The organism is Neorhizobium puerariae, from assembly GCF_042429745.1.
In the GTDB taxonomy this organism is placed as follows: Bacteria; Pseudomonadota; Alphaproteobacteria; order Rhizobiales; family Rhizobiaceae; genus Neorhizobium; species Neorhizobium puerariae.
The window spans coordinates 114,466-229,808 of the sequence record NZ_JBHMAA010000014.1 but is presented as its reverse complement, the minus strand read 5'-3'; the positions used below and the strand labels follow the sequence as shown (position 1 = coordinate 229,808).

96 protein-coding genes, 1 tRNA gene, 1 pseudogene and 2 riboswitches (2 of these 100 only partly in view) are annotated in these 115,343 nt (G+C 63.0%); of the genes and pseudogenes, 35 read left to right on the top strand and 63 right to left on the bottom strand.

What is annotated here, in order from left to right; translation table 11 throughout:
• From ACFFP0_RS12925 to nadC, 7 genes are all read left to right on the top strand, one after another.
• Positions 1-575: the end of a xanthine dehydrogenase family protein molybdopterin-binding subunit gene (locus ACFFP0_RS12925; RefSeq protein WP_377261151.1), read on the top strand. The gene continues 1,579 nt to the left of window position 1, outside the view; only the last 575 of its 2,154 coding nucleotides appear in the window; its start codon lies beyond the left edge, outside the window; its stop codon occupies positions 573-575.
• A 13-nt stretch (positions 576-588) separates the two neighbouring features.
• On the top strand, positions 589-1,242 hold the full coding sequence (locus ACFFP0_RS12920; protein WP_377261149.1) for an Isoquinoline 1-oxidoreductase subunit: 654 nt from the start codon (positions 589-591) through the stop codon (positions 1,240-1,242).
• Between the two features lie 194 nt (positions 1,243-1,436).
• Positions 1,437-1,511 (top strand) — tRNA-Gly (locus ACFFP0_RS12915).
• 326 nt (positions 1,512-1,837) lie between these two features.
• Positions 1,838-2,740, top strand: a complete 903-nt coding sequence (locus tag ACFFP0_RS12910; RefSeq protein ID WP_377261146.1) for an NUDIX hydrolase — start codon at positions 1,838-1,840, stop codon at positions 2,738-2,740.
• Between the two features lie 67 nt (positions 2,741-2,807).
• A complete protein-coding gene (gene nadA / locus ACFFP0_RS12905; protein ID WP_377261144.1) occupies positions 2,808-3,779 on the top strand; it encodes a quinolinate synthase NadA in 972 nt (323 codons plus the stop codon).
• Positions 3,776-5,326: an L-aspartate oxidase gene (locus ACFFP0_RS12900; protein ID WP_377261142.1), complete on the top strand. Its 1,551-nt coding sequence runs from the start codon at positions 3,776-3,778 to the stop codon at positions 5,324-5,326. The genes nadA and ACFFP0_RS12900 overlap by 4 nt, the downstream gene beginning before the upstream one ends.
• 1 nt (position 5,327) lies before the next feature.
• Positions 5,328-6,182 carry a carboxylating nicotinate-nucleotide diphosphorylase gene (gene nadC / locus ACFFP0_RS12895; RefSeq protein WP_377261140.1) on the top strand — a complete coding sequence of 285 codons (855 nt, stop codon included), beginning with the start codon at positions 5,328-5,330 and terminating at the stop codon, positions 6,180-6,182.
• 20 nt (positions 6,183-6,202) lie between these two features.
• Here the strand turns inward: nadC and ACFFP0_RS12890 are convergent, their stop codons facing one another.
• The 4 genes from ACFFP0_RS12890 to ACFFP0_RS12875 form a co-directional block, all read right to left on the bottom strand.
• Positions 6,203-7,225, bottom strand: coding sequence for an aldose epimerase family protein (locus tag ACFFP0_RS12890; RefSeq protein WP_377261138.1), 1,023 nt, complete (start codon positions 7,223-7,225; stop codon positions 6,203-6,205).
• A gap of 97 nt (positions 7,226-7,322) precedes the next feature.
• A complete protein-coding gene (locus ACFFP0_RS12885) occupies positions 7,323-8,504 on the bottom strand; it encodes a vWA domain-containing protein (protein WP_377261136.1) in 1,182 nt (393 codons plus the stop codon).
• 11 nt (positions 8,505-8,515) lie between these two features.
• The gene (gene metA, locus ACFFP0_RS12880; RefSeq protein WP_377261134.1) at positions 8,516-9,436 is read right to left on the bottom strand and encodes a homoserine O-acetyltransferase MetA; all 921 of its coding nucleotides are present in this window, start codon (positions 9,434-9,436) and stop codon (positions 8,516-8,518) included.
• Positions 9,437-9,493: 57 nt separating this feature from the next.
• Positions 9,494-9,571: riboswitch (SAM riboswitch) on the bottom strand.
• Positions 9,572-9,621: 50 nt separating this feature from the next.
• Positions 9,622-10,461 (bottom strand): AAA family ATPase, encoded by an 840-nt coding sequence (locus ACFFP0_RS12875; protein WP_377261132.1) that lies wholly within the window; start codon positions 10,459-10,461, stop codon positions 9,622-9,624.
• 106 nt (positions 10,462-10,567) lie between these two features.
• Here ACFFP0_RS12875 and ACFFP0_RS12870 point away from each other — a divergent pair, with 106 nt between their 5' ends.
• From ACFFP0_RS12870 to ACFFP0_RS12835, 8 genes are all read left to right on the top strand, one after another.
• Positions 10,568-11,218, top strand: coding sequence for a thiamine diphosphokinase (locus tag ACFFP0_RS12870; protein WP_377261130.1), 651 nt, complete (start codon positions 10,568-10,570; stop codon positions 11,216-11,218).
• 6 nt (positions 11,219-11,224) lie between these two features.
• Positions 11,225-13,042: an ABC-F family ATP-binding cassette domain-containing protein gene (locus ACFFP0_RS12865; RefSeq protein ID WP_377261128.1), complete on the top strand. Its 1,818-nt coding sequence runs from the start codon at positions 11,225-11,227 to the stop codon at positions 13,040-13,042.
• A gap of 159 nt (positions 13,043-13,201) precedes the next feature.
• Positions 13,202-13,654: a response regulator gene (locus ACFFP0_RS12860; protein ID WP_377261125.1), complete on the top strand. Its 453-nt coding sequence runs from the start codon at positions 13,202-13,204 to the stop codon at positions 13,652-13,654.
• Positions 13,655-13,753: 99 nt separating this feature from the next.
• Complete coding sequence (locus ACFFP0_RS12855; RefSeq protein WP_377261123.1) at positions 13,754-14,149, top strand: VOC family protein; 396 nt, start codon at positions 13,754-13,756, stop codon at positions 14,147-14,149.
• A gap of 107 nt (positions 14,150-14,256) precedes the next feature.
• Positions 14,257-14,363, top strand: a riboswitch (TPP riboswitch).
• A 59-nt stretch (positions 14,364-14,422) separates the two neighbouring features.
• Positions 14,423-15,412 (top strand): thiamine ABC transporter substrate binding subunit, encoded by a 990-nt coding sequence (gene thiB / locus ACFFP0_RS12850; RefSeq protein ID WP_377261302.1) that lies wholly within the window; start codon positions 14,423-14,425, stop codon positions 15,410-15,412.
• 4 nt (positions 15,413-15,416) lie between these two features.
• A complete protein-coding gene (gene thiP, locus ACFFP0_RS12845; protein WP_377261121.1) occupies positions 15,417-17,036 on the top strand; it encodes a thiamine/thiamine pyrophosphate ABC transporter permease ThiP in 1,620 nt (539 codons plus the stop codon).
• Positions 17,029-17,736 carry a thiamine ABC transporter ATP-binding protein gene (locus ACFFP0_RS12840; protein WP_377261118.1) on the top strand — a complete coding sequence of 236 codons (708 nt, stop codon included), beginning with the start codon at positions 17,029-17,031 and terminating at the stop codon, positions 17,734-17,736. The genes thiP and ACFFP0_RS12840 overlap by 8 nt, the downstream gene beginning before the upstream one ends.
• A gap of 333 nt (positions 17,737-18,069) precedes the next feature.
• Entirely contained in the window at positions 18,070-19,536 is a 1,467-nt protein-coding gene (locus ACFFP0_RS12835; protein ID WP_377261299.1) for a M48 family metalloprotease, read from the top strand.
• A 12-nt stretch (positions 19,537-19,548) separates the two neighbouring features.
• On the opposite strand, the gene ACFFP0_RS12830 is transcribed toward ACFFP0_RS12835, so the two are convergent.
• The 5 genes from ACFFP0_RS12830 to ACFFP0_RS12810 all read right to left on the bottom strand — a co-directional run bounded on the left by ACFFP0_RS12830 (position 19,549) and on the right by ACFFP0_RS12810 (position 25,757).
• On the bottom strand, positions 19,549-20,412 hold the full coding sequence (locus tag ACFFP0_RS12830) for an RNA polymerase factor sigma-32 (RefSeq protein ID WP_377261115.1): 864 nt from the start codon (positions 20,410-20,412) through the stop codon (positions 19,549-19,551).
• Between the two features lie 307 nt (positions 20,413-20,719).
• The gene (locus tag ACFFP0_RS12825; RefSeq protein WP_377261113.1) at positions 20,720-21,292 is read right to left on the bottom strand and encodes a CarD family transcriptional regulator; all 573 of its coding nucleotides are present in this window, start codon (positions 21,290-21,292) and stop codon (positions 20,720-20,722) included.
• Positions 21,293-21,682: 390 nt separating this feature from the next.
• On the bottom strand, positions 21,683-22,021 hold the full coding sequence (gene fdxA, locus ACFFP0_RS12820; protein ID WP_377261111.1) for a ferredoxin FdxA: 339 nt from the start codon (positions 22,019-22,021) through the stop codon (positions 21,683-21,685).
• A gap of 240 nt (positions 22,022-22,261) precedes the next feature.
• Positions 22,262-22,630: an RNA-binding S4 domain-containing protein gene (locus ACFFP0_RS12815; protein WP_377261109.1), complete on the bottom strand. Its 369-nt coding sequence runs from the start codon at positions 22,628-22,630 to the stop codon at positions 22,262-22,264.
• A 4-nt stretch (positions 22,631-22,634) separates the two neighbouring features.
• Positions 22,635-25,757 carry a helicase-related protein gene (locus ACFFP0_RS12810; RefSeq protein ID WP_377261296.1) on the bottom strand — a complete coding sequence of 1,041 codons (3,123 nt, stop codon included), beginning with the start codon at positions 25,755-25,757 and terminating at the stop codon, positions 22,635-22,637.
• Between the two features lie 736 nt (positions 25,758-26,493).
• Here ACFFP0_RS12810 and ACFFP0_RS12805 point away from each other — a divergent pair.
• Together ACFFP0_RS12805 and ACFFP0_RS12800 are read left to right on the top strand one after the other, a co-directional pair.
• Positions 26,494-26,649 carry a DUF3309 family protein gene (locus tag ACFFP0_RS12805; RefSeq protein WP_081952972.1) on the top strand — a complete coding sequence of 52 codons (156 nt, stop codon included), beginning with the start codon at positions 26,494-26,496 and terminating at the stop codon, positions 26,647-26,649.
• A 39-nt stretch (positions 26,650-26,688) separates the two neighbouring features.
• Positions 26,689-26,943 (top strand): YMGG-like glycine zipper-containing protein, encoded by a 255-nt coding sequence (locus ACFFP0_RS12800; RefSeq protein WP_377261106.1) that lies wholly within the window; start codon positions 26,689-26,691, stop codon positions 26,941-26,943.
• A gap of 246 nt (positions 26,944-27,189) precedes the next feature.
• Here the strand turns inward: ACFFP0_RS12800 and ACFFP0_RS12795 are convergent, their stop codons facing one another.
• Positions 27,190-27,918 (bottom strand): beta-ketoacyl-ACP reductase, encoded by a 729-nt coding sequence (locus ACFFP0_RS12795; protein WP_377261104.1) that lies wholly within the window; start codon positions 27,916-27,918, stop codon positions 27,190-27,192.
• A 139-nt stretch (positions 27,919-28,057) separates the two neighbouring features.
• The gene (locus ACFFP0_RS12790; protein ID WP_377261101.1) at positions 28,058-29,239 is read right to left on the bottom strand and encodes an acetyl-CoA C-acetyltransferase; all 1,182 of its coding nucleotides are present in this window, start codon (positions 29,237-29,239) and stop codon (positions 28,058-28,060) included.
• Between the two features lie 251 nt (positions 29,240-29,490).
• On the opposite strand from ACFFP0_RS12790, the gene phaR reads away from it, so the two are divergent.
• The gene (gene phaR, locus ACFFP0_RS12785; RefSeq protein ID WP_377261099.1) at positions 29,491-30,066 is read left to right on the top strand and encodes a polyhydroxyalkanoate synthesis repressor PhaR; all 576 of its coding nucleotides are present in this window, start codon (positions 29,491-29,493) and stop codon (positions 30,064-30,066) included.
• A 2-nt stretch (positions 30,067-30,068) separates the two neighbouring features.
• Here the strand turns inward: phaR and ACFFP0_RS12780 are convergent, their stop codons facing one another.
• From ACFFP0_RS12780 to mtgA, 4 genes are all read right to left on the bottom strand, one after another.
• Positions 30,069-30,476 carry a hypothetical protein gene (locus ACFFP0_RS12780; protein ID WP_377261097.1) on the bottom strand — a complete coding sequence of 136 codons (408 nt, stop codon included), beginning with the start codon at positions 30,474-30,476 and terminating at the stop codon, positions 30,069-30,071.
• A gap of 127 nt (positions 30,477-30,603) precedes the next feature.
• Positions 30,604-30,789 (bottom strand): 50S ribosomal protein L32, encoded by a 186-nt coding sequence (gene rpmF, locus ACFFP0_RS12775; protein WP_003535764.1) that lies wholly within the window; start codon positions 30,787-30,789, stop codon positions 30,604-30,606.
• Positions 30,790-30,937: 148 nt separating this feature from the next.
• Positions 30,938-31,585 (bottom strand): glutathione S-transferase family protein, encoded by a 648-nt coding sequence (locus ACFFP0_RS12770; RefSeq protein ID WP_377261089.1) that lies wholly within the window; start codon positions 31,583-31,585, stop codon positions 30,938-30,940.
• A 73-nt stretch (positions 31,586-31,658) separates the two neighbouring features.
• The gene (mtgA, locus tag ACFFP0_RS12765; RefSeq protein ID WP_377261293.1) at positions 31,659-32,357 is read right to left on the bottom strand and encodes a monofunctional biosynthetic peptidoglycan transglycosylase; all 699 of its coding nucleotides are present in this window, start codon (positions 32,355-32,357) and stop codon (positions 31,659-31,661) included.
• A gap of 172 nt (positions 32,358-32,529) precedes the next feature.
• Between mtgA and ACFFP0_RS12760 the strand changes: the two genes are divergently transcribed.
• Together ACFFP0_RS12760 and ACFFP0_RS12755 are read left to right on the top strand one after the other, a co-directional pair.
• Positions 32,530-33,444: a polyprenyl synthetase family protein gene (locus ACFFP0_RS12760; RefSeq protein ID WP_377261086.1), complete on the top strand. Its 915-nt coding sequence runs from the start codon at positions 32,530-32,532 to the stop codon at positions 33,442-33,444.
• Between the two features lie 19 nt (positions 33,445-33,463).
• Positions 33,464-34,105 carry a LysE family translocator gene (locus tag ACFFP0_RS12755; protein WP_377261084.1) on the top strand — a complete coding sequence of 214 codons (642 nt, stop codon included), beginning with the start codon at positions 33,464-33,466 and terminating at the stop codon, positions 34,103-34,105.
• A gap of 24 nt (positions 34,106-34,129) precedes the next feature.
• Here ACFFP0_RS12755 and ACFFP0_RS12750 read toward each other — a convergent pair whose 3' ends face one another.
• From ACFFP0_RS12750 to ACFFP0_RS12740, 3 genes are all read right to left on the bottom strand, one after another.
• Positions 34,130-34,789 carry a YiaD family glycine zipper/OmpA-like lipoprotein gene (locus tag ACFFP0_RS12750; protein WP_377261082.1) on the bottom strand — a complete coding sequence of 220 codons (660 nt, stop codon included), beginning with the start codon at positions 34,787-34,789 and terminating at the stop codon, positions 34,130-34,132.
• 135 nt (positions 34,790-34,924) lie between these two features.
• Positions 34,925-36,175, bottom strand: a complete 1,251-nt coding sequence (gene ispG / locus ACFFP0_RS12745) for a flavodoxin-dependent (E)-4-hydroxy-3-methylbut-2-enyl-diphosphate synthase (RefSeq protein WP_377261080.1) — start codon at positions 36,173-36,175, stop codon at positions 34,925-34,927.
• A gap of 142 nt (positions 36,176-36,317) precedes the next feature.
• Positions 36,318-37,508, bottom strand: coding sequence for an MFS transporter (locus ACFFP0_RS12740; RefSeq protein WP_377261078.1), 1,191 nt, complete (start codon positions 37,506-37,508; stop codon positions 36,318-36,320).
• A gap of 211 nt (positions 37,509-37,719) precedes the next feature.
• Here ACFFP0_RS12740 and ACFFP0_RS12735 point away from each other — a divergent pair, with 211 nt between their 5' ends.
• Positions 37,720-38,604, top strand: coding sequence for a DMT family transporter (locus ACFFP0_RS12735; protein ID WP_377261076.1), 885 nt, complete (start codon positions 37,720-37,722; stop codon positions 38,602-38,604).
• A 2-nt stretch (positions 38,605-38,606) separates the two neighbouring features.
• On the opposite strand, the gene pyc is transcribed toward ACFFP0_RS12735, so the two are convergent.
• Positions 38,607-42,068, bottom strand: coding sequence for a pyruvate carboxylase (gene pyc, locus ACFFP0_RS12730; protein WP_377261073.1), 3,462 nt, complete (start codon positions 42,066-42,068; stop codon positions 38,607-38,609).
• 133 nt (positions 42,069-42,201) lie between these two features.
• Positions 42,202-42,942: a LuxR family transcriptional regulator gene (locus ACFFP0_RS12725; RefSeq protein ID WP_377261071.1), complete on the bottom strand. Its 741-nt coding sequence runs from the start codon at positions 42,940-42,942 to the stop codon at positions 42,202-42,204.
• 296 nt (positions 42,943-43,238) lie between these two features.
• Between ACFFP0_RS12725 and ACFFP0_RS12720 the strand changes: the two genes are divergently transcribed.
• On the top strand, positions 43,239-45,008 hold the full coding sequence (locus ACFFP0_RS12720) for a glucan ABC transporter ATP-binding protein/ permease (RefSeq protein WP_377261068.1): 1,770 nt from the start codon (positions 43,239-43,241) through the stop codon (positions 45,006-45,008).
• Positions 45,009-45,178: 170 nt separating this feature from the next.
• On the opposite strand, the gene ACFFP0_RS12715 is transcribed toward ACFFP0_RS12720, so the two are convergent.
• Positions 45,179-53,683, bottom strand: a complete 8,505-nt coding sequence (locus ACFFP0_RS12715; protein WP_377261066.1) for a glycoside hydrolase family 94 protein — start codon at positions 53,681-53,683, stop codon at positions 45,179-45,181.
• 428 nt (positions 53,684-54,111) lie between these two features.
• On the opposite strand from ACFFP0_RS12715, the gene ACFFP0_RS12710 reads away from it, so the two are divergent.
• The gene (locus ACFFP0_RS12710; RefSeq protein ID WP_377261064.1) at positions 54,112-54,270 is read left to right on the top strand and encodes a hypothetical protein; all 159 of its coding nucleotides are present in this window, start codon (positions 54,112-54,114) and stop codon (positions 54,268-54,270) included.
• 71 nt (positions 54,271-54,341) lie between these two features.
• Here the strand turns inward: ACFFP0_RS12710 and ACFFP0_RS12705 are convergent, their stop codons facing one another.
• The 7 genes from ACFFP0_RS12705 to ACFFP0_RS12675 form a co-directional block, all read right to left on the bottom strand.
• Positions 54,342-54,485, bottom strand: coding sequence for a hypothetical protein (locus ACFFP0_RS12705; protein WP_377261061.1), 144 nt, complete (start codon positions 54,483-54,485; stop codon positions 54,342-54,344).
• A 178-nt stretch (positions 54,486-54,663) separates the two neighbouring features.
• Positions 54,664-55,638 (bottom strand): threonine ammonia-lyase, encoded by a 975-nt coding sequence (locus ACFFP0_RS12700; protein ID WP_377261059.1) that lies wholly within the window; start codon positions 55,636-55,638, stop codon positions 54,664-54,666.
• 87 nt (positions 55,639-55,725) lie between these two features.
• A complete protein-coding gene (locus tag ACFFP0_RS12695) occupies positions 55,726-56,556 on the bottom strand; it encodes an endonuclease/exonuclease/phosphatase family protein (RefSeq protein WP_377261290.1) in 831 nt (276 codons plus the stop codon).
• 81 nt (positions 56,557-56,637) lie between these two features.
• Positions 56,638-58,098, bottom strand: a complete 1,461-nt coding sequence (locus tag ACFFP0_RS12690; protein WP_377261056.1) for a phospholipase D-like domain-containing protein — start codon at positions 58,096-58,098, stop codon at positions 56,638-56,640.
• A gap of 72 nt (positions 58,099-58,170) precedes the next feature.
• Complete coding sequence (locus tag ACFFP0_RS12685; RefSeq protein ID WP_377261054.1) at positions 58,171-59,526, bottom strand: aspartate aminotransferase family protein; 1,356 nt, start codon at positions 59,524-59,526, stop codon at positions 58,171-58,173.
• Between the two features lie 133 nt (positions 59,527-59,659).
• A complete protein-coding gene (locus ACFFP0_RS12680; RefSeq protein WP_377261051.1) occupies positions 59,660-61,093 on the bottom strand; it encodes a M20 family metallopeptidase in 1,434 nt (477 codons plus the stop codon).
• Between the two features lie 172 nt (positions 61,094-61,265).
• The gene (locus ACFFP0_RS12675; protein ID WP_377261049.1) at positions 61,266-61,532 is read right to left on the bottom strand and encodes a hypothetical protein; all 267 of its coding nucleotides are present in this window, start codon (positions 61,530-61,532) and stop codon (positions 61,266-61,268) included.
• A gap of 59 nt (positions 61,533-61,591) precedes the next feature.
• On the opposite strand from ACFFP0_RS12675, the gene ACFFP0_RS12670 reads away from it, so the two are divergent.
• From ACFFP0_RS12670 to ACFFP0_RS12650, 5 genes are all read left to right on the top strand, one after another.
• Positions 61,592-63,187 (top strand): ABC transporter substrate-binding protein, encoded by a 1,596-nt coding sequence (locus tag ACFFP0_RS12670; RefSeq protein WP_377261046.1) that lies wholly within the window; start codon positions 61,592-61,594, stop codon positions 63,185-63,187.
• A gap of 162 nt (positions 63,188-63,349) precedes the next feature.
• Positions 63,350-64,354 carry an ABC transporter permease subunit gene (locus ACFFP0_RS12665; protein WP_377261044.1) on the top strand — a complete coding sequence of 335 codons (1,005 nt, stop codon included), beginning with the start codon at positions 63,350-63,352 and terminating at the stop codon, positions 64,352-64,354.
• A gap of 15 nt (positions 64,355-64,369) precedes the next feature.
• Positions 64,370-65,287 carry an ABC transporter permease subunit gene (locus ACFFP0_RS12660; protein WP_377261041.1) on the top strand — a complete coding sequence of 306 codons (918 nt, stop codon included), beginning with the start codon at positions 64,370-64,372 and terminating at the stop codon, positions 65,285-65,287.
• Positions 65,288-65,289: 2 nt separating this feature from the next.
• Entirely contained in the window at positions 65,290-66,147 is an 858-nt protein-coding gene (locus ACFFP0_RS12655; RefSeq protein ID WP_377261039.1) for an ABC transporter ATP-binding protein, read from the top strand.
• A complete protein-coding gene (locus ACFFP0_RS12650; protein ID WP_377261036.1) occupies positions 66,144-66,995 on the top strand; it encodes a dipeptide ABC transporter ATP-binding protein in 852 nt (283 codons plus the stop codon). Before ACFFP0_RS12655 ends, ACFFP0_RS12650 begins: the two co-directional genes overlap by 4 nt.
• Positions 66,996-67,693: 698 nt before the next feature.
• On the opposite strand, the gene pbpC is transcribed toward ACFFP0_RS12650, so the two are convergent.
• The 11 genes and pseudogenes from pbpC to ACFFP0_RS12595 all read right to left on the bottom strand — a co-directional run bounded on the left by pbpC (position 67,694) and on the right by ACFFP0_RS12595 (position 86,044).
• Positions 67,694-69,775, bottom strand: a complete 2,082-nt coding sequence (pbpC, locus tag ACFFP0_RS12645; protein WP_377261033.1) for a penicillin-binding protein 1C — start codon at positions 69,773-69,775, stop codon at positions 67,694-67,696.
• Positions 69,776-69,791: 16 nt separating this feature from the next.
• Positions 69,792-75,239, bottom strand: coding sequence for an alpha-2-macroglobulin family protein (locus ACFFP0_RS12640; RefSeq protein ID WP_377261031.1), 5,448 nt, complete (start codon positions 75,237-75,239; stop codon positions 69,792-69,794).
• Between the two features lie 137 nt (positions 75,240-75,376).
• Positions 75,377-76,126: an SDR family NAD(P)-dependent oxidoreductase gene (locus ACFFP0_RS12635; protein ID WP_377261029.1), complete on the bottom strand. Its 750-nt coding sequence runs from the start codon at positions 76,124-76,126 to the stop codon at positions 75,377-75,379.
• Positions 76,126-76,608: a PCC domain-containing protein gene (locus tag ACFFP0_RS12630; RefSeq protein ID WP_377261288.1), complete on the bottom strand. Its 483-nt coding sequence runs from the start codon at positions 76,606-76,608 to the stop codon at positions 76,126-76,128. Before ACFFP0_RS12630 ends, ACFFP0_RS12635 begins: the two co-directional genes overlap by 1 nt.
• A 396-nt stretch (positions 76,609-77,004) precedes the next feature.
• Positions 77,005-78,633: pseudogene (locus ACFFP0_RS12625) on the bottom strand (acyl-CoA synthetase); the annotation flags it as partial.
• A complete protein-coding gene (locus tag ACFFP0_RS12620) occupies positions 78,630-79,799 on the bottom strand; it encodes an acetyl-CoA acetyltransferase (RefSeq protein ID WP_377261026.1) in 1,170 nt (389 codons plus the stop codon). The gene ACFFP0_RS12620 and the pseudogene ACFFP0_RS12625, both read right to left, overlap by 4 nt.
• A gap of 15 nt (positions 79,800-79,814) precedes the next feature.
• A complete protein-coding gene (locus ACFFP0_RS12615) occupies positions 79,815-80,696 on the bottom strand; it encodes an IclR family transcriptional regulator (protein WP_377261024.1) in 882 nt (293 codons plus the stop codon).
• A gap of 33 nt (positions 80,697-80,729) precedes the next feature.
• A complete protein-coding gene (locus tag ACFFP0_RS12610) occupies positions 80,730-81,749 on the bottom strand; it encodes a TRAP transporter substrate-binding protein (RefSeq protein WP_377261021.1) in 1,020 nt (339 codons plus the stop codon).
• 49 nt (positions 81,750-81,798) lie between these two features.
• Positions 81,799-83,655, bottom strand: coding sequence for a TRAP transporter large permease subunit (locus tag ACFFP0_RS12605; protein WP_377261286.1), 1,857 nt, complete (start codon positions 83,653-83,655; stop codon positions 81,799-81,801).
• A gap of 330 nt (positions 83,656-83,985) precedes the next feature.
• Positions 83,986-84,789 (bottom strand): SDR family NAD(P)-dependent oxidoreductase, encoded by an 804-nt coding sequence (locus ACFFP0_RS12600; protein WP_377261018.1) that lies wholly within the window; start codon positions 84,787-84,789, stop codon positions 83,986-83,988.
• A gap of 175 nt (positions 84,790-84,964) precedes the next feature.
• Positions 84,965-86,044 carry an acyltransferase family protein gene (locus ACFFP0_RS12595; RefSeq protein ID WP_377261015.1) on the bottom strand — a complete coding sequence of 360 codons (1,080 nt, stop codon included), beginning with the start codon at positions 86,042-86,044 and terminating at the stop codon, positions 84,965-84,967.
• Positions 86,045-86,232: 188 nt separating this feature from the next.
• Here ACFFP0_RS12595 and ACFFP0_RS12590 point away from each other — a divergent pair, with 188 nt between their 5' ends.
• Complete coding sequence (locus ACFFP0_RS12590; protein WP_377261012.1) at positions 86,233-87,045, top strand: MBL fold metallo-hydrolase; 813 nt, start codon at positions 86,233-86,235, stop codon at positions 87,043-87,045.
• Positions 87,046-87,101: 56 nt separating this feature from the next.
• Here ACFFP0_RS12590 and ACFFP0_RS12585 read toward each other — a convergent pair whose 3' ends face one another.
• The 13 genes from ACFFP0_RS12585 to ACFFP0_RS12525 form a co-directional block, all read right to left on the bottom strand.
• Positions 87,102-88,115 (bottom strand): amidohydrolase family protein, encoded by a 1,014-nt coding sequence (locus ACFFP0_RS12585; protein WP_377261010.1) that lies wholly within the window; start codon positions 88,113-88,115, stop codon positions 87,102-87,104.
• Positions 88,116-88,318: 203 nt separating this feature from the next.
• The gene (locus ACFFP0_RS12580) at positions 88,319-89,089 is read right to left on the bottom strand and encodes an IclR family transcriptional regulator (protein ID WP_377261007.1); all 771 of its coding nucleotides are present in this window, start codon (positions 89,087-89,089) and stop codon (positions 88,319-88,321) included.
• 94 nt (positions 89,090-89,183) lie between these two features.
• Entirely contained in the window at positions 89,184-90,434 is a 1,251-nt protein-coding gene (locus ACFFP0_RS12575; RefSeq protein ID WP_377261005.1) for a LysR family transcriptional regulator, read from the bottom strand.
• A 78-nt stretch (positions 90,435-90,512) separates the two neighbouring features.
• Positions 90,513-91,436 (bottom strand): methylenetetrahydrofolate reductase, encoded by a 924-nt coding sequence (locus ACFFP0_RS12570; protein ID WP_377261003.1) that lies wholly within the window; start codon positions 91,434-91,436, stop codon positions 90,513-90,515.
• Positions 91,437-91,526: 90 nt separating this feature from the next.
• Positions 91,527-92,939, bottom strand: a complete 1,413-nt coding sequence (ligM, locus tag ACFFP0_RS12565) for a vanillate/3-O-methylgallate O-demethylase (RefSeq protein ID WP_377261001.1) — start codon at positions 92,937-92,939, stop codon at positions 91,527-91,529.
• Positions 92,940-93,083: 144 nt separating this feature from the next.
• Entirely contained in the window at positions 93,084-93,818 is a 735-nt protein-coding gene (locus ACFFP0_RS12560) for a GntR family transcriptional regulator (RefSeq protein WP_377260999.1), read from the bottom strand.
• 191 nt (positions 93,819-94,009) lie between these two features.
• Positions 94,010-94,882: an NAD(P)-dependent oxidoreductase gene (locus ACFFP0_RS12555; RefSeq protein ID WP_377260997.1), complete on the bottom strand. Its 873-nt coding sequence runs from the start codon at positions 94,880-94,882 to the stop codon at positions 94,010-94,012.
• Between the two features lie 15 nt (positions 94,883-94,897).
• Positions 94,898-95,953: a 4-oxalomesaconate tautomerase gene (locus ACFFP0_RS12550; protein ID WP_377260995.1), complete on the bottom strand. Its 1,056-nt coding sequence runs from the start codon at positions 95,951-95,953 to the stop codon at positions 94,898-94,900.
• A gap of 95 nt (positions 95,954-96,048) precedes the next feature.
• Positions 96,049-96,720: a 4-carboxy-4-hydroxy-2-oxoadipate aldolase/oxaloacetate decarboxylase gene (locus ACFFP0_RS12545; protein WP_377260993.1), complete on the bottom strand. Its 672-nt coding sequence runs from the start codon at positions 96,718-96,720 to the stop codon at positions 96,049-96,051.
• Positions 96,720-97,448, bottom strand: a complete 729-nt coding sequence (locus ACFFP0_RS12540; RefSeq protein ID WP_377260991.1) for a PIG-L deacetylase family protein — start codon at positions 97,446-97,448, stop codon at positions 96,720-96,722. Before ACFFP0_RS12540 ends, ACFFP0_RS12545 begins: the two co-directional genes overlap by 1 nt.
• A gap of 17 nt (positions 97,449-97,465) precedes the next feature.
• Positions 97,466-98,422, bottom strand: coding sequence for a VOC family protein (locus tag ACFFP0_RS12535; protein WP_377260989.1), 957 nt, complete (start codon positions 98,420-98,422; stop codon positions 97,466-97,468).
• 354 nt (positions 98,423-98,776) lie between these two features.
• Positions 98,777-99,430 carry a TerC family protein gene (locus ACFFP0_RS12530; RefSeq protein ID WP_377260987.1) on the bottom strand — a complete coding sequence of 218 codons (654 nt, stop codon included), beginning with the start codon at positions 99,428-99,430 and terminating at the stop codon, positions 98,777-98,779.
• Between the two features lie 235 nt (positions 99,431-99,665).
• Complete coding sequence (locus ACFFP0_RS12525) at positions 99,666-99,863, bottom strand: hypothetical protein (protein WP_377260984.1); 198 nt, start codon at positions 99,861-99,863, stop codon at positions 99,666-99,668.
• On the opposite strand from ACFFP0_RS12525, the gene ACFFP0_RS12520 reads away from it, so the two are divergent.
• Complete coding sequence (locus ACFFP0_RS12520) at positions 99,862-100,680, top strand: sugar phosphate isomerase/epimerase family protein (protein ID WP_377260981.1); 819 nt, start codon at positions 99,862-99,864, stop codon at positions 100,678-100,680. The two genes, ACFFP0_RS12525 and ACFFP0_RS12520, sit on opposite strands and share 2 nt — an antisense overlap.
• 53 nt (positions 100,681-100,733) lie before the next feature.
• Here the strand turns inward: ACFFP0_RS12520 and ACFFP0_RS12515 are convergent, their stop codons facing one another.
• Positions 100,734-101,420: a GntR family transcriptional regulator gene (locus tag ACFFP0_RS12515; protein WP_377260978.1), complete on the bottom strand. Its 687-nt coding sequence runs from the start codon at positions 101,418-101,420 to the stop codon at positions 100,734-100,736.
• Between the two features lie 246 nt (positions 101,421-101,666).
• On the opposite strand from ACFFP0_RS12515, the gene ACFFP0_RS12510 reads away from it, so the two are divergent.
• A complete protein-coding gene (locus tag ACFFP0_RS12510; protein WP_377260975.1) occupies positions 101,667-102,944 on the top strand; it encodes a cysteine desulfurase-like protein in 1,278 nt (425 codons plus the stop codon).
• Positions 102,945-102,974: 30 nt separating this feature from the next.
• On the opposite strand, the gene ACFFP0_RS12505 is transcribed toward ACFFP0_RS12510, so the two are convergent.
• From ACFFP0_RS12505 to ACFFP0_RS12495, 3 genes are read right to left on the bottom strand one after another with little or no spacing between them, the layout of a single operon-like run.
• Complete coding sequence (locus ACFFP0_RS12505) at positions 102,975-103,484, bottom strand: flavin reductase (protein WP_377260972.1); 510 nt, start codon at positions 103,482-103,484, stop codon at positions 102,975-102,977.
• On the bottom strand, positions 103,481-104,575 hold the full coding sequence (locus tag ACFFP0_RS12500) for an LLM class flavin-dependent oxidoreductase (RefSeq protein ID WP_377261283.1): 1,095 nt from the start codon (positions 104,573-104,575) through the stop codon (positions 103,481-103,483). Before ACFFP0_RS12500 ends, ACFFP0_RS12505 begins: the two co-directional genes overlap by 4 nt.
• A complete protein-coding gene (locus ACFFP0_RS12495) occupies positions 104,575-105,282 on the bottom strand; it encodes a GntR family transcriptional regulator (protein ID WP_377260970.1) in 708 nt (235 codons plus the stop codon). Before ACFFP0_RS12495 ends, ACFFP0_RS12500 begins: the two co-directional genes overlap by 1 nt.
• A gap of 247 nt (positions 105,283-105,529) precedes the next feature.
• On the opposite strand from ACFFP0_RS12495, the gene ACFFP0_RS12490 reads away from it, so the two are divergent.
• Genes ACFFP0_RS12490 through ACFFP0_RS12480 form a run of 3 tightly spaced genes read left to right on the top strand, consistent with a single transcriptional unit; the run spans position 105,530 to position 108,185 of the window.
• Complete coding sequence (locus ACFFP0_RS12490) at positions 105,530-106,285, top strand: HpcH/HpaI aldolase family protein (RefSeq protein WP_377260967.1); 756 nt, start codon at positions 105,530-105,532, stop codon at positions 106,283-106,285.
• 9 nt (positions 106,286-106,294) lie between these two features.
• Positions 106,295-107,254, top strand: coding sequence for a C-terminal binding protein (locus ACFFP0_RS12485; RefSeq protein WP_377260964.1), 960 nt, complete (start codon positions 106,295-106,297; stop codon positions 107,252-107,254).
• Between the two features lie 4 nt (positions 107,255-107,258).
• Entirely contained in the window at positions 107,259-108,185 is a 927-nt protein-coding gene (locus ACFFP0_RS12480) for an NADP-dependent oxidoreductase (protein ID WP_377260961.1), read from the top strand.
• Positions 108,186-108,194: 9 nt separating this feature from the next.
• Here ACFFP0_RS12480 and ACFFP0_RS12475 read toward each other — a convergent pair whose 3' ends face one another.
• A complete protein-coding gene (locus ACFFP0_RS12475) occupies positions 108,195-108,995 on the bottom strand; it encodes an aspartate/glutamate racemase family protein (RefSeq protein ID WP_377260959.1) in 801 nt (266 codons plus the stop codon).
• A gap of 98 nt (positions 108,996-109,093) precedes the next feature.
• On the opposite strand from ACFFP0_RS12475, the gene ACFFP0_RS12470 reads away from it, so the two are divergent.
• Complete coding sequence (locus ACFFP0_RS12470) at positions 109,094-109,636, top strand: winged helix DNA-binding protein (RefSeq protein WP_377260957.1); 543 nt, start codon at positions 109,094-109,096, stop codon at positions 109,634-109,636.
• On the opposite strand, the gene ACFFP0_RS12465 is transcribed toward ACFFP0_RS12470, so the two are convergent.
• From ACFFP0_RS12465 to ACFFP0_RS12440, 6 genes are all read right to left on the bottom strand, one after another.
• On the bottom strand, positions 109,615-110,406 hold the full coding sequence (locus tag ACFFP0_RS12465; protein WP_377260955.1) for a cyclase family protein: 792 nt from the start codon (positions 110,404-110,406) through the stop codon (positions 109,615-109,617). The genes ACFFP0_RS12470 and ACFFP0_RS12465 overlap by 22 nt on opposite strands.
• Positions 110,403-111,647: an SDR family NAD(P)-dependent oxidoreductase gene (locus tag ACFFP0_RS12460; RefSeq protein ID WP_377260952.1), complete on the bottom strand. Its 1,245-nt coding sequence runs from the start codon at positions 111,645-111,647 to the stop codon at positions 110,403-110,405. The genes ACFFP0_RS12465 and ACFFP0_RS12460 overlap by 4 nt, the downstream gene beginning before the upstream one ends.
• Positions 111,644-112,822 carry a thiolase family protein gene (locus ACFFP0_RS12455; protein WP_377260950.1) on the bottom strand — a complete coding sequence of 393 codons (1,179 nt, stop codon included), beginning with the start codon at positions 112,820-112,822 and terminating at the stop codon, positions 111,644-111,646. The genes ACFFP0_RS12460 and ACFFP0_RS12455 overlap by 4 nt, the downstream gene beginning before the upstream one ends.
• Complete coding sequence (locus ACFFP0_RS12450) at positions 112,822-113,247, bottom strand: organic hydroperoxide resistance protein (protein ID WP_377260947.1); 426 nt, start codon at positions 113,245-113,247, stop codon at positions 112,822-112,824. The genes ACFFP0_RS12455 and ACFFP0_RS12450 overlap by 1 nt, the downstream gene beginning before the upstream one ends.
• Positions 113,248-113,318: 71 nt before the next feature.
• Positions 113,319-114,932, bottom strand: a complete 1,614-nt coding sequence (locus tag ACFFP0_RS12445; RefSeq protein WP_377260944.1) for an AMP-binding protein — start codon at positions 114,930-114,932, stop codon at positions 113,319-113,321.
• A 9-nt stretch (positions 114,933-114,941) separates the two neighbouring features.
• On the bottom strand, positions 114,942-115,343 hold the 3' portion of the coding sequence (locus ACFFP0_RS12440; RefSeq protein ID WP_377260942.1) for a hypothetical protein. The gene runs 27 nt beyond the window's last position; only the last 402 of its 429 coding nucleotides appear in the window; its start codon lies beyond the right edge, outside the window; the stop codon is at positions 114,942-114,944.

Genomic DNA, 115,343 nt, shown 5'->3' with positions numbered 1-115,343 from the left:
TGGACGAACTCTTCCAGAAAATCGGCCGCGATCCGGTTGAGGGCCGCCTGGCGCTCCTGAAGGACGAGCCGCGCCATGCGGGCGTGCTGAAGAAGGCCGCCGAAATGGCCAATTGGGGCGGACAGGTGCCGGAAGGCCGTTCGCGCGGCGTCGCTGTGGTGGAAAGCTTCAACACCTATGTCGGCCAGGTGGTCGAGGTCTCGGTCGGTCCGGAAGGCGCTCCGCGTGTCCACAAGGTATGGTGTGCGGTCGACTGCGGCGTGGCCGTCAATCCGAACGTCATCAAGGCGCAGATGGAGGGCGGCATCGGCTATGGCCTCGGAGCGGTCCTCTTCGATGCGGTGACGCTCGGCAAGGGCGGCAGGATCGTGCAGTCGAACTTCCACGACTACCGTTCGATCCGCATCAATGAGATGCCGGATGTGGCTGTGGAGATCATCAAGTCGTCCGAAAAGCCGACCGGCGTCGGCGAACCCGGCGTGCCGCCCGTCGGCCCCGCAGTGGCCAATGCCTGGCGGCGCCTGACCGGGGCGCCGGTCCGGCAGCTTCCGATCGTCAACATCGTTTCTGCCTGAGGATCAACGACCGATGAACCTGAAAATCGCTTTCAGCGGCGCTGCCGCCGCCTGTCTGTTCGTGGCGGCCGGCGCGGCGCTCTCGCCCATGTCCGTCGCCCAGGAGACGAGGGCCGATCCGAAGACGCTTCGGCCGGCATCCTCCTTCCAGTCGATCGCCAACCAGCAGCAACGCTCCGTGGCGCTCTTCCAAGAAGCCGGCAAGGTCATCCAGCATCCGCGCTGCGTCAACTGTCACCCGGCCACCGACCGGCCGCTGCAGGGCGCCTCGATGCATCCGCACCAGCCGCCGGTCTTCCGCGGCGATGGCGGCATGGGCCTGCCCGGCATGCAATGCACAACCTGCCATAGCGCAGAGAACACGCCGGTCGTCGGGCAGGCCGATACGATCAAGAGCATACCCGGCAATCCCGCCTGGCATCTCGCGCCGATCGAAATGGCCTGGCAAGGCAAGACGCTGGGGCAGATCTGTCAACAGATCAAGGACCCGGCCCGAAACGGCGGCATGACCATGGACAGGTTGGTCGAGCACATGGCGCATGACGAACTGGTCGGCTGGGGCTGGAACCCGGGCGCCGGCCGCGAGCCCGTGCCGGGCACGCAGGCCGGATTCGGAGAGCTCATCAAGGCCTGGGTCGACACGGGCGCGGCCTGCCCCGCCTCGTGACCAGCCATGGGCCGCCGGTTCCGCATGCGGAAACCGGCGGTTTCCATGAGGTTTCCCTGCTTCGGAATTTTTCTTCGTTCCAATCGTCATTTCTCTGTTGCATTTGAAAAAAGTCTGGGCCATATAGCGCCCGTCGCCGGCAACGAGCCGCGACCCCCGGTTCAGCGAACTACCCCGGACCGGCGGAATGATGAGCGGGTGTAGCTCAGGGGTAGAGCACAACCTTGCCAAGGTTGGGGTCGAGGGTTCGAATCCCTTCGCCCGCTCCAGTTTTACAGGATGTTGGAAGCCTCGGTTTTCCGGGGCTTTTGTGTTTTCTGGGCCTCCGATGTCGGAGCTGCCTCATCCCGTTTGAAAGCAGCGTAAGCTCAAGCTATTGCCGTCACAAAGCGGCTTGGTGTCATATTCCGTTGCCACACCTCGGGGTGGTCTTTCTCCCGCGACCACATCCCACAAGATAAGTCGGATATGACGTTCTCATAACCGGAACATGCCGGCGGGCTATTGCAACGCCGGTAGCAATCGGGTCTGAGGTTGCGGTAAGCTTACCCCGCAGAATCCTGCCACGCGTTCGACAACAGCTTTCGGAGTTTCCTTGACCATCGGACTTGCCCATGCGGAGCTCATCGCGGTTCTTGCAGCCGTTACCGGGGAAGAACCTCGCGTCATGACCGTCCGCTCCGGCGACGCGCTTCCCTCCGGACCGTTCGAACTGGGGCACAGGAGCCTGCAGGCGGGCCTGAGGGAGTGGGTGGGTGAACAGACGGGCCACCCGGTCGGTTATCTCGAACAGCTCTATACCTTCGCCGACCGCGACCGCACGCGGGAAGATGCAGAATGGCGGACGGTCTCGATCAGCTATCTCGGGCTCGTTCGGGAGCAGGCGGCGCCGGGCGCCGGAAAGCCGGGCTGGCATGGCTGGTACGAATATTTCCCCTGGGAGGACCATCGAAAAGGGAGACCCGATATCCTCACCGGCATCGCCAGGGGCTTGCAGGAATGGGCCGAAGCCGAACCGGCTCGCCGCGAACATCGCCGGCGCCGGATCGATTTCGCCTTCGGCCTAGGCAGCGCGGCCTGGAATGAAGATCTCACCCTGCAGCGCTACGAGTTGATGTACGAGGCGGGGCTCGCGGCAGAAGCGGGCAGCTCCGCCGAAAAGCGCTTCGGCCGCTCGATGTTTGCCGATCACCGGCGCATTCTCGCGACCGGCATTGCCCGCCTGCGCGCCAAGATCAAATACCGCCCGGTGGTGTTCGAGCTGATGCCCGAGAATTTCACGCTTCTGCAGCTCCAGCGAACCGTCGAGGCGCTGGCGGGCCTGACATTGCACAAGCCGAACTTCCGCCGGCTGATCGACCAGCTGGAACTGATCGAGGAAACGGGCGAGATGACGAACGAGACCGGCGGCCGCCCCGCCAAGCTTTTCCGCTACCGGCACGCGGTCCTCGAAGAGCGGGCACTCTCCGGATCGAAACTTCCTCTTTCACGCAGTTGACATAAACTCGATTCGAGAATATCTCTTTGCGCCGAATATACTCAATTCGAGTATAAAGGAGCTCAGAATGAATTCTCCGCTGTCGATATCTTCGCTTTACGACCGGGTGAGCCGCGTCATTCCCAGGGCCGAATGGCTGTCCCACGAGGCGGATATCGAGGCGATCCTCGACCTGAAGCGCCGCCGCAACGCCGTTATCCTGGCGCACAACTACCAGACGCCGGAAATCTTCCACAGCGTCGCCGACATCGTCGGCGACAGCCTTGCGCTTGCCCGCAAGGCTGTCGAGGTGGATGCGGAAGTCATCGTGCTCGCCGGCGTGCATTTCATGGCGGAGACAGCAAAGCTCCTGAACCCGGAAAAGACGGTGCTGATCCCCGACATGGGCGCCGGCTGCTCCCTGGCCGAATCGATCACGCCGGAGGATGTGGCGCTGCTGAGACAAGCGCATCCGGGAGTACCGGTCATCACCTATGTCAATACGTCGGCGGCGGTGAAGGCGGCTTCAGACATCTGCTGCACCTCGGGCAACGCGAGAAAAGTGGTGGAATCGCTTGGCGTGCCGAAGGTGCTGATGATCCCCGACGAATATCTGGCGCAGAATGTGGCCCGGGAGACCGATGTGGAGATCATCGCTTGGCGGGGCCATTGCGAAGTGCACGAACTCTTCAATGCCCAGGACGTCCGCGATCTCCGTGAGGCTTATCCGGGCGTCACGATCCTTGCTCACCCGGAATGTCCCCCGGAAGTCGTGGCGGAGGCGGATTTTGCGGGCTCGACCGCGGTCATGTCGGATTATGTCGGGCAGAAGAAACCGGCCCGCGTCGTGCTGCTGACGGAATGTTCCATGAGCGACAACGTCGCCGTACACCACCCGGACGTCGAATTCGTGCGCCCCTGCAATCTCTGCCCGCACATGAAGCGCATCACGCTTTCCAACATCCGCAAGGCCCTGGAAGAGAACCGTCATGAGGTGACTGTCGATCCGGCGATCGCCGGTGCGGCGCGCGGCGCCGTGGAAAGGATGCTGGCGATATGACCGAGCTTCCTAATCGCCTCGCCGGCCGCGTGGCAATTGTCGGCAGCGGCCTGGCAGGCCTGGTGACGGCCCTGACGCTGGCGCCCCAGCCGGTGGTTCTCGTCACCCGCGCCGGTCTTGGCGCGGAGACGTCGAGCGCCTGGGCACAGGGCGGAATTGCGGCAAGCCTCGGTGCGGACGACAATGCCGACCTTCATCTCGCCGACACCCTCGCCGCCGGGGACGGCCTGTGCGACGTGGCCGCCGCCGCATCGATCCTGAAGGCGGCGCCGGCCGCGATCGCCATGCTGGAGAAATTCGGCGTCCGCTTCGACAGGACCGCCGATGGTGTATTCTCGCTCGGTCTGGAAGCCGCCCATTCCCGCCGGCGCATCGTGCATGTCGAAGGCGACGGGTCCGGCGCAGCGATCGTCCGCGCGCTGGTCGAGGCCGTCCGCAAGACGCCGTCGATCACCGTGCTGGGCGATGTCGAGGCAAGACGGCTGCTGGTCGACGACGGCAGGATTTCCGCCCTGCTCTGCGCCACGCGCAGCGGTGCCTTGGTCCTGCCTGCCTCGCGCATCGTGCTGGCCACCGGCGGCCTCGGCGGGCTTTACGAGGCAACCACCAATCCCGTCGGCAACTACGGCCAGGGAGTCATGCTGGCCGCACGCGCGGGAGCCGAACTGGCGGATATGGAATTCGTGCAGTTCCACCCGACAGCCCTGGATTCCCCCCGGCGGCCGCTGGCGCTGGTGAGCGAGGCGGTGCGCGGCGAGGGTGCGGTGCTGGTCAACGAGAAGGGCGAACGGTTCCTCGTTCGTGAGCCGGGCGCCGAACTTGCTCCACGGGATGTCGTGGCGCGTGCGATCAGCGCCGAACTCGGCCGCGGCGGCCGCGTCTTCCTCGATGCCCGCAAGGCCCTCGGCCGGAAATTCGCAAGCCGCTTTCCGGCGATCGATGGGCTCTGCCGCGAGGCCGGCATTGATCCCTCGACCGATCTCATCCCGGTCCGTCCGGCCGTGCACTATCACATGGGCGGCGTGGCGACCGACATCAACGGCCGCAGTTCGGTTCCGGGGCTCTGGGCGGTCGGCGAGGCGGCATCGACCGGCCTGCACGGCGCCAACCGGCTGGCCAGCAATTCGCTGCTCGAAGCGGCGGTGATGGGCATGCAGGCGGCACGGGACATTGCCGGAGTGCTGGCGCCGACCGATGGAACCGCCGCAACAGCGCCCGCAACCGGCCTTCCGCCGCCCGCGGACCTTTCCATGGTGCCTCCCGTCGTTTCCCGCCATCTGGGCGTCTTGCGCAATGCCGGCGCCATGCATGACGCGATCGCAAGCCTGTTGCCGCTCATCGAGAGCGAAGAGGCATCTTCCGATCCCGCGCTCGTCGCGCTGCTGATCGCCGTCTTCGCGTCGCTGCGGCGGGAATCCCGCGGCGCCCATGCACGACCGGATTTTCCGCTCAAGCTCGCCTCCGCGGAACGGCGGACGATGCGCCTTGCCGAAGCACTCGATATTGCACGGGAAACCGCTTCCCATCCTCTTGCCAGGAGCGCCTGACATGATCCTTGCCGCCCTTCCCCGGCTGATCCTTGAACCACCCGTGCGTACCGCACTGATGGAAGACCTCGGCCTGGCCGGAGACATTACCTCGACCGCCGTCATACCCGGAGATCACCGTTCGAAAGTTGTCATGGCCGCCCGCAAGCCCGGCGTGATCGCAGGCCTCGACGCCGCCGCGCTTGCCTTTGCGCTTGTCGATCCCGCGATAACGGTAATCCGCCACATTCCTGACGGAGCATCGGTGAAGCCGGGCGATACCATCGCCACCGTCGAAGGCCTGTCCCGCGGACTGCTGACTGCCGAGCGCACGGCCCTCAATTTCCTCGGCCACCTGTCCGGCATCGCGACGGTCACCGCCGGCATCGTCGCGGCGGTCGCCGGCAGCAAGGCTTCCGTCGTCTGCACGCGCAAGACGACGCCGGGCCTGCGGGCGCTCGAAAAATACGCCGTCCGCGCCGGCGGAGGCATCAATCATCGCTTCGCTCTCCACGACGCCGTGCTGATCAAGGACAATCACGTCGCAATCGCCGGCGGCGTCGCGGAAGCCATCCGCCGGGCCAAGGCCGGCGTCGGCCACATGGTGAAGATCGAGGTGGAGGTCGACACGCTGGCCCAGCTTCGGGAAGCGATGAACGCCGGCGTCGACGCGGTGCTGCTCGACAACATGCGGCCGGACCAGCTTCGTGAGGCGGTCGGGATCGTCGGCGGCCGGGCGATCACCGAAGCCTCCGGCGGCATCACCCCGGAAACGGCGGCGGAAATCGCGGCGACCGGCGTCGATCTGCTATCGATCGGCTGGATCACCCACAGCGCGCCAACCCTCGATATCGGGCTCGATTTCGTTTCCGCCTGATCGCGCAGCCGGGAAACGCCCTATTGTTTTGAGAAAACGTAGTCCGTTTCCTGACGCAGAACCTCGCCGGGGCGCAGAACAGCATTCGGAAAGCCCGGGTGGTTGATGGCGTCCGGCCAGACCTGGGTTTCCAGGCAGAATCCGGCAAACGGGCCGTAGCGACGTCCTTCGAGGCCGGGAACCGGAAGTTCCTGAAGCTTGAAGGCGGCATAGAGCTGCACACCGGGTTCGGTGGTGCGCATCTCCATCGACACGCCGGAATAGATGCTGCGCGCCAGCGCGACGGACCGCTTTTCCACGCGCCCGGCCGACAGGCAGTAATTATGGTCGAAAAGCACCTGCCGGTCGCCGTCGAACCGCTTCATCGGTCCCATTTCGCGCAGGTCGAAGGGCGTTCCGGCGACCGCCATCAGCCTGCCGGTCGGCAACTGTTTTTCATCGACATCGACCAGGTGATCGGCTGCGATCATGATGTCGTGGCCGAGCGCATCCTCGCGCCCGTCGAGATTGAAATAGGAATGCTGGCAGATGTTGGCGAGCGTCGGCTGATCCGTCGTCGCCTCGTAGACGACCGACAGCACGCCGCCATCCTCGAGGTGGTAGGTGGCCGTCACCGTGCAATTTCCGGGATAGCCTGCCCGGCCGTCGGGATCGACGATACGCAGGACGACCTTGTCGGCGGCATGTTCCACGATCGTCCAGTTGCTGCGGCCGATGCCGTCGGTCCCGCCGTGAAGATGGCCGATGCCCGGCTGGTTCGTTTCGAGCTGGTATTGCTTTCCGTCGAGAACGAAGCGGCCTGCGGAGATGCGGTTGGCGCAGCGGCCGGGCGTCGCGCCGAAATAGGGCGAATGGACCGGGTAGGGATCGAAGGTCTCGAAACCGAGCACGAGCGGCGGCTGATGGCCGTCGAGCCTGAGATCCTGGATCGCCGCGCCCCATGTGATGACGTTTGCGGTCAATCCGCCACCGGCGATCTTCACCCGATAGACGGGTTCGCCCTTCTCCGTCGTGCCGAAAACCTCGAAACCCTGATCCGACATGGATTAATTCCTCCGCCGATATATTCGGCGGCAAACTGCGCGATTTGGCCGCAAGCTGCAATGTCGCGAAGAAGAAAAAGTCCTGGGAAGATCGATGTCAGCGGCTGAGCGCACGCGTCGCCTGTTCCAACCCGCCGAGCGTCAGCGGAAACATCTGTTCGATCATGAGCTTCCGCATCAATCCGATGGAGGTCGTGTGGCGCCAATGCCCCTCGGGCACCGGATTGAGCCAGATGCAGCGGCGGAAATGACCGGTCATGCGCCTGATCCAGATTTCGCCGGGCTCCTGGTTCCAATGCTCGACGGAACCGCCCGCATGGGTGATCTCATAGGGGCTCATGGAGGCATCGCCGACGAAGATCACGCGATAGTCGGCACCGTAGCTGCGGATGAGATCGAGCGTCGCCATGCGGCCCGAGCGACGCCGGTTCTCCTTCCACACGCCCTCATAGAGACAGTTGTGGAAGTAGAAATGCTCCATATGCCGGAACTCGGCACGCGCCGCCGAGAACAGTTCCTCGACGACGCGGATATGATCGTCCATCGATCCTCCCACATCGAAGAACATGAGAAGTTTCACGGCATTGCGCCGCTCCGGCCGCGTCTGAACATCGAGATAGCCATGCTCCGCGGTGGAGCGGATCGTGCCCGGCAGGTCGAATTCCTCCGCAGCCCCTTCCCGCACCCAGCGCCGCAGCCGCTTCAGCGCCAGCTTGATATTGCGCGTGCCGAGCTCGACCTTGTCGTCGAAATCCCTGAATTCCCGCTTGTCCCAAACCTTCACCGCCCGACGGTGGCGCGACTCGTCCTGTCCGATCCGCACGCCCTCCGGGTTATAGCCATAAGCGCCGAAAGGGGAGGTCCCGCCGGTGCCGATCCATTTCGAACCGCCCTGGTGGCGCCCCTTCTGCTCCGCCAGCCGCTGCCGGAGCGTCTCCATGAGCTTCTCAAAACCGCCGAGCGACTGGATGAGCTTCTTCTCGGCCTCCGTCAGATGCTTTTCGACAAGCTTGCGAAGCCATTCCTCGGGAATGTCCGCCCCTTCGAGACCGGAAGTCTCGGAGACGGCTTCCAGCCCGCGAAAATGGGAGGAGAACGCCTGATCGAACCTGTCGATAAACCTCTCGTCCTTCACCAGTGCGGCCCGGGCGAGGAAGTAGAAAGCCTCCACGTCGAAATCCACGATTCCCTGCTCCAGCCCTTCGAGAAGGACGAGGAATTCCCGCAAGGTAACCGGAACCTTCGCCTCTCTGAGCTGCAGGAAAAACGGGATGAACATCGCCGGTCGGTTTACTCCATGCCGATCTTCTCCAGATCGTAGGGCGTCGTCTGGTAGATCTCGTTGATCCAGTTGCCGAAGAGAAGATGCGCATGGCTGCGCCAGCGGTTCAAGGGCGTCAGCGTATCGTCGTTGTGCGGAAAATAATCGTGCGGCAGCTTGATGGGAATGCCGGCATTGACGTCCCGGAAATATTCATCCGCCAGCGAGGTCGAATCATACTCCACATGATTGAACATGTAGAGGCGCTTGCCGACCTTCTCATGCACGAGACAAAGGCCCATCTCATCCGATTCCATCAGGATGTCGAGACCGCGCGCCGTCTCGACATCGGCGCGGCGCACCTCGGTCCAGCGGGATACCGGCACCTGAAAATCATCCGAAAAACCATTGAGATATACGGATGAAGGGCAAAGATTGCGATGGCGGTAGACTCCGAATGCCTTTTCCTTCAGCTCGTATTTCGGCACGCCGTGGAAATGATAGATCGCCGCCATCGCCCCCCAGCAGACGTTCATGGTCGAATGAACGTTGGTCGACGTCCAGTCGAAGATCTTCCGCATTTCGTCCCAGTAGGTGACTTCTTCATAGGGCAGCGTCTCGATCGGAGCGCCGGTGATGATGAAACCGTCGAACTTCCGGTGCTTCACTTCTTCCCAGGTCTCGTAGAAGGCCAGCAGATGCTCTTCCGACGTGTTCTTGGCCTTGTGATTGCCGACGCGCACCAGCGAAAATTCCACCTGCAGCGGCGTCGTGCCGACAAGCCGCGCCATCTGGATCTCGGTCTTGATCTTGTTCGGCATGAGGTTCAGGAGCCCGATCTGCAGCGGACGAATGTCCTGCCGCACCGCCGCGGTTTCGGTCATGACCCGCACACCCTCCTGAACGAGAGTGCTGAATGCGGGCAGCGTATCGGGAATCTTGATCGGCATTTCCAAACCCACAAAAACAAAAACCGGCGGCGAAAAAATCGCGACCGGCCCGTGGGAAGTCATCTTCTCGCGGCCCTTTAGCGACTTTTTTTACGTGGCTGCAAGCCGGCCGGCCAAATCACCACGGAATTACGGATCTTCAAATACGCCTTGCTACGCCCGACGTCAATGGGAGCAAAATTTCCCTATCGCTCCCGCCGCGCCATGAATGCCATACGCTCGAAAAGGTGGACGTCCTGCTCGTTCTTCAGAAGCGCCCCGTGAAGCTTCGGCAGGGCGTTCTTCACATCGCCCCTGAGGTCGGCGGGGTCCACGTCGTCGGAAATGAGAAGCCTGATCCAGTCGAGCGCCTCGGAGGTGGACGGTTTTTTCTTCAGCCCGGGCATCTCGCGGATCTCGTAGAACTGGGCAAGCGCATTGCGCACCAGCGCCTGCTTGATGCCGGGATAATGCACCTCGACGATACGGGTGAGCGTGTCGACATCGGGAAAACGGATATAGTGGAAGAAGCAGCGGCGCAGGAAAGCGTCCGGCAGTTCCTTCTCGTTGTTGGATGTGATGATGACGATAGGCCGGACCGTGGCCTTCACGGTCTCGCCGGTCTCATAGACATGGAATTCCATACGGTCCAGCTCCTGCAGGAGGTCGTTCGGGAATTCGATGTCCGCCTTGTCGATCTCGTCGATCAGCAGCACGATCTTCCGGTCCGAGGCGAAGGCCTGCCACAGCTTGCCGCGGCGAATGTAATTGGTGACGTCATGGACGCGTTCGTCTCCGAACTGGCTGTCGCGCAGCCGGGAAACAGCGTCATATTCGTAAAGCCCCTGCTGCGCCCTGGTCGTGGACTTGATGTTCCATTCGATGAGATCGAGACTGAGGGCAGCCGCGACCTGCCGGGCGAGTTCCGTCTTGCCCGTACCGGGTTCGCCCTTGACCAGCAGCGGCCGTTCAAGCCGGATCGCGGCATTCACCGCCACCATCAGCTCCTTGTCGGCGATATAATCCGCTGTACCCTGAAACTGCATGTCTTCGTCCCGATCTCAAAACCCCGCGCAAACTAGTGACTGGATATGGACGAAGCAAGCGCAAGCGGCTTTCCCTTTCCGCTCGGTTTACGCTATGGGCAGTGTCATGACCCACGCGACTTTCACGATCCTGCTCGGCGGCGATCTCATTGTCACCGAACGCCTGCGAAAGGCCGTCAGCGCGAGCCGCTTCATCGCGGCCGACAGCGGCATCCGTCATGCGACCGCACTCGGGGTCGAGCCGGAACTCTGGGTCGGTGATTTCGATTCCACCGATGCCGAGCTTGCAAGACAATGGCCGGGCGTGAAACAGCAGACCTATCCGCCCGCCAAGACGGAAACCGACGGCGAAATCGCCACGTCGGAGGCGATAGACCGCGGCGCGACGCGGCTGGTTTTCGCTGGCGCGCTCGGCGGCGAGCGCAGCGACCACGCGCTGCAGCATCTCATCCATGCCATGAGTCTGGCCGAACGCGGCTTCGACATTCTGCTGACATCCGGCGAGGAAGAGGCGATCCCCCTGCTTTCCGGAGCCAGGACACTGGATCTGCCCGAAGGTTCGCTCTTTTCGGTCGTCGGCTTCTCCGGCCTGGAAGGGCTGGACATCATCGGCGCGCGATATCCGCTCGACAACTTCTCCCTACCTTTCGGCTCCTCCCGCACGGTTTCGAACGTTGCGGAAGGACCGGTGGAAATCCATCTAAGAAGCGGCAGGGCCATGATCCTCGCCCGCCCCTACGACTTTTCCGGAGCATGAGGCCATATGGCACCTCCCATCCTAAAGCTTGACGACATCTTCCTGAGCTTCGGCGGCGCGCCGCTCCTGGCCGGAGCGAACCTGCAGGTGGAGCCGGGCGACCGCATCTGCCTCGTCGGCCGCAACGGCTCCGGTAAATCGACGCTGATGAAGATCGCCGCCGGCATGGTCGAGCCGCAGTCCGGCGAGGTTTTCCGGCATCCGGCCGCGACCATCCGCTATCTCGAGCAGGCGCCGGATTTCGCGGGCTTTTCCACCGTGCAGGCCTATGCGGAAGCCGGCCTTGGCCCCGGCGACGACCCCTATCGCGTCACCTATCTGCTGGAACATCTGGGCCTTACCGGCCACGAAGACCCGAAGACGCTATCCGGCGGTGAATCCCGCCGCGCCGCGCTTGCCCGCGTCATGGCCCCCGAGCCGGATATCCTGATGCTCGACGAGCCGACCAACCATCTCGACCTGCCGACGATCGAATGGCTGGAAGACGAGCTGCGCAAGACGAAGAGCGCATTGGTGCTGATCTCGCACGACCGGCGTTTCCTCGAAAAGGTCTCGACCGCCACCGTCTGGCTCGATCGCGGCACCTCACGCCGGCTCGACAGGGGTTTTGCCCATTTCGAGGCATGGCGCGACGAGGTGCTGGAGGCCGAGGAGGTGGAGCAGCACAAGCTCGGCAAGGCGATCGAGCGCGAGGAACACTGGCTGCGCTACGGCGTAACGGCGCGGCGTAAGCGCAACATGCGCCGTCTCGGAGAACTGCAGTCCATGCGCGCCTCCTACCGCGGCCACAAGGGACCGCAGGGCACGGTGAAGGCCGAGATCACCGAGGGGCGGGAATCCGGCAAGCTGGTGATCGAGGCGGAAAACATCACCAAGGCCTATGACCGACAGATCATCGCGCCGTTTTCGATCCGCGTCCATCGCGGCGACCGGATCGGCCTTGTCGGTCCGAACGGCGCCGGCAAGACGACGCTGCTGAAGATGCTGACCGGCCAGCTCGCTCCCGACGCCGGCACGGTGAAGCTTGGCACGAACCTGGAAATCGCCACGCTCGACCAGAAACGCGAGGACCTGAATCCGGAAGACACCTTGTCCCACTACCTGACCGACGGCCGCGGGGAGACCTTGCTCGTCAACGGCGAGCAGCGCCACGTCGCGGGCTACATGAAGGATTTCCTGTTCCAGCCGGAACAGATGATCCGCACGCCGATCAAGAACCTGTCCGGCGGCGAGCGCGCCCGGCTGATGCTCGCCCGCATCATGGCCAAACCTTCCAATCTGCTGATCCTCGACGAACCGACCAACGACCTCGACATCGAGACGCTGGACCTGCTGCAGGAGATCGTCGCCGGCTACAACGGCACCGTCATCCTCGTCAGCCACGACCGCGACTTCCTCGACCGCACCGTGACCTCCACCATCGCACCCGCCAATCCAGAGGCGCCGGACGGCCGCTGGATCGAATATGCCGGCGGCTATACGGATATGCTCGCCCAGCGGAAAGGCGCCCTGGAAGAGAAGCGCAAAGCGGAGAAGGCGGAAAAGCCGAAGACCGACGCCGCCGCGACCGAGGCGCCGAAAAACAAGGGAAAACTCTCCTACAAGCAGAAATTCGCGCTCGAAAACCTGCCGAAGGAAATGGCGAAGGCCGAGGCGGAAATCGCTTCCCGGGAGAAGAAGATGGCCGATCCCGATCTCTTCGCCAAGGACCCGGCCGCCTTCAACCGACTTGCCGCCGAAATGGAGAAACTTCGCGAGAGCCTGACCAGGATGGAGGAAGAATGGCTCGAACTGGAAATGCTGCGCGAGGAGCTGGAAGGCTGAGCTAACGAATTGTTAACTCTAACAGCCATTTAGAGCCGGAATATTTGTCACGAAACGGAACATTCCTGTACCTCTGCCCGTTCGGTCCGCACCGATGGCAGGAATGGCGATCGACCTCCCTGCCGGAATTGAGAACCGGGAATCGTGTGGGGACATCCAATGCTGACAAATGTACCGCGTCGTCGGCCGCCCAGTGAAGCAGCGAAGCAGCGGGTGTTGATCGTGGAGGATGAATTCCTCATCGCGCTCGACATCGCCGAAACCGTCGAGAACATGGGGCTGAAAGTCACGGGTCTTGCCAATGCCCGCAAACACGCGCTGGAGCTTGCGCCCCTTGCCGATATTGCCATCGTCGATGTCAATCTGACCGATGGCAGGACCGGACCGGACATCGGCCGCGAGCTTGCCAGGCGATACGGCGTCACCGTGATCTTCATGACCGGCAATCCTGACGACCTGAAGGACGGCGTGGAAGGTTCCCTCGGCGTTCTCACCAAGCCGGTCATGCCGGAGGCCGTGGAAAGAACCATCGACTATGCCGTCACCGACCGTCTCGGCGGCACGACGGCCGCACCGCGCGAACTCAAGGTCTTCCGGCGGAATTCGCATTGAGCGAAAAATTTCCGTCTGCGTGTCGGTTTCACGCTTCCTTCTTCGTCCTTGGATAGAACGCGCGATCATGCGCGTATGGCAAATGGAGAGGAGACCGGCATGCGAATGATTTTTGTGAACCTGCCCGTGGCCGATATCGACGTTGCGACCCGCTTCTACACGTCACTCGGTTTCACCAGGAACCCGAACTTTTCCGACGAGACGGCGAGTTGCATGATCGTCAGCGAGCAGATCTACGTCATGCTGCTCGAACACGAGAAGTTCAGGGACTTCATCAACGGCGACATCGCCGACGCCCGGCGGGTGAAGGAGGTTCTGAACTGCCTCTCCGCCGGAAGCCGCCAGGAAGTCGACGACTTCAAGGCCAAGGCCCTGGGCGCGGGCGGCGGAGAGTGGAAACCGAATATCGAGATGGGTCCGATGTACGGCTGCAGCTTCCAGGACCCGGACGGACATGTCTGGGAAATCATGTACATGGACATGAGCGCAGGCTGATCCACACCGGAATCTCCAGGAGGTGCCGGAAATCGCTTCCAATTTTCGGCGCCTCGCCCTCGCGGCGTCGCCCACTTGCAAGCCAATCCCGCCGCCGCTACATCTGGTCCGCTCTAACGGGGTGCCACGCGGTTTCGCGTGGCTGAGAGGCTTTTGCCAACCCGCGGAACCTGATCCGGTTAAGACCGGCGGAGGGATTAGACGGCTCCTCATCAGCGCCTATTCCTCTTGCAACGACCAAAGGAGGCGCTGATGCGCAGGCTCATTGTTTCGATGTTCGCGGCTGCGGCCGCACTTTCCATGTCCGTGCCCGCCGGGGCGCAGGAAAAAACCCTCACCGTCTACACCTATGAGAGCTTCATTTCCGACTGGGGTCCCGGCCCCAAGGTCAAGGAAGCTTTCGAGAAGACATGCGGCTGCAAGGTGAACTTCATCGGCGTCGCCGATGGCGTGGCGCTGCTCACCCGCCTGAAGCTGGAAGGCCCGAAGACCGATGCCGATATCGCGCTCGGCCTCGACACCAACCTCATCTCCGAAGCCAAGGCGACCGGCCTGTTCGAACCGCATGGCCTCGATACAGCCGCCGTCAAGGTACCGGGCAACTACACCGACGACACCTTCATTCCCTATGACTACGGTCATTTTGCAGTCGTCTACGACACCAGGGCCATAAAGACCCCGCCGAGGAGCCTGAAGGAACTGGTGGAAGGCGACCCGTCGCAGAAGATCGCGATCGAAGACCCGCGCACCTCGACGCCCGGCCTCGGACTGATCCTCTGGATGAAATCCGTCTATGGCGACAAGGCGCCGGAAGCCTGGGCAAAGCTCAGGAAGCGCGTGCTGACGGTCACCCCCGGCTGGTCTGAGGCATACGGCCTGTTCGCCAAAGGCGAGGTACCCATGGTCTTTTCCTACACGACCTCACCCGCCTATCACATGGTCGAGGAAAAAACGGACCGTTACCAGGCTGCCGCCTTCTCCGAAGGCCATTATATCCAGATCGAGGTCGCCGGCATGCTGAAAGGCGCCGACGACAAGGACCTGGCAAAACAATTCCTGAAATTCATGATCTCCCCGGCTTTCCAGGAAATCATCCCCACCACGAACTGGATGATGCCGGCTTCGAAGACGTCCGCGCCCCTGCCGGACGCGTTCGACAAGCTGGTCCAGCCGGGGAAAACGTTCCTGATGGGCTCGGATGAGGTGGCGAAGAACCGCCAGCTCTGGATCGACGAATGGCTGACAGCCATGAGCATGAACTGAACGCATGCTGACACGAACCGAACGAAGATGGGGAATCGCCGGGGGCCTCCTGAGCCTGACCGGCATAACCCTCTTCGTTGGCGTCGCCGCCTGCGCGCTGCTGTCCTGGGATGCCGGTGGCGCGGGCAGCCGGTTCTTCACCGCCTATACCTGGCGTGTCCTGCAATTCACCCTGTGGCAGGCGTTGCTTTCCACGCTGCTGTCGGTTGTCTTTGCGCTTCCCGTTGCGCTGGCGCTCGCACGGCGGCCGGGCTTTCCCGGCAGGCTGTGGATCATCCGGCTGATGGCGCTGCCGATGGGCCTGCCGGTGCTGATCGGGGCGCTCGGATTGATCGGCATATGGGGCCGGCAGGGCTTTATCAACAGCCTGCTGTTGAAACTGGGCCTCGAACAGCCGGTCAGCATCTACGGCCTTTCAGGCATCCTGCTGGCGCATGTCTTCTTCAACCTGCCGCTTGCCGCGCGGCTCCTGCTCGCCGCCCTGGAACGCCTGCCTGCGGAATACTGGCTTCTCTCCTCGGGCCTCGGCATGAAATCGCTTTCGGTCTTCCGTTTTGTCGAGTGGCCGGCGGCGCGGGGCGTCATCCCCGGCATAGCCGGGCTGATCTTCATGCTCTGCGCAACAAGCTTCACGCTCGTGCTTGTGCTGGGAGGTGGTCCCGCGGCGACCACGCTCGAAGTGGCGATCTACCAGTCGCTGCGTTTCGACTTCGACCCGCCGCGCGCCATCGCGCTCTCGCTCCTGCAGATCGGCATCACGGCGATGATCCTGATCGCAATGGCGCTCTTTCCGGCACCCGATGACGCGGTCTTGACGGCTGGCCGGCCAACCCGCCGCTTCGACGGCCGCGCCTTCCCGGCACGGCTTTGGGACGCATTCGCCATTGCGGCAGCCACGGCTTTCCTGATCCTGCCGCTCTCGTCCATCGTTCTGGCCGGGCTGCGGGCCGATCTCTGGGCTCTTGCCGCAAGCCCCCTCTTCCTTCGCGCCGCATGGACCAGCTTTGCGATAGCGCTTGCGGCCGGCTCGATGGCCGTGCTGGCATCGCTGGCGATCATCGCAGCGCAGGCGACGGTCATCGACATGAAACGGCCCGGCAGAACCGCCAGGGGATTTTCCGCCCTGCTCGGTGGCACGTCCTCGCTGGTACTGCTGGTGCCTCCGGTCGTGCTCGGCACAGGCTGGTTTCTGGTGCTGAGATCGTTCGGCGATGTTGCGCGATTTGCGCCGGCACTGGTGGCCTTGATCAACATGCTGATGGCCCTGCCCTTCGTCATGCGCGTCCTGGCGCCGGCAGTCGAGGCCCATCGCCGGCAAACCGGAAGACTGGCCGCAAGTCTTGGGATTTCCGGCCTCGCCAGGCTCCGGAAGATCGACCTGCCGGTTCTGGCAAGACCGCTCCTCACCGCCCTCTCCTTCGCCATGGCTCTTTCCCTCGGCGATCTCGGTGCCGTGGCCCTGTTCGGCTCCAGCGACCTCACCACCCTGCCCTGGCTTGTCTATAGCCGGCTATCCAGCTATCGGACCAATGATGCGGATGGGCTGGCGCTTATCCTAGGCCTGATCTGCCTGGCGCTGACGATGCTGGGCGCGACGGGACAACGGAGGGCAGGACATGACTGACGGCATCGTGCTGGAAAAGGTCGAGATCGGGCTCGGAAACAAGAGCTTCCGGTTCGACTGTGCCTTGCCTGCCGGTGCGGTAACCGCGGTTACCGGCCCTTCCGGCTCGGGAAAATCGACCTTCCTCAATCTCATCGCGGGCTTCGAGACACCGGACAAGGGGCATATCGTAATCGCTGGTGAGGATGTGACGGACAGGCATCCGTCCGAGCGACCCGTTTCCCTGATCTTCCAGGAAAACAACCTCTTTGCGCATCTCGACCTGTTTACCAATATCGGTCTCGGCATCAGCCCGTCGCTGAGGCTCACGGCGGACGACAGGGAGGCGATCTCCGGCGCGCTGGGCCGGGTCGATCTCCGCGGCTTTGAAAAACGCATGCCGTCGACGCTTTCCGGCGGCGAAAGGCAGAGGGCCGCCTTCGCACGCGCACTCGTCCGCAGGAAGCCGGTATTGCTGCTGGACGAACCCTTTGCCGCACTCGACCCCGGATTGCGGCTTTCGATGGCGAACCTCCTTCTCGCCCTGCATCGCGAAACCGGCAATACCGTCTTGATCGTCACCCACGATCCCGATGAGGTGGGCCGGCTCGCCGACCATGCGATCTTCATCGACGAGGGGCAGATTCTGTTGCAGGGGCCGGCGAAAGAGTTCATGACGCGGCGGGACATTCCCGCGATTGCCGAATTCCTCTCCGGCTGACCTCCGTCCCGTAGTGACGCCGTTCATCCGCGCGATCACGTTTCAAGACCGGCGCGCGCCGTCCGTTATCGCGCCGCCACAATTTGGACGTGCCGCGGTGGCATCGCGACACAGCGATGGGATTTCTCTTTGCAAACGCGCCGGTAAGACATATCTCATTGGGATATCTGTGCATGCAACGCGAGAATCGCTTAGCGTACATGGAAGAAGGACCGGCTTGGGTCGAGAAAGCCTCTCCGAAGCCGGAGGCGGACCTTGGGAATGATGGTGCGAAACACGAGGACGATGAGGCGCGATACGGCAAGCGGAGCAATCTTGCAGCGAAGCCGCTTCATGCTGGGCTTCCGGGTCCTGAGCACCCTGCTGCTCGGCGGCGCCGTGCTGACCGGTTGCCAATCGGTCTTCGAACAGGCCTATACGCCGAACGTCTCACCTTCGGACAAGCCGCAGATCGTCGATGAGGTGCAGAAGAACGATCCGCGAGCGCAGATGGGCGCTCGGGAACATCCCCGTATCGTCGCAAGCTACGGCGGCGAATATCGCGATGCAAAAACCGAGCGGCTGGTCGCCCGCATCGCCGGCGCGCTGACGGCGGTCTCGGAAAACCCGAGCCAATCCTTCCGCATCACGATCCTGAATTCCCCGGCGATCAACGCCTTCGCCCTGCCGGGCGGCTATCTCTACGTGACGCGTGGCCTGCTGGCGCTCGCCAACGACGCATCCGAGGTCGCCGCGGTGCTTTCACACGAAATGGGGCACGTAACCGCCAACCACGGCATCGAGCGGCAGCGACGCGAAGAGGCGGAAGTGATTGCGAGCCGCGTGGTCGCCGAGGTGCTCTCCAGCGACCTCGCCGGCAAGCAGGCGCTTGCCCGGGGCAAGCTGCGTCTCGCGGCCTTCTCCCGTCAGCAGGAATTGCAGGCGGACGTCATCGGCGTAAGGATGCTGGGTGAAGCCGGCTACGATCCCTACGCCGCCGCCCGCTTCCTGGACTCCATGGCCGCCTATGCCCGCTATTCCGCCGTCGACCCGGATAGCGATCAAAGCCTGGACTTCCTGTCTAGCCACCCGAATTCCGCCCAGCGCGTAGACCTTGCCCGGCGCCATGCCCGCAATTTCGGCCAGGAGGGAAGCGTCGGCGACAAGGGACGCGACTATTATCTCGCCGGCATCGACGGCCTGCTCTATGGCGACAGCCCTCAGGAAGGTTATGTTCGGGGACAGACGTTCCTTCACGGCAACCTGGGAATCCGTTTCGATGTTCCGCCCGATTTTCGCATCGACAACAAGGTGGAGGCCGTCCTGGCGACCGGCCCGGGGGAAACGGCCATCCGTTTCGACGGGGTCGCCGCCAGTGACAACAACAGCCTCACCAACTACCTGACGAGCGGCTGGGTGGCCGGCCTGCAGCCGGAGACGGTACATGAAATCCAGGTGAACGGGCTGCCTGCCGCGACCGCGCGCGCTTCCGCCGACCGCTGGGATTTCGATGTCACCGTCATCCGCGTCGACAAACAGATCTTCCGCTTCCTCACCGCCGTTCCCAAGGGTAGCGCCGCCCTGCAGACGTCGGCCGACCTGTTGCGGGCAAGCTTCCGCCGGATGACGCGGGAAGAGATCGCCGCCCTGAAGCCGCTGCGGGTTCGCATCGTCACGGTTGTCCAGGGCGATACGGTCGCTTCCCTCGCCAGCCGCATGATGGGTACGGATCGCAAGCTCGACCTCTTCAAGCTGATCAATGCGCTGCCGGTCGCCGCCACGGTATCGCCGGGCCAGAAGGTCAAGATCATCTCGGAATAGATACGTGCCGCCTCAGCAGGCGGCCGCCATCTGCGGATTGGCGGAAACGAGAGCCGTCTTGAGCTTCTCTATGGCGCGGCTTTCGATCTGGCGGACGCGTTCCTTGGAAATGCCAAGCTCGGCGCCGAGCGCTTCCAGCGTCGCACCCTCATCCGTCAGGCGACGGGCACGGATGATCTTCTTTTCCCGGTCGTTGAGCTTGGTCAGGGCGCCCTGCAGCCATTTCAGGCGTCGTTCCCCGTCGATCATGCCGGAAACCTGCTCGTCCGGCAGCGGCTCGGCGCTCGCCAGCAGATCCAACCGCTCGCCGCTGTCCGCATCGCCGGCGATGGAAGGCGCCTGCAGCGAGGCGTCGTTGCCGGAAAGGCGTGCATCCATGGTCTGGACATCGGCCACGCTGACGCCAAGGGCGACGGCGATCTCCTCATGGATGGCGCGCGCCGTCAGATTGCTGTCGCCGCGCGCGAGCTTGGCGCGCAGCCGCCGCAGGTTGAAGAACAGCGCCTTCTGCGCGGAACTGGTGCCGCCACGCACGATCGACCAGTTGCGCAGAATATAATCCTGCATGGAGGCGCGAATCCACCAGCTTGCGTAAGTGGAAAAACGCACGTCACGGGCCGGTTCAAACCTTGCCGCCGCTTCGAGCAGCCCTACATAGCCTTCTTGAACGAGGTCGCTCATCGGCAAACCGAAGCCGCGGAACTTGGATGCCATGGCGATGACGAGACGCATATGGGCCAACGCGATCTGGTTGCGCGCATCCTGGTCGCGATCGTCCTTCCAGCGGACCGCCAGATCGCGCTCCTCCTCCCGGGCGAGATAGGGAGCCGACATTGCAATCTTGATCATGGTGCGGTCTGCGGACATGGCTGTCATCGTGTTCTCCGTGGAACGGGCTGATCCGACAAAAGCAGCAATGACAAGCTTCGCTGTCGCACACGACCGGTGGATGCGTGTTGGAAGAGTGCTCGCCTCTGCTCCCCTCAATTTTGGTTTCGCGGAGGGAACACATCGGCCCGAAAGCCCGGATATCCCCCGCAATGCGTATCGGGAAACAAACGGAAGCTGCGTCGACACAGCGTCAGTTCGCCATCCGGCGAGAAAACGCGGGAGATCTGAAAAAGTTCCAAGAAAAAACCCGGCTCAAGGCCGGGCTTTTAAAAAATCTTGAGGCAGGAGAAAATCAGGCCGCCTCTTCCTGGGCCTCGTCTTCCTCGATCGTCTTGCCGCGCTTCGGTCCCTTGGCGAGGTTGACCTCGACGAGACGAACGGCTTCCGTTTCGGACATCTTGTTCACGGCTGCGATTTCACGAGCCATGCGGTCAAGGGCAGCCTCGTAGAGCTGACGCTCGGAATAGGACTGCTCCGGCTGGTTCTCGGCGCGATAAAGGTCGCGGACCACCTCGGCGATCGATATCAGATCACCGGAATTGATCTTGGCATCATATTCCTGGGCGCGGCGCGACCACATGGTGCGCTTCACGCGGGCCTTGCCCTGAACAACCTTGAGGGCGCGTTCGACAAAATCCGTTTCGGACAGCTTACGCATGCCAATGCTGACGGCTTTTGCGACCGGCACCTTGAGGCGCATCTTGTCCTTTTCGAAATCAATTACGAAAAGTTCGAGCTTCATGCCCGCTACCTCTTGCTCTTCGATCGCGGTGATCGTACCAACGCCGTGAGCGGGATAAACAATCGATTCACCGGTCTTGAAACCTTGGCGGGCGGGAGAATTCTTTTTCTGCTGGGTCGTCATTCGTTTCACAAACTCCCTGTTACTCACCCGTTTTTCGGGTCGGGGAAACCGGGTCTGTCAGGCCCGGATGAGACGGGGGAAACCGTCGGGTCACTCCATACTGGTCCGTCCAACGCGCGCGAAAAACAGACCCCACCGCGAACTGTGATCGACAACATACGGGCGTTGCAATGTCACGGATACCGCGTTTCGGATGATCTGTTGCTTTCGTGATGTTTTTTGGGCACGCCAGTGCCACCTTGTGGAACAGTTCTTTTTTCCTACCACAAAAAAGTGCGGAAATCAATAATTTGCTTTTGCACCTGCACAGAGAGCAACGTCATCCCCCTGCACAACAAAAGAGCAGAGTGATTCGGGGACCGTCGCCAAGCCATGCCGTCCCGGCGGAGACTAATCGCCTTTTCCGGGCTCGGTAGAGAAGAACTGGTCGTATTTGTTCTCGACGCCATCCATCTCCCTGGCCTCCGGCAAAGGATCGCGCTTCACCGTTATATTCGGCCAGACCTGGGCGAATTCCGCATTCAACTTGAGCCATTTGTCGAGGCCCGGTTCGGTATCCGGCTTGATTGCCTCGGCGGGACATTCCGGTTCGCAGACACCACAATCAATGCATTCATCCGGATGGATGACGAGGAAGTTTTCGCCTTCGTAGAAACAATCGACCGGGCAAACCTCGACACAGTCGGTATATTTGCAGCGGATGCAATTGTCGGTCACGACATACGTCATGCGGCACTCCAAGACTATCGCGGATCAGCGGCTGCACCGGCAACAGAGAACCTGCCGGCACACCGGAAAGCCGGGAAAGGCGAAACCTTGAACTGCGAAGAGGACAGGAGGCAGGCAATCCGGCTTTTCGACTGTCAGGTAAAGCCTTTGGCTTTTCTTAGCAAGGACAAACAATCCCCGCCGAAGCCGAATAGCGAAAGCTTTATTCGCCGATGCCGCCTTCTCCGGGTTCCATTTCCGTCAGCGCTCTCCCTTACCGGACCCTCCCGCGCCAAGACCGCGCTGCGACCGTTCGAAAGGCGTGAGCCTTCTCTGTTCATCCGGCGGCGGGGTCAGGTCGTCGTAGAGCGACCTCGCCTCCTCGAAAGGGCCGCGACGATCCCCAGCGGCCCGCACGACAAGGACGATGTCCCGCCGATCGAGAAGAAGCTCGATCCGGTCGCCGGCCTTGATCGTCCGGCTCGGCTGATTGCAGGCCCCTCCGTTCAGCGTGACCGCTCCGGCCGCAATCAGCGACTGGGCCAGAGAACGGGACTTCACCACGCGGGCGAAGAAGAGCCACTTGTCGATACGCTGGCGCGAACCGTCCTGTTGGCCCTTTTCCGTCATGGCCTCACTTCTTCATCTGCTCCTTGAGAGCTGCAAGTTTTGCAAAGGGGGAATCCGGGTCGATCGGCTTTTCCTTGCGTGGCGGCCTGGCCTCGAAACGCGCCGGCTGCGGCCCTTTGCCGCGTTCGTTTCGATCCTGCCGCGGACCGTTCTCGAAGCGCTCCCCGCGGTTGGGGCGATCGCCGCGGTTGTTGTTGTCCGGCCGACGGTTATTCTCGCGGTTCGGCCTGCCGCCCTCGTTCCGTTCCCGATCGCCATCCTGACGAGCGTCACGGCGCTCGCCGCCTCTGCGATCGTCGCGCTGACGGTCGTCCCGCCGGCCCTGGCCCGCTTCGCCATTCGCCTGACGCTGGCCGCCATGACCGCGGCGATCGCCATGCTGCGGACGACCGCCCCCACGCTGGTTGGCGTCGCGTCCGCCGCCCGGCCGCCAGAGCAGGACCGGTTTCGGTTCTTCGGGTTCGACAGGCTTTGCAGCCTCGGCCACTTCGGCGACGGCGGCCGCTTCGCCGGCTTCCGGCTCCGCCGCAACTTCGGCCGGAACAGAAACGACAACCGTTTCCGGCAAAGCCTCGGTTGTCTCGCCGGCGTCCGCATCGTCGGTCTCGGCGGTTTCCGGCACATCTGCCGCCGGAGCCGCGGTGGCTGCGCCTGCAGCGCTCGAGTCCTGGCTGGCAAGGAAAGCCTGTGCTTCCTCAGCCTTCACGGAATCGGCGCGATAACCGAGACCCTTCAGGATTTCCTCCATATCGTCGGGCGTCGCGCCGAGAATGGAAAGCATCGCGGTGGTCGTCATGAAACGGCGACCGTCATAGGCGCCTTCCGGACGGCTCGTCGCGCCCGGCTTCCACTGAAGCAGCGGCCGGATGAGATCCGCCAGACGCTCCAGGATATCGATGCGCACTGCGCGCTTGCCGAGGAAACGGAACCCCGCCAGCTTGTAGAACATCCGCTCGAAGCCCGGATCGGCAACGACGGAGGTGCGACCCGCCGCAAGCGCGGGGATGAGGTCACCGTAACCCGGCTTGTCGAGACCGTCGTTCTTCAGCGCCCAGAGAAGCGTGATCAGCTCGGCCGGCGCGGGCTTCAGCAAGGCAGGCATGAAAACGTGATAGGCGCCGAAACGGATGCCATAGCGGCGCATCGAGGCGCGCGCATCCTGGTCGAGCGTCTTCACCTCTTCCGCAACGTCGCGACGGAAGAGCACGCCGAGGCTCTCGACGAGCTGGAAAGCCAGCCCCTTCGCCAGCCCCTGCAGGTCCTCCGCCCGCGACAGATCGTCGAGCGGCTTCAGGACCGTGGCGATGTGATGGTTGACGAAGCGCTCGATGCGGGCAAGCACATGCTCGCGTGCATTGCCGGTAAGCTGCTCGTCCGACAGAAGGATGACGCGCGGGCGCATGACGTGGTCGCTCGCCGAAAGACGGGCGACAGGCTCGCCGACCCAGCGCACGAAACCGTCCGAACCGACGGCAAGATCGCTGTTGCCGGACGCATAGAGCCGTGCGGCCCTCGCCTCGAATTCGAGCGCCAGCGCTTTCTGGGCGGCCGCCTGCACCGCCTTGGCGTCAGGTCCCTCGGCTCCCGCGACAGGCGTGAACCGGAACCCGGCCAACTGCCCGACGTGATGTCCCTCCACAAAGACATCACCATTCACACTGATTTCAGCTTCCAGCATCGCATTCTCTCTCAGGCGCTTCATGAGCACAGATGTCCTGCGATCAACAAAGCGTTTCGTCAACCTTTCATGTAGCGCGTCCGACAACCTATCCTCTATTTCCCGTGTCTTTTCTTGCCAGTGTGTCGGATCGGCAAGCCAACCGGGACGATTGGAGACATAGGTCCAGGTCCTGATCTGCGCGATACGGGCCGACAGCGTGTCGATCTCGCCATCGGTCCGGTCGGCACGACGGACCTGTTCCGCCATGAAGTCCTCGTTTACTGTGCCGTGGCGCACAAGATCGGAAAAAAGAGTCGAAATAAGGTCCGCGTGCTGCGCAGGCGCAATCCGGCGATAATCCGGCAAAGCGCAGGCTTCCCAGAGTTTTTGGACCTGTTCGGACGTCGTCGCAGTGTCCCGGATCTCCGGATAGCGCGCAAGATGGTCAAGGGCCTGGCTATCGGTGGCGGGCAGCGCGCGAGTGAGCCCCGGCACGGTCGGGGCAGCATCCAGACTTTCGCGCAAGGCCCTGAGGGAGGAAAAGTCGAGATCTTTCGAACGCCATTGCAGCACCTTTACCTGGTCGAACTGGTGCCCTTCGATTCGCTCCACCAGTTCCTCGTCGAACGGCGCCACCTGACCGGTCACGCCGAAAGTGCCGTCCCGAACGTGTCGGCCGGCGCGGCCGGCGACCTGGCCGAGTTCGGCAGGAGTGAGATTGCGGAACTGATAACCGTCGAATTTCCGATCCTGCGCGAAGGCGACATGATCGACGTCGAGGTTGAGGCCCATGCCGATCGCATCCGTCGCGACGAGATATTCCACGTCCCCTGACTGATAAAGGCCGACCTGGGCATTGCGGGTGCGCGGGCTGAGCGCCCCGAGCACGACCGCGGCACCGCCGCGCTGACGGCGAATGAGCTCCGCGATCGCATACACCTCATCGGCCGAAAACGCCACGATCGCCGATCGCTGCGGCAGACGCGTGATCTTTTTCTGGCCCGCATAAAAGAGCTGCGACAGGCGCGGACGCTCGATGACGGTGATCCCGGAAAGCAGCTTTTCAAGGATGGGCCGCATGGTGGCCGCGCCGAGCAGAAGGGTTTCGTCGCGGCCGCGCAGATGCAGGATGCGATCGGTGAAGATATGGCCACGCTCCAGATCGCCCGCGAGCTGGACCTCGTCGATCGCAACGAACGATGCCCGCGTCTCGCGCGGCATCGCCTCCACGGTGCAGACCGAAAAGCGGGCATTGGGCGGTGTGATCTTCTCTTCCCCGGTCACAAGCGCCACCTGAGAGACGCCGACCTTTTCCACAAGCCGGGTGTAGACCTCGCGCGCGAGAAGCCGGAGCGGCAGGCCGATCACGCCCGTGCCGTGCGCCACCATGCGCTCGATGGCATAGTGAGTCTTGCCTGTATTGGTGGGACCGAGAACGGCGGTGACGCCGCGCCCGCTGAGCATCATGGGCTGGAAGTTCAAGGCAAAGTTCCGCGCATCACATACGGCCCTGGTTTCCACCCCCGGCAAAAAATCGGACCATGCCACACATGGCGATCCCCGCTGGCAAACGCAAGCCTGAAGAATGGTTTTGCGGTCGGAGAATCTCTTTCCCGGGGGATCGAATCGTGGCGGATCGGCCCGCTTTCCGCTGGCGAAGGAACAGACGCGAACGAATCGGAGACGAATCGCAGACTCCAAAGGATTCAGCCTTTGTTCACGGCTATATATTGATGTTGCTCCGCTTTGCGCCACGACATCGTGAATCTCGTTGGGATTCACGCCGGCACGGGATGCGAACTCGATCCATGGGCGCGCTTTCACAGAGAATCGAAAGAGTCAATGTGTTGATATGGTTAACCTTTTTTCAACGGATTCAACAACTTCACGCACCGCCGTCCCGTGAAATTAAGATTCGGGCCAAAGGCGGAACGAATCACAGACGAATCGCTCACATCCTCTTTTTCCCGTTCTGTTCTCACAACATGTAGTAGGTCCGCTTCGTGGCCGGACGCAAGAAAAGTACCGGATCGATGGACGCCCTGCGAATCCGGATCGGCTTCATTAACGTTGGCTAACGGCCTTTAACCACATGTGAGCCGCCAGTCCTGCGAAACTGGAACAAAAATCGCAAAGCCACGTTTCTTCGCCAAATCCGTACTGGCCAGATCCGTACGGGATTGTCTTGCGGAGTGGAAAAGTCATGCTCGGAACCGTATTACTCATCATCCTCATCCTACTCCTGATTGGCGCATTGCCGAATTGGGGTTATAGCCGAGGTTGGGGCTACGGTCCGTCAGGCGGATTGGGCCTCGTCGTCCTGATTATCATCATCCTGTTGCTGATGGGCAGGATCTAAGAACGGCGTAGCCGTATGTCACAAGGGAAGGGAAGTAACATGAAGAAGATTCTGATTGTAGGCTGCATGATCGGCACGCTCGCCTCCTGCACCTCCACTGAAAAAGGCACCGCAATCGGCGCGGCCTCCGGTGCCGTAATCGGTGGCGCTGTTACCAATAGCTGGGGTGGCGCAGCAGTCGGCGCGGTTGCCGGCGGCCTGGTCGGCGCTGCAATCGGCGAATCCGAAAAGCGCCGCGGCTATTGCGTTTATCGCGACCGTTACGGCCGCACCTACGAGGCTCGCTGCCGCTGATACCGGCTGAGCCGAGGCTTTCGGAACCGGCGCCGGAACGATCGGCGCCGGTTTTTCTTTACGCCAGAGACCGCGGCGTTAACCTTCCGACCAAAGCCGGAACGAATCGCTGACGAATCGGCGACATCGTTTCTTTCCCGATTTGTTCACCGCAATATGTCGTGGAAAAACAAATCGTTAACCATAGAAATGCGGAACGAGGGCCCTTGCCCCGCGCCCAGAATGCCGGAAGTTAACGCACGGTCGTCAGCCGGCGAAGAATTGCCCGCCGTTGGCCGTAAGCGTCGAACCCGTGATGAAACCCGCCTCGTCGGAAGCAAGGAAAACCACGCAACGGGCGATTTCTTCCGGCTCGCCGAGGCGGCCGACCGGAATTTGCGGAATGATCCGCTCGTTGAGCACCTTCTCGGGCACCGCCCGCACCATCTCGGTGGCGATATAACCCGGGCAGATCGCGTTGACGGTGATGTTTTTCGCCGCCCCTTCCTGGGCCAGAGCCTTGGTGAAGCCGAGATCGCCGGCCTTGGCGGCGGAATAGTTCACCTGCCCCATCTGCCCTTTCTGCCCATTGATGGAGGATATGTTGATGATCCGGCCAAAACCGCGGTCGCGCATGCCGCTCCAGATCGGATGCGTCATGTTGAAAAGACCGGTGAGATTGGTGCCGATCACCTCGTTCCACTGCTCCGGCGTCATCTTGTGGAACATGCCGTCGCGCGTGATGCCGGCATTGTTGACGAGCACCTCGACCGGCCCGAGCGCAGCTTCCACCTTCGCTATGCCTTCGACGCAGGCTTGATAGTCGGATACGTCCCACTTGAAGGCGGGAATACCGGTTTCGTCGTGGAAGGCTTTCGCCTTCTCCTCGTTGCCGGCGAAATTGGCGGCGACGCGATAACCTGCGGCCTTCAATGCGACGGAGATCGCGGCACCGATCCCGCGCGTTCCTCCAGAAACCAATGCCACCCTGCTCATGACGTCTTCCCCTTCCATGTTGATCCGGTCCTTCTATGTGACCGGATACTTACCGATTTTGACATGCTTTTGTCAGGGCGATAGCCCCGCCGCGAAGTTTTGCGACGACGGCGGAGCTATCCATAGCTGCGCCGGCGTATCACATCGCCTCAAGGCACATGGCGACGCCCATGCCGCCGCCGATGCAAAGGGTGGCAAGCCCCTTCTTCGCACCGCGCCGCTTCATCTCGAAGAGCAGCGTGTTGAGGATGCGCGCGCCGGAGGCACCGATCGGGTGGCCGATTGCAATCGCGCCGCCATTGACGTTGACGATCGACGGGTCGAGGCCAAGGTCCTTGGTGACGGCGCAGGACTGGGCCGCGAAGGCCTCGTTCGCCTCGACGAGATCGAGGTCGCCGATCTTCCAGCCGGCCTTTTCGAGAGCCTTGCGGGATGCCGGAATCGGCCCCGTGCCCATGATCTGCGGATCGACGCCGGCCGTCGCCCAGGAGACGATCCGGACCAGGGGCGTGATGCCGCGGCGGGCAGCTTCTTCCTCGGTCATCAGCACGGCAGCAGCGGCGCCGTCGTTGAGGCCGGAGGCGTTGCCTGCGGTGACAGAGCCTTCCTTGTCGAAGGCCGGGCGGAGCTTCGCCATGGCCTCGAGCGTGGCGCCGGCGCGGATATATTCGTCGTTCTCGACGGTGACGTCACCCTTCCTGGTCTGGACGACGAAGGGAATGATCTCGTCCTTGAAGCGGCCGGCAACCTGGGCGGCCTCCGCCTTGTTCTGCGACGAGACGGCGAACAGGTCCTGCTCCTCGCGGGAGAGCTGCCACTGACGGGCGATATTCTCCGCCGTGATGCCCATGTGATAGCCGTGGAAGGCGTCCGTCAGGCCGTCCTTGATCATCGTGTCGATCATCTTGAAGTCGCCCATCTTCACCCCGCCGCGCAGGTGGGCGCAATGCGGCGCCATGGACATGGATTCCTGCCCGCCGGCCACGATGATCTTCGCGTCGCCGAGCGCGATCTGCTGCATGCCGAGCGCCACGGCGCGCAGGCCCGAACCGCAGAGCTGGTTGACGCCCCAGGCGGTCGCCTCCTTCGGAACGCCTGCCTTCATCGCCGCCTGGCGGGCGGGGTTCTGCCCTTCGCCGGCCGGCAGGACCTGCCCGAGGATGACCTCATCCACCTCGGACGCATCGACGCCGGCGCGCGCAAGCGCTCCCTTGACCGCGGCTGCACCCAGTTCATGAGCGGGGATATTGGCGAAAGCACCATTGAACGAGCCGACCGCCGTACGGCCGGCGGACGCGATCACGATGGATGGATTGGTCATTGGACGTCTCCTCTTGTCCCGATATTTGTCGTTGAGACTGGCAAAGCTTGGCCGCAGAGTCAAACATCTGCGAGAACCAGCCGGCTTTCTCGAAAATGCCCCTTAGATTTCGTGGGTTTGCTGCGCAACAAAGCGGCCACCGCGCCGCACAAATCGATTGTAAGTCCCCATCATTTAGGCTTACATTCCTGTCGGGAGAAGCATGCCGTTCGATAATAACCAAACCATATTGAAGGGATGAGGAGGCAATCATGGCGAAAACCGAAGGCGAAATCATAATCAAGAAATATGCCAACCGGCGCCTCTATAATACGGGCACCAGCACATACGTGACCCTCGAAGATCTGGCGAAGATGGTGAAGAAGGGCGAGGAGTTCGTCGTCCAGGACGCCAAGACCGGCGAGGACATCACCCATTCGGTGCTGACACAGATTATCTTCGAGCAGGAATCGAAGACCGGCAACACGCTCCTGCCGATCTCGTTCCTCCGGCAATTGATTTCATACTACGGCGACCAGATGCAGATGGTCGTGCCGACTTTCCTCGAACACTCGATGAAAGCCTTTACCGACCAGCAGGCCCAGATGCGGGAGCAGATGACGCGCGCCTTCGGCGACACGCCGCTCGGCAAGAACCTTCAGGTTCCCATGCAGATGATGGAAGAGCAGGTGCGGCGCAACACGGAAATGTTCCGTCAGGCCATGCAGATGTTCTCCCCCTTCACCGCCCAGCCGCCGGCGCCCACCGCCAAGAAGGCGGATTCCAAGGATATAGACGAGCTGAAGGAACAGCTTCGCAACCTTCAGAGCCGGCTGGACAATCTTTAGGCTCAGAGCCCGATCGACACGTCACGGCCGGCCGAGCGGATCGCAACGGCAAAGCCGCCGATGACATCGACGAAGGTGATCGTCATCAGGATGAAGAAAATCTGCGTGGCAGCATCCTGCACCAGCAGGAACTCCACCAGATAGGCGACGAAAACCAGCATCGACAGCATGTGGTTGAGCAGCGAGCCGCGGCCGTTGCGGCTCGCCTTCAGGATTTCGACGAAGAGGAAGACAAGGGCGACGACAATCAGCACGTCGCCGACCGTCATCGTCCAGACGGCGCCGGAAAGCATCTGCAACGAACTGACCGTATTGCCGAGCGCCCCAACGCCTCCGCCTCCCAGAATGCCGAGCATGGCGAGGTTGTAGAGGACGAGCGGAATGATCATCAATGGCAATGCGGCGAGCATGAGCGGCTCCGGAGCACGGAAAATCAACGAGGCCGGACCGTGATGCCTGCCTGTGCTTTCCGCAAGATGTCGAAAAACAAAAAAGGCCGGCAAAGCCGGCCCTTCGAGCGAACGCCTGCGAAAACGCTTATGCGTTTTCCTTCGGCGTCAGGACCTGACGGCCGCGATACATACCGGTCTTCAGGTCGATATGATGCGGACGGCGCAGTTCGCCGGAGTTCTTGTCTTCGATATAGGTCGGAGCCTTGAGTGCGTCGGCGGAACGGCGCATACCGCGCTTCGACGGGCTCGTTTTTCTCTTCGGTACAGCCATTTTCGTTACTCCACTTCGTGCAAGACATGATCCCCGGCCGGAACTGAGGCCGAACTCATCACGTCTCGATCTCGGAAATTTGGCGGGCTTATACATGCCCGGCAGGGCTTTGACCAGTCCCCGCCAGGATTTTTTCGAGATTCCCGACTCAAGCCTCGTCTTCGGGCACGATCCAGGTTTCCCGAAGCGCCGCCTCCTGCCACTTTATCCAGGCCGGATGGGACTTCACGGAGGCCATATAGGCAAGCGTGTCGGCATTCGACACGAGATCATAGGCCTCGAACCTGTTGACCACCGGAGCGAACACCGCGTCGGCCGCCGAGAATTCGCCGAACAGGAACGGCCCGCCGGACTTCCGGCGCAGTCCGCTCCAGATCGTCGATATCCGCGCGACATCGCCCATGACGTCCTCGGGAAGGCTGATCCGGCCCTTCGACCGGCGGATGTTCATCGGGCACGCATTGCGAAGCGCCCGGAAGCCTGAAATCATTTCCATCGAAATGGAGCGCGCCACGGCCCGGTCGGCGGCAGCCCCTGGCCAGAGGCCCCTGTCGGGGAAAAGTTCCGCCACATATTCGATGATGGCGAGAGATTCCCAGACGCGCACATCGCCATGGTGCAGAACCGGTACCTTTCCGGTTGGCGAGATCGGCTTGAACTTCGGATTTCCGGCCGGAAAATCGAAGGGGATCAGAACCTCCTCGAAGTCGATACCTGCGGCCGTCATCGCAATCCACGGACGGAAGGACCAGGAGGAATAGTTCTTGTTGCCGATATAAAGGGTGAGCTTTTCCATGGACCATGTCTCCGGTTGGTTTGTCCGGCCTATAGTCGGCGACACCGGACACGACCAATGAAATCGCGAGAACTCAGCCATAAATGCATTTGATGTAGTCGCCGGAATTACGCGCCCGGCGCTCGATGACCCCCGCCAGGCGCTGCAGCCCCCTCCCCGGCTTGCTGGCGACCCGGGTAATCGGATTGGGAAGCGAAACCGCAAGCAGAGCGGCCTGTCTGGCGCTCAGTTTCGAAGCCGGCACCTTGAAATGATGTTGGGCAGCCGCTTCCGCGCCGTAGATGCCCGGCCCCCATTCCGCAATGTTGAGATAGACCTCCATCATCCGCCGCTTCGACCAGACGAAGTCGGCGCCGATGGCGAGCGGCAGCTCGAGACCTTTGCGAATGAAGGAGCGCCCGTTCCAGAGGAACAGGTTTTTGGCCGTCTGCATCGGAATGGTGCTAGCCCCTCTTGTCGCCTCCCCGTCCAGCGCGTCCTCGACCACGCCGCGCATCTGGGTCCAGTCGACCCCGCCATGAGAGCAGAATTGACCGTCCTCCGACATCATCACCGATCGGACAAGATGGGGGGAAATGTCGTCGAGACTGACCCAGCGCCGGTCATAGCCGCGAAACAGGGCAAGCTCCGAAAGCATCATGGTCGAGACGGGACGCGTAAATGGCAGGGCATAGACGAGGATAAGAAGATAGGGCAGCAGCACGAGGGCGACCGCGATCAGCACGAACCGGCGGATAAGGCTGCGGAAAGACGGACGTCGCTCGCCCCTCACGGCCTCCTCCTCGTGCACATGCTGCTCGGGCGTGATGTCCAATGTCCCGCTCGTCCGTTGTTTCGGGTTTCATAACCCCTGAATGCAGCCAAGGCGAGTCCGGGGCCGAAAACTTCCCGTGACCTGGTGAATCGCCGTTGCCAGCCAACGATCGGCATGCCAAACAACGGCCATGACAGACACGAAGACGGTATTCGAAAAACGCCTGCGGCAGAGTGCGACCGAGACGGAAGCCCTGCTTGCATCGCTGCTGTCCGACGCTCCGCTTCCCGATGAAGTCACCCGCCCGCCGCATCTCCTGGCCGCGATGCGCCACGGGGTGCTGAATGGCGGGAAACGGCTCCGGCCCTTCCTGGTGCAGGAGAGCGCCGCCCTTCTCGACGGACCCGTAGATGCGGCGCTGCGGGTCGGCGCGGCGCTTGAATGCCTGCATTGCTATTCGCTCATCCATGACGACCTGCCGGCCATGGACGATGACGACCTGCGCCGCGGGAAACCGACGGTACACAAGGTCTTTGGCGATGACGTTGCCATATTGGCCGGCGACAGCCTGCTTACCTATGCCTTCGACATCATCGCGGCGCCGGAAACCGCCCTCCATGACCGGCTGAAGACGGAACTCGTGCTGGCGCTTGCCCGCGCTGCCGGGCTGGGCGGCATGGCCGGCGGGCAGGCGCTCGATCTCGCCGCGGAAAAATTGCCGCCGGACGAAGCCGGCATCACCACATTGCAGGCGATGAAAACCGGCGCGCTCCTGCGTTTCGGCTGCGAAGCCGGCGCCGTCATTGCCGGTTCGGACCCGACGCACCGGGAAAGGCTGCGCGCCTTCGGGCGCAAGATCGGCCTCGCCTACCAGCTCGCGGACGACCTGCTCGACCTCACCTCCGATGCCGCCACCATGGGCAAGGCGACCGGCAAGGATACCGCGCGGGGCAAGGGAACGCTGGTCGCGCTGCACGGAATGGACTGGGCCGAAAAAAGGCTGGAAGCGCTGACGGCGGAAGCCGTCGAGCTGCTTGCACCCTACGGGGAAAAAGCGCTTATTCTGCAGGAGACGGCGCGCTTCATCGCCAGCCGAGAGAACTGACGCCTCCCTGGGGAAGAGCATGCCCGATATCCTGATCTACCTGCCCTACATGTGGCCCGCCTATGTCGCCTACCTTGTCAACGTCGCGAGCCCCGGCCCGGCCAATTTCGCGATCATCGGCGCTTCCATTTCGCAGGGCCGTCGCGCCGGCCTGATCACCGCGCTCGGCATCAGCAGCGGCTCGTTCACCTGGGCCTGCGCCGCCGCACTCGGCCTTGCGGCGCTGTTGCGGAATTATGCGATCGCGCTGGAAATCCTGAAAGTGTTCGGCGGGCTCTATCTGATCTATCTCGCCTGGAAGGCCTATAGATCCGCCCGCCTGCCGGATTCGAAGGCGATGCTCGGCAATGCCCGCGCCGACGGCACGGCACGCCAGCTCTGGCTGCGCGGCTACATGATCCACCTGACCAATCCGAAGGCGATTTTCGCCTGGCTCGCGATCATCTCGCTTGGACTTCCGGAAAACGCGCCGGCCTCGGCGATCGTCCTGATCGTCGCTGTCTGCATGTCGTCGAGCCTGACGGTCTTCATCACCTATGCATGGCTCTTTTCGACGCCGCATGCGCTGCGCGGCTACAAGGCCGCACGACGCTGGATCGAAGGCACGATGGCCATCTTCTACAGCGTCGCCGGTTTCAAGCTGTTGACGAGCCGCATCTGAACGGCTCGCCTGATCGCTCCGGGATCATCCTTGCGTGATCGGCGCGATCGCCACTTCGACGCGACGGTTCTGCGCCCGGCCGTCGGCCGTCGCATTCGAAGCGACAGGCTGCGACGGACCGAAGCCCATCGTCGACATGCGGCGCTGGTCGACGCCACGGCTCCCGAGATAATTCGCCACGGAAGCGGCACGACGCTCGGACAGGCCCTGGTTATGCTGCAGGCTGCCCGTCGAATCGGTATGACCGTTCACGTCGATGAAAGTCTTGTTGAACTTGTTCAGCACGATCGCAACCGAATCGAGCGTCCGGTAGAACGGCGGAATCACCTGGTCCTGGTCGGTCGCGAACGTGATGTTCGACGGCATGTTGAGGATGATGCGGTCGCCCATGCGGGTCACGGAAACGCCGGTGCCCTGAAGCTGGGCGCGCAGTTCCGCTTCCTGGTTGTCCATGTAGGCGCCGATGCCGCCGCCGGCGAGCGCGCCGATGCCCGCGCCGATCAGCGCGTTGCGGCCTGCATGACGCCCGCCCGTCACCGCGCCGGCGATGGCGCCGAGGCCCGCGCCGATCGCGGCGCCGCCGGCCGTGTTGGAAACCTTCTGCTCGCCGGTATAAGGGTCGGTCGTCGTGCAGGCGGAAAGATAGGTCGCGCAAAGCGCGACGATCGCGATTTTCTTGAGCATGTAAATCGATGTCCCCGTCGTGTGTGACGACATCTCATTTACCACGAATTACGGCAATAGCGAGGAGGGGCGGCATGTCCTCGCCGTTCGTCGGCGACGAGACGGCATTCCAATGTCCTCGCTGCATCAATTCGCCTATTCGGCCGCCGTGCGATGACCGAAACGCTGCTCGATATAGCCGATGACGAGCTTCTCGAAATCGACGGCGATATTCGGCCCGCGAAGCGTCATCGCCTTCTTGCCGTCGATGAAGACCGGCGCCGCCGGGGTCTCTCCGGTGCCCGGCAGGGAAATGCCGATATCGGCATGCTTGCTTTCGCCCGGACCGTTGACGATACAACCCATGACGGCGACGTTCAGCGCTTCCACGCCCGGATATTTCTCGCGCCAGACCGGCATGTTCTTGCGGATGTCGTTCTGGATGTTCTGCGCAAGTTCCTGGAAGACCGTCGAGGTCGTACGGCCGCAGCCGGGACAGGCCGCAACGACGGGAATGAACTGCCGGAAACCCATGACCTGCAGCAGTTCCTGCGCCACCTGCACCTCGCGCGTCCGGTCGCCGTTCGGCTCCGGCGTCAGCGAAACGCGGATCGTATCGCCGATCCCCTGCTGCAGCACGTAGCCCATGGCGGCCGACGAAGCGACGATGCCCTTCGAGCCCATGCCGGCCTCGGTGAGACCGAGGTGCAGCGCATGGTTGGAGCGGTCGGCGAGCATCGAATAGACCGCGATCAGGTCCTGGACCTGGCTGACCTTGGCCGACAGGATGATGCGGTTGCGCGGCAGGCCGATGCTTTCCGCCAGCTCTGCCGAAATCAATGCCGACTGGACGATTGCCTCATGCATGACCTGGCGGGCCGAAAGCGGCGAACCTTCCGCCTGGTTCCGGTCCATCAGGGTTGTCAGCAGATCCTGGTCGAGCGATCCCCAGTTGACGCCGATGCGCACCGGCTTGTCATACCGGATCGCCATCTCGACGATATCGCCGAACTGCTTGTCCTTCTTGTCCTTGAACCCGACATTGCCGGGATTGATGCGGTATTTCGCCAGCGCCTCGGCACAGGCCGGATGATCGGCCAGCAGCTTGTGGCCGATATAGTGAAAATCCCCGACCAGAGGCACATCCATGCCGAGCCGCAGCAGCCGCTCGCGAATCTGCGGCACGGCGGCAGCGCTTTCATCGCGGTCCACGGTGATGCGAACGATTTCGGACCCCGCCCTGTAGAGCGCGGCAACCTGCGCCACCGTCGAATCCACGTCCGCCGTATCGGTATTGGTCATCGACTGGACAACCACCGGCGCGCCGCCGCCGACGATGACGCCGCCGACATCGACGGCGACAGTGGCACGACGCGGCTTCGGATCATAATCGGCGGGTGAGGTCATGGAGCTTCTCGTTGCCTTCAAAAAAGCCTTGGTGGTGAGCTGCGCCTTTCAGGTGGCGTATGGCCGGCATCTTGTCAACGGGCGCAGCCTATACTTTCGCCCGGCGGCGACCCTACCTCTATCAAAGCCGTATTACGTCTTTTTAGTGATGCGCGTTGTCCGCATGCTTTGCAAGCGGCGACAGGAACAGCGCCACGACGATGAGCAGCGAAAGGCCGGCGAAGATCGCGGCAAGGCCGGTATGCTCGGCAATGAAGCCGATGCCGGACGGCGCGACGAGGATGCCCGAATACCCCATGGTCGTCACGACCGAAAGGCCGACGCCGGCGGCCATGCCGGGCAGGTTGCCGGCCGCCGAGAAGCAGATCGGCACGATGTTGGAAATACCGATCCCGGCCAGCGCAAAACCGGCGATCGCCATCGGCGTATTCTCGGCAAAGCCGATCAGCAGCAGGCCGAGGATGGCGATGACCGCGCAGACCCGGAGCGTCATCACCGCGCCGAAGCGGTCGCGGATCAGGTCGCCGGCAAAACGCATCGTCGCCATGGTGAGGGAAAAGGCCGCATAGGCAAGGCCCGAAAGCGTCACCGTCGCCGCAAGCTCGTTGCGCATGTAGAGAGCGCCCCAATCGAGGATCGCGCCTTCGGGAATCATGCAGAACAGCGCCATGATGCCGATCAGCCAGGGCAGCGCCGAACGCGGCAGCCTGCGACCGGCCGCATGGGCCTCGTCGTCCGGATGCGGCGCGTCATGCAGCACGAGACGCCAGCAGGCGGCGATCATCAACACGGCGGCAATCGTCACGAGGATCGCATGCGCCGAAACGCCGATATGATCGATCAGGAAACCGCCAGTCGACGAACCGATCAGGCCGCCGAGGCTCCAGAAGGCATGGCAGGACGACATGATCGACCGGCGCATGTGCTTCTCCACCGAGACGGCATTGGCATTCATCGCCACGTCCATGGCGCCGAGCAGGCCGCCGAACAGGAAGATCGCCACCGCCCCCGTCCAGACGCTGCCGACGAAGGTCAGCAGCAGCAGCGTCGGCGTCAGCAGCACCGCGGCCACCTTGCTCACCCGGCTGGAACCGAAACGCGCGATCTGACTGCCGGCGACCGGCATCATCACGATCGATCCGAGACCGAAGGTCAGGATCATCAGGCCGAGCGCACTTTCGCTGACGCCGAGACGGCTCGCAAACTCCGGGATCTTGGGCGCCCAGGCGCCGACCATGAAACCGTTCATCAGGAACAGCAGCGCCACACCCACACGCTCGCGGGTGATGAAAGCGCGCGGCTCGGAGGGACGGGTGGAAGCACGGGTATCCATGAAATCAATCCTTCAGGTTGCGCGACCATTATTTAAATCGATTGAAATTGCAACACGCCACAGCGCGTCCCCCTCTCACAAATTGTATCTGAAGGAAACCTGAACAGCCGTCCGGGATGAGATTGACACCCGCGCCGAACTCCGGTTTGTGGCATCGATATTCGCATTCATTTCAGCCCGGTCACAGTCCGGCATCCGGCTCGGTGTTTCCTTGAAAACTCCTTATGGCATCGGCATTCTGCTGATCACGCTCTCCTATTTTATCTTCAGCACCCATGACGCCGTCATCAAGCTGCTGGTCGAACAGGTCACCGTCTGGCAGATTCTGTTTTTCCGCAGCGTCACGGTCTGCGCCTGCTGCCTCTTCATCGGCGGGCCGCGGCTCGCGCATCACGCTGCGACGTCCAGCATCGTCAAGCCGATGGCGGTCCGCGGCCTGTTCCTCATCGCCGCCTGGCTTTCCTATTACACTGCGGCGAAATCGTTGCAGCTCGGCGAGCTGACGACGCTTTATTTCGCCGCCCCCGTCGTCGCGACTCTGCTTGCCGGCCCCATGCTCAGGGAGCATGTGACACCGGCCCGCTGGGTGGCGGTGATCGTCGGTTTCGTCGGCGTGATCGTCGCTAGCAATCCGATCGGCCTGAAGGTTTCCCTGCCCGTGTATCTCGCCCTGCAGGCCGCCTGTCTCTGGGCCTTCTCGACCGTGCTCCTGCGCCGCACCGCCCTGCACGAGACGACCATGGTGCAGATGACACTGACCAACTTCTTCTTCATCGTATTGACAGGCGGCATGCTGGCCGTCGAGTGGCGCGACATCGACCTTGTGACGACCACCATGCTCTTCGGCGTGGGCGTGCTCAGCGGACTGGCGCAATATGCCTATTTCGAGGGAATGCGGCGCGCCCCGGTCTCGGTTCTGGCGCCCTTCGAATATACCGCGCTCATCTGGGCCTTCGTGCTGGGCTTCCTGATCTGGGGCGATCTGCCGGCGGCCAACGTGGCGATCGGCGCCGTCCTCATCGGCGGCGCCGGCCTTCTGATCATTTTCAGCGAGCGGTTCGGCCGCCGGTTGCGCGGCAAGGCCGATGGCGGCTGAAATCAGCCGCCATAGACGATCAACAGATCCTTTGCGTCGATCTGATCGCCAGCCTTGACGAGGACTTCGGCGATCGTGCCGTCCTTTTCGGCGTGAAGCGCGGTTTCCATCTTCATGGCTTCGATGGAGAGCAGCACGTCGCCGGCCTTGACCGACTGGCCGGCGGAAACGGCCACGGTTGAGATGACACCCGGCATCGGCGCCCCGAGATGAGCGGCATTGCCGGTCTCCGCCTTGCGGCGCACGGCGCTGCCCGACGCGCCATGGGCACGATCCGGCACCTTGATGCGGCGCGGCTGGCCGTTGAGTTCGAAGAACACGGTCACCATGCCCTGCGCATCGGTCCCGCTCATCGCCTGATTGACCACGACCAGCGTCTTGCCCTTCTCGATGTCAGCGAACAGCTCCTCGCCATCCTTGAGGCCATAAAAATAGGCAGGCGTGGGCAGGACGGAAACGGGACCATAGGTATCCGCAGCCAGGGCAAAATCGGTGAAGACCTTGGGATACATGAGATAGGAGGCGAACTCGAAGTCGTCGACCTTGCGGCCGAGCTTGTTCTCGATCACCTTGCGCTCCGCATCGAGGTCGGCGTCCGGCAGCAGCGAACCCGGCCGCGCCGTGTAGGGCTGCTCGCCCTTCAATGCCTTTTTCTGCAGCGCTTCGGGCCAGCCGCCCGGCGGCTGCCCGAGATCGCCCTTCAGCATCGAGACGACCGATTCCGGGAAGGCGATGTCCTTTGCCGGATTTTCGACGTCGGCAACGGTCAGGTCCTGGCTGACCATCATCAGCGCCATGTCGCCCACGACCTTGGAGGACGGCGTCACCTTGACGATATCGCCGAACATCTGGTTGGCGTCCGCATAGGCCTGCGCCACCCTGTGCCACTTGGTGTCGAGACCGAGCGAGCGGGCCTGTTCCTTGAGATTGGTGAACTGGCCTCCCGGCATCTCGTGCAGATAGACTTCGGAAGCCGGCCCCTTGAGGTCGCTCTCGAAGGCGGCATACTGGGATCGAACCGCTTCCCAATAGAAGGAGATGCGGCGAATCCATTCCGGATCGAGGCCCGGATCGCGGGCCGACCCCGCAAGCGCCTCGACGATCGAACCGAGGCAGGGCTGGGACGTATTGCCGGAGACCGCATCCATGGCCGCATCGACCGCATCGACCCCGGCTTCCACGGCGGCCAGCACCGTCGCGGCCGATATGCCGGACGTGTCATGGGTGTGGAAATGGATCGGCAGCGAGGTCGCCTCGCGCAGCGCCTTGAACAGCACCTTCGCAGCTGCGGGCTTCAAGAGGCCTGCCATGTCCTTCAGCGCGATGATGTGCGCCCCGGCCTTCTCCAGTTCCTCGGCCAGCGCGACGTAATATTTGAGGTCGTATTTCGGGCGGGCAGAACTGGTGAGGTCGCCGGTGTAGCAGATCGCCGCCTCGCAGAGCCTGTTCTCCTCCTGCACCGCGTCCATCGCCACGCGCATGTTCTCGACCCAGTTCAGGCAGTCGAACACGCGGAACAGGTCGATACCGCCCCTGGCCGCCTGGCGGACGAAATATTTGACGACGTTGTCGGGGTAGTTCTTGTAGCCGACGCCGTTCGCGCCGCGCAGCAGCATCTGCAGAAGCAGGTTCGGCGCGCCCTCGCGGATCAGCGCCAGCCGTTCCCACGGGTCTTCGGTGAGGAAGCGCATCGAAACGTCGAACGTCGCCCCGCCCCAGCATTCCAGCGAGAAGAGGTTCGGAAGCGCCCGCGCGTAGACGCCGGCGACCCGCGCGATGTCGTAGGTGCGCATGCGGGTGGCCAGCAGCGACTGGTGCCCGTCGCGCATCGTCGTATCGGTCATCAGCACGCGCGGCTCGCCCCGCATCCACTCGGCGAACTTCTTCGGGCCGAGCGTATCCAGACGCTGCTTGGTGCCCTCCGGGATCGGTCCGTTGATGTAAGGCAGGACCGGCTTTGCCGCCTGCGGCGAGGGCATGGGCCGTCCCTTGGTTTCCGGATGGCCGTTGACGGTCACGTCGGCGAGATAGGTCAGGAGCTTGGTGGCGCGGTCGGCCCGCTTCACCTGTTCGAATAGCTCCGGCGTCGTGTCGATGAACCGCGTCGTATAGGAATTGTCGCGGAACTTCGGATGGCCGATGATCGCTTCGAGGAAGGTCAGGTTCGTCGCGACCCCGCGGATGCGGAATTCGCGAAGCGCCCGGTCCATGCGGCTGATCGCTTCCTGCGGCGTCGATCCCGACGCCGTCACCTTGACGAGCAGCGGATCATAGAAGCGGGTGATCACCGCGCCGGAATAGGCCGTGCCGCCATCGAGCCGGATGCCGAAACCGGCCGCCGAACGATAGGCCGTGATGCGGCCGTAATCCGGGATGAAGTTGTGCTCCGGGTCTTCCGTCGTGATGCGGCACTGCAGCGCATGGCCGTTGAGGCGGATGTCGCCCTGAGCCGGCACGCCCGACTCCGGCGTGCCGATCGCGGCCCCTTCGAGGATATGTATCTGCGCCTTGACGATGTCGATGCCGGTGACGACCTCGGTCACTGTGTGCTCCACCTGGATGCGCGGGTTCACTTCGATGAAGTAGAACTTGCCGGTGTCGGCGTCCATCAGGTATTCGACCGTGCCGGCGCCGATATAGTTCGTCGCCTGGGCGATCTTCAGCGAATAGCTGGCCAGTTCCTGGCGCTGCGCTTCGGAAAGATAGGGGGCCGGAGCCCGCTCCACGACCTTCTGGTTGCGCCGCTGGATCGAACAGTCGCGTTCGAACAGATGCACGACATTGCCGTGGGTGTCGCCCAGGATCTGGCTTTCCACATGGCGGGCGCGTTCGACGAGCTTCTCCAGATAGACCTCGTCCTTGCCGAATGCGGCCATCGCCTCGCGCTTGGCCTCCGTCACTTCGCGGGCAAGGTCGGCTTCGGAGCGGATGACGCGCATGCCGCGGCCGCCGCCGCCCCAGGATGCCTTGAGCATGACGGGATAGCCGATCGTCGCCGCCATCCTGGCCACTTCCGCCATGTCGTCCGGCAGCGGCTCGGTTGCCGGCACGACCGGAACGCCCACCGAGATCGCCAGGTTGCGGGCTGCGACCTTGTTGCCGAGCTGGCGCATCGTCTCGGCGGTCGGCCCGATGAACGTGATACCTGCATCGTTGCAGGCCTCCACGAACTCGGGACTTTCCGACAGAAGACCGTAGCCGGGATGGATCGCATCCGCGCCGGAAAGCTTCGCGATGCGAATGATCTCGGAAATGGAAAGGTAGCTCTCGATCGGACCCATGTCCTTCGAGAGATGTGGGCCACGCCCCACCTGATAACTCTCGTCCGCCTTGAAGCGGTGAAGCGAGAGCTTGTCCTCCTCCGCCCAGATCGCGACCGTCCTGATTCCAAGCTCGTTCGCCGCGCGGAACACGCGGATCGCAATCTCGGAACGGTTGGCAACAAGTAGCTTCGATATCGGCAAGACGACCTCCCCAGGTGCCATCGAGAAAAAAATGCTGCACTGCGAGGAAAGCAATATCGTCTTCAGAGAGCAAGCGCAATTTGTCTGGAAAGACAGATGTCAAATTTATGTCACGGGGCCTGAAACCGCCCGATCAGATGACAAGGCCAAGCCGAAAGGCGGAAGCCACGACATGCTGCCGGTTCTTGGCCCTCAGCTTTTCCTGCAGCCCGTTGATGTACCAGTCCACCGTATGGCTCGATATGTCGAGCGATTTGGCGATCTCGTTGGACGTCAGGCCATCGGCAAGCAGGACGATGACTTCCATTTCGCGGCGCGTAAGCTGGGTATCCACCTGGGCGACGGCCTCCAGCTCTTCCGCCTGTCCCCGCAGTTCCGCAAATCTCCAGAACACCTTCTTGGCCGCGGCATCGAAAAGCGCCATCTCCGCAGGGGAAAGATCGACAGGGCGGCCGCCGACCGTCATGTGGCCAAGCAATCCGTTCCGGCCGTGCACGGGAAGAATATACCCGTCCTGAAGACCATAGCGAACGCCCTCCTGCATCATCCGCTGCATGCGTTGCCGGTGGGGATCGTTCCTCAACGCAAAGACCGCATCACGCCAGCGGAACGGCCTCTGGGTCATGCTGAGCATCCGGATGGTCGGATCGATAAGAACATATTTGCGGCCAAGGTAAATCTCCGGCCAGCCTTCGGGCCACCGGCTGGCCACGACCATGCTCATCGGGTCCTGATTGGGGCGCAACTGGATAAGCACGCCGTAATATTCGAAACCATAGGCCTTCAGGAGGGATTCGAGCTCGGCCGTCAACTCCGCTTCGGTCTTGATCTCCCCTACGAGTACCAGAAGTTGCACGATCAGATGAATATTCAAAACTGTCCCCTCTGACATGCCTGCCCGGTCTCTTTTCGTTAAAATTCAGTGAGTTCCTTACCCCATATTTAACTAGCATAGTTATCATTCGTTGAAGGTATACGGCAAAATCTAGCCCTTGACTGTTTCGTGAGGAGAGCGCCTCAAGCCGCCTCGATGCAATTTTCGCCAAGTCTTGCCCTTTGTGAAACATTTCTGGCAGAAGAGGATTGTTTCCGTCGCGGAATTGCCGTTTCCGGTCTCTAGATTCCGGGTCATGCCGCGGTGGCGGCTCCATATCAACGAGGTTGCGCCAGTTGACGCTGTTTCAGGTTTACGCACGGGCTCTCAAGTATCTGGCGAAGAACAAGTGGCGGGTAACCGCCGTCGTCATCGCCAATATCGTGCTTGCCATCATTACCATTGCCGAACCGATTCTTTTCGGCCGGATCATCGATGCCATTTCCTCCGGCAGCCCCGTCGCGCCGGTGCTCACGTTATGGGCCGGCTTCGGTGTCTTCAATACCGTCGCCTATGTGCTGGTCGCCCGTGAGGCCGACCGGCTCGCCCACGGACGCAGGGCGTCGCTCCTGACGGAGGCTTTCGGGCGCATCATTTCCATGCCGCTTGCCTGGCACCACCAGCGTGGCACGTCCAACGCCCTGCATACCCTGCTGCGCGCGGCCGAAAGCCTGTTCGGCCTGTGGCTCGAATTCATGCGCACCCATCTTGCGACGGCGGTGGCGCTCATCCTCCTCGTTCCGACCGCCATTTCCATGGACTGGCGGCTCAGCCTCGTCCTGCTCGTGCTGAGCGTTCTTTACTGGATCATCGGCGTGACGGTGATGAACCGTACCAAGGAGGGACAGGCCTCCGTGGAAAGCCACTACCACACGGTCTTTTCGCATGTCAGCGATTCGATCAGCAATGTCTCGGTGCTGCACAGTTACAACCGCATCGAGGCCGAAACCAAGGCGCTCAAGGATTATACCAAGGATCTGCTGGCCGCCCAATATCCCGTGCTCGACTGGTGGGCGCTTGCCGGTGCGCTGAATCGCACCGCGTCGACGGTGTCCATGGGCGTCATCCTCGTCATCGGCACCGTCCTGGTGCAGCAGGGGCAATTGCGCGTCGGCGACGTCGTCGCATTCATCGGCTTCGCAAACCTTCTCATCGGCCGCCTCGACCTCCTGCGCCAGTTCGCCACGCAGATCTTCGAAGCACGCGCCAAGCTCGAAGACTTCTTCGTGCTCGAGGATTCGGTCGAGGAACGTGCCGAGCCGGCGGATGCGCGTGAACTCGGCAATGTCCGCGGCGAGGTTGAATTCCGCGACGTCTCGTTCGGTTTTGCCAATACGAGCCAGGGCGTTCACGACATCTCCTTCACGGCCAAGGCGGGCGAAACGGTCGCGATCGTCGGCCCCACCGGAGCCGGCAAGACGACGCTCATCAATCTCCTGCAGCGCGTCTACGACCCCCAGCAGGGGAAAATCCTTATCGACGGCATCGATATCGGCACCGTGACCCGCAAATCGCTGCGCCAGTCCCTCGCCACGGTCTTCCAGGATGCCGGCCTTCTCAACCGCTCGATCAGCGAGAACATCCGTCTCGGACGTGAAGGAGCCACCGAGGAGGAAATCGCCAGGGCGGCGGAGGCCGCTGCCGCGACCGACTTCATCGAAAGCCGGCTTACCGGCTACGACACGTCTGTCGGCGAACGCGGCAACCGCCTGTCCGGCGGGGAGCGCCAGCGTATCGCGATCGCCCGCGCCATCCTCAAGAACGCGCCGATCCTGGTTCTCGACGAGGCCACCAGCGCCCTTGACGTCGAAACCGAAGCCCGCGTGAAGGCTGCAATCGACCGCCTGCGCCAGAACCGCACGACCTTCATCATCGCCCACCGGCTGTCGACCATCCGGGATGCCAACAAGGTAATCTTCCTCGACAACGGCCGCATTGCCGAGATGGGCAGCTACGACGAACTGAGCAGAAGCGGCGGACGCTTCACCTCGCTTCTGAGAACGAGCGGAATCCTCGTGGAAGATGAAGCCGAAGACCAGCCTGGAGCTGTCACGCAACCGGCCTGACGCGTTCTCTCTTGTACCACCCGTTACTGCGCCGAAAGACGAGACCTCCGAACCTGCCGCTGAAGCCGTCTTGCCCGACGCTTCCCATGAACGGAAAACGGAAAAGCCCCGCGCCATATCCTATGGCGCGGGGCTTTCTGTCATTGCTCGGTTTTCCCGACCGGAGGCCGTCAGCTCTCCGCCGGTGTCGGTATGGACCTCGACGCCGACGCTGCAAGCGGGAAACCTTCCGTCGCGTCGACCGCATTGCCGTCGATGGTCACCTTCCCGTCCTTGACGACGATCTTGTGAACCGCATCGCCGATCGTGAGTTCGGCGGTGAAACCGTCCCATCCGGTCGGCAGGGCCGGATCGACGAACAGCCGGTCGCCCTGCCGCCGCACGCCGAGAATGCCTTCGATCGCGGCGCGGTAAAGCCAGCCCGCAGATCCCGTATACCAGCTCCAGCCGCCTCGGCCGGTATAGGAACCGTGACCATAGACGTCCGCGGCAACCACGTAAGGCTCGACGCGATAGGTCTCCGCAGCGGAGCGATCGAGCGCATGGTTGATCGGGTTGAGAATCTGGAAGCACTTCCAGGCGTCGTCGCCACGCTTCAGCGCCGCCAGGGCCAGTACGACCCAGATCGCCGCATGCGTATACTGCCCCCCGTTCTCCCGGACGCCCGGCGGGTATGCCCGGATATAGCCCGGGTCCCTGCGGGTATCCTGGAACGGCGGCGTGAAGAGGCGGATGATGCCCGCTTCCTCGTCGACAAGCTTGTCGAGCACCGCGTCCATCGCCTGCCGGGCGCGATCCGGATCGCCTTCCCCGGAGAGTACGCTCCAGGACTGGGCAAGGGAATCGATGCGGCATTCGTCGCTGCTGCTGGAGCCGAGCGGCGAACCGTCGTCGAAATAGCCGCGACGATAGTAGGTGCCGTCCCAGCCGGCCTTTTCCAGCGCATCCCTGAGCGCTTCCAGGTGATCGGTCCAGCGCTGGACACGCTGGCGGTCGTTGCGCTTCGAGGCATAGGGCAAGAAGTTCCGGAGCGCGCTGGCCAGGAACCAGCCGAGCCAGACGCTCATGCCGCGGCCGCCGACGCCGACGCGGTTCATGCCGTCGTTCCAGTCTCCGCCGAGGATGAGCGGCAGGCCCTTGTCCCCCGTGCGGGTGATCGCGAGGTCCAGCGCCCTCGCCGCATGCTCGTAGAGGGATGCGGACTCGGCCGAGATCGTCGGCTGGATGAAGGCGTCGTGCTTGCTCTTTTCGAGCACCGGGCCCTCGATGAATGCCAGTTCCTCGTCGAGCAGGGATGCATCACCGGTCGCCGAGACATACTGGTGAATACCATAGGCGAGCCAGACGACGTCGTCTGAGATCATCGTCCGCACGCCGGCGCCGGAGCTCGGCAGCCACCAGTGCAGCACGTCGCCTTCCTTGAATTGCCGCGAGGCCGCGTTGACGATCTGGCGGCGGGCGAGCGAGGGCTCGTGCACCAGGAAGGCGAGCGTATCCTGCAACTGGTCGCGGAAGCCGAAGGCGCCGGACGCCTGATAGAAGGCGGTGCGGGCCATGATGCGGCAGCCGAGGGCCTGATAGGGCAGCCAGTGGTTGATCATGTTGTCGAGCGACTTGTCCGGCGTCGATATCTTCAGGCGGCCCGTAAAGCCCTTCCAGAAGTCGCCGTTCGCCCGGAGGATCGTGTCGAACTCCTCGTCGCGCAATTGCCCGACGAGCGCCTGCGCTTCCTCCTTCGTTTCCGCATCGCCGAGGATGAAGGTGAGCTTCCTTTCCTCGCCGGGCGCAAGTTCGATATCGTAGGCGAGCGCCGCGCACGGATCGCCGTCGAGATCGAGCGCGCCGTTGAGAGGAGCGACCGATGTCACCGCCGTCGGCAACTGGATCGATCCGAAGCGGCCGATGAATTCGCGCCGGCTCGTCGTGAACCCGGTCGGCATCTCCTTCATCGCCATGAAGGCAAAGCGGCGATAGTCGATGCTGTAGGGATTGGTCGCGAACAGCGCCCCCGTCTCCTCGTCGCGGCTCGACAGGATGAACGGGATGGAACGCGACGGATTGCTGCCGAGCAGCCATTCGGCATAACCGTAGACCCGCAGCTTGCGCGTTTCGGAACCGGTATTGCGCAGGAAGAACGACGCGAGCTTGGCCGGCCGCGTGCGGTCGACCGTCTGCGTCAGCTCCAGCCTGAGGCCATCGTCCTCGGCCGAAAAGACCGAGTAACCGAGCCCGTGCCGCGTTTCGAACCTGGTTTCCGGCTTGCGCGATAGCGTTGCGAACGGCACCATCACGGCGCCGCTGTCCCGGTCGGCGACATAGAACGCTTCGCCCGGGCGGTTCACGACCATGTCGTTCGTCCACGGCGTCAGCTGATAATCGCGGGAATTCTGCGCCCAGGTGAAACCTGCGCCTTCCGCCGAGATGTGGAAGCCGAACTTGTCGTTGGAGATGACATTGATCCACGGCTGCGGCGTCGCCTGCCCGCCATGCAGGCGCACGACATATTCGCTCCCATCCTTGGAAAAGCCGCCGAAACCGTTCCAGAAATCGAGGTCGGAGGGCGCTTCGATCTCGGCCGGAGCCTGGAAGATCTCACCGTTCAGGAGAGGACGGCGGTCGACCTCGATCTCCTGATCCTTCGTCGGGGCGAAGATGGAGGCCGTGCGGTTGAGCTGGTCGCTGATCTTGCCGTTGCGGGCATGCAGCACGACGCGCGATGCGGCGACCACGCCTTCCGACCCCTCTTCGTCCATGATGTCGCGACGGAGCGAGAAGACATGCTGGCGCTGCCCCTCCTGCTGACCAAGGCGACGGGCGTTCTCCGACAGATATTCGATCGCGTGCTGCATTTCCTGGGCATAGGATGCGGCACGCTCGTTGAAGATCACGAGATCGGTGATCACGCCGCGCGACCGCAGGTATTCCTGGGCGCTCATCGCCTCCTTGGCGACCGGCATGTCGTTGTCGTCGTTGATGCGCAGCGTGAAGATCGGGAAGTCGCCGGAGACCGAGGAGGACCACAGCGACGATTGCGGCTGCAGGCCGGAATGGATCGTCGCCTGATCGGCGCGAAGCTGCATGTCCGGATAGATGAGGTAACGCGCCAGATGCTGGAAAGCGGCGGCATCCTGGGACGAGACGCCGAGATGGCGCATCTGCACCTGCGTGCGCGTCCATGCCTGGGTGAGCTCCGCCTGGAACGCATCCGGGTGACGGTAGCGTTCGATCGCCTGATCGAGCTCCTCGCGCTTCGGTGCGGCAATCGTCCAGAAGATGATGCTGACCTTCTTGCCCGCCGGCACGCGCACGGCGCGCCGCAGCGACAGGATCGGGTCGAGCGTGAAGCCGTCCGTGCCGGAAAGCGCGGCACCCGGATCGAAGGCGGCGGCCTCCGCAAGCGTGCGGCCGCGGCCGAGGAACTTCCGGCGGTCCGTCTCGAATTCCGTCGGGCGCGCGGAGCCGGCGTTATCCGCCGCCAGATGCGCGACCACCATGTCGGGCTCGTTCGGACTGCGCTTGTTGCGCCAGGCGCGGATGACGTCGCCGCGCTTGCCGATCTCGGTGCGGACGAACATCCGCGAGAAGACCGGATGGGCGTTGTCGTCGTCCTCGTTGCCGAGCACGGGCTCCAGATAGGAGGTCACCTCGATGAAGCGGTCCTCGGCTCCCATGTTCAGCAGGGTCAGGCGACGGCCTTCCGCATCGTGCTCGGTCGCAACGATGCACTCGACGGTGCTCGTCAGGTCGCCGATCGTCTTGTGGAATTCCGCCCGCTCGTCGCTGAAGATCGCCTTGGTCTTCTCGCCTTCCGCGCGGCGGGGCTCGGCAGTCGCGGACCACCATTCGCCGGTCGACGTATCGCGCAGGAAGAGGAACTGACCCCAGCGGTCTTCGGTCGGGTCCGGCTTCCAGCGGGCGACCGACATGCCGTTCCAGCGGGAATAGCCTGAGCCGGTGGCGGTCAGCATCACCGAATAATGGCCGTTCGACAGGAGCACCAGCTCGCGATCCTTGGTGGCCGGGTTGTTGATGGTGCGGATTTCCGGGCGCAACAGCTCGCCTTGGCCCTTGCCGGGGGTCTCCTCATGCTTGGCGCTCATGACCGGGATATCGCGCGGCGCCTTTTCCTGCAGAAGCAGTTCGGCCGCCTCGATCACCGGATCGGAATGGAAGAACTCACGCAGCAGGCCGTTCATCACGACGTTGGCAATCGCCGCGATCGACATGCCGTGATGGTGGGCATAGTAGTTGTAGACCACCGCACAGCGCTTGCCTTCCGGAACGCGGGTCGGCGTGAAGTCGACCGCGTCGTGGAAACCGAACATGCCGAGCGCGCCGAGCGAACGCAGCTCCGCCAGGTTCTCCGCGGCCGAGATCGGATCGTACTGGCTGGCGAGGATCGAGGCATAGGGAGCGATGACGGCATTCTGACCGAGGCCGCGTTTGAGGCCAAGCGTCGGCACGCCGAAATTCGTGTACTGGTAGTTGAACTGGTGATCGCGGGCATTGAACGCCGCCTCGGAAATGCCCCAGGGGGTTCCAAGGCGCTTGCCGTGGTTCATCTGCTCCCGGACCACGAGGTTGTTGGTCTGGTTCAGGATGCCGCCCTGACGCTCCTGCATGACGAGCGGCGGCATCAGGTATTCGAACATCGAACCCGACCATGAGACCAGGGCGCCACGCGCGCCGATCGGCACGACCTGGCGGCCGAGGCGATACCAATGCTCCGTCGGCAGATCGCCCTTGGCGATCGCAAAAAGGCTGGTCAGGCGCGCTTCGGAGGCGAGCAGGTCATAGCAGGCCTCGTCCAGTTCGTTGCTTTCGACGCGATAGCCGATCGAAAGCAGGCGGCGCTCCTTGCGGAACAGGAAGCTGAAATCCATCGAAAAGGCGATGCTGCGGGTACGGTCGCGCAGCGTGGTCAGCCGCTCGCGCAGCGATTCGATATTGGCGTTGTCGAAAACGCTGTCGGCGATATGCGCTTCGCAGGCGGTAACGAGCGACGCCGCCCAGCGGGTGACTTCCTCGCTCTGCGCCGAGCGGACCTCATGGTCGAGGTTGGTCGCAAGCTTCTGGATATCGCGCGCCAGGACGGCAAGGTTGATGATGCGGATCGAGGCGAATTCATGTTCGCGCTTGACCGCCGCCAGCGCATTGCCGAAGCCGACGATGCGCTCTTCGAGACGCCGGCGAAGCGGACGGACGGTCTTGCGGTCGTCCGGCAGCGCCTTCAACGTTTCGGCAAGGATGCCGGCAACGTCGCCGATACCGTCGAGATTGCCCTGCAGATGCGCCGAAGGCGCCTCCGCCCATATGCGCAGGGCCGACGAGATGGCGATCAGGTGACCGGCGAGGTTCCCGCTGTCCACCGAAGACACATAGCGCGGTGCGAGCGGCTTCAGGGTATCGGTATGATACCAGTTGAACATGTGCCCGCGGAATTTCTCCGCCCGCTCGATGGTCGAGATGGTCTGTTCGATCCGTTCGATCGTATCGGTGAAACTGATCCAGCCGAAATGCCGCGCGGAGATCGTCGACAGGAGGTAGACGCCGATATTGGTGGGCGACGTGCGCTTGGCGATGATCGGATCGGGCTTTTCCTGGAAATTGTCCGGCGGCAGGTAATTCTGCTCCAGCGTGACGAACGTCTCGAAATACCGCCAGGTGCGGCGGGCGATCTTGCGCAGGTCGACCGACACCGGTTCCGGAACGAAAAGACGGTCTTCCGTCTCGGCCGACTGGCTCACATACCATGCGACGAGCGGCGAGAAGATCCACAGCACGGCGAACGGAATGCCGACCAGGAAGGCGTTGTCGCCCGGAATGGCCGACAGGATGATGCTGAGAACGGCAATCGCCGGCGCATGCCACATCGCCCGGTAATAATCCTGCGGGCTGCCCTGCGCGCTCGACTGGATCGAAGCCGCGGTGCGCCATTCGAGCATCAGTTTCCGGCTGAAGAACAGGCGATAGAGCGAACGGGCGATCGCATCCGTCATGATGCAGGCGGAGTCCGCGATGAAGACGATGCGGAGCGCCACCTGCGCGTTGGCGGAACGCATGTCCGACCAGACCGAATAGAAATGCGCTCCGGGCACGATGTCGGTCGAATGCGGCAGGAGGCCGGTGATGAGACCGAGCGTCGGGGCGACGAACAGCGAGAAGATCAGCAGGATCTGCCAGATCAGCGCGCCGAGCGGGTCCATGAAATACCAGCCGAGCACGGATGCGAAGAACCAGGCGATCGGGGTGAGCGAACGACGCAGGTTGTCGATCATCTTCCAGCGGCCGAGTGCCGTGACGCCGCGCTTCGGATCGAGGATATAGGGCAGGAGCTGCCAGTCGCCGCGGGCCCAGCGATGCTGGCGCGAGACTTCCACCTCGTAGCGGACCGGGAAATCCTCGACGAGCTCCACATCGGTCACCAGCGCGCAGCGCGCGAACGAACCTTCGAGGAGGTCATGGCTGAGGATCGAATTCTCCTCGATCCGTCCCTTCAGCGAAGCCTCGAAGGCATCGACATGGTAGAGGCCCTTGCCGGTGAAGCTGCCTTCGCCGGTAAGGTCCTGATAGACGTCGGAGACGGTGAAGACGTAAGGGTCGAGACCGCGGCCGACCGAGAACACGCGCTGGAAGACCGAAGCCTCCTTGCCGGTCGTCAACGATGGCGTGACGCGCGGCTGCATGAGGCCGTAGCCATGGATCACGCGGTTCGATTTCGGATCGAGGACCGGCTGGTTGATCGGATGGTGCATCTTGCCGACCAGCTTCGTCACCGCGTCGCGCATCAGGCGTGTGTCGGCATCGAGCGTCATGACGTACTGGACGCCTTCCGGCGCCGTATTGGCGCCCGGCAGATAGGTCGTGTCGCGATCGCCGCGCAGCAGCAGATTGAGCTCGTGCAGCTTGCCGCGCTTGCGCTCCCAGCCCATCCAGACGCCTTCGCTGGGGTTGAACAGGCGGCGGCGGTGCAGGAGATAGAAACGCGTCTTGCCGTCATGGGCGTATTTGGCGCTCAGCGCGGCCACTTCACGCTTGGCATAATCGAGGATTTCCAGGTCGGCTTCCGTTTCCTCGACCTTGCTGTCGCGCCAGTCGCTCAGCAGCGCGAAATAGATCTCGCCATGCGGATTGGCGAGATAGTGGACCTCGAGGTTGCGGATGAGCTCGTCGACCGTGTCCCGGTCGGAGATCAGGCACGGCACGACGACAAGCGTCTTCGCCTCTTCCGGAATGCCCTCCTTGAACTCGTAGCCGACGAGCCGGGCCGGCCGGACCACGTAGGTGACAATCGTATTGAAGAGGCCGGTCGCGCCTTCCGAGGCCGGCAGCGCGAACATCAGCAGGAAGAAGAAAACGACCGGCAGCGGAATATCCGCCTGCACGAGGAACCAGCCGGCGACCGCCATGGCGAGCACCGTCAGGAAGATGACCGGCCCGGCAATGGCAAACCAGTTGAGCTTGCGAACGAGGCGCACGGTCTGCTGCACGAAGAGCGGCCTGTAACCGACGGCTGCCTCCAGCTCCCTGCGCCGGCGGCCGACGACGAAAGCGCCGACATTGGTTTCGCGCGGGTCGGCATTCTCCTGGCCGGCGGCCTCCTCGGCCAGCCGGATGGCCACTTCGGCAACCTCCGCCTCGCTTCTGCGCGAGCGGCGTGCGATCTGTTCGATGCGGTTGCGATAAGCGTTGCGCGAACCGAAATCGAGCGCCTCATAGTCTGTGCGCTCGCGGAAGATCTTGTCGATCTGCGAGACTTCCTCGAACCAGATGCTCCATTCGGTGTCGTCGATCTCGCGCAGGCTCTTGATGATGTTGCCCATCGTCACGTTGCCGGACGAAAGACGGTTCTGCTCGGCCAGCATCACCTCTTCGGTGTCGGTGCCGGCCTGCTCCAGCCGCTGCTCGAGCCAGGCGATCGCAAATCCCGACGTCTGGGACGCATTGCGCAGGCGATAGAGGAACTGGGTCGTGAACGTGTTGTCGTTCGTCAGCTCCTCGATGCCCTTGAGCAGCCCGGCGCTCGCCGCCTCGTCGTTGAGACGGATGATCTCGTCGGCCACTTCATTGGCCCGGCGGCGCATGTTGCGCGAGCGGTCGACGCGGGTCGCGATGCGGCGCAGGTTTTCGATCAGCACGAAGCGGATGAATGAAGGCAGCGCCCAGAGCTCGCCGATTTCCAGGGGCTCCTCGACCTGGAAGCCCTCGACCATGGCCGCAAGCCCGTCGCGCGACAGGCTGCTGTGCGTATGCGCGACATAAAGCCAGGCAAGCACCAGCACACGCGGCATTTCATGGCCGCCAACCCTCATTGTCGGAAGCTGGCGGTAGAACTTCTTCGGGAAGTCGCGACGGACTTCCTGGATCGCCTCTTCGACGATGTAGTAGTTGTCGAGCAGCCATTCGGCTGCGGGAGTGATCGTCGCCCCGGCATCCACATCCACCGCGGTCGCCCGGTAGACACGGAAGATTTCCTTCTCGTTCTCCTTGTGGCGCTGGAAGAAGTCGAATTCGGTGAAACCGGGCAGGCTGGACGTGCCGTCCTTGCCGAGGTTCTCGCCGCATTCCCTCAATGCATCGATGTTGAAGTAGGTCGAACGGATCGAATCGTTGTGATCGATCTGCTTGACTTCGGTTTCGCGCGAGGAAGCTGACGGCGGATTGTGAAAGGACATGGATACGGCTTCTGGGTGAAAACTCTGGGGTTTGCCGGCCTCGCCTTACTCGGCCTGCATCGGAAGAGCCAGCCATCATTTTGGTTATGGTGACCGGCCGGATGCAAATCTGCGAAGAAGGGAAATAGAGAGCGGTCCGGATATTGCAAATCACCGACCGGAATCTATCGCCCGCTTCTTGCGGATTGACACAATTTCCGCCTTTAAGCAGACCAGCCTGAATAAAAGCTGAACGGAAGCAGTCCTTTGATAATGCGAAGATTTTTCATTGGATGCAACATCGCGTTTGCTCAGCCGGAAATTGCAGCGAAAAGGCGAAATGTGATCGCAGGCGGGTTACCTCCCCCGGCCCGCGCTGCTATTCATATCGAAGCTGCGGCGGCCTGGCCCGCCCTTGGACAATCCGGTCGAAATTCCGGTTTTGAGCGATGACGATCCAGTTTTCCAACCACATGGCCGAAGTGGTGGCAACGCGCCGCTACCTTCACCGGCATGTCGAACTCGACCTTTTGAAATTCAACGACGCTCTGCCGATCGGCACCAGCTTCTGGGTGGAACTGGCGGAAGCCTATCTTCCCCTGGAATAGACCTGAAAGCAAAACACCTCCCGCGCTGCCGAAGCGCGGGAGGTGCCGGCGTTTCCAGGAGGATCGGAAACTTACGGGAAAAGGCCGAGCGTCACGGCGCCGACGAACAGAAAGGCCGCGGTCACCAGAGCCGCATTGGCCGCCCACTGCCACTTGCCTGTGGAGGATGCATTGCGAACAGGGAAAGGCCGTGTCTGATGCTGAGCTTGCTGCATGGATACCTCCCAGGTTCGGGTCCTGCCCTTTTCGGACTTTTCTCTATGCTATCTTATCTCGATTAACCCGATAGAGATAATGTTCCACGCTGCCATATGTTCCGTAGAAAATCCTTTTTTCTTAAAGCCCCCTTTGGCGAGTTAACGGTTTATTATACCCTTGCGTCTCGGCGGCCTTTCAGACCGGAAATTTATCGAGCGCCAGACGAAAGATATCGGGGTCGATATTGCCGCCTGAGCAGACGGCAATCACCGCTTCACCCAGCGTCTCGCCGTGAAAAAGCGCGGCGGCCAACGCAACGGCGCCGCCCGGCTCGACCACGATCTTCAGGCGGCTGAAAGCGAGCGCCACGGCGTGAAGCGCCTCGTCTTCCGTGACCACAAGACCGGAACCGCACAGCCTCGACATGATGGGAAATGTGATGTTGCCCGGTTGCGGGGTAATGATCGCATCGCAGAGCGAACCCGACTGGGCCGCGTTGCGTTCGATCCTGCCGGAAGCGAGCGAACGGGCCACATCGTCGAAACCTTGCGGCTCGCAAGGGCGGACGAGGAACTGCGGCGCCCTGGCCTCAAGCGCCAGCGCGATGCCCGAAATGAAGCCGCCGCCGCCGGTCGGAACGAGAACGTCCGCCTTTCCGATCGCTTCTTCCTTCGCCTGTTCGGCGATTTCCAGGCCTGCCGTTCCCTGACCGGCAATGACCAGCGGCTCATCGAAAGGCTTGATCAGCGTCAGGCCGCGCTCCTGAGACAATCGGGCGCCGACCGCATCGCGGTCCTCTTTCCCCCGGTCGTAGAGCACGACTTCCGCGCCATAGGCGCGCGTATTGCCGATCTTGATGCGGGGAGCGTCGGACGGCATGACGATCACGCTCGGAATGCCATGCATTCTCGCCGCCAGCGCCACGCCCTGGGCATGATTGCCGGAGGAGAAGGCGATCACGCCCTTGGCGCGCACCTCCGGAGATAGCGCCGAAATCGCCGACCAGGCTCCGCGAAACTTGAACGAACCCGTATGCTGCAGGCATTCCGGCTTCACGAATATGCGGCGCCCGGCAATTTCGTCGAGGAATGGGGAGGAGAGCAGCGGCGTGCGCCGCGTATGGCCGTCGAGGCGGGCACGCGCGGCTTCGATCATGGCGATGTCGGTCATAGGCAGGTTCCGGTCGAGGAAGAACTGGCGGGTCGCGGACAAGCCTATCGGCGCTTTTGGCCGCGGTAAAGCCTCAAGAAACGGGCGTCAGCCGGCCTTCGCGCCCTCGGCTGCCGGCAATGCGCCGAGCCTCAGCACGGCCTTGATCGGGAGATGGTCGGAGGCAAGCCGTGCAAGCGGCGTATCGTGGGTCTCGACGGTATCGATCAGTCCCGGACGGTTCGCCATGATCCGGTCGAGCGCGAGCACCGGCAGGCGGGACGGGAAACTCGGCACGGCCGCCGGCAACCCGAACACGGCGGCGAGCGTATTGAGCGAGGAGCGGTCGCCAAGCCGCCATTCGTTGAGATCGCCCATCAGAACGGTCGGATGCTCCTCGCGAGAACTCAGGATATCGAGGATCATGCGGGTCTGCTGGTGCCGCGAACGGTTGAGCAGGCCGAGATGCGCCGCAATGATGCGGAACATGCTTCCGTCCCTGAGTTCGAGTTCCGTGATGAGCGCTCCCCGCGGCTCAAGCCCCGGCAGCTTCACCTGATGCACGTCGCGCACAAGGCCCTCGCGGAAGAAGACCACATTGCCATGCCAGCCGTGCGCCTTCGCGACCCCGTTGACGGGAACCGGAAAAAGACCGGTCTCCCGCTCCATCCAGGCCAGATCCAGCAGGCCCCGCCGCTCGCCGAACCGGGTATCGGCCTCCTGAAGCGCGATCACGTCCGCGCCGATCTCGCGGATCACATGGCTGGTCCGGGCGGGATCGAATTTGCCGTCGATGCCGACGCATTTGTGGACGTTGTAGGAAGCGATCAGCATACCCCTGCTGCGATCGTGAGGTTCGTGAACCCCGGCGCCCCTGTTCCTGCGGGCGCGGATCGACGCGAGAATGCTTGACGGAAGGTTTGGTCGTTTTTGCCGCATGGTGTGAAAGGCTGTTCGCATGTGCACAAACTACACGACAATCCGCCCGTCGATCCAGTAGTTCCCCGGTAATTCCCATGACTACAGATAGGGCGAACCCAGCCAAAGCACACGCTCGACAAGCCGGACCGGGAAGGGCCTTGCCTGCAGCCCGTCGAGCGTCACTTCGCTCGCGGAAGAAATCGCCAGATCGATCCTTCGTTCCAATGCTTCGGCAAAAGGACAATCGAGAACTTCGAGATCGACTTCGAAATTGAGCCGAAGGGACCTCGGATCGAGATTGGAGGAACCGACATAGGCCCATCGCCCGTCGATCGCCATCAGCTTGGAATGGTTGAACGGGCCCGAGGCGCGCCATATGCGGCAATAGTTCTTCAACATCTGGTCGAATTGCGCGGTCATCGCGCGATCGACCAGAACGAGATTGTTGGCGGTCGGAACGACGATATCGACAGCCACGCCACGCCGTGCCGCGGTCACGAGCGCGGTGATCAGCTCCCGGTCAGGCAGAAAATAGGGCGATACGATCCGGATAGAGGATCGCGCCACCGAGAAAGCCCCCATCAGCATCTTGTGGTTCGTCTCGACGCTGCGGTCGGGGCCGGAGGAGACGGCGCGGATGATGACGGGCGCGCCCGGTTCGGTCTCGGGCGTGTCCAGCGCCCAGGCCTCGCCTTCGAGCGTCTCGTCGGTCGCGAACCGCCAATCGGCCGCAGCGATCGCGAAGAGATCGGCAACGACCGGCCCGCTGACCTTGAAATGGGTGTCGAAGGAACAATCGTCGCCGCTGAATTCGCGCGAAAAGCCTTCACGGATGTTCATGCCGCCCGTGAAGGCGATCCTACCGTCGATGACCAGGATTTTCCGGTGCGTCCTGAGATTCGCATAGGGCAGGCGCAGCCCCATGATCACGTTGCCGTTGAAGACATCGACCGTAACGCCGCCTTCCCTCAACAAGCCGAGCACGCTTGGCACGGAATACCGCGCACCGACGGCATCGATGAGAACCCGCACCTCGACCCCGCGCCTGACGGCGGCGATCAGCGCATCCGCGAACCGCTCGCCGATCCGGTCGCGATCGAAGATATAGGTTTCGAGCATGATGCTGCGCTGCGCCTCGCCGATCGCGTTCAGCATCGCGCCGTAAGCCCCGTCTCCGGTATCGAGCGCGCCGATCGTGTTGCCGGTGGTGAGATGATGGCGAGTGACGCGGTCGCCAAGGGTCTTCATGGCCCGGAAGCGATGGCCGAACTGCTCCGCCACGCGTTCATCCGCAGCGTCATAGGAAGCGAAATGGGCACGAACCTCCCCCTGGAGCAATGCGCGGCGATCACTGATCACCGTGCGCCGGACGCGGTTGACCCCCGCGATCAGGTAAAGGGCCGCGCCGACGATGGGAGACAGGATGATGATGCCGACCCAGCCGACCGCGGAGCGGACCTCCTCCTTGGTCATCGCGGCATGAATCGCCGCCGCCGTCCCCGCCAGGACCGAAATGATGAAAAGAATATGCGGCCAATAGGTCTCTGCAAGTTCAAGCATGACGCGAATATAGGCCCGCCTGCGCTTCACGCAATCGGAGCCGGACCGCGACCGGCCCGGCTCCGGGCAAGATCAGGCAGCGAGCTGTTTCTGGAAGGCTTCCAGCGAGGCCTCGAAGATATCGAAAACGGTATCCACCTGGGCCTCGTCTATGATCATCGGGGGGCAAAGCGCCAGCGAATCGCCGATCGCACGCGAGATGAGCCCCTTCTCCATCATGATCGCGAGAAGCTTCGGGCCAAGCTGGCCGGCTGCGAAACCATCGCGCGGCTTGAGTTCCAGCGCGCCGATCAGGCCGATACCGCGGGCTTCGACCGCCAGCGGGTGGCTTTCCAGCGCCTTCAGGCGGCTCTGGAATTTCGGCGCCAGCGCCCGCACGTTGCCGACAAGATCCCGCTCCTCGATGATGGCGATATTCTCCAGCGCCACCGCCGCCGCGACGGGATGGCCCGCAGCCGTCACGCCATGGCCGAACGTGCCGATCTTCGCCGATTCATCGGCAAGGGGGCCGTAGACCTTCTCGTTGATGAGCAGCGCCGAGATCGGCTGGTAGGAAGACGAAATCTGCTTGGAAAGCGTGATGATGTCCGGTTCCAGCGAGAATGTCTCGGTGGCAAACATCCTGCCGGTGCGGCCGAAACCGCAGATGACCTCGTCGGCGATGAAGAGGACGTCGTATTTCTTCAGCACCTTCTGGATCGCTTCCCAGTAGCCGGCCGGCGGCACGATGACACCGCCTGCGCCCATCACGGGTTCGCCGATGAAGGCGGCAACCGTTTCCGGGCCTTCCTTCAGGATCAGATCCTCCAGGTCCTTGGCGCAGCGCGCGGCAAAAGCCGCTTCCGTCTCGCCCTCCGCCTTGTAGACGCGGTAATGGGGGCAGGTCGTGTGGAAGACGCCCGGCAGCGGCAGGTCGAAGGAGCGATGGTTGTTCGGCAGGCCGGTCAGGCTGGCGCTGGCGATCGTCACGCCATGATAACCCTTGACGCGGGAGATGATCTTCTTCTTTTCCGGCTTGCCCAGCGCATTCGAGCGATACCAGACCATCTTCATCGCCGTGTCGTTGGCCTCGGAGCCGGAATTGGTGAAATAGGCCTTGGACATCGGCACCGGAGCCATCTGGATCAGCTTTTCCGCCAGCTCGATCGACGGGCCGTGGCTGCGGGCGGTGAAGGTGTGGTAATAGGGCAGCTTCGCCATCTGCCTGGCGGCCGCCTCGACGAGGCGGTTCTCGCCGAAGCCGACGGCGACGCTCCAGAGGCCCGCCATGGCCTCGATATATTTCCTGCCGTTGTTGTCATAGACGTAGACGCCCTCGCCACGATCGATCACCAGCGAACCGTCACGCTCCAGCGCACGGGCGTTGGTGTAGGAGTGAAGCTGGTAAGCCTTGTCGCGGGCTTCGATGGAATTGGGCTGAACAGGCACGACGAACCTCCTATGAGACATGCAGGCGCATAAGAATCTCATAAGCGGAAACGGCGATGTTGGACAGCCCAAATCGCCGCTTTCGGCCTCATCCGGCGTTCAAGATAATTGACGGATCAATCAAAATATCTGCTCATTTGACCGTCATCGCCGCGACGGGGGGCTCGGCGCCCGACGGAATGGGGCTCGTATATTCCTGGCCCCTGCGCCGCTTCTTCAGATCCGCCCAGGCCGCCTCGCGAAGCTGATCGCTTGTCATCGCCGCAAGACCGGTGGCCGCCATCGCCTTGGCGGCGGAAACCATGCCCTTGTGGGCGAGCGGGCTCTTGCCCTGCGCCACGACCTGCCATGTGTGAAGCTGGGTCCCCACAGCGAGCGTCGCCCCATAGGCCTGCACGGTCGGCACGACCCAGCTCACGTCGCCGACATCCGTGGAGCCGCCCATTTGCCGCACTTCGTTGTGAGGCGGCAGGACGAAATCCGCAAGCGGGATATCCCGCGCCTCAAGGCGTTCCTGGTTCCAGCTCGCCGCGACGTCCCCCGGCGTCAGGGTTGCGCGAATTTTCTCGGCGAACGCGATGTCGGCATCGTCGAAGGCCGGCGGCCCCATGCTGTTCCAGACGTCCTGCATGACATCCATCAGCGGCGCGTTGACGATAAGGTTGGAAACGCCCGCGAGGATCGTGCTCTCGACCTGGGTCTCCGTCATCAGCGCCGCCCCTTCGGCGACCTTCTTCACCCGCTCGATCAGCGCCAGCAGGCCCGGCAATTCGGGAGCGCGCACCACGTAGCGCACCTTGGCATGCGCCTGGACGACGTTCGGCGAGATGCCGCCGGTGTCCAGCACGGCATAGTGGATGCGGCAATCGGAGGGCATGTGCTCGCGCATATAATTGACACCGACATTCATCAGCTCGACGGCATCGAGCGCGCTGCGGCCGAGCTCCGGCACGGCGGAGGCGTGAGCCGCGCGGCCCGTGAAGGTGAAGTCGACGCGGCAATTGGCAAGCGAGGTTTCACGCTGCACGCCGGCGAAATTGCTCGGATGCCAGCTGATCGCGATGTCGACATCGTCGAACGCGCCGGAGCGCACCATGAAGGCCTTGGCGGCGCCGCCTTCTTCCGCCGGACAGCCGTAATAGCGCACGCGGCCGGGCGTGCCCGTCTTCTCCAGCCAGTCCTTCAACGCGGTGGCGGCGAGAAGCGACGCCGAGCCAAGCAGGTTGTGGCCGCAGCCATGCCCGTTCGCACCGGCGACGAGCGGCTCGTGGCTTGAAAGGCCCGCCTTCTGGCTCAGCCCCGCCAATGCGTCGTATTCGCCGAGGAAGGCGATGACGGGACCGCCTTCGCCCGCCTCGCCGATGAGGGCGGTCGGGATGCCGGCGACATCCTCGGTGATCCGAAAACCCTGCGCTTCCAGCATCTCGCGATGCGCGGCGGCCGAGAGCTTCTCCATGTAGCAGGTTTCCGGCGTCTCCCAGACACGATCCGCAAGCTCGGTGAAGACCTCCTTCTTGCGGTCGATGAAATCCCAAACGAGCGGGAGATTGGAATTGCCTGTCGTCATGAAACCCTTGCCTCGATACGCCTGTGCCTTTCGGAAGGCCCGAACCGTACTCCATTCTGGCCCGATGGCAATGCGGCAACGCAGCAAAATCAGCGAGACCTGGAGATGAGCCACGAGATACGGTTGTGATCGATAGGCGATTGTTAGCATCTCGACAACGGGAGCATAATCGCTATTCTCCCGCGCCATGGCCCGTCGACAAGCAAAGAACGGGCTGAAAACGATAATAACATATGGGAATTTTGCCAAATTTGCGGAAATTTTTCAAAAAATGAGCAGGCGGGAAGCCGTTGATCGTCAGCGGCTCGAAGGGGCATGCGCAGCTTAAGGCTGCAATGGACCCGCCGGGAGAAATGAAGACAGCCGGCCGCAGCCAATATCCGGCCGCCAGGAGGTGCATAACAGGAATATCGGGCTTGGAGCGCAGCAGAGCGCCCATTCCAACTGAAATCAACCGGGCCTGGCATCTTGCCGGCCACAGGTCATCGGGAGTCAAAGATGAAACGTAAACTGACCCTTGCCGCAGCTCTTCTGTCGGCAACATTCTTCGCAGGCGCAGCCAGCGCCAAGACCTTCGTATATTGCGCCGAGGGGTCCCCGGAAGGCTTCGACCCCGGCCTCTACACGGCCGGCACCACCTTCGACGCCTCGGCACACCCGGTCTACAACCGCCTGCTCGAATTCAAGCCGGGCACGACGCAGCCGGAGCCGGGCCTTGCCGAAAGCTGGGAAATCTCGCAGGACGGCACAGTCTACACGTTCAAGCTCCGCGCCAACGTGAAATTCCAGACGACGGATTTCTTCACTCCGAAGCGCAACCTCAACGCTGACGACGTCGTCTTCTCGATCGGCCGCCAGATCGACGAGAAGAACGCCTGGAACAAGTATATCGGCGGCGCGACCTGGGAATATGCCGATGGCATGGGCTTCCCGAAGCTCATCAAGTCGGTCGAGAAGGTTGACGACCTGACCGTCAAGGTCACCCTCAACCGTCCCGAGGCGCCGTTCCTCGCCAACCTTGCCATGCCGTTCGCCTCGATCCTGTCGAAGGAATACGCCGACAGCCTCGACAAGGCCGGCAAGAGGGAACAGCTGAACCAGATGCCGCTGGGCACCGGTCCGTTCACCTTTGTCGGTTACCAGCAGGACGCCGTCATCCGCTTCAAGAAGAACGCCGATTACTGGGGCCCGGCCCCGAAGATCGACGATCTCGTCTTCGCGATCACCACGGACGCCGCCGTGCGCTACCAGAAGCTCAAGGCCGGCGAATGCCATCTGATGCCTTACCCGAACGCCGCCGACGTCCAGTCGATGAAGGCTGACCCGAAGCTGAAGGTTCTGGAGCAGGAAGGCCTCAACATCGCCTATCTCGCCTACAACACGACGCAGGCCCCCTTCGACAAGCCGGAAGTCCGCATCGCGCTGAACAAGGCGATCAACAAGAAGGCGATCGTCGACGCCGTCTTCCAGGGCATGGCCACGCCCGCCACCAACCCGATCCCGCCGACCATGTGGTCCTACAACAAGGACATCAAGGACGACGCCTACGACCTGGATGCCGCCAGGAAGGTGCTGGCCGATGCCGGCGTCAAGGATCTTTCGATGAAGATCTGGGCCATGCCGGTTTCGCGTCCCTACATGCTGAACGCACGCCGCGCGGCCGAAATCATCCAGGACGATTTCGCCAAGATCGGCGTCAAGGCCGAGATCGTCTCCTACGAATGGGCCGAATACCTGCAGCGTTCGAAGGACAAGAACCGCGACGGCGCGGCCATTCTTGGCTGGACCGGCGACAACGGCGACCCGGACAACTTCCTCGACACCCTGCTCGGCTGCGATGCCGTCGGCGGCAACAACCGCGCGCAGTGGTGCAACAAGGAATTCGACACGCTCGTGAAGAAGGCCAAGGTCACGTCCGACCAGGCCGAGCGCACCAAGCTCTACGAGCAGGCGCAGGTCATCTTCAAGAAAGAGGCCCCCTGGGCAACCCTCGATCACTCGCTTTCCGTCGTTCCGATGGCCAAGGGCGTGACCGGCTTCAACCAGAGCCCGCTCGGCGACTTCACCTTCGAATCTGTCGATATCGCTGAGTAAGACAGCCTCATCACAATTTTTTGCCGCGGGACGCGTTGCGTTTCCCGCGGCATTTTCTTAAGAGACGCCACAAAAATGTGGCGATGACGCCTCGATTGCCGTTTTCATGGCTTGACAATGCCGTGAATCGGCCACGACCAAAAAACCATCGAAGGTTTTAGAATGTTTGGCTTCCTTTTGCGGCGTCTCGCCGTGCTGATCCCGACTTTCATCGGGGTCTCCATCATCGCGTTCTCTTTCATCCGGCTGCTGCCAGGCGATCCCGTCGCCCTCCTCTCGGGCGAGCGCGTCATGTCTCCCGAGCGGCATGCGCTGATCAGCCAGCAGCTTGGCCTCGACCGGCCGCTGGTGATCCAGTATCTCGATTACCTGGGCGGCGTGGTCACCGGCGATTTCGGCTCCTCGATCGTTTCGAAAAAGCCGATCCTCGACCAGTTCCTCGCCCTCTTCCCGGCGACGGTCGAGCTTTCGCTTTGCGCCATCGTCATTGCCGTCGCGATCGGCATTCCGGCCGGCGTGATCGCCGCCATCAAGCGCGGATCGTTCTTCGACCAGGCCCTGATGGGAGTGGCGCTCGTCGGTTACTCCATGCCGATCTTCTGGTGGGGCCTTCTGCTCATCATCCTGTTTTCCGGCATTCTCCAGTGGTTCCCGGTCTCCGGCCGCATTTCTCTGATGTTCTTCTTCCCGCCGGTCACCGGCTTCATGCTGATCGATTCGCTTCTTTCCGGACAGAAAGGCGCCTTCGCCTCGGCCTTGAGCCATCTGGCGCTGCCGTCGATCGTGCTGGCCACCATTCCGCTTGCCGTGATCGCGCGCCAGACCCGCTCCGCCATGCTGGAAGTGCTCTCGGAAGATTATGTGCGCACCGCCCGCGCCAAGGGGCTTTCGCCGTTCCGCGTCGTCGGCATCCATGCGCTGCGCAACGCCATGATCCCGGTCATCACCACGATCGGCCTGCAGATCGGCGTGATGCTCGCCGGCGCGATCCTGACCGAGACGATCTTCTCCTGGCCGGGCATCGGCAAGTGGATGGTCGACAGCGTCTTCCGCCGCGACTATCCGGTCATTCAGGGCGGCCTGCTGCTGATTGCCGGCATCATCATGCTCGTCAACCTCATCGTTGACGTCACGTACGGCCTCATCAACCCGCGCATCCGGCACTAAGAAGGAGAAAATCCCATGGCCGACACCACCGTCGACAAGGCGCCCGAGGCTGTCTCCAGCGCCGCTCTCCGCCGCCAGATGCTCAAGGAGTTCTGGTTCTACTTCTCCGAAAACCGCGGCGCCGTCATCGGCCTGTTCGTTTTCCTGATACTGGTCGTCGTCGCGCTTCTCGCGCCCGTCATCGCGCCCCACTCGCCCTTCGAGCAATATCGCGACGCCGTCCTCATACCGCCGATCTGGACCGAAGGCGGCCGGGCTGGCTATCTGCTCGGCACGGACCCGGTCGGCCGCGACATTCTCTCGCGGCTCATCTACGGCGCGCAATATTCGCTGTTCATCGGCGTCTTCGTGACGACGCTGTCGCTCACCGGCGGCATCTTCGTCGGCCTGATCGCCGGTTATTATCGCGGCTGGGTCGATACCGTCATCATGCGGCTGATGGACATCATCCTCGCCTTCCCGTCCCTGCTGCTGGCGCTCGTGCTCGTCGCGATCCTCGGCCCCAGCCTGACGAACGGCATGATCGCCATCGCGCTGACGCTGCAGCCGCATTTCGTCCGCCTGACCCGCGCCGCCGTCATGGCCGAAAAGACCCGCGACTACGTGACCGCCGCACGCCTTGCCGGCGCCGGCCCCCTGCGGCTGATGTTCCGCACCATCCTGCCGAACTGCACCGCGCCGCTGATCGTCCAGGCGACGCTTTCCTTCTCGAACGCCATCCTGGATGCGGCGGCGCTCGGCTTCCTCGGCATGGGCGCCCAGCCGCCTGCGCCGGAATGGGGGACTATGCTTGCCGAAGCGCGCGAATTCATCCTGCGCGCCTGGTGGGTCGTCACCTTCCCCGGCCTTGCAATCCTCGTCACCGTCCTTGCAATCAACCTGATGGGCGACGGCCTGCGCGATGCGCTCGATCCGAAATTGAAGAGGTCCTGATCATGGCGCTTCTGCAAATCGACAACCTCACCGTCGAATTCGAAACCGCGACAGGCTGGTTCAAGGCCGTCGACGGCGTCTCCCTCTCGGTTGAAAAGGGCGAGGTTCTGGCCGTCGTCGGCGAATCCGGCTCCGGCAAGTCTGTCGCCATGCTCGCCGTCATGGGCCTGCTTCCCTGGACGGCGAAGATCACCGCCGACCGCATGCTCTTCGAAGACCGCGACATCCGGAACATCAGCCCGGCCGAGCGCCGCAAGCTGATCGGCAAGGATATCGCGATGATCTTCCAGGAGCCCATCGCCAGCCTCAATCCCTGCTTCACGGTCGGCTTCCAGATCGAGGAAGTGCTGCGCATCCACCTCGGCCTGGACAGACAAGCCCGCCACGCCCGAGCGATCGAGCTTTTCAGGCAGGTCGGCCTGCCGAATCCCGAGGAGCGCCTGGGCAGTTTTCCGCACCAGATGTCGGGCGGTCAGTGCCAGCGCGTCATGATCGCCATGGCCATCGCCTGCAACCCGAAGCTCCTGATCGCCGACGAACCGACCACCGCGCTAGACGTGACGATCCAGAAGCAGATCCTCGACCTCATCATGTCGCTGCAGGCCAGGAACGGCATGGGCCTCATCATGATCACCCACGACATGGGTGTCGTGGCCGAGACGGCGGATCGCGTCGTGGTGCAGTACAAGGGCCGCAAGATGGAGGAAGCCGACGTGCTTTCCCTCTTCGAAAGCCCCAAGAGCAATTACACAAAGGCGCTTCTGGCGGCCTTGCCGGAAAATGCGACCGGAGATCGCCTGACCACCGTGTCCGCCTTCTTCGAAGGCACGCCCGAGCCGGCTTCGGAGACCCGCGCATGAGCAATACGACGAACGAAACCATGCTCGAAGTACGCGACATCAAGCGCGATTACGAACTGCAGGGCGGCCTCTTCAAGCCGAAGAAGATCATCCATGCGGTAAAGGGCGTCTCCTTCAAGCTGGAACGCGGCAAGACGCTGGCGATCGTCGGCGAGAGCGGCTGCGGCAAGTCCACCCTTGCCCGCATGATCACCTTCATCGACGAGCCGACCGCCGGCGACCTGCTGATCGACGGCAAGAAGGTCGACACCCGTCCCGGCCACCTGACCCCGGACATGCGCCAGAAGGTGCAGATCGTCTTCCAGAATCCCTACGGCTCGCTCAACCCGCGCCAGAAGATCGGCGACGTACTGGGCGAGCCGCTGGCGATCAACACCGGCATGTCGACCGGCGAACGCCGCGACCGCGCCACCGAAATGCTGGTCAAGGTCGGCCTCGGCCCGGAACACTACAACCGTTATCCGCACATGTTCTCCGGCGGCCAGCGCCAGCGCATCGCAATCGCCCGCGCGCTGATGCTGAACCCCAAGCTTCTGGTGCTCGACGAGCCGGTTTCGGCGCTCGACCTTTCGGTTCAGGCCCAGGTGCTCAACCTGCTCGCCGACCTGCAGGACGAATTCGGCCTGACCTATGTCTTCATCAGCCACGACCTCTCCGTCGTGCGCTATATCGCCGACGAAGTGATGGTGATGTATTTCGGCGAGGCGGTGGAATACGGCACCCGTGACGAGGTGTTTTCCGACCCGAAGCACGAATATACCCGTACGCTGTTTGCCGCGACGCCGCGGGCGGATATCGAATCTATCCGAGCTCGTGTTGCGAAGAAGAAGGCCGCGACCGCAGCATGAGCCGCGGCCTCCTCACCAACGAAATCCACGACTTGCGTGAATTCAAGACGCTGATTTCGTTGGTGAAGGCCGTTCAGGCCATTCAATCGGCGAAGAGTCGGCGCGGCCTGCCCTCAAAAAATTTCGTCCCTGCTTTTCCCCGCCCTTTCGCGTCGTGCCTACAATAGCCCCGCTTCCGTCGCCGGAGTGTTTCGCGAGACGTTCGCGGGCAGGCGGAGGCCGGCGCTTCCATCGGAACCGTAACTTGCGGGGACGGTGGAAGAGGTGAAAGCCATGGGAGCGGAACGGGAAACCGGACTTCTCCCTATCAAGCCTCCCCCGGGCAGCCATGCCCGGTTCGGTTGAGCCGTCCAAGTGGCAGGGTTTCCCGAAAGGAGACCGCGAACGAAGCCATGCAGCGAGGCGAGGTGATCACCTGTAGGGGCCGGAAGCCCTGACAAGACGCCGAAGGCCACGCGAATGCGGAGCCACCTTATACAAATCAATCGAGGTTCCGCATTCGCGTGCGCCTCTCCGGACTGCTCTTTGAAAAACCACGGCAGAAGACTGCGCGGGCTCCAAGGCGTTGGCCGATGGGCGGGCTTGATGAAGTCGATTTCCGCAAACGGACGCCCGGGCGCATTCCTGTGCAAAGGCTTTCGACATCCTGGCCGGGGACCGGGTATTCAGGCACGCGACCGAGGAATGCCGCGGGCTGTCTATTCAACAAAAACCCTGACACTCGCAGCCCGCCCCACGGCGTCGATCACCGTCAGGGTCGAATAGCCCGCGCCATCCGGCATCCATTCGTTTGTGCGGCGGCGAGACAATTCGCTGAGCGGCCGGCCGTTGGCAAGCCAGCGGAAGGGCGCGCGGCCGCCTTGGAGCTTCAGGACCAGAGGCGATATTTCGCCCGAACGCGCTCCGAGATCGACCCGCGCGCCTTCCGGCGGATAGACGATCTGCGGCGCAGGCTCCCGTGACGAGGCGGAGATGAGGCCGCTGGCCGTCATCGAGAAACGCCGCTGACTGATCGGAAGGTCCGCCTGCGCAAGCCGCATGGCGCCCGCCGGCGCCGGCGGCAGCGACGCGACCGGCACACCGGATTTCGAAAAAGCCTCGAAGAGGATCGGCGCGGCCGTCTGATAGCCGGCGATTCCCGGCACCGCGCCGTTGTCCGGCCTGCCGACCCAGACGCCCAGCACGTAGCGCCCGTCATATCCGACCGACCAGGCATCCCGGTAACCGTAGCTCGTGCCGGTCTTGTAGGCGATGCCGAGCCTCCGGCTGCCCTGGGGCGGCAGGATGTCCGAAAGGACATCCGTGACGTTCCACACGGCCTGCGGTTCCAACAGCGGTTCGCCCTCTATCCGGCCGGGCTGGTCCTCGATGCCGTTGCCGAGCCTGACCGGCTCTCCGCGATTGGCAAGCGCCGCATAGGTCTGCACCAGGTCCTTGAGCGTGATGCCGACGCCGCCGAGCCCGATCGCCAGCCCCGGAGCCTCGTTGGGCGGCAGAACCGGCCGGACATCCGCCCGGCGGAAGCGGATCATCAACCGCGAGGGCCCGACCGCATCGAGAAGCCGCACCGCCGGAACATTGAGCGAGAGCTGCAGCGCCTGCCGCACGCTGACATCGCCCTGATAGCTCATGTCGAAATTCTTCGGACGATAACCGAAGAAATCCGCCGGCCGATCCTCGATGATCGTTTCCTGGCTGACCAGCCCCTGCTCGAAAGCAAGGCCGTATATGAACGGCTTCAGCGTCGAGCCGGGCGAGCGGAGCACGCGCGTCATGTCGACCCAGCCGGAACGGCTTGCATCGAAATAATCCGCCGACCCCACCTCGCCGACGATCGCGCCGGTCGTGGCATCGGCCATGACCATCGCCAGCGAGACTTTGGGCGCGAGCTTCGAGGCCGCATCCCTCGCGACCTGTTCCAGCCCCTGCTGGATACTGCGTTTCAAGGTCGTCCTGTATTCGACCGCCTTCGGCGGCCTGCGGATCGCCGCTTCGGCGAGATGCGCCGCATAGGCGGGCAATTGCAGCCTCCGCGTCGGGATGCCGTCGCCGGCCGCCCGTTCCGCTTCGCCGCTGCCGGTCACCTCCGCCACCGCCGAACGCATCAGAACCCGTTCGCGCGCCGCCTTTGCCGCCTGGAAGCGCCGGTCCGGGCGCCGCCCCTCCGGAGATTGCGGCAGGGCGACGAGAAGCGCTGCCTCAGCCACGGTCAACCGGCGCGGCTCCTTGCCGAAATAGGCAAGGCTCGCGGCCCGCACTCCTTCCAGATTGCCGCCATAAGGCGCGCGCGTGAGATAGAGCTCCAGTATCTCCCGCTTGCCGAGCCGCCTCTCGATCTGGATGGCGCGGGCAAGCTGCCGCAATTTGGCGGAGAGCGAGCGGGTCTCGCGCGGCTCGATCAGCCGCGCCACCTGCATGGACAGTGTCGATGCTCCCGAAACGATCCGGCCGTTGGCGACGAGTTGCAGCACCGCGCGGCCAAGCGCCAGCGGATCGACACCCACATGGTCGTAGAAGCGCCGGTCCTCGTAGGCGATCAGCATTTTCAGGAAACGGGGATCGACGTCTTCGATCGTGGTTTTCAGCCGCCAGCGGCCTTCGGGCGTCGCGAAGGCGCGCAGAAGCTCTCCGTCCGCATCCAGCACCTCGGCGGAGACGAGCTGCGCCTTGTCGAACGGCGGCGGAAAGGCCCTGTCCGCCGCATCCAGCCCGGCCGCCGCCCCTGCCGCAAGGACGAGGACGACGCCAAAGCCGATCGAAAGCTTCCACCTGAGTTTCATGGGGTCGAGCCGCCGCCTATTGCGCGGCGAGCACCTCCATTTTCCCGGTTGCGGTGCGTGCCGAGAACTGCGGGCGATACATGTCCTCCACCTGGGCGGCCGGATGATCGTAGACGCCCGGGGTAACGGCACGAACCACATAGGCGAGCGAAATCTCGCGATTGTCGCCGGCGCTGCGGTCGAAAGCCGCCACGAAGCGGTCATTGCGGAACTCCGTATGGGCGGGCGTCACCTCTTCGATCCAGTCGAAATTGGAAAGGCTGGCGCTGTTGACGATGCTCGGATTATCGATCTCGAACCCGGCCGGGAGAAGGTCGGTCACGACGACCCGCGACGGCCATTCGTTGGTCTCGGTGATGTTCAGCACGACGACATAACGCTCGTTCTGCTGCGCCTCGCTGACATTCACCTCCTCGCCGGCCATGTTGTAATAGGTGCGGGAGATTTCGAAGCCGTCACCGCCCGCCGGCAGCGGCTGGGCTGGCGCTGCGACCGTGGTGATCGCGGCGGACAGCGGATCGCCGCTGTCGTTGCGGATCGTCAGCGGGTGGTCGATCAGCGCGTCGCCCGTCATCTGCGACATCAGGGTACCGCGATGGTCGGCGCCGTTCACGTTGAGCCGCAGATTGTTGTCTCCGTTCTGCAATGCGCGGGCCGCCAGCAGCATCCATGTCTGCTCCTGCGTGCTGGTATATTTCTTGGCGCTCCATTCCTTCGCGACGATATTCGCCAGGGCCGGAACGATCGGCGGCACCGGCCTGCTCTCGGCCGCGAGCGCCAGGACGGCGGCGCCGTCGCGCAGCGACGAACCGTAGTCGGAGCGGACCAGGCTCACCTTGTGGATCTGCGCCTGTTCCGACATCTGCAGGGAGTCGGCGAAGATGCTCTTCGACCTCTGGGCATCGCCATAAAGCGCCAGCGCCGCGGCGATATGCGCCTTGGCGAGCGGCGTCGGGAAATCGTTCAGCATCGTATCCGCATAATAGCGCAGGTCGCTGATCGCCGCCTTGCGATTGCGGGCGAGCACATAGAGCGCATAGGCGATCTCGTTGCCCTGGTCCTTGATGTTGTTGGTATAGCCCAGCGAGTTCTGCAGGCTTTCGAGCGCCTGGACCAGCGCCTGTTCCGGAACCTCGTAACCCTGCTCGCGAGCACGGGACAGGAAATCCGTCACGTAGGAATCGAGCCACAGATCGCCGCCGCCCGGCCCCCAGAGGCCGAAACTGCCGGCCGAGGACTGGTAGGAAAGCACGCGATAGATCGCATCCTGCACCCGCTTCTTGACTTCGGCATCGTCGGCAAGCCCGTTCTGGACCGCCATCTCGCTGAGATAGAGGAGCGGCAGGGCGCGGCTCGTCGTCTGTTCGGCGCAGCCGTAGGGATAGCGGCTGAGGCTCATCAGCAGCGCGGGAATGTCGAACGCCGTCGACCGGCTGACATTCACGCTGACGGACGCGCCGGGCAGGATGCTGTCGGCAAGCAGGTTGCTGTCGACGGTCATGCTGGCGCCGGGCTTCAGGTCGACCAGCCGCCGTTCGGTCACTGGCATGGCCGCCGGCCGGACGGGAATGTCGAGCTGCTGATACACGGACACGCCGGACACACTCGACAACCGGATATAGACGGAGCCATCGCCCGGCTCCACGCCGGAAAGCGGCAGCGTGACGTCCGTCTTGCCCCCGGCGGCGAGCTTGACGGTCTTCAGCGCGCTTGAGCCGACGGAAACGGGATCGGTGGTCCGGACGGTCAACTGGTAGTTCCCGGCCGGCGCGTCGGTATTGGCGATATCGAGGCGCAGGTTGCTCTGGTCGCCCGGCGCCAGGAAACGGGAAAGGCTGGCGGTCACCACGATCGGATCGCGGATCACCACGTCCTTGACGCCATGGCCGACACCGGTCTTCGACCAGGCGACCGCCATGACGCGGGCCGTACCGTTGAACTGCGGGATATCGAAGGAGACGTTCGCGCGGCCCTGGGCATCGAGCTTCACCGGACCCGAGAAGAAGGCAACCAGCTTTTCCTTCGGCGGGCTTGCCTGCAATGCGATGCTGCCGCCATCGCCGCCGGTGCGCAACCGCCCGGTAGCGCCGAGCGAACCGTCGATCAGCCGGCCATAGATGTCGCGGATTTCAAGCCCCAGACGGCGTTGGCCGAAATACCAGTCGTCCGGCGCCGGAGGCTCGTAGCGGGTGAGGTTCAGAATGCCGACATCCACCGCGGCGACCGTGACATAGGCATTCTCGTTCGCGCCCGCTCCGGCCACCTGCACGGAGATATCCAGTGGCTGGCGCGGCAGGGTCTTGTCCGGAGCTGCCACGGAAACCTGGAGATCGCGGCTTTCCGGATCGACCTTCAGCCATGTGATGCCGATGGCGCGCATGGGCATGCGGCTTTCCTGCGCCTCGCCGGGGCGATAGAGCGTTGCCGTCACATAGGAGCCCGCGCCCCAATCGGCCGTGACGGGAATATCCACCTCCCCGCCATTCGCGCCGATGCTCGCCGTCTGCACGGTGAGCAGGTCTTCGGAACCGGCCGTGATCATCAATTCGCCGGCATAACGCGAGGAAACCTTGAGCCTGGCCGTTTCGCCGACCTTGTAGCTCGCCTTGTCAAGCGCGATTTCCAGCGCATCCGGCGTTTCGGTCGAGGTCGCGGTGACGAACCAGCCGGCATCGAACTCGACGCTGGATTCCGGGCCGCCGATATCGGCGGTCTCGATCTCCAGCCGGTATCGGCCCCAGGCGACCGGCACCGAGATCCGGCCGCCGTCCGGGGTGACGTTGACCGCTCCGTTGGTAACCTGGCTGGTGCGGGTCACCGGCTCGAAACGCCAGGACGAACCGTCACGGTACCATTGGTAGTCGCGGTCGATCTTCACGAGTTTCCACGACAGGCCCCGCATCGTCTGCTTGCCGCCGGCGGGATCAACGACGATGACGGTGAAATTGCCCACCGAATTCTCGGCGAGGTCTCCCGAGAATTCCGGCTTTATGCCGATCCTCGCGCCATCCGGCTTGACCGGCAGGGTAATGGAACGCTCGACGGCGCGGCCTCCGGCCTCCTGCATGCGCACGACGATATCGGCGTTGATCAGCCGGGTGGTCGAGGGCACTTCGCTGACATCGGCCTCGAAGGTCGCCTTGCCATCCTCGCCGGTAGGCTCCAGCGCATCGAGCGGAAGGCGCACGGTTTCCGTCTCCTCCTCGTCGGCCAGGCCGAACTGATAGCCGGGGAATGCAACGCTTTCCCGCGTCGGCTTCAGCGTGATCTCGCCTTCGAGATTGAGACCGGCGGCCGGTGCGCCATAGAGGAAACGCCCGTCGATATTGACCGGCACCGGTTGGCCGGCCTCGATTTCCCTGGCCTCGCTCGTCATGTCGAATTCGATGCGATCCGGAACGAAGTCGTCCACCAGGAATGTCTTTTCGCTGATCGCCGAACCCTTGGGGTCCGTGAAGATCTGCATGGTCCACGTACCGCGCATCGCGGACGGCTGGAGCGGCAGGTCGAGCGCATAGCCCCCGAGCGAACCGTTATCGACCATGCGACGGTCCTCGACGCCATCCGGGCGGAGGAAAACAAAGGTGAGCGGCAGGTTCTCGATCGCCGTCGCATCGATATTGCGCGCAAGCGCGCTCGCATGCACCGTCTCGCCGGGGCGGTAGATGCCGCGTTCGGTCCATGGCAGGAGGTCGATCGCTCCCGGCGCCGGGCGGCCGGTGACGCCACGATCGGACAGATCGAACCCGGCGCGGCTCATGTCCAGGAAGACATAGTCCTGGCCGTTGTTCTGTGCCGTCAGCACCGCAGGCACCATGCCCGCCGTGCCGCGCATCAGGCCGGCGGTGAAGACCGCACGCCCATCCGCATCCGTCTTGGCGGCGCCGAGGATTTCATTGTTCTTCGCGAGAAGCTGCAGGTCGACGCCCGCAATCGGCTTCGCCGACCCCAGCGCCCGGGCAAAGACGTGCAGCCCGTCCGTGCCGGCATAGGTGCTGAGCCCGATATCGGAAACGACGAACCACTGGGTCGCCTTGCTGTCCCATTCCTGCGAGACGGCATTGGATGCCGCCGCCGTCAGAACATAGACGCCCGGCTTGCGCGCCGGCAGCGCCTCATCGACCGGGAAGCTGGTCACCACGTCCTTGTTGAGGTCCTGGCCGATATCGATCGTGCCCTGCCAGACGAGTTCGCCGCTCTGCTGCTCGATCTGGCTGGCATTGTAGCCATCCATCTGGGTCAGGAACTGCGAGTTGGCGAGCAGCGAGGCGATGTTGCGATCCCCCACGCGATAAAGCTTCAGGTCGGCTTTTTCCGTATTGACCGACACGATCGGGATGCCGCGGCGCGCGGTCGACGGCAGCACGAAGCTGTCGCCGGTAAAACGCACCATCGGCGAGCGGTCCTTGACATAGATGTCGAGATCGACCTGGGCCACGAGCGGCTCTTCGACGGAAGACGGCAGCCCCCGGCGAAGCGACAGCTTGTAGCGCTGGCCGTGCGTCAGTCCCTCGACGCAGATCTGGTTGTCCTTGGCCTCCATCGCCTTCGGCGCCTGACCGTTCAGCACCACGAAAGGAGCGTAGTCGACCCCGGCCTTCACCAGCGGTTCGGAAAACTGCACGCAGGCGCGCGGATTGGCGCTGTCGTTGTCGACCGTGTTGCCGGTCACGCGGAAACCCTGGCGCTCGCGCAGGTCGTTGTAGGCGGACTGGATGGTGCGGGCATTCACCAGCGCCAGGCTCGCCTTGTATGCGTTGAGCGCGGAACGGTAGTTCTGCTGCTTGGCAAGCGCCGCGGCGAGAACCGCCAGGGCGTCGGCGCGGCTCTGGGTCGTGCGGGAAAGCTGATAGCCGTTGATCGCCGCCAGCGTGCCTTCGCTGTCGGCGGTGCTGTTGTCCCTGGCCGTGCTCGCCGCGCGCGCAAGCTCGATCCACAGCGAACCGTCATCCGGGGTAAGGGAAAGGCCGCCTTTGAAATTGTAGATTGCCGTATCGACATTTCCGCGGAGAAGCTCGCCCTGGGCGATGGCCTTCAGGTTTTCGACGCCGTAACCCTGCTGGTTGTCGCCGAGGGTCAAGCCGTCCTTCTGCTCGCGTGCCTGCTGCAGGAGATCCTCGGACAGGAAGCCAAGCCTCGGCGGCGCGCCGATATCCGGCTCGGACGCCACCTCGACGACCTTGCCGGCGACCGCCCCCTGGAATGCGTTGAGCTGGCCGTAGTCCGATTTCAGGAAGCACCACTTGGCCTTGACGTTATAGGTGAAAGCCTTGCAGGCATTGTCGCCGACACAGGCGGCCTCGCATTGCGCCTGGCTGACATTCTTGACCGTCCTGAGGTCGAAGCCGAGATAGTCGCCATCCGGTGTCGTTTCGATTCGCCGATCGGCCGCCAGCAAGGGCGAAGTCAAGGCGAATGCGGAAAAGAGAAGAGCGGAAAAGCCAAAAAACACGCGCCTAGACATGGACCGTCCTCCCCGTGGCTACCGTGGCATTCTGCCAGTTTTCCAATCTTTGCAGTGGCTTGTCAACGCAACTCCGCGTTTAGTACCGCGGATTTTGATGAATATGCTGTCACAAAGAAGACCTGTGCCGGAACGGTTCAGGCCATCAGGCCTGCTGCCGTAAACCCGCCGTCGACCGCCAGAATCTGGCCGGTCACGTAAGAGGACTGGCGGCTGTCGATGAGAAAAGCGACGGCCGCGGCAATCTCCTCCGGCCGGCCGTACCGGTGCATCGGGACGGTGCGATGCCATTCTTCCCGCGTCACCGCCGTATGCGTTTCCTTGACCATGGGGGTCTCGATCGGCCCCGGCGCAATCGCATTGACACGGATCAGGTCGTCGGCAAGCTCCACGGCCATGATCTTGGTGAGCGTGATCAGCGCCCCCTTCGAGGCGCCGTAGGCGGAACGGCCGAGATTGCCCTTGATGCCGGAAACCGACGCGATGTGGACGATCGAACCGCCGCCGTTTTCCCGAAGAACCGGGGCAAGCGCCTGTGAAAGCGCAAAAGCGCCGACGACATTCACCTCGTAGATTCGCCTCAGCATGTCCGCGGTCGTATCAGCGAACCGCACGTTTGCCGCGATTCCCGCGCTGTTGACGAGCGCGGCAAGCGGAGCAGCCAGCGAACGGCATCGGTCCGCAAGATGCGCCACGGCCGCCGCGTCGGTCACATCGAGCGCCGTGGGCGTGAGCATCGCGGCCCGGTTGTCGAGCTTCCCGGCCAGATGCGCCAAGGCGCCGACATCGCGATCGGTTGCGATCACATGCCAGCCGGCATCGATCAGAAGCTCCGTCGTCGAAAGGCCGATACCCGATCCTGCACCCGTGACGACGACGCTCCGCATTACCGCTCTCCCTGTTTCCCCACGATGACCAGCTCGAATGTGACGCCGACCGGATTGTCGCCCCGGACAAGCCGACCGTGATGGATCACGCCGTCCGTATCGACGACCGCAGCATCCAGCGTCGCGCAAAGGCCCTTCGTCTTCCTTGCCAGCACGCCGTTTTCGATGGCGATTTCGGTGGCCGGGCAGGCCACGCGCCGCCCGTCCTCGAAGACCGGCTCATTGATGCTGCCGATCCCGTGGATGCGCGCATTTTCGATGCCATGCATCGCGCAGATGTCCTCGAGCGCCGCTGCGACGTCCTCGTTCGGCCGGACTCGCAACAGGATGCCGCTGCCCTCCCCGCTCTCGCCCGCGACCGAGAACAACGTGAAATTCGTCTCGGGATCGGCGACGGAATCGAATGTCGCGGCGACGCTGCCATAGCCATGGACCGGGATCGGCTCGCTGACGACGCTCTCGAAGGGCAGGACATGGCCCATGCGGAACCCGCCTTCGCCCGTATCCCATATGCCGTGGCAATGCAGGAAAGGCGCACCGTCGCGCTCCCCGAAGATCGCGGTCGCGGCCTGAATTCTCCCGCCCGCGGGCGGCGCGAAGGTCGCGCTGTACCAGGCGGCGTGATCCTTGTCCGGCGAGAGGGCCGGCAGGACATAACGGAACGGATCGCAGGCGCCGCCCCGGATATCGACGAAGCCTCCCCTTAAGCCCGCTTCCGCAAAGACCCGCGCCACGCCGGAGAGAAAGACCTCGCCCGGCTGCAGCACACCTTGCACCGGCTTCAACGTGGTCCGCACCGCTTCCCGCCGCACGGGCGCAATCGGTCCAGGATGTCGGAGCTCACGCAGCGCCGGCTTGTCGTTAGCCGGCTTTCCACCCAGTTCGCCACGCTCCAGCAGCGCCTCGCGGATCATCTTCTTGGTGATCTTGCCATAGGCGGATTTCGGCAGGGCTTCCCAGAAGATAAAGCGTTTCGGCAGCTTGTAGCGGGATATCCTGCCGTCGATGAAGGCGAACATCTCCTCCTCGGTGACGACGGCGCCCGGTTCGGCGACGCAGACGGCGTAGCCAACCTCGCCCCAGAGCGGGTCCGGCACGCCGAGCACGGCCACCTCGCTGATGGCGGGATGCGTGAGCAGCTTCTCCTCGATCTCGCGCGGATAGACGTTCGAGCCGCCGGAGATGTACATGTCGGACGCCCGGCCCGTGATGTAGAGAAACCCCTGGTCGTCCATATGGCCGAGATCGCCAGTGCGGAACCAGCCGTCGCGAAACGCTTTCTCATTGGCCTCCGGATTGTCGTAATAGCCGGCAAAGACCGCCGGGCCGACAACGCAGATCTCCCCAGTCTCGTAGGCTTCCAGCTCCTCGCCCGCATCGTTCTGGATCGACACCTGCATGCCGGTCCGCTCCCTGCCGCAAGTCCCGATCTTCACGCCTTCGCCGTCTTCAGCCGAATGCAGCGACGGCGGCAGCACGGTGATCGCGCCGGTCACTTCACCGAGCCCGAAATACTGGACGATGACGGGACCGAGGCTTTTCAGCGTCCGTTTCTGGTCTTCGCGATACATGGGCGCGCCGGCATAGATCACGTAGCGCAGCGAGGAATGGTCGTATTTCTCCGCCGACGGATGCTCGACCAGCAGCTTGAGGATGGTCGGAACGGTGAACATGGTCGAGACGCGCCATTTTTCGACCAGCGCCCAGGCTGCCTCGATGTCGAACCTTTCCGTCGGCAGAAGGACGGTCTTCACCCCATGCGCCACCTGCGTGAGCTGGTGCACGCCGGCGCCATGGGAAAGCGGCGCGACGACCAGCGCGGCATCGGCGGAGGTGACGCCCGGCATCAGGTCGCAGAGATGGTTGTTGATCACGAAGGCCATCTGACCATGCGTCAGCACGGCCGCTTTCGGCCGCCCGGTCGTGCCCGACGTGAAGAAGAACCAGCACGGATCGTCGCGCTCGACACGCGCCTCGACGGGTTTTCTGCCGAGGAATTCCCCGACGATCCCATCGTAGGACGGACCGAAATCCGCGTCGCCGATGGCGATCACGAAACCGATGTCGACATTCGTCTCGCGCGCAACCCGCGCATGGTCGGCAAAGGCCGCATTGCAGATCATGCCCGTCGCACCGCTCGCCGTGGCGAGATAGGCGACCTCCTCCGGCGTCTGCCGGAAATTGGTCGGCACCCAGACCGCGCCGATCCGGAAACAGGCGAACATGGACTCGAACATCTGGTTGCAGTTCTGCGACTGGACCAGAATGCGGTCGCCCTTCGTGGCCCCGAACCGCTGCTGGAGGGCTGTCGCCATCGCGTCGATGCGCGTGTCGAACTCCTCCCAGGTCCAGGCTTTTTCCGACCAGACCAGTGCAATGCCCTGCGGCTCCCGGCATTTGGCTTGCGTCACGAAACGGGCGAGGTTCATCACCCGCGTCGAACGGGGGGCGAGCCCGCCCCTCGGATCGGCCCGATCTGCGGCAACGGCCGCGGCCACCCCATTCATTTCGTCCGCTCCAGAATGGAGACGTAGTTGGCAACGGCCGCACCGCCCATGTTGAAGACGCCGGCGAGCGTCGCGTCCGGCACCTGCATCTCACCCGCCTCGCCACAGAGCTGCATCGCGGCCATCACATGCATGGACACGCCGGTCGCACCGATCGGATGCCCCTTTGATTTCAGCCCCCCCGACGGGTTGACCGGCAACCGGCCATCCTTGCGGGTAATGCCTTCGCGGATGATGCGGTATCCTTCCCCCGGCCGGGCAAGTCCCATGGCCTCGTATTCGATGAGCTCCGCGATCGTGAAGCAGTCATGCGTCTCGACAAGACTGAGATCGTCGAGGGAGATGCCGGCCTCGCCGAGCGACCTCTGCCAGGCCATGCGGGCGCCTTCGAAGGCGATCGGATCGCGGCGCGACATGGCGAGGATATCGTTGACGTGGTTGCGCGCCCGGAATGCCACCGCACGTTTCATGCCGGCGGCGACCTCCGGAGCGGCGACCACCAGAGCGGCGGCGCCATCCGACACGAGCGAGCAATCCGTGCGGCGCAGCGGCGCCGCCACATAGGGATTCTTGTCGGAGACGGTGTTGCAGAAATCGAAACCGAAATCCTTTTGCATATGGGCATAGGGATTCTTCATGCCGTTGGTATGGTTCTTGGCGGCGATCATCGCCAGTTCTTCGGAACGATCGCCATAGCGCTGGAAATAATGGCTGGCGATGCGGCCGAAGAGACCTGCGAAACCGCCCTCCACATCCGCTTCCTCCTCGCGGTAGGAGGCCGACAGCAGGATGTCGCCGGTCTCCCTGGTCGGCAGCGCCGTCATCTTCTCCGCTCCGACGACGAGCGCGATCCTGCCCCGACCGGAGGCGATGAAATCGAGCGCCGAATAGAGCGCGGCCGAACCCGTCGCGCAGGCATTCTCCATGCGCACCGCCGGCACATGGTCAAGGCCTTCGGCCGCCATGGCGACAAGCGCCCCCTGGAAATCCTGTTTGGAAAAACCGTTGTTGAACACGCCGACGAAGATGCCGTCGACATCCTTCGCGGTGATGCCGGCATGTTCCAGGGCCGGATTGATCACCTCGGCCATCAGTTCCCGGGTCGAGCCGGCATCGGATCTCCCGAATTTCGAATGCGCCCAACCAATGATCTCGGCTCCGCTCATGATCTTCTCCTTCGTTCAAACATGTTCCGGCGCCCGCCGGCGGACCGGCTGCGGCGCGTCTCGGATTACCGGCCTGCCGGAGCCGAAGAGGGTCTTCAGCTTGCCCTGCGCGCGTTCCACTTCCTGTCGCAGCGATCCCGCCAATTCCTTCCGGCGCGTTTCGCCCATGCGGCTGTCGATCGCGGCGATCGACAGCGCCCCGGCGAGCCGCCCATCCGGCAGCAGGATCGCCATGCCGATCCCCCAGGAATTGGCGATCACCCGGCCGGGGTTCAGCGCATAGCCCGCTTCCCGCGTCCGGGCGACGTCCTCGCGGATGATCTCCGCCGAATAACCGGGATATTGCGTGGCGATGACGCCTTCGATCCTGCCGATGATCGCATCCACCTCCGCATCCGGCAATGCGGCCAGCATGGCGAGCGATCCCGCACCGACGCCGAGCGGGTTCTGGTCGCCAGTCAGCAGCGCGTGCGTGCGCACGGGATGCGTCCCTTCCTCGCGATGCAGGCAGACCGCGTAGTCGTCCCGCCGCATCGAAACGAAACTCGTATCGGCGGAAAGCGCCGAAAGCCGTTTCAGGCTCTCGGCCGCCATCTCGAGAAGGCCGTGCCGGCGCGATGCCAGCATGCCGAGTACGTAGAGTTCCCCGCCGAGATAGTACCGGCGAGTGAGTTCGTCCTGCTCGACCAGGCGGGAGCGCATGAGAGCCATCAGCAATCGCCTGGCGGTCGGCTTGTTGAGGCCGCTACCGGCAACCACGTCGCCCAGCGCCACTCCCTTGTCGGCGGCGCGTCCGACGATGGAAAGAAGCTGCAGCGCCCTTTCCACCGCCTGCGCGCCGGAGCCGGAAGCGGAACCTTCCCGAAGACCGGACAGGTTGTCGATCAACTGTTCCATGAACCGCTTTCCGCTCCAGGGGCCGCGCCGTGATCAGCCCAGCGTCTTGCCGATGGCCTTTTCCAGGATTGCCCAGGCTTCCTCGCCATATTTGCCTTTCCAGTCCTTGTAGAAATTCGCGCTGCGCAGCTTTTCCTGGAAAAGGGCGCCGTCAGGCTTGTTGAACTTCATCCCCTTGCCTTCCAGCTCCGCCTGGACGCTGGCGTTGAGCGCCATGACATCCTTGCGCTGCAGCTCGGCAGCGGCATTGAAATGCCTGGCGACGATCTGCCGCAGATCCTCCGGCAAGGCCTGCCAGGAGCGGCGGTTGAGCAATATCCAGAAGCCGTCCCACATGTGGTTGGTCATGGAGACGTATTTCTGGACCTCGAAGAGCTTGGCCGTCGTCAGGATGGCAAGCGGGTTTTCCTGCCCATCGACGATCCCCGTCTGCAGCGCCGTATAGGTTTCGGCGAAGTTGATGGAGGCGGGCGCGGAACCGAAAGCGGTGAACATCGAGGTCCAGAGCGGGCTTACCGGCACGCGTATCTTGAAGCCTTCGAGATCCTTCGGCGTCTCGACCGGCCCCCTGGACGAGGTGATCTGGCGGAAACCGTTGTCCCAGATCTTTTCGAGCGTCAACAGGCCCTTCTTCTCGATCTCGCCGCGGACATACTTGCCGAGTTCGCCGTCCATCGCCGGCCAGACCTGGTCATAGCTCGGAAACGCGAACCCGACGCCGTTGAGCGACGCGTTCGGCACGAGCGTCGACAGGATGATCGGCGACAGGCTGAACATCTCGACACCACCCGAACGCACCTGGTTCAGCATGTCCGTATCGGCGCCGAGCTGACTGGACGGAAAGATGTTGATCGCCATCCGGCCGCCGCTCTCCTCCTGAATCCTGGCGACGGCCTCCTTGGCGCGGATGTTCATGGGGTGGGTCAATGCCTGGTTGTTGGCGAACTTGTAGGTGAACTCGGCTGCATTCGCAGGCCTCGTGCGGATCGAAAAGGTCGTGGCGATGCCGGTCGTGGCCGCGCCCACGAGAAGCGTTCTGCGATTGACGTTCATGAAATCCCTCCTCCGATTTCAGTTCCCGATTTTTATGATCCCACGGCCTTCAAAGGAAAACCGTCGAGAAGTAAGGCACCGCCGCGATCACCAGAAGCCCGACCGTCAGCGCGCCGATATAGGGCCAGATGGCCCTCATGGCCTCGTCCGGCGAAACATTGCCGATCTTGCAGGCGATGTAGAAGCCTATGCCGATCGGCGGGGTCATGAGGCCGATATTCATCGCCGTCACGACCACCATGGAATAGTGGATATCGTTGATGCCGAGCGCGCGGGCGACCGGAAACATGATCGGCGCCATGAGCACGATCGCCGGCAGGCCCTCCAGCACGCAGCCGAGCACCATGAAGATCAGGATGGAGACGCCCATGAAGGTCATCCAGCCGCCCGGAAGCCGCTGCACGGCTTCCACCAGCTGTGCGGCAAAACCGGTCTGGGTCAGGGCCCACGCCATCGCGGAGGCCGCCCCAAGGATCATCAGGATCGCGCCGGACAGGGCAGCCGTCTCCACCAGCATGGAATAGAGGCGGGTCCGGCTGATGCCGCCATAGAGCACCATGCCGATGATCATCGCGTAAAGCACCGCGATCGTCGACACTTCGGTGGCAGTCGCGATCCCTTCGCCGACGGCGGTGCGGATCAGGAAAGGCAGGACCAGCGCGGGTGCGGCGACCAGCAGCGTCTTCCTGATGACGGAAAGCGGCGCGCGCCGGACCCCTTCCATGGCCTCGTGCCGGGACTTCCAGCGGGCAAGCACCGCGAGAACCAGCAGCAGCACCATGGCGATCGCAAAACCGGAGGTGAACAGGCCCGCGATAGAAACGCCCGCGGCCGAACCCAGGACGATCAGCACGATCGAGGGCGGCACCGTCTCGGCCATTGCGGCACCGGTGGCGAGCAGGGCGATCATTTCGGGCGGCCTGTGACCGCGCCGCTTCATCTCCGGAAACAGGGCCGGCGCCACGGTCGCCATATCCGATACTTTCGAGCCGGAAATGCCGGAGACGAGGAAAAGCGAGCCGAGCAGCACATAGGACATGCCTGCACGCACATGCCCCAGCAGGGAAGCCAGGAATTCGACGATCGCCTTGCCCATGCCGGTCGCATCCAGGATGCAGCCGAGCAGGACGAAGATAGGCACCGAAAGCAGGATGATACTCGACATGCCCTCGTCCATGCGGCCGATCATCACGAAAACCGGCACGGACGTCGTGAAAGACAGGAAGGCGAGCGTGGCGAGGCCGAAACAGAAGGCGATCGGAACGCCGAGCACCAGGAACAGGGCGACGAAGCCGACGAGGAAAATCGGGATATTCCAGTTGCCGATCTGCTTCAGGCCCGGCCCGGCAAGCCACAAAACGCCGGTCATCGCAGCGATCAGCACGACGGAGACAGCGATCTGGCGGAAGCCGGAACCTCTCAGCACGTTGACCAGCGCCAGCACAAACATCAGGGCCACCCCGACGGGCAACGCCGCTGCGCGGTAGCTCATCGGGATATTGAGCGCCGCCGACGTGATATAGGATTCCTCGACGGCATATTCATAGGCCGGCCGCAGCATGACGCCGAGAAAGATCGCCATCAGCAGCATGGCGAGCGTGCCGGCCAGAGCCTGAACCTTTTCAGGCAGCATCCCCACAAACAGCGTGAGCCGCAGATGCTCGCTCCTGTCGACGGCCATCGCCGCTCCCAGCATGGCGAGCCACAGGAAGGAGATGGAGGCCACCTCATCGATCCAGACAATCGGCAGCGAAAAGACGTAACGGGAAACGACGCCGGCGAGGAGTAGCGCGATGATCACCACAAGCAGGGTCGCCGTTATCGCCTCCATCGGCCGCATCCAGGCGGAACCGCTCTGTTGCGGCGCCACGCCTTCGAGGCCGGCCAAAAGCGACGCCTCGTCCATTGGCTCGATCGTGTTGTTGGCTGCCGTCACGCATCATCCTCCTCTGCTGCGTGCTCACCGCGCAGGTTGAAGGACTTTCGCCTCGGCGCTCGCTGCAGGACCGCGAATCCAAACGGAACGCGCCCCTCACCGGCCGTGCCGTTTTCTCCTCCAGGCGTCGGGCTCCTCCAGCCTCTCGCATCGGTCCATTATATGGATCTTATTCTTCTTCCAGTTGACGAAGTCTGGTGAAGAGTTCCGGGTTAGGCAAGTCCAAAAATTGCGGGCGCATGAAAAACCCGAAAAATCGATCCACTATATGGAATTTCCCCGTCCTTGCCCTGCATGCGATCAGTTCAGGCTTCCCGATACCGTCGCATGCAGCCCACCGTCGACGGGCAATTCGACTCCGGTGATATATTTCGCCTCGTCGGAAGCGAGGAAAACCGAGGCCCAGGCGATGTCCCAGCCGTCTCCCTGGCGCCTCATGGGCGACAGTGCATCCCGCTTGGCCTTCATTTCCTCTGCCGAGCCGTAGTAGCCGCTGATCTGCTTCTGGATATGCGGCGTGTCCATGACCCCCGGCAGGATGGCATTGGCGCGAATTCCCCTGGCGGCATATTCGATGGCGATCGCCCGGGTGAAGTGATTGAGAGCCGCCTTGGACGCATAATATGAAACATAGGGATAGCCGGTCCACCTGATGGAAGCGAGCGACGAGATATTGATGATCGCGCCGCCCCCCTGCCGCTCCATGATCGGCAGCACCGCCTTGCAGGTGAGGAATGCACTGGTGAGATTGACGTCCATCACCCTCCTCCAGCTTTCCTCCGTCGCCTCCGCGGCGCCGCCGGGCGCGTTGATGCCGACATTGTTGTGCAGCACGTCGATGCGGCCGAAACGCTTTACGGTCTCCTCAACCACGGCTGTTATGTCGGCCGATCGGGTAACGTCCGCGGCAAGGGCCAGGCCAAGCCCGCCTTCGGATTCGATCACCTCCAGGGTGTTCCTCGCGGCATCCAGATTGACGTCGACACAAACGACCGTTCCGCCTTCGCGCGCATAGGCGACGGCGGCGGCCTTGCCGTTCCCGAAGCCCGGACCGGCCGAGCCGGCGCCGAACACGAGAACGACCTTGTTCTTCATGCGATCCATTCGTTGCTCCTCCAGACCACCCTCCCCGGTGGTTCGAAGCAGCTTATGGCCTGCCTGCCCGTCGGTCCATGTCCCCCGTCGGTCCATTTTCAATGACGAACGGGTTCGGTTCCGGATTGGGCAGCACGCCCCGAACATCGCCGGAACGGACGGGTGGCCGTCAGGAAATCCGGGCTTACGCCGGACGATGCCGGCGCCGGCGGAAGCCGTCTTTCAAATAGATGGAGGTGCGAATGATCGCCCGCCGCGCCGAAGGCTCGATGGCTCTGGAGATTGCCCACGAGACGAGGAGCAGGATCGCGATCAGGACGGCGGCAACGCTCCAGCGGTTTTGCCCGGTCCCGAAACGGGCGAAGACCGCATACCCGATATTCTGGTGCAGGAGGTAAAGTGGATAGGTAAGGCCGCCGAGACCGATCGCCAGAGCTGGCGAGATCCGCAGTGACGGCGTCATGGCGCAGAAAGCCACCGCCGCCAGCGCCACCGGTCCGACCATGGCAAGGCCGGTCACGCTCCGGTTCAGCCCGTACATCGTCACGAAATCCGGCTCGGTGAGGAATGGCGTCGCGATGGCCCAGCAGGCCGACAGGCCGAGCACCAGGATGTTCCTTACCGAAAAGCACTGCTGCGCCTTGTAGAGGCTCAGCCCGAAGGCAAAGTAGCCGGAATATTCGGTGATCAGCAGCTTCTGCAGCGCGCCGCTGCCGATCACCGCCTCGTTGAGGACGGAAACGGCAAGCCAGGCCATGACGGCCAAACGCCAGCCCCGCTCGAAAAGACCGGTCGCGATGGCGAGGAAAACCCAGGCATAGAAGATGATCTCATAGGCTATCGTCCAATAGGCGCCGTCGAGGAACGGCTGCCCGAGGCCGCGCGAAATGATGACGACATGCGCCAACCACTGTTTGACCGTCGGCGGATCGATGGTCGGCACCGGCCAGACGGTCAGCACGACGGCCGTCATCGTCGCGCAGACGACGAACATCGGCCAGAGCCTCGCCACCCGCCCGGCCGCGAAATCATAGGCCGAACGCCCTTGTGCCGACATGGTGATGACATATCCGGATATGGCGAAGAAGATCAGGAGGCCAGTATCGAACCACATGGCCACCGGCGCCAGATCGGGAAACCCCATACCGCCGCCCTCCCCGGTGATCCGCATGCGGAAACCGTAATGGAACACGAGAACCATCAGCGCCGAGACGAGGCGCAGGATATCGAGATTGAGAAGGCGTGCCGTTTTCGGACTGGTCATCCGATCCTCGCGACGGTGGGGAAAATCGGCATGAATCCTATCTGGAACGCCTTTGGAAAAGATGAATCCGCTGACGAGAATGCGAACGTTCCGGCAAAGAAAGGAAGGCGACGGCTTTCCTTTCCGGCACGAATAACGTTTCGTGTCAGTTTGGTGACAAGGACGATCCGGCGACAAGGGAGGGTCCGATGACTACTTTTCTCTGCTGCGCTTGCGGCACTTCTTTTGGCGACATGGACATGGCGCCGGCAAGCTGCCCGATCTGCACCGATGAACGCCAGTACGTGCCTCCTGCGGGACAGGCCTGGACGACACCGGAAAATCTGGCGCGAACGCATCGCAATGCCTGGCTGCGGCTAGAACCGCATCTGACGGCGATCCAGACCGTTCCAGCCTTTGCCATCAACCAGCGCGCCCTGCTCCTGAGGACGCCGGCCGGAAACGTGCTCTGGGACTGCATTGCGCTCCTGGACGATGCGACCGAGGAGATCGTCCGGGCGCTCGGCGGCCTGAGCGCCATCGCCATCTCGCATCCGCACTACTACACGACGATGCAGGATTGGGCCGCAGCCTTCGACGCGCCCATCTACCTGCATGCCGCCGACAGGGAATGGATCTGCCGTCTGTCCGATCACATCCGGCTGTGGGAGGACGACGCGCTGGTGCTTTCCTCGACCGTGACGCTGATTCGCGGCGGCGGGCACTTCGCCGGGGGCACGGTGCTGCATTGGGCCGGCGATGACGGCAAGGGCGTGCTGCTCGCCGGCGATATCGTGCAGGTCACACCCGGCGCCGACCATGTCTCCTTCATGTGGAGCTACCCGAACATGATCCCCTTGAGCGCCGCCGAAGTGGCGGATGTCGCCGAAAGGCTGGCGCCGTGGCCGTTCGAACGGATCTATGGCGCCTTTTCCCACCAGAACGTCGGGCAGGACGGCCAGGCGATCGTCGCCCGGTCGGCGCAGCGTTACATCGACAGGCTCTCGGGCCGGCCCCGATAAAAAACGCGCGGGCGTTCGAACCCGCGCGTCGTCGACAGACCCGAGACCCCGGTTGCCTAGCTCAAGCCAAGCAGCTTGCGGGCATTGCCCTCATAGATCTTCCGGCGGGTGGCGTCGGAAATATTCATGTTGTCGAGGACCTTGATGGTCTCGCGGATGTACATCGGGCCGCCTTCCGGGTCGAACGGCGCGTCGGATGCGAACACGACGCGATCTTCGCCGAAGAATTCGATCGCATGCTCGATCGCCTTGGTCGAGCCGAAGCTCGCCGTATCGGCATAGAATTCCTTGAAATACTCCAGATGCGGCCGCTCCAGCGCCTTCAGCACGACGGAGAGGTCGCGGTCGGACGTGCGTTTGCCCATCTGGTCCCAGCCCGCGCCGACGCGGCCTTCGAAGAAGGGAACCATGCCGCCCGCATGGTGGGTGACGATCTTCAGGCCCTTGTATTTGTCGAACATGCGCGAGAAGACGAGGCGGGCCATCGCAGCCGAGGTCTCGTAGGGCCAGCCGAAGGTCCAGAATATCTCGTATTCGGACCGGTCCTCCGTGAGATAGTCCGGGAAATTGGCGCCGCGCGAGGGATGCAGGAAGACCGGTTTCCCGACTTTCGCCATATATTCGAAAAAGGGCTCGAACTGCGGCAGGTCGAGCGGCTTGCCGCTGTAGTTGGTGAAGATCTGGATGGCGGAAGCACCGAGATCTTCGATGCAGCGCTTGGTTTCCTTCATCATCCATTCCTGGTTTTCCATCGGCGCGGTGGCGATGAAGGCCGGGAAGCGTTCCGGATACTTCCGGCAAAGCTCGGCCATCGAGTCGTTGCCGATCTGGCCGAGATCGAGAGCCCTTTCGGCACCGGCAAGCTTTTCGAGCGGCGGCGAGGCGAGCGACAGGACCTGCTGATAGTCTTCGCCGAACATGTCCATGACCTGGAAGCGGCGGTCGAGGTCGGTCATCATCGGTACGGCGCCGCTGCGCATGGTGACGTCGGTCATCGTGCCGATATAGCCGATGAGGCGGTCAAAGAACGGCTTGGGCCAGATGTGATTGAAAATATCGATCTTCTTCATGGGATGTCTCCTCCTGACTTGTCCCCGCGCGGCACTGCGAACGTGAGGAAGCCGGCGCTTCCGTCTGGTGCTTCCGGCCGGCGCTCCCGGAATGTGAAACGACAGGCGGAGAAGGTCAGAACCGCGCTCCGCTTCGTTGGCGTCAACCATGCGGAGCGCGACCCATCAAGTCAACATATTTCTTGTAATATGAGATTATTGCATCAAACCCGATGCCGATGCGAGACGAGCGCGGCACTGATCTCGCCAGCCGCCGCCCGCACATCGCCGCCGATTTCTTCCACGAGCGAACCGTGAACCCGGTCCCGGGCGATGGTCACGGAAAAACTCGCGATCGGGCTCTGGCCGGCATCGAAGACCGGTGCTGCGAAGCCGGTCACGCCCGGCGTCACTTCGCCGTGAGCCACCGCATAGCCGGTCTTGCGAACGGATTTGAGCGCCTCCAGGACCGCCTCCACGGTATCGCCCACGCCCGCGGCCTGCCATTCGTCGAGTGTTCGCCCGATCAGGGGAACCAGGTTGCGGCGCGGCAGGAAGGCGACGATCGACCGGCCGATCGCGCCACGGCTGAGCGGCATGGGGCGTCCGCGGGGATAGCTGCTGATCGCTTCATGGGTGGAGCTCAGCGAATCGACGCAGAGGATCTTTTCGCCATACCAGCGGACGAGAAGCGCCGTACACTCGTATCTTGCCGTGAGTTTCTGCAGATAGGGCGCGCCGGAGAGAATGAGCCTGTCGGACTTGCGCAGAAGATAGTCCATCTCCACCACCCGCGGCCCGAGCGTGAAACCCATATTGGGCATGGAGGTGAGGAATCCGCGATCCTTGAGGATCTTCAGGTAGCGGTAGAGCGTCGGACGGCTGTAGCCCAGTTCCTCCATCAGCTCTTCCGGCGTCCATTCCAGACGCTCTTCGGTGAAGACATCGAGCACCGCCTGCAGGCGTTCGAGACTGTTGACGGCCTTTTCTCTCAAGCTGTTCCCGCTTCTCTGTCGACGGCGCGAATTCAAACCGGCCGCATATGCGGGGAACGACGATAGACATGAAATGCGCAATGGCAAGAGAAGCTTACTCGGCCGCCCTCAGTGAAGACACGTTCGTGCCGTTCGTGGCGCTTGCCGCCTCCTCCGTCGCGACGACCCTGCGGATCGCCGCCAGGTATTCCGCCTGGAGCGCGGTCGGCTGCCAGTTGCAGCGCGTGGTGATGCCGATCGAAAGCGGCTTGCCCGGCACCTCGTAGTTCAGAAGCGCCAGAAAGCCCGCCTTCAGCTCGTGCCGCAGCTGGTGCCGGGAAAGGAGCGCCAGCCGGTCGGACTGCATCAGCAGGCCGCGCAGGGTCGTCAGCGAGCCGGTCTCCACCGTTCCCTGCCTCTGCCGCTCTTCCGGGAACTTCATCGACAGCGCGTCGAACGTGCTGCGGTTGGGCGTCCCCTTGCGGGCCACGACCCAAGGATAGGCGGCGAGATCGGCGGACGAAACATTCACCTTGCCGGAAAGGGGATGGCCGGTGCCGGCGACCACCGCGAGCCGGAATTCGAAAAGCGGCTCCTGCACCAGCGATGGCGAGATGCGGCTGCGCAGCGCCCCGATCAGGAAATCGGTATGGCCCATCTCCAGATCGCTGAGGAGCTGCTCGTAGCTGCCCTCCAGGATCTCGAACCGCGCCAGGGGAAAGCTGGAAGCCAGCGATGCGATCGCATCCGGCACGATCGTCGTGCGCGCCATCGGCAGCGCGCCGACCGATACCAGACCGTCGAATTTGCCGCGCAGCTCCTGAACCTCCTCCGCGGCATTGCCGAGCTCCTTCAGGGACAGGCCTGCCCAGCGGGCAACGGAGCGGCCGGCATTGGTGAGGCGGGTCGCGCGGCCATCCGTCTCGAAAAGGCTCGTTCCGAGGATCGCTTCCGCATTGCGGGCGGTGCGCTGGACCGCGGCTCCCGATTGCTCCAGGATACGCGCGGCGCCGGGAAACCCGCCGGCCTGCGAAAAGGCCTGAAGCGCCCGCAGGTGAGAAATCGTCAACCGCGCATCAGCTCCCAGACCGCGCGAACCGGAATCCGTCTGGAGTTCCTGGCAGCCGGCGTGGATAAGGTCCAGCGCCCGCAGGAAACGGGACTGCACGACACGGCCTTCCGGCGTCGCCATGGCATGGCCGGGACCCCGTTCGAGAAGACGGGCGCCCAGAAGATCCTCCAGACGGGAGATCGCCTGCGAGGCGGCAGGCTGGGTAACGCCGACGATATCGGCGGCCTGCGTCAGGGAGCCCGCGCGCAGGCAGGCGCAGAACAGACGAATATGGCGTAGATTGGGATAGTCCATCCCCTTGTCCTCCCCTGCCTCTTCTCCTCCCGGCAGCGGATGCAGGGCAAGTTGGAAACCCGCCCTGCCTCGAGAAAATCACGGTGCGACGTTACGCTCGCCGGTCTGCTGTTCGTTCATCCATTCCGCACTGGCACGGATGCCGCCGAGCGGAAAGACATGGATGCGCTCGATCAGGCTTTCCGGATGAGCGGCCTTGTATTCGGCCAGATTGGTCAGCATCTCATCCGGCTCGTAAGGCGCGAGCAGCTTGCTCAGGTCGAGCGCGCGTTTCTGCAGCACGCCGAGCGACGGCCCGACACCGCAGGCGATCGCAAACTTGATGAGCGTCTGCAGCTTGGTCGGACCGGCAATGCCGAGGTGGATCGGCAGCTTGATCCCGGCCGCCGCGATGCGCTCGGCCCAGGCGATGACCGGCCTGGCATCGAAGGCGAACTGGGTGACGATCGCCATTTCCGCGTCGGTCCGCTCGGAATAGGCCTGCTTGAATTTCAGCGCCTCGTCGACAAGCTTCGTGCCGCCGTCCTTGTCGATATCCTTGTTGCCTTCCGGATGGCCGGCGACATGCAGGCGCTTGAAGCCATACCGGTCGAAAAGGCCGGTCTCGATAAGCTGGATCGAGCTGTCGAAATCGCCTGCCGGGGTCGTGACGCCGCCTCCGAGCAGCAGCGCCTGTTCGACGCCCGCCTCGTTTCGATAGCGTTTGATCCAATCCTCGAGGATGGCGGCGCTGGGAATGATGCGCGACGGGAAATGCGGCATCACCGGAAAGCCGTCCGCGCTCAGGCGTTTCGCCGTCTGGACCATGTCCTCGATCGGCGTGCCGTCGATATGCGCGATATAGACCCGCGTGCCCTTCGGCAGCAGGGCCTTGAAATCTTCGATCTTTGCCGCCGTGCGCGGCATGACCTCGATGGAATACTCCTCGATGAGCTCCCTGAAGCTGGCCGGCTCCACGGACTTCTCTTCCTGCTTTCCCTTGAAAAGATTTAAAAGTGCCATCCTTGATCCTCCCCCGTCTGCTCCAAAATGAACGCCCGGCCGAAATGGACGGAGCGGCGTGCGAGAAGCTCGTTCTCGCACGCCATGCGGTTAGAGGGCCTTCTTTGTGCGCCAGCTTTCGGCGTAATTTTCGCGTGCTTCCTGGGCATACGGTACGGCAGCCACGCGGACGCGGATCTCAGCCTGGCCGTGGCCCTGCTCGACCGAGGTCTTGGACGTGCCACCATCCGGCTCGCCCCAGACGAGCGTCAGGATGTCGTTTTCCTTGATGTCGGCATCGACGACACCGAGCGACAGCATGGAACGCTCGTTGTAGCTGTAGCCGTTGAACATCGAGAGGCCGACGATCTTGCCGTCCTTCAGGACCTTGTCGAAGCTCGATGAGGCGTAGTTGGAAAGCGGGAAGTCGATCCACTTCTTGGCCTGTTCGCCCGGCTGGAAGGCCGAAGCGATGACCTTGACGACGTCATCCGAATTCCACTCGAAGGTGACCTTGCGGCGTTGCGGGGTCTGCTTCTGCTTTTCGACGGCGGCGCGGCCGACGAAGTCATGGTCGAACTTGACGTAGACGCCGTATCCCAGTTCGTAAGGGTTCAGGTAGTAGTCTTCAATGTTGTCGGAGACGTAGCTGCCGCCGATCGAGCCGCTGGCTTCATAGCTCTGGGCCGACAGCCAGTCGCGATACGCCTGCAATTCGTCGCCCGTGTAGATCGCCGGAAGCGGCGACGGAATCCAGCCGGATTCCAGCGTGTTGGTGGCGTATGCACGGCTGCCGACCGGACGCAGGTCAACGCCTGCTTCTTCGGCAGCCTTCAGGATAGCGGCGCGGACTTCGTCCTTCTCCGCATAGGGACCCCAGATTTCGAGACCCGGAGCGCCCGCCATGCCGTGACGCAGGGCCTGAACCTTGCGGCCGCCGACATTAATCCAGTCGACGTGGAAGAACTTGATGTCCGGGATCGGGCCGCCGTTCATCTTCTCGAAGACCTTCGGCGCATCCGGACCCTGGATCTGGAAACGGTAGTGGATGCGGGTGACGAGCTTGCCGTCCGGCCGCGAAGGCGAGCGCGGATCGTGGGTCAGCTTGACGTTATATTTGCCGAGAGAGGCGTTGTAGAGCAGCCAGTTGGCGGTCGGGGCGCGGCCGACGAGAACGAACTTCTCTTCCGTTTCGCGGAAGATGATCATGTCGCCGATGACATGGCCGGCCGGCGTGACCGGAACGTAGTGCTTGGCGCGATTGGTGTCGAAATTGGCAAAGCTGTTGATCGCCAGGCTTTCGAGGAACTTGGCCGCATCCGGGCCTTCGACGACCAGTTCGTCCATGTGATGCGACTGATCGAAGAGAACGGCGGTTTCGCGCCAGGCAGCCTGCTCAGAACGCCAGTTGGAGAACTCCGGAGCGACGACGGGGTATACATATATACCGGTCTTGGAGCTGCGCAGATGCTCGACGGTGTTGCCGGCATCCTTCAAAACTTGAGTAAGATTGGCTTGGGTCATGGAATTCCTCCCTAGGCTTGAAGTCTAATGTATACATGACGACATCAGGGCGCAAATGCAAGGGGGAATATTCGGCAGGCTGACGAAGGCCTTCGAATTGACGATTCGAAAGTCCCGGGTTAGCGGAAAGCAGGGCTGGCCTGATCAGGAATTGAGAAGGACGAGGCCCGGAACCGTCAGCATCAGCTCCGGGTCTTCGAAGACCGCATAGTCGAGATTCTTGCGGGCGATGCGCGCGTGCTCTCGCGCAATGAACTCCGCCCGCGACCCCTCCCGGCCGGCGATCGCCGCCACCAACGAACGATGCTGGTCCTGGGCGATGTGGAGGGACTGGCGGAAGGCCGCGACATGCGCCCGCCCGGACAGGAATGCCGACGGCGAGGCGAAGGGCAGGCGCGTGGCGCGCTCCACCTCGCGCTGGATGACCGTGCTTCCGGAAAGCTCGACCAGGGCGACGTGAAACCGGGCATTGGCTTCGGAATAGGCTTCCAGATCCACCTCATCCGCGCCTTCGCCGAAACAGTCTTCAAGCCGGGCGAGCAACTCCCGGAGATCGTCCAGTCCCGCCTGCGATACGCCGCGCTCAGCCGCCAGGCGGGCGGCCGTGCCTTCCAGCACGCCGCGCAACTCGATGGCGTCGACCACATCCGCATAGGTGAAGCTCCGCACCACGAACCCGCCGTTCGCCAGGCGGTCGAGAAGCCCCTCTTCGGCGAGGCGCGACATCACCTCACGCACCGGCGTGCGGGAAATCTGCAGCGTTTCGGCAAGCGGAACCTCGAAAAGCCGCGTGCCGCCGGGATAGTCGCCGCTCAGGATCTTCTTGCGCAGCTCCATCAGCGCGCGCATCGTATGGGTCGTTCTCGCGGTCTCTTCCAAATCAGCACCTTTGCCTGCAGCACGACCGGCGCAACCCCAGCCTGTCGATCCGGAAATCTTAGCCATATCCGACGAATTGGCCAAGCCCCATGTATACAGGCTGTCAAACTGGGGAAATCGCCGCATGGCCCACGCCTGCAGAACCGACAAGTATACAGGAAAACTCAAGCGAACGGAGGTCGCGGTCGTGCCTATCGCGATCCGCGGCGCGCAGCCAGCACGCGCGCGACGGTCTCCCGCAGGTCGCCGGAAGGTTTTGCACCGCTCGCCGCCATCGCATCCTGGATAACGGCCGTCTCGCGGGCGATTCCTCCGTTGAGCCCAAGCGCATCGAGCGTCGCGCCGCTTTCCCGCATTTCCGCGGCGCGGCGGCGGCCATGACGGGTCGTGCGTTCGAACTGGTAGTCGGGGAATTTCGACCAGTCCAGCCCGGGAAAGCTCTGGGACAACGAGGAGAGGATTTCCTCGAAACAACCGGATGCCTCGGCCGCAAGCAGCGCTTCCACGGTGATCGCCTCCAGCCCCTTGACGAAGACGGAGCGCACCATCTTGATGGCCGTTGCCGAACCGGGCGCCTCTCCCGCCACATTCACATCGAAACCGAAGCTGCGGAACCGTTCCAGAAGCGCTGCCGCGGTCCTGCCGGCGAGCAGTACCGGCGTGGCGTGCCCCTTCGGATGGACCGGCGCCATGACGGCCATGTCCAGATAATCGGCGCCCGCCTCCTCGATGAGGGCCGCGGTGTCGCGCTTGCGGCCGGGCGAGACCGAATTGATGTCGATGAACAGCGCGCCCTGGCCGAGATACGGGGCGAGTGACTGCGCGGCATTCAAACTCTGATCGGCGGTGACGGCGCTGAAGAGCCATTCCGCATCCGCCAGTTCCGCCGGCGACCCGGCAGGCTTCACGCCCCGGCCCGTCATGGCTTCCCGCATCCCGGCCGCGCTGTCGGCGCGACCGAGCAACAGGTCGTAGGCGCGGAACTCCCCGTCCTTGAGCTTTGGCGCGAGAGTATCGTGGAAGGCGCGCGCGGCTTCACCGAAACCCAGGAATGCGATTCTCATGTCCGTGCCTACCGATCAATCTGCGAAAACCACGCCGTCGAACAGCTTGCGCGCCGTGCGCAAGACCGCGGCCCGGTCCACCTCGCCGTTTTTCATTGTCGCAATCACGCTCATTTCGCCGGTCGGATGTTCAATGGACAGCAGTTTCTCGCCTCCCTCCGGGACGACCGCGAGTTCCGAAGCCGGACCTCCGGGCAGGAGGCAAGCCGTCGCGACACTGACGGCGCCGAGCACGCCGATCGCGTCGTGGCAGGAATGAGGGATGAAGGTGCGCGTCGAAATCGCACCGCCGGCCGTCGGCGCCGAAACCATGGTCATCTTCGGGACGGATTTCCTGGCAACATCACCCAGGTTCATCATCGGACCTGCCTTCAGCCGTATCGCCTCCAGCCTCAAGCGCAATTCCTGGTTCGCTTCGAGACCCTTGGGGCTCTCCATGCCCGTGATGCCCAGCACATCGGCACGCATCACGACGCATGGCATGCCGTTGTCGATCAGCGTGCAGGCGACGCCCTCGATCTCGTCGACTACGTTTCCGGTCGGCAACAACGCACCGCAGGATGAACCCGCCGTTTCGGCGAAAACGATCGGCACCGGCGCGGACGTGCCCGGCACGCCGTCGATGCGGGCGCTGCCCTTGTAGGTCACCTTGCCACCCGGCGTCTCGACCGTGGCGATCGCGATCTGCCCGGTATTCTCCATGAAGATCGAAACCTCGGTCTTCTCGCCTTTCGCCGCCACCAGCCCGCGCTCTATGGCGAAAGGCCCGATGCCGGCAAGAATATTGCCGCAGTTCTGCGCATCGGTGACGATCGGCTGGTCGACGAAGACCTGCAGGAAGAGATAGTCGACATCGACGCCTTCCCGCTCGGACTTCCTGACCACCGCAACCTTCGAGGTCAGCGGATGAGCGCCGCCCATTCCGTCGATCTGGCGGGCATCGGGCGATCCCATGACGCGCAGGAGAAAGCCGTCGCGATCGGCAGGCAGGTCACCGGCAAGAAAAAATCCGCCCTTGGACGTGCCGCCGCGCATCCACATGCACCGGACGCCGGTTTCGATGTCAGTCATTTCCAACCTCCCTCTTCTCCCCTTTTTTGGGAAAAGGAGAAACAGCCTTCCCGCCTCGGGTATTCGCAAAGCCGGAGCCTCCTGCCGGCTCCCGCTCAGATGTATTTCAAACCCTTTTCGGCGAGCCGGCCGCGCATGTCGTAGATGTCGAGACCGAGTTCGCCGGCGGCAAGCCGCTTGCGTTTGCCGTCCTCGGCAGCGACCCGGGCTTCCGCCTTCTTCGCGACCGCTTCCGCTTCCTCGCGCAGCACGACGCACACACCGTCGTCATCGGCAACGATGACATCGCCCGGGCGGACATGGGCACCGGCGCAGACCACGGGCACATTGACGGAGCCAAGCGTCTCCTTGACCGTCCCCTGTGCGAAGACCGCCTTCGACCAGACCGGGAATTTCATCTCGGTCAGGTCGGCCACGTCGCGGACGCCGGCGTCGATGATCAGGCCCCTGCAGCCCCGCGCCAGCGCCGAGGTGGCGAGAAGGTCGCCGAAATAGCCATCCTCGCAGGGGCTGGTCGGAGCGAGCAGCAGGATATCGCCGGGCTTGATCTGCTCGATCGCCACATGCAGCATCCAGTTGTCGCCCGGAGGCGCGGAGATGGTGACGGCGCTCGCCGCAAGGCGCGCACCCGGATAGATCGGCCGCATGTAGCTCGCAAGCAGGCCCTTGCGGCTCTGAGCCTCATGCACGGTCGCCACGCCGCAGGCCGCCAGCCGGTCGATGACCGATTGCTCCGCCCGTTCGATATTCTGGACGACGACGGACATCACAGCTCATCCACCGTGCGCGGGAAGACCGATTGGAAGCCCTCCGCATGCGTTGCCTTGCGCCCGCCGGACTGCCCGCCGGAATTGCGCATGAAGTGGTTGCCGCGGTTCTCCGCGACATTCTTGTAATAGTGCCAGAGGTGCTCCTGGCCTTCCATGCATTGGATGGCGGCCCACTTCTTTTCCCAGACGGGCGAGATGTCGAGGAAGACGTCCGGCTTCCATTCCATCTGTTCGGTCTGGTGGGGTTCGAAGAGGTAGAGCTGCGGCGCGCCGAGAACCTTTTCGCCGGGATTGTGGCCCCAGGCCTGGGCGATCATGCGGGCATCCAGCGCCACCTGGGTCGCATACATGTGGTCGGTATTGTAAGGGTCCCATCTCGAATGGGAGAGCATGAATTCCGGCTGCACCTTGCGGATCACATCCACCAGTCTGAACTTCGCTTCCTGGTCTACGATCAGCGGATAGTCGCCGAGGTCGAGGAACTGGATGTCCGTGACGTCGAGCGCCCTGGCTGCGTTTTCCGCTTCCTTGCGGCGTTCGGCCTTTACCTTTTCGAGGGTCATGCCGGGGTTCTTCCAGAGCTTGGCGCTCTCGCCGCGTTCGCCATAGGACAGGCAGACGACGGTGACTTCGTAGCCCTTCTCTTCGTGGAGGGCGATCGCGCCGCCGCAACGCCAAACGAAATCGGCCGAATGGGCGCTGATGACCAATGCTGTCTTTGCCATGGGATGCCTCTTGACTTTTACTTGTGGGCGACCGGCGGCGTGCCGTGCGTGTGGAAGGTCTCGATCGTCTTCATGCCCCAGGCCTGCCCCTTCTTGCGATCGGTCTCCGTCCAGACCACGGGCTTCCAGTCGGGGCGCAGGATGAGCCTCGCACCGGCATTGGCAAGTTCGACGCGATTGCCGGCGGGCTCCCAGACATAGAGGAAGAACGTGCCCTGGATGGCGTGCTTGTGCGGACCGGATTCGATATGCACGCCGTTCTCCAGGAAGATGTCCGCGGCCCGCAGGATGTCTTCGCGCTGGTCGCATGCATAGGTGACGTGGTGGAAGCGGCCATGCGAGCCGGTATGGTCCTCGGAGCAGGCAAGATCGTAAGTCTTGTTGTTGATCGTGAACCAGCAGCCGCCGAGCCGCCCGTTGTCGAGCTGGATCATCTCGGTCACGCGGCTGCCAAGGGCCCTGGTCATGAAGTCGCGTATCAGGCTGACATCGGCCGCAAGCAGGTTGACGTGGTCGAGGCGACGCGGGCACGCGCCGCGGCCGTGGTAACGCTGGGCGATGTTCTTCAAAGCCGGCTCTTCCTCCGGCGGCGCGACATATTCCCTGGTGTCCCAATAAAGCTCGAACAGGTGGCCGTCCGGGCTTTTGAACTGATAGGCGCGGCCATGGCCGAGGTCGCCGTCGATCCAGCCGACGCCGCAGCCCATGTCCTCGATCGCCTTGACCCGGCGTTCCAATGCCTCCGGCGAGGACGTGCGATAGGCGATATGGCCGACACCAGTCGTATCGTGCCTTGTGAGCTTCAGCGTGTGGAACTCGTAGTCATCGAACGCCCGCAGATAGACGCTGTTGCCGTCCCTGCCGCTCTCGGTGAGCCCGTAGACCCGGACGAAGAAATCGAGCGTCTCCTCGAAGCGGTCGGAATAGAGTTCCACATGCCCCAGATGGGCAACGTCATAGCAGGGTTCGGTCATAGGCTCTTTCCAGATGATCGGCTCGCGAGCGCCCGGTGGACAAGCGCGTCTCCTCCAAAACAGAACCGCGTTCTCCACCCTCAACACGGCCGATGCGTGGGCGCCCCAGCTAGGAAAGAAGACATAGAAGCAGATCGGCAGCCTGACGAATAGGTTCTGCTGCCATGGCATAAGTTTTGGTTGAGATCGGCAAAGCGGCCCGGGAAGGCGAATCTGGCAAATATCTGGTGCGATTTTCGATTTTGAAATTCGCCCTGCGCCGGCTGCGAAAATGACGCGAACGTCTGACGGCCTGGAACGTGCGGCGCGAAAGGAAGAACGGCGCGACGGAAAACCGCCGCGCCGCCGGAACCGTTACATGCCGAGATAAGGCAGGACCTCATTGGTGCCGCGCCAGATCATTTCGAGCGCGACATAGAGAATGACGGCAAGCCCCACATAGGCGATCCAGCGATGCTTGTTCAGCAGGCGCGCGATGAAGCTTGCGGCAATACCCATCAGGGCGATGGAAAGAACGAGGCCGAAGATCAGCACCTCGGGATGCTCGTGGGCAGCGCCGGCAACCGCAAGCACGTTATCCAGGGACATCGAAACGTCGGCGATGATGATCTGCCAGGCGGCCTGGGCAAAGGTCTTTCGCGGCGCCCCGCCGGCAATCGTGCCGTCATTGTTGAGATCGGCATTTTCCAGCGCTTCAGCCGCCTCTTCCTCATGCTGATGGGGCATGCGCAGCTCGCGCCACATCTTCCAGCAGACCCACAGCAGCAGGACGCCGCCGGCGAGCAGCAGCCCGACGATCTGCAGGAGCTGCGTCGTGGCGAGCGCGAAACCGATACGCAGCACCGTCGCGGCGATGATGCCGACCAGAATTGCCTTGGCTCGCTGCTCCTTCGGCAAGCCGGCGGCCGCAAGGCCGATGACGATCGCGTTATCGCCGGCCAGGACAAGGTCGATCATGATAACTTGCAGGAGAGCGGTCAGCGCCTCCGCAGTGAAGAATTCCATCATTTGGCACCCAATCTCTTAAAGCACGGGGATGCCTCATGTCGCGAAGGCAGTTCGACGGGTATGCACGGCCGACGTTCCTGTCTGCCGTAGACCCACCGCCATTTTCGTCGGATGACCTCCGCAAACACCAGGCACCTTGGTTGGACTATTCCAGTCCGACATCACAGCTCACAGATGAGCTGCCAGAGGGGCCCGGTCCTGGTGGCGTGAGATTTAGCGACATGCCCGCAGAAACTCAAGTAGCGAGTTTATGAGCCATGTTCCGGCTTGCGATATTTCCCTCTGCTTCATCGAGTTTCGATGCGGTTTTCGCAGCTTCCGTTACAAATGTAATACTGCAGACACAGAATTCTGCCATGCAGGTCCGCATCCGGACATTCTCCGGCCTCTCTCCTTTTTCCGACATTCCTCTTGCTTTGATGGAGTTTTCCATGTCCTCTCTTCCCGTGGTCGGCGCCGCCATGACGCTCGATGAACTCGAAGTCCACCGCAACTGGCTCTTCGACAAGCAGCGCGATCTCGAACTCCAGGATTTCACCACGGCCGAGGTCCTGAACGGTCACTGGGAAGCGCTTGCCGAGCGCGCCAGGAGACTGCTCGATGGTCACGGCGGCCGCCTCGGCATCCACGGTCCGTTCTGGGGCTTCACGCTCGCATCCCAAGATCCGGATATCCGCGCCGTCGTCGCTAGACGCCTGAAACAGGGCCTCGATGTATGCGCCGCCATCGGGGCCACCCAGATGGTCGCCCACAGCCCCTATTCCACCTGGTCCTACAACAATCTCGACAACAACAAGGGTGAGCGCGAACGCGTGGTCGAGCATGTGCATCTGACCATGCGCGACGCCGTCAAGCAGGCGGAAGATATCGGCGCCGTCATCGTTCTCGAAAATATCGAGGACATCGACCAGCATGCCCGTATCGCCCTCGCCGACAGCTTCAAGTCGCCGGCCGTGGCCGTCTCGATCGATACCGGCCATGCGCAATATGCCCACGGCTCCACCGGCGCGCCGCCGGTCGACTATTACGTGAAGGCCGCCGGCAACCGCCTGCAGCACGTCCATCTGCAAGATGCCGACGGTTATGCCGACCGCCATTGGGCGCTTGGGGAGGGTAATATCCCGTGGCGCTCCGTCTTCGCCGCCCTTGCCGACCTGACCAGCAATCCCCGCCTGATCGTCGAGATCAAGGACAAGTCGAAGATTCCGGCTTCGGTCGAATATCTCGCTTCGCAGGGTCTCGCCCAGTAAGCGGTCCGCAAGACTTGATCCCGGCGCTTGCCGGGATCACCTCCTTGTCGCGCCTACTCCGGGCACATGTCCCTCAACAGGACCTGCGTGGAAAGAATGTCCCCCACCAGCATTTCCCGGGCGAGCGCCCCGTTCCGCTCGCGTAGCGCCGCGACGATCTGGAAATGATGGGATGAGAAGGGATGGACAATTCCCTTGTCGAACTCCCCTTCCACATAACTGCTCAGCATCCGCATATAGGGGCCGAGACGCAGCCACAGCATCTCGATATGCTGCGGCAGCACTTCCGATCCGGACATCTCATAGATGCCGAAGTGGAAAGCCTGGTTCTTGCGCAGCATGCCGTAGACGTCGCCAGCCTTCCCGGTCTCCTCGTGTTCCCTGGCAAGCGCTTCCAGCCGGCCGATATCCTCATCGGTCATATGCGCTGCGGCAAGCTCCGTCGCGAGCCCTTCGAGGGCGATGCGGGCCTGGCAAAGATCGTCGAGCCGCTTGCGCGAGACGGCCGGCACCCGCGCCGACCCGTTGTGCCCGATCTCCAGGCCGTTCTCCGCGGCAAGCCGCCGGAGCGCTTCGCGAACGGGCATGTGGCTCGTGCCGAACTCCATCGCCAGCGATGAAATGGTGATCGCCTGCGAGGGGGCGAACGAACCCCACATCAACGCCCGCCGCAACTGTTCGTAGACCGTGTCCTGAACCGTCACCCGCGACGTCACCTTCGAAAGTCCGGTATCCGCCATTCTTGCCTCTGCCATCCGTGTGCTCACAACCAGGCCTCGCATAAGAGGCCTCATTCTTCAAGTCTCGTCGCCTGCCCGCGCCCGCCCTTCCTCGGAAAGCGATTCTCCCTTGATCAAATCGGATCGGCACAATAGAACATCCACAACTTTGATCAAATGCTCATTTGGCGACAGGGCAGAGAATCAGGACAGACAAGGGAAGCTTTGCCGCCGCTGCCCTCCATATCCGGCATCTGGGAGAAATTCATGAATACGCATGTTCCTTCAGGCGACGACTTAGCCAGGGCTTTTCCGGTCGAGGAAATCCGCGCCAGGTTTCCGGCGCTGCAAAAATACAAGGATTTCATCTTTTTCGAAAATGCCGGGGGCTCCCAGGTTCCCCAGACCGTGGTCGATGCGGTCGCAAGCCATCTCGTGGATCGCAATGTGCAGCGCATGGCGCCGTATCTGCACAGCCAGGGCGTCGACCGCACCATCGCCGAGGCCCGCGTCAGCGTCGGCCATCTGGTGAATGCGTATCGCCCCGAGGAAATTTCCTTCGGCCTCAACGCCACATCCTTCATCCGCCTCGTCAGCCTCGGCATCGCGAAGATGCTGCAGAAGCGCAACGAGATCATCGTCACCGACATGGATCACGACGCGGACATCGCGACCTGGACAGCGCTGGAGGCAGACGGCGCCAGGATCGTCTGGTGGAAGATGCGCGACGACGGCACGCTCCATGCCGAAGACCTGAAGCCGCTCCTCAACGACAGGACCCGGCTCGTCGCCTGCACCGTCACGGCCCATTCGATCGGGACCATTGTGGATGTCGCAACCGTCGGCAGGCTCGCCCATGCGGCCGGCGCCGAAGTGTTCCTCGATTGCGTCCATTACGGTCCCCATGGCCTGATCGACGTGCAGGCCTGGGACTGCGATTACCTGGTCTGCTCCGGTTACAAGAATTTCTCGCCGCACATGGGGTTTCTCTGGGGCCGCTACGACGCGCTGGTCAGGCTGCCCACTTTCAAGGAGGACTTCATCCCGGACGTCCCGCCCTACAAGATCGAGGTCGGCACCTTCACCTACGAGAACGTCGCCGGCATGGATGCCGCCGTGCGGTATATTGAAGAACTCGGCCGCGGGTTCCTTGGAACAGGCGAACATTCCCGCCGCGACACGATCGTCGCCGCCATGGCCGCGATCCGCGCCTACGAACAGACGCTTTCGAAAAAAATGCTCTCCGTGCTGAAGAAGCATGGCGCGATCGTTTACGGCATTTCCGACGAGGCCCAGGTGGAAAGACGCGTGCCGACCATCTGCTTCAACATTCCGGGCCTGACGCCGCAACATATCGCCATCGAACTCGGCAAGGCGAATATCGGCAGCCGGGACGGCCACATGTTCGCGCCGCGCCTGATGAAGCGCCTTGGCCTTGCCATGGAAAACGGCTGCATGCGCGTTTCCATGGTGCATTACAACAAGGCCGCGGAGATCGATCGTTTCGACAAGGTGCTCGGCGGGATCATCGCCGGGGCAAAATAGGGCCGAAGCCCGGCGAAAGCGCTGGGCCTCTCATTTGATGTGGTGGTAGCGCCGGCGGAAATAGACGAGCGCCTCCTCGTCGTCCGCGCCGTGGGCAATGCCGATGACGCGGCAGAAGAGGACGTGATGCGTGCCGCTTTCGACCGCGTTCTGCAGCTCGCAGTCGAAGGATACGATCGCGTCCAGGAGGCGCGGCGAACCCGTGGCGCTCACGATCCAGTCCCCAACGGCAAACCGGTCCTCCTGCGGCGTGGAGCCGCCGAAAAGGCTTGACATCGCCTCGTGGCCCGCGGCGAGCGTGTTGACGCACAGCACCCGGTTTCTTTCGAACATGCCCGCAACCGAACTCGACCGGTTGAGGCAGACAAGCAATGTGGGCGGCCGGTCGGTCACGCTGCAGACGGCAGACGCCGTGAAGCCTGCCAGCCCCCCCGGCCCCTCGGTCGTGACGATGTTCACCGCCGCCGCCAGCCGCGACATGCCCTCTCGAAAGGCAAGCCGCGTCGCATCGACCTCATCTTGAATGGAATTGACCGTCATTCGATCCTGAGCCCCGCTTGTCTGAGCAACGGCAATACTCGATCACAGAAGAAGGGGAGTTCATAGCTGTAATTGACGAAAGACATGGCAATGCCGGAGTAGCCCTGTTTGGAAATCGCCACCATATCCTCGACGATCCTCTCCGGCGTGCCGATCAAGGGATAGCCACCCGCACCGCCCGCAAAACGTTTGCGGTAGCGGTCGTAGGACTCCCTGTCGTGCGACTGGGAGAACTCCTTCTTGCCCGCCATATGGGCGTCGACGGCCTCGTGATCGGCAAGCGTCACGGCGTAACGCTCGTAGTAGTCCTCCGCCTCCTGCTGGCTTTCGCGACACACGACGTGGCAGACCGTATAGGCGCCGACGTCCCGCCCGAGCTTGTCGGCCCGGCCCCGGATGTCCTCCACATGCTTTCCGGCCTCGGAGATCTCCGTAAAGGTGGTGAACAGATAGTCGCAATTCCTCGCCGCGAAATCCCGGCCCGGCCCGCCGAAGGCGGCATTCATGGTGACCGGCCGCGGCGATTGAAGGCTGGCCGGACGGCTGACGGCATCCTTCAGCCTGTAATAGGTCCCGTCGTAGTCGAACGGCGCGTCGGAAACATAGGCGCGCTCCACGATCTCCAGCCATTCATCCGCCTGGTCGTAACCCTTCTCGACGAGCGGCACGCCGAACATGCCGAATTCCTTCGGATTCCAGCCACATACGATGTTGAGGCCCGCGCGGCCGCTGCTGATGTGATCGACCGTCGCCAGTGCCTTTGCCGCGTAGAGCGGGTGCACGAGCGGCACATGCACGGTCATGAAGAGCCCGATCCGCTCGGTGACGGACGCAAGCCCGGCCGCCCAGGTGAAGGTCTCGAACGACCATTCCCGCACCCTGTTCTTTCCCCCGAACCCTTTCCAGCGGGCGATCGGCAGGAAGAAATCGAGCCCGCCGCGATCGGCGATCTGCACGGCGTTGAGATTGTCCTCCCAGCGGGCCTGCCAGCGCTCCGGCACGTCGGTGATGGCAAGCCCGCCATCCGCATTGGCCGAAAAGACGCCGAGTTTTAGCTTGCTGGGGCCTTTCAATGGATGTTGCTTGACGATCATGCTGTTCCTCTACTGGCCTTTTTTCTGCGGGCGGAGCGAACCGTCTCCGCCTCTTTGATCTGGCGCCGGCGAACGGAGAGATAGGCCTCCTCCGCCGCGAACATGAAAAGGGTCATGCGGTCCTGAACCATGAGCGGGTCATGCGCGAGGAACGCCGCATGGATGTGCGAAAGACCGTCGATATACCGCTCGGCGGTCGAGGGATCGGCGAACGTGCCCAGCCGGACCGACTGGAAGTAATCCATGAAGCGGGAGATCGTCGCCGCCATGTGCGGATTGCGGACGGCCTTCAGCCAGGCATTGCGGAAATCGACATTGGCGGCCAACAGTGCCGGAATATCGCTTTCCCCGAGCGCGCGCTCGACCTGCTTCATCGCCGCGGTGATCTCCTCCTCGATCCCGGGCGTCATGTCGCGCGCCGCACTCGCGGCCGCCCGGGGTTCGAGCTGCCTCCGCACCTCGAACAGGCCGGAAATATCCTCCGGCGACAGTTCCCTGACGGCAAAGCCGCGTGTGGTTCCGACAAGGTAACCCTCGGCCACCAGCCGGAGCAAAGCCTCACGCGCCGGCATGCGGGAAATGCCGCGCGTCGCCGCGATTTCCGTATCCACCAGCCGCTCCGATGGAGAAATCGCGCTCCGCTGCAGCTTCAACCGCAGGTCGGAATAGATGGCATCCACCAGATTGTCGGTCGGCTTCGTCATGGGAAACTCCTGCACGATCAGTATACCGTTTATTTCAAGTTTCAAGCTATTTTTGCGAACTTGATGTTATTCCGAGAATTTTTCGGCAATTTCCGTATACGGATCGAGCGGGAAATCGGGATGGTTTCGTATCCATCGTTCCCGCTATTCGGCTTGCAAGTCCAGAAATTTTAGGCTTAAACTTTATCCCGACTGCGAGACGCTCCGTTTCGCCAACCCGCCAAGGGACCATTTCCAGAGGATCGACATGAACGAATTCCGCAAGAAGTGCATCAGCCATGAACGGGTGATCGGCACCTTCGCCGCCATCCCCCATCCCGTCGCGATCGAAGTGACGGCCGCAACCGGCCTGGACTTCCTCTGCATCGACGCGGAGCATTCGCAGATCGACCGCGAACTCGTGGAAAACCTTGTGCGCGCCTCCGATGCGCACCGGGTGCCCGCCATGGTGCGTGTGCCGAGCCATGCGCTGGAATGGATCGCCTCGGCGCTGGATGCCGGCGCCGCAGGCGTATTGGTGCCACGCGTCTCGACTGCCGCCCAGGCGAAGGCTGCGGTCATGGCGACCCGCTATCCGCCGGTCGGCGAACGCGGCGTCGGCCCCGGACGCGCCTCGGCATACGGCTATCGCATTCCCGATTATCTGAAGGCGGCCAACGAAAGCCTTGTCCTGTCCATCCAGATCGAAACCGCCGAAGGCTTCGCCAATGTCGAGGAGATCGTCGCCGTCGAAGGCGTCGACGTGATCTTCATCGGTCCGGGCGACCTTTCCGTTTCGATCGACGCCATGGGCCCGGCCGGCGCGGAAAAGCTCAATGCGGCGATCACCACCATCACCAATGCCGCCCGCAAGGCTGGCAAGGCGGTCGGCATTTTCCGCCCCTCGGCCGAGGACGTCGGCAGATGGGCTGAAGCCGGCATCACCTTCTTCATGCTGGCGAGCGACACGATGTTCCTCGGCGCAAGCCTTGCAGCCGGCGCCGCCGCCGCGCGCAACGCCTGAGGCGACGCCATGAAGATCGTCAAGACGGACGGCATGCTCGTCGTGGAGCCGGAACAGCTCGCCTATCTGGAGGGGCTCGGCGCCGATTTCGTTGAAAAGACGCTGCTCACGGAAGATGCTCTCATCGCCGAGGCGAAGGATGCCGACGCGCTGATGGTGCTGCGTGAGCCGATCACCGCCCGCGTTCTCTCCGAACTCAGGAACCTCAAGGTCATCGGCCGCTTCGGCGTCGGCCTCGACACCATCGATGTCGAGGCCGCCACCAGGGCCGGGGTCCAGGTCACCTATGTCCCCGACTCCAATATCGATGAAGTCAGCACCCACGCGCTGGCCCTGATCCTGTCGCTCGCCCGCAAGCTCAAGGCGTATGACGGCGCCGTTCGAAAGGGCCGGTGGCTCTCCCTGGAAGACGGTGCCGGCATCACCAGGCCGAGCAGGCAGATACTCGGCCTTGTCGGTTTCGGCCAGATCGGCCGCCTGACCGCCGGCAAGGCGAAGGCGTTCGGTTACGAGATCATCGCCTACGATCCTTATATGCAGCCCGAGAGAATCTCGGCCGCCGGCGCCAGGCCGGTTTCTCTCGACGAGCTCCTTGCGCAGGCGGATTTCGTCTCGCTGCATATTCCGGCGGCGCCGGAGACGCACAACATTCTTTCGGCCGATGCGTTCGGAAAGATGAAGAAGGGCGCTTTCGTCATAAACGTCTCCCGCGGCGGCCTTGTCGACGAAGCCGCGCTCGCCGAGGCGATCCGGAACGGCCACATCGCCGGCGCCGGCATCGACACGTTCGAGAAAGAGCCGCCCGGTCCCGACAATCCGCTGCTGGCGCTCGATCAGGTGATCGTTTCGCCCCATGCGGCGCATTATTCGGCACAAAGCTATGCCGAGGTCCGCAGCAAGGTTTTTGCGGATGTGGCAGCCGTGCTGAAGGGCGAGAAACCGAAATACCCGGTCAATTTCAAGGATTAGGATCGTGAAGGCTATCCAGTACGAAGAACACGGGACAGCCGACGTGATGCGTTACGTCGATCTTCCCGATCCGGTTGCCGGTCCCGGCCAGATCCTGGTCAAGGTCGAAGCCGCCAGCGTCACGCCGTTCGACTGGAAGCTCCGCGCCGGCCATCTCAGGAACCACTTCACCCTGCCCATGCCCAGCGTTCCAGGCCGCGACGCCGGCGGGATAGTGGTCGCCGTCGGCGAAGGCGCGGGCGAATTCAGGACCGGCGACCGTGTGGCGGTCATGGCCGGCGTCTTCGCTCAGGGCGGTTATGCGGAAATGATCGCCGTCGATGAAAAACATGCCGTCCGAATACCGGATAGCCTTTCGACCGTGGAAGCCGTCGCGCTTGCCAATGCCGGCCTGAGCGCATGGATCGCCGTTCTCGCCGCCGAGGTCAAATCCGGTGACCGGGTTCTGGTCCATGCCGGCGCGGGCGCGGTCGGTGGCCTGCTCGTGCAGCTCTGCCACCATCTCGGGGCAGAGGTGACCGCCACCTGCCGCTCGACGAACCGGGATTATGTGCTTGGTCTGGGGGCCGATCGCGTCATCCCCTATGACCGGGAGGATTTTTCCGAGGCCCTCAAGGATCAGGACGTCGTCTTCGACCTGATGGGAGGAAAGGTCCACGACAGGTCCTACCGGGTCCTGAAAAAGGGAGGCCGTCTCGTCTGGCTGGTGGCCGATCCGATCGATGATCGCGGCGCCGAATTCGGCGTGACGGTGACCCGCGCCATGGTCGCCGACGACAAGTCCGCCCTGCAGGCGATGATGGACCTTGCGGGCGCCGGCCTGATCAGGCCGCAGGTCGCCGGCACCATGCCGCTGTCGGAAGCGGCGGAAGCTCACCGGCTGATGGAAAAGGGCGCCATCTCACGCGGGCGCCTGATGCTCGTCATGTGAGCTTCCTCCTCACGCCGGGAAAAGCGGCGCCTGCCGGCCCTTCGCCACGAAACCGCGAAAATCCTCTATAGCCCCTTCGTTGGCGAGGGCGCAGAAAGGCCCGCGGCTGACCTCTATGCCGTTGATCTTCTGCAGCCGCACATCCATCTCGGCGCTCTTCAATGCCACCGCCGCCGTGTTGACGACGGGAGCATGCAGCACCTTGAAGCCATATTCGCCGCCGACGAGAAGCCCGGGCAGCACGCCCGCCGGCACGACGACATCCGCCCCGTCCCGCACCAGCGGCTCGGCACAGGCGATGAAGTTCGCAAGCATCCGACTGCGCGCCGCGTCGTCCCCGGCAAAGGCGGCGCTGAAATCGGACGGCTCGCAATTCAGGCCCGCGACATGCTTCACCCGGCTGCCAAGGCCGTAGAGATCCGCTTGTTCGTAGTGCCAGACCTGAAAGACATCGTCGAGCGTGACGAGCGCCATGCACCGGCCGAGCCGCGCGGCATAGTGCATGCAGACCTCGCCCGCGCCGATCACCGGAATGGTGAGCGCCGATTTCAGCTCATAGAGGCCGGGGTCCTGGAAATGGCCGATCACGACGGCGTCGTAACCACGGCTTGCCGCTTCCAGCCCGTTATCGATGGCGATCGCCGCACAACGGAATTCCGCCAGCCGCCCGAAATGCCGGTCCGGCGGACTGATGCCGAAGACGTCCACCGTCGTGCCGGGCTCGGCAATGCCATTGAGGTAGTCCGAAAGCCGCTCCATATAGGCGGCGCTCGCGGTGGCATCGATGAAGCTTTGCCAGAAAATGCGCATTGTTCCCTCTTTTTGTTGGCTTTTTGGCGCGAATTTGCTCTCGTCAAAACATGGATTTAAGTCTTTACTCCCGGCTCGGAAACACGCTGGAGAATCGCATGACCACGCCGATCACGTCCGAAAACCCGCTGGGCGGTCCGACCGTCGAAATGTCGGAAGCCGCGCTGACGGAATTCGAATGGTCGCTGTGGCGGATTTCGGCAGCCTTCCTGCGCTGGCAGTCGGAATGTTCGAGCGAGCTTGCCGGCGCAGGCCTGAGCGGCCTCGATACCGCCGTCCTGCACACGATCCGCTACCGCGGCAAGCCCAAGGGACTTGGAGAAATCTCGCGCCTGCTCGGCCGCGACGATACCGCCAACATACAATACGCGATCAAGAAGCTGCAGACGCTGCAGCTCATCGAGCGCGTGAAAGGCCGCTCGCGCAAGGACACGCTCTATACGCCGACCCGCAAGGGGACCAAGCTCACCCAGGATTACCGGGGGCTGCGCCGGCATCTTCTGGTCTCGCTGATCCAGAAGATGGACCATGCGGAAAAAGGGCTTGGCAGCGCGACGGAGATGCTGGAACTGCTGACAAGCTTCTACGACACCGCCGCCCGGCGCGTGGCGAGCGGGTCTCATCCTGTGGACCGCTCCTGAACGAGCGCCAGCACGCGCAGCGGACTGCCCGAACCGTTCTGGATCTTGAGCGGCGCGGAAACGACCACCGCGCCCGTCGGCGGCAATTGGTCGAGATTGGCAAGGCATTGCAATCCGTAGCGCCCCGCGCCGTGCAGGTAGTGATGTGCCGGATAGGGCGGCGAAAAATGCCCCGCCTGTCCGGCATCCGTACCGATCGTTTCCGTGCCGAAGCCGATGACGTCCCGCTCCTGCACGAGAAACCGCATGACATCCGCATCCGGACCGGGCGTATGTGCGCCATCGGCCGAGAGGTTGGCATAAGCGGCAGCCGATCTCTTCGACCAGTCGGTGCGCAGCAGCACCCAGGATCGCGCCGGAATGCGCCCGTAAGTCTCCTCCCAGGCCGTCACATCGGCGACGGTGAGCAGGAAATCCGCATCCTTTGCGGACTGCGCGGAACAATCGATCACGCAGGCGGGCGCGATCATATCGGCCGGCGGCAGCGTATCGACGGAGTTCAGCGGCAGGTCACGGCCCGTGTACCAGTGGACCGGTGCATCGAAATGCGTTCCCGTATGCTCGCCGAAAGAGAGGTTATTCCAGTACCAGGCGGGTCCCGACGCATCGTATCGGGAAATCCGCTCCATGCGGAACGGCGCCGACTGGCCGAGTTCCGGCGGCATGACGATGACCGGGAAATCGGGCGACAGCGTGTGGGTCAGATCCACGACACGAATCTTTCCGCCTGTCAGCGCCGCCGCGAAAAGTTCCAGAATATCCCCGCTCATTGGCCCGCCTCCCGTTCCACCGCTTTCGGATTGTCGAAAAGCCGCGCCTCGATGTCCTTGGCGACATCACCCACGTAAATGTCTTCCAGGCCGCGCTTCAGCCCGTCGACGATGGCATCCGCCAGGGCCTTCGGCGCCACCTTGGGCGGCGGCACGGTCTGGAACCATTCCGTGTCGAGCGGCCCGGCAAAGGCATTGATCACCCGCACGCCGCCGTGACGAAGCTCGCTGCGCAGCCATTGCGACAGCGACAGGCAGGCCGCATGCGCCGCCGAATGCACGCCGAATTGCGGCACGCCGCCGAGACCGTGCACGGAAAGCACGTTCACCCAGGCCGCAGCCCCGGTCGCGCCATCGGCCCCCCGCGACCGCATGACCGGACCGAAGGCTTGCGCAAGCCGCATCAGCCCCATGACCGTATGATCCATGGCCTCGCGGGCCATGTTGGCGGCGGCGGCATCGAAAAGATGCGCCGGCCGTACGTGATCGGCAGTGTTGATCAGGATCTCCACCTTGGCGCCGATGTCCATGGCCAGTTCCCGGACGGAACGCTCGCTCGTCAGATCGAGATCGAGGAGTTCGACGCCCTCGATCGCCTCCAACATCTTTCGCTCTTCGAAAGGCTTCCAGCCATCGGCGACACCGACAAAGATCTTCGCAGCTCCCGCCTTCTTCAATGCCTGGACCAGCGCCACGGTCACCGGACTGCGGCCGTCGGTGACCAGCACCCGACGGTATTTCGGATCGGCGGTCAGTTCCCGCCACTGAACGTCGTCTTCCATATTGGGCGTCTCCCAGATAGGTTTGGCGAAGAACACGGCCTGGCCGCTCCTGTCGAGCTGCAGCGACATGGCGGTTTCCGCGCCCGGGCCACCGCAATCGCCATGCAGGTGCGCCACGACGATCGGACCGCATGCGAGCTGGACCAACCCTGTTCGCCAGGGCATGTGATCACGAAAATAGGGATCGCTCGTGACCTCCACGCGGGTTTCCGAAAGCAGGATGCCGCCACCCGGCGCATCCTTGAACGACAGGTCGGCGGAAAGGCAGTTGGGGCAGGCCTCCCGCACCGGATAGGTATATTTCCCGCATTCGCCGCAGCATTGCAGCATGAACCGCCCGGTCGCCGCGGCAAGCGTCAGGCCATGCGCCCTGCGGCTGCGCGCAGAAGGCGGCAGAAGCGGCTGCAGGGTACGCGCGAGCGGATTCTTGCGCCTGGGTTCGGCCAGCGGTTCGGTCATGACGCCCTCGCAAAGATCGCCGCGGCGGAGGCAAGTCCGCGGTCGTAGTTGATCATTCCGAATCCGGAAACCAGGCCGAGCCTGGCATCCTCGACCTGCGTGCCGCCCGCAACGCCCAGAAGCTGGCGCATCGCTTCGGTGATGCCGAGATGTCCGCCGGCCGCCCCCGCCTGCCCGACCGAAAGCTGGCCGCCGGATGTGTTGTGCGGGAAGGTGCCGTCGATGGTGAAGCTATGCCGCCGCACGAAATCCGGTCCTTCGCCCTTGCCGCAGAAACCCAGATCCTCGAACTGCATCATCGAGATCACCGGATAGTCGTCGTAAGTCTCGACGAAATCCATGTCGTCCGGGCCGACACCGGCCATGCCGTAGAGTTCGTCGCGATCGACGGCCCAGCCGCCGCGCACCTGCACCGGATCATTCGGAAAGGCATTGTGCCGCTCGATCGCCGAAAGCAAGCGCACGAAGGGCAGGCCGAGCGAAACGGCAGTCTCCTCCCGCAGGATGAGAAACGCCTCCGCCCCGGCGCAGGGCATGACGCAGTCGAACAGATGCAGAGGTTCCGCGATAGGCCGCGCCGACATGTATTGCTCCAGCGTCAGCGGCTTCTTCATCAGCGCATGCGGATTTCTCAGCGCGTTGTCGCGCTGCGCAACGCAGAGCTTGCCGAAATCCTCACGGTTCGCGCCGTAACGGTCCATGTAGTGGCGGGCGATCAGCGCAAAGCTCCCGTTCGCGCCTCCCGCACCGTAGGGATAGACAGCCTCCTGGGAGAAGCGGGAGAACCCGGCCAGCAGATTGCGGAAACTGTCCACCCGGTTGGTATCGGCCGCCACGCAGGCGACGATGTCCGCATCGCCCGCCTGCACCGCCCGCGCCGCGCGGCGCAACGAAACGATGCCCGCGGCGCCGCCCATCGGCACATGGTCGATCCATCGCGGCGACAGCCCGAAATGTTGCGTCAGGGCGATCGCCGTATCCGGTCCCATCGTAAAACTCGCGGTCGAAAATCCGTCGAAATCCCGATGGCCGACGCCCGCCCCTTCAGCCAGGGCACGCAATGCTCTACCCATCCACCAATGCGCGCCTTCCGTCGAATAGCGCTGGTAGGGCACCGTCACCGGCACCGCCAGAACCACGCCATCATAGGATTGCCGCGAACGCGAAAAAACCATCACGCAACCGTCAGCTTGACGTCGACATTGCCGCGCGTGGCATTGGAGTAAGGGCAACGCTCATGCGCGCCGGCGACGATCTGCTCCGCCACCGCCCGCTCGATGCCCGGCAGGGAGGCGACGAGTTCGACCGCCAGCGCATAACCCACCGGCACCGGGCCGATGCCCACCCTGGCGGTGATCGAGGTGTCGGCCGGCAGCGCCACCTTGCTGGTGCGGGCGACCAGTTTCACCGCGCCCAGGAAGCAGGCGGCATAACCGGCCGCGAAAAGCTGCTCGGGATTGGTGCCTTCCCCGCCCGGGCCACCAAGCCCCCTGGGAACGGATAGATTGACCGAAAAGCTGCCGTCGACGCTTTCGGCCTTGCCTTCGCGCCCGCCATGGGCCGTGACGGCAGTTTCGTAGAGGATCTTTTCCGGGGTCATGCTGGCCTCCATACAATGATTTTAGCTGTGAATTCTTATATAGCAGATCATGTCGAAACGCGAAAGCGACATCATCCGGTCTTGCGGATCGACGCCTTCAATTGCCGCAGATCGATCGCCGAACGGTCTGCAACGGCTTTCGCCGCCATTGCCTTGATCTCTCCGCGCTGCAGTTTCTGGGTCGAACTGACCGGCAGTTTATCGATGAACACGACGTAGCCGGGCAGCTTGTGATAGGCGATATGAACGCTCGCGGCCTCGATGATCCGTTTTGCGCGCTCCGCGGGCTCTGCCCGCTCCGCCGCCTCGCTTTCCACGATGAAGGCGAAGACTTCCTCGCCACGCAGATCGTCCGGCACCGGCGTCACGGCGGACGCTTTCACGCCCGCATCCTTGGCAAGCGCGGCTTCGACTTCCAGAACGGCGATGTTTTCGCCGCTGCGGCGGACGATGCTCTTCTTGCGGTCGAAGAAATAGAGAAGTCCTTTCTCGTCGGCATAGACCACGTCACCGGTATGGAACCAGCCGCCCTCCCACGCCTCCTCGGTCGCCTTCTCGTCCTTCAGGTAGCCGCTGAAGAAACCGGCGCGCGGATTCGGTCCCTTGGCGCGCACGAGCAACTCGCCGGGCCTGCCGGTCTCGACCTCGTTTCCGGCATCGTCAACGATGCGGAAATCCATGCCGGCGCGCGGACGGCCGATGCAGCGCAGGCCCGGCGTATAATCGTCCGCCGCGGTGGAGGTTACCGCCCGGCCGCCGGTCTCGGTCATCGCCCAAGCCTCGACGATCGGGATGCGATAGCGCCCCTCGAATTCGATCTTGTGGCGCGCATCCACGCCCGGTCCGAGGGCAAACCTCACCCGATGCGCCCGTTCCGCCTCGGCCACCGGAAGCTGGAGCAGGATTGCCGGGATGACGCCGAGGCAATGGATGATCGTCGCACCGGAATCGGCGATCGAAGCCCACCATGTACTGGCATGGAAACGGTCGAGGGGAACGATCGCCCCTCCCTTCATCATCATGCCAACCGCCGTGCAGCCAAGCGCATTCATGTGGAACATCGGCAGCGGCGTCAGCGCCACTTCGGAACCGTCCTCCATGTCCGCAACGCCGCCCTGGGTCGTGTACCATTCGGCGACGGTGATGAAGTAACCGTTTGAAAGAATGCATCCTTTCGGCTTGCCGGTGCTGCCGGACGTAAACAGCAGTGCACATTCCTGGTCCGGGCCGCCAGGCCCCGCCTCGCGCAACTCGGGCGAAGCGGGAATATCGCCGCCGACGGCGATGACCGTCACGACTCCGGGCCTGATATCCCGCAATTCCTCCAGCCTCTCGGCGACCACCACCATCAACGGCACCTCGGCCATGTCGAGTTGGAAGAGAAGCTCATCGTGGCGCAGATCCGGATTGATCGGCACGATCGAAACGCCGATCGCGTTCAGCGCCAGCCAGTAGTCGAAGAATTCCGGCCGGTTTTCGAGCAGCAGCGCCACCCGCGATCCGGCACCGTATCCCGCCGCCGCGAACCTCCGCTTCAGAAGACCGACGCGCGCGAAAACCTCGCCATACGAGTGACGGAAGCCGCCCGGCGCATAGGGCAGCCTGGCGCTCTCCGGCGCGATCAGCATGAGAGCATCGGGGTGCTTCAACGCCTGGTGTTCGAAGAGAAGATAGGGAGACTGCATCGCTTTATCCTATGCCCGCTCCAGCAGGCCCTTTATGAGGAACATCTCGGCCTCGTGGATCGTGCCGAACTGGGTCCATTCCGCATCCGCCTGCGTGGCGAGCCGCCAGGTGATCAGCGTCACGACGCATTTGTCCGGCCCCATGCGGAGGACCTCACCCGGAATGACGCGGGACATGTTGCGGAACTGCATGGCGTCCCTGGTGGCGCCAACCTCGTAATCGACCTGAAAGCGGGCGCGATCGACATGGAGACGCACGAAGGCCTGCTTGCCGGTGAAGGTGGAAGTTCCGCAGAAGAGGCCGGGCCCCACCTCCGTCCGATTGAGGCTGCCCCATGCCCACTGGCCCTGCTTCAGCCCGTCCGACATGATCTCGAAAGCCAGCTCGGCAGATCGCTCCACCATGATGCT

What these genes read in the sequence shown, in the direction of transcription:
- ACFFP0_RS12690 (WP_377261056.1), bottom strand. Translation starts at nt 58,098, where the DNA reads ATGCTTGAACTTGCAGAGACCTATTGGCCGCATATTCTTTTCATCATT.
- ACFFP0_RS12790 (WP_377261101.1), bottom strand. Translation starts at nt 29,239, where the DNA reads ATGACCAATCCATCCATCGTGATCGCGTCCGCCGGCCGTACGGCGGTC.
- ACFFP0_RS12660 (WP_377261041.1), top strand. Translation starts at nt 64,370, where the DNA reads ATGGCCGACACCACCGTCGACAAGGCGCCCGAGGCTGTCTCCAGCGCC.
- ACFFP0_RS12755 (WP_377261084.1), top strand. Translation starts at nt 33,464, where the DNA reads ATGCCCGATATCCTGATCTACCTGCCCTACATGTGGCCCGCCTATGTC.
- nadA (WP_377261144.1), top strand. Translation starts at nt 2,808, where the DNA reads ATGAATTCTCCGCTGTCGATATCTTCGCTTTACGACCGGGTGAGCCGC.
- ACFFP0_RS12805 (WP_081952972.1), top strand. Translation starts at nt 26,494, where the DNA reads ATGCTCGGAACCGTATTACTCATCATCCTCATCCTACTCCTGATTGGC.
- ACFFP0_RS12460 (WP_377260952.1), bottom strand. Translation starts at nt 111,647, where the DNA reads ATGACCGAACCGCTGGCCGAACCCAGGCGCAAGAATCCGCTCGCGCGT.
- ACFFP0_RS12620 (WP_377261026.1), bottom strand. Translation starts at nt 79,799, where the DNA reads ATGAGCGGAGCCGAGATCATTGGTTGGGCGCATTCGAAATTCGGGAGA.
- ACFFP0_RS12795 (WP_377261104.1), bottom strand. Translation starts at nt 27,918, where the DNA reads ATGAGCAGGGTGGCATTGGTTTCTGGAGGAACGCGCGGGATCGGTGCC.
- thiP (WP_377261121.1), top strand. Translation starts at nt 15,417, where the DNA reads ATGCTGACACGAACCGAACGAAGATGGGGAATCGCCGGGGGCCTCCTG.
- ACFFP0_RS12740 (WP_377261078.1), bottom strand. Translation starts at nt 37,508, where the DNA reads ATGGATACCCGTGCTTCCACCCGTCCCTCCGAGCCGCGCGCTTTCATC.
- thiB (WP_377261302.1), top strand. Translation starts at nt 14,423, where the DNA reads ATGTTCGCGGCTGCGGCCGCACTTTCCATGTCCGTGCCCGCCGGGGCG.
- ACFFP0_RS12465 (WP_377260955.1), bottom strand. Translation starts at nt 110,406, where the DNA reads ATGAGCGGGGATATTCTGGAACTTTTCGCGGCGGCGCTGACAGGCGGA.
- ACFFP0_RS12695 (WP_377261290.1), bottom strand. Translation starts at nt 56,556, where the DNA reads ATGCGGCAAAAACGACCAAACCTTCCGTCAAGCATTCTCGCGTCGATC.
- ACFFP0_RS12445 (WP_377260944.1), bottom strand. Translation starts at nt 114,932, where the DNA reads ATGCAGTCTCCCTATCTTCTCTTCGAACACCAGGCGTTGAAGCACCCC.
- ACFFP0_RS12640 (WP_377261031.1), bottom strand. Translation starts at nt 75,239, where the DNA reads ATGTCTAGGCGCGTGTTTTTTGGCTTTTCCGCTCTTCTCTTTTCCGCA.
- ACFFP0_RS12495 (WP_377260970.1), bottom strand. Translation starts at nt 105,282, where the DNA reads ATGACGAAGCCGACCGACAATCTGGTGGATGCCATCTATTCCGACCTG.
- ACFFP0_RS12505 (WP_377260972.1), bottom strand. Translation starts at nt 103,484, where the DNA reads ATGACGGTCAATTCCATTCAAGATGAGGTCGATGCGACGCGGCTTGCC.
- ACFFP0_RS12890 (WP_377261138.1), bottom strand. Translation starts at nt 7,225, where the DNA reads ATGTCGGATCAGGGTTTCGAGGTTTTCGGCACGACGGAGAAGGGCGAA.
- ACFFP0_RS12875 (WP_377261132.1), bottom strand. Translation starts at nt 10,461, where the DNA reads ATGCAGTTTCAGGGTACAGCGGATTATATCGCCGACAAGGAGCTGATG.
- ACFFP0_RS12800 (WP_377261106.1), top strand. Translation starts at nt 26,689, where the DNA reads ATGAAGAAGATTCTGATTGTAGGCTGCATGATCGGCACGCTCGCCTCC.
- ACFFP0_RS12615 (WP_377261024.1), bottom strand. Translation starts at nt 80,696, where the DNA reads ATGGAACAGTTGATCGACAACCTGTCCGGTCTTCGGGAAGGTTCCGCT.
- ACFFP0_RS12515 (WP_377260978.1), bottom strand. Translation starts at nt 101,420, where the DNA reads ATGGCGGATACCGGACTTTCGAAGGTGACGTCGCGGGTGACGGTTCAG.
- ACFFP0_RS12595 (WP_377261015.1), bottom strand. Translation starts at nt 86,044, where the DNA reads ATGACCAGTCCGAAAACGGCACGCCTTCTCAATCTCGATATCCTGCGC.
- ACFFP0_RS12840 (WP_377261118.1), top strand. Translation starts at nt 17,029, where the DNA reads ATGACTGACGGCATCGTGCTGGAAAAGGTCGAGATCGGGCTCGGAAAC.
- ACFFP0_RS12810 (WP_377261296.1), bottom strand. Translation starts at nt 25,757, where the DNA reads ATGATGCTCAGCGGGCGCGGCGTCACCGCCGTTCTCGGTCCCACCAAT.
- ACFFP0_RS12675 (WP_377261049.1), bottom strand. Translation starts at nt 61,532, where the DNA reads ATGGGCGCTCTGCTGCGCTCCAAGCCCGATATTCCTGTTATGCACCTC.
- ACFFP0_RS12575 (WP_377261005.1), bottom strand. Translation starts at nt 90,434, where the DNA reads ATGGACTATCCCAATCTACGCCATATTCGTCTGTTCTGCGCCTGCCTG.
- ACFFP0_RS12825 (WP_377261113.1), bottom strand. Translation starts at nt 21,292, where the DNA reads ATGACGACCCAGCAGAAAAAGAATTCTCCCGCCCGCCAAGGTTTCAAG.
- ACFFP0_RS12525 (WP_377260984.1), bottom strand. Translation starts at nt 99,863, where the DNA reads ATGGAAAACTCCATCAAAGCAAGAGGAATGTCGGAAAAAGGAGAGAGG.
- ACFFP0_RS12610 (WP_377261021.1), bottom strand. Translation starts at nt 81,749, where the DNA reads ATGAACGTCAATCGCAGAACGCTTCTCGTGGGCGCGGCCACGACCGGC.
- ACFFP0_RS12760 (WP_377261086.1), top strand. Translation starts at nt 32,530, where the DNA reads ATGACAGACACGAAGACGGTATTCGAAAAACGCCTGCGGCAGAGTGCG.
- pbpC (WP_377261033.1), bottom strand. Translation starts at nt 69,775, where the DNA reads ATGAAACTCAGGTGGAAGCTTTCGATCGGCTTTGGCGTCGTCCTCGTC.
- ACFFP0_RS12475 (WP_377260959.1), bottom strand. Translation starts at nt 108,995, where the DNA reads ATGCGCATTTTCTGGCAAAGCTTCATCGATGCCACCGCGAGCGCCGCC.
- ACFFP0_RS12455 (WP_377260950.1), bottom strand. Translation starts at nt 112,822, where the DNA reads ATGGTTTTTTCGCGTTCGCGGCAATCCTATGATGGCGTGGTTCTGGCG.
- ACFFP0_RS12870 (WP_377261130.1), top strand. Translation starts at nt 10,568, where the DNA reads ATGACCCACGCGACTTTCACGATCCTGCTCGGCGGCGATCTCATTGTC.
- ACFFP0_RS12535 (WP_377260989.1), bottom strand. Translation starts at nt 98,422, where the DNA reads ATGACCGAACCCTGCTATGACGTTGCCCATCTGGGGCATGTGGAACTC.
- ACFFP0_RS12665 (WP_377261044.1), top strand. Translation starts at nt 63,350, where the DNA reads ATGTTTGGCTTCCTTTTGCGGCGTCTCGCCGTGCTGATCCCGACTTTC.
- ACFFP0_RS12835 (WP_377261299.1), top strand. Translation starts at nt 18,070, where the DNA reads ATGCTGGGCTTCCGGGTCCTGAGCACCCTGCTGCTCGGCGGCGCCGTG.
- ACFFP0_RS12830 (WP_377261115.1), bottom strand. Translation starts at nt 20,412, where the DNA reads ATGACAGCCATGTCCGCAGACCGCACCATGATCAAGATTGCAATGTCG.
- rpmF (WP_003535764.1), bottom strand. Translation starts at nt 30,789, where the DNA reads ATGGCTGTACCGAAGAGAAAAACGAGCCCGTCGAAGCGCGGTATGCGC.
- ACFFP0_RS12540 (WP_377260991.1), bottom strand. Translation starts at nt 97,448, where the DNA reads ATGGCAAAGACAGCATTGGTCATCAGCGCCCATTCGGCCGATTTCGTT.
- ACFFP0_RS12635 (WP_377261029.1), bottom strand. Translation starts at nt 76,126, where the DNA reads ATGCGGAGCGTCGTCGTCACGGGTGCAGGATCGGGTATCGGCCTTTCG.
- ACFFP0_RS12570 (WP_377261003.1), bottom strand. Translation starts at nt 91,436, where the DNA reads ATGGCACTTTTAAATCTTTTCAAGGGAAAGCAGGAAGAGAAGTCCGTG.
- ACFFP0_RS12860 (WP_377261125.1), top strand. Translation starts at nt 13,202, where the DNA reads ATGCTGACAAATGTACCGCGTCGTCGGCCGCCCAGTGAAGCAGCGAAG.
- ispG (WP_377261080.1), bottom strand. Translation starts at nt 36,175, where the DNA reads ATGACCTCACCCGCCGATTATGATCCGAAGCCGCGTCGTGCCACTGTC.
- ACFFP0_RS12605 (WP_377261286.1), bottom strand. Translation starts at nt 83,655, where the DNA reads ATGGACGAGGCGTCGCTTTTGGCCGGCCTCGAAGGCGTGGCGCCGCAA.
- ACFFP0_RS12510 (WP_377260975.1), top strand. Translation starts at nt 101,667, where the DNA reads ATGAATACGCATGTTCCTTCAGGCGACGACTTAGCCAGGGCTTTTCCG.
- ACFFP0_RS12655 (WP_377261039.1), top strand. Translation starts at nt 65,290, where the DNA reads ATGGCGCTTCTGCAAATCGACAACCTCACCGTCGAATTCGAAACCGCG.
- ACFFP0_RS12450 (WP_377260947.1), bottom strand. Translation starts at nt 113,247, where the DNA reads ATGACCCCGGAAAAGATCCTCTACGAAACTGCCGTCACGGCCCATGGC.
- ACFFP0_RS12650 (WP_377261036.1), top strand. Translation starts at nt 66,144, where the DNA reads ATGAGCAATACGACGAACGAAACCATGCTCGAAGTACGCGACATCAAG.
- ACFFP0_RS12600 (WP_377261018.1), bottom strand. Translation starts at nt 84,789, where the DNA reads ATGGATCGCATGAAGAACAAGGTCGTTCTCGTGTTCGGCGCCGGCTCG.
- ACFFP0_RS12530 (WP_377260987.1), bottom strand. Translation starts at nt 99,430, where the DNA reads ATGATGGAATTCTTCACTGCGGAGGCGCTGACCGCTCTCCTGCAAGTT.
- ligM (WP_377261001.1), bottom strand. Translation starts at nt 92,939, where the DNA reads ATGACCCAAGCCAATCTTACTCAAGTTTTGAAGGATGCCGGCAACACC.
- ACFFP0_RS12520 (WP_377260981.1), top strand. Translation starts at nt 99,862, where the DNA reads ATGTCCTCTCTTCCCGTGGTCGGCGCCGCCATGACGCTCGATGAACTC.
- ACFFP0_RS12900 (WP_377261142.1), top strand. Translation starts at nt 3,776, where the DNA reads ATGACCGAGCTTCCTAATCGCCTCGCCGGCCGCGTGGCAATTGTCGGC.
- ACFFP0_RS12780 (WP_377261097.1), bottom strand. Translation starts at nt 30,476, where the DNA reads ATGCTCGCCGCATTGCCATTGATGATCATTCCGCTCGTCCTCTACAAC.
- nadC (WP_377261140.1), top strand. Translation starts at nt 5,328, where the DNA reads ATGATCCTTGCCGCCCTTCCCCGGCTGATCCTTGAACCACCCGTGCGT.
- ACFFP0_RS12485 (WP_377260964.1), top strand. Translation starts at nt 106,295, where the DNA reads ATGAAGATCGTCAAGACGGACGGCATGCTCGTCGTGGAGCCGGAACAG.
- fdxA (WP_377261111.1), bottom strand. Translation starts at nt 22,021, where the DNA reads ATGACGTATGTCGTGACCGACAATTGCATCCGCTGCAAATATACCGAC.
- ACFFP0_RS12555 (WP_377260997.1), bottom strand. Translation starts at nt 94,882, where the DNA reads ATGAGAATCGCATTCCTGGGTTTCGGTGAAGCCGCGCGCGCCTTCCAC.
- ACFFP0_RS12770 (WP_377261089.1), bottom strand. Translation starts at nt 31,585, where the DNA reads ATGGAAAAGCTCACCCTTTATATCGGCAACAAGAACTATTCCTCCTGG.
- ACFFP0_RS12470 (WP_377260957.1), top strand. Translation starts at nt 109,094, where the DNA reads ATGACCACGCCGATCACGTCCGAAAACCCGCTGGGCGGTCCGACCGTC.
- ACFFP0_RS12750 (WP_377261082.1), bottom strand. Translation starts at nt 34,789, where the DNA reads ATGCTCAAGAAAATCGCGATCGTCGCGCTTTGCGCGACCTATCTTTCC.
- ACFFP0_RS12700 (WP_377261059.1), bottom strand. Translation starts at nt 55,638, where the DNA reads ATGACCGACATCGCCATGATCGAAGCCGCGCGTGCCCGCCTCGACGGC.
- ACFFP0_RS12630 (WP_377261288.1), bottom strand. Translation starts at nt 76,608, where the DNA reads ATGGGCCATGTCCTGCCCTTCGAGAGCGTCGTCAGCGAGCCGATCCCG.
- ACFFP0_RS12545 (WP_377260993.1), bottom strand. Translation starts at nt 96,720, where the DNA reads ATGTCCGTCGTCGTCCAGAATATCGAACGGGCGGAGCAATCGGTCATC.
- ACFFP0_RS12855 (WP_377261123.1), top strand. Translation starts at nt 13,754, where the DNA reads ATGCGAATGATTTTTGTGAACCTGCCCGTGGCCGATATCGACGTTGCG.
- ACFFP0_RS12550 (WP_377260995.1), bottom strand. Translation starts at nt 95,953, where the DNA reads ATGACTGACATCGAAACCGGCGTCCGGTGCATGTGGATGCGCGGCGGC.
- ACFFP0_RS12710 (WP_377261064.1), top strand. Translation starts at nt 54,112, where the DNA reads ATGACGATCCAGTTTTCCAACCACATGGCCGAAGTGGTGGCAACGCGC.
- ACFFP0_RS12705 (WP_377261061.1), bottom strand. Translation starts at nt 54,485, where the DNA reads ATGCAGCAAGCTCAGCATCAGACACGGCCTTTCCCTGTTCGCAATGCA.
- ACFFP0_RS12585 (WP_377261010.1), bottom strand. Translation starts at nt 88,115, where the DNA reads ATGAAGAAGATCGATATTTTCAATCACATCTGGCCCAAGCCGTTCTTT.
- ACFFP0_RS12490 (WP_377260967.1), top strand. Translation starts at nt 105,530, where the DNA reads ATGAACGAATTCCGCAAGAAGTGCATCAGCCATGAACGGGTGATCGGC.
- ACFFP0_RS12670 (WP_377261046.1), top strand. Translation starts at nt 61,592, where the DNA reads ATGAAACGTAAACTGACCCTTGCCGCAGCTCTTCTGTCGGCAACATTC.
- ACFFP0_RS12680 (WP_377261051.1), bottom strand. Translation starts at nt 61,093, where the DNA reads ATGACGACAGGCAATTCCAATCTCCCGCTCGTTTGGGATTTCATCGAC.
- ACFFP0_RS12590 (WP_377261012.1), top strand. Translation starts at nt 86,233, where the DNA reads ATGACTACTTTTCTCTGCTGCGCTTGCGGCACTTCTTTTGGCGACATG.
- ACFFP0_RS12920 (WP_377261149.1), top strand. Translation starts at nt 589, where the DNA reads ATGAACCTGAAAATCGCTTTCAGCGGCGCTGCCGCCGCCTGTCTGTTC.
- phaR (WP_377261099.1), top strand. Translation starts at nt 29,491, where the DNA reads ATGGCGAAAACCGAAGGCGAAATCATAATCAAGAAATATGCCAACCGG.
- ACFFP0_RS12815 (WP_377261109.1), bottom strand. Translation starts at nt 22,630, where the DNA reads ATGACGGAAAAGGGCCAACAGGACGGTTCGCGCCAGCGTATCGACAAG.
- ACFFP0_RS12885 (WP_377261136.1), bottom strand. Translation starts at nt 8,504, where the DNA reads ATGTTCATCCCGTTTTTCCTGCAGCTCAGAGAGGCGAAGGTTCCGGTT.
- ACFFP0_RS12715 (WP_377261066.1), bottom strand. Translation starts at nt 53,683, where the DNA reads ATGTCCTTTCACAATCCGCCGTCAGCTTCCTCGCGCGAAACCGAAGTC.
- ACFFP0_RS12865 (WP_377261128.1), top strand. Translation starts at nt 11,225, where the DNA reads ATGGCACCTCCCATCCTAAAGCTTGACGACATCTTCCTGAGCTTCGGC.
- metA (WP_377261134.1), bottom strand. Translation starts at nt 9,436, where the DNA reads ATGCCGATCAAGATTCCCGATACGCTGCCCGCATTCAGCACTCTCGTT.